Annotated in this window: 105 protein-coding genes and 4 pseudogenes (1 of these 109 running past the window's edge); 66 read left to right on the top strand and 43 right to left on the bottom strand. The window is 65.6% G+C overall.

The genetic code is table 11. The features are described 5' to 3' along the window. Positions 1–637, top strand: the 3' portion of a protein-coding gene (locus ACWDTS_RS13900) for a hypothetical protein (protein WP_450118396.1). 17 nt of this gene lie to the left of the window's left edge; only the last 637 of its 654 coding nucleotides appear in the window; its start codon lies beyond the left edge, outside the window; it ends in the stop codon at positions 635–637. Here ACWDTS_RS13900 and ACWDTS_RS13895 read toward each other — a convergent pair. Further along, complete coding sequence (locus ACWDTS_RS13895; RefSeq protein ID WP_450118395.1) at positions 604–939, bottom strand: hypothetical protein; 336 nt, start codon at positions 937–939, stop codon at positions 604–606. The genes ACWDTS_RS13900 and ACWDTS_RS13895 overlap by 34 nt on opposite strands. 4,684 nt (positions 940–5,623) lie before the next feature. Between ACWDTS_RS13895 and ACWDTS_RS13890 the strand changes: the two genes are divergently transcribed. The 16 genes from ACWDTS_RS13890 to ACWDTS_RS13815 all read left to right on the top strand — a co-directional run bounded on the left by ACWDTS_RS13890 (position 5,624) and on the right by ACWDTS_RS13815 (position 21,271). Then, complete coding sequence (locus ACWDTS_RS13890) at positions 5,624–6,334, top strand: ParA family protein (protein WP_179161879.1); 711 nt, start codon at positions 5,624–5,626, stop codon at positions 6,332–6,334. Next, a complete protein-coding gene (locus ACWDTS_RS13885; RefSeq protein WP_450118394.1) occupies positions 6,334–7,245 on the top strand; it encodes a ParB/RepB/Spo0J family partition protein in 912 nt (303 codons plus the stop codon). The genes ACWDTS_RS13890 and ACWDTS_RS13885 overlap by 1 nt, the downstream gene beginning before the upstream one ends. Positions 7,246–7,302: 57 nt before the next feature. Beyond that, entirely contained in the window at positions 7,303–9,117 is a 1,815-nt protein-coding gene (locus ACWDTS_RS13880; protein ID WP_450118393.1) for a hypothetical protein, read from the top strand. Continuing rightward, the gene (locus ACWDTS_RS13875) at positions 9,118–9,912 is read left to right on the top strand and encodes a hypothetical protein (RefSeq protein ID WP_217580480.1); all 795 of its coding nucleotides are present in this window, start codon (positions 9,118–9,120) and stop codon (positions 9,910–9,912) included. 193 nt (positions 9,913–10,105) lie between these two features. Then, complete coding sequence (locus ACWDTS_RS13870; RefSeq protein WP_450118392.1) at positions 10,106–12,097, top strand: cutinase family protein; 1,992 nt, start codon at positions 10,106–10,108, stop codon at positions 12,095–12,097. 259 nt (positions 12,098–12,356) lie between these two features. After that, entirely contained in the window at positions 12,357–12,662 is a 306-nt protein-coding gene (locus ACWDTS_RS13865; protein WP_231414318.1) for a hypothetical protein, read from the top strand. 346 nt (positions 12,663–13,008) lie between these two features. Continuing rightward, on the top strand, positions 13,009–15,108 hold the full coding sequence (locus ACWDTS_RS13860; RefSeq protein WP_450118391.1) for an ADP-ribosyltransferase: 2,100 nt from the start codon (positions 13,009–13,011) through the stop codon (positions 15,106–15,108). Positions 15,109–15,163: 55 nt separating this feature from the next. After that, entirely contained in the window at positions 15,164–15,352 is a 189-nt protein-coding gene (locus tag ACWDTS_RS13855) for a helix-turn-helix domain-containing protein (RefSeq protein WP_012476975.1), read from the top strand. Then, positions 15,349–16,440: an ADP-ribosylglycohydrolase family protein gene (locus ACWDTS_RS13850; RefSeq protein WP_450118390.1), complete on the top strand. Its 1,092-nt coding sequence runs from the start codon at positions 15,349–15,351 to the stop codon at positions 16,438–16,440. The genes ACWDTS_RS13855 and ACWDTS_RS13850 overlap by 4 nt, the downstream gene beginning before the upstream one ends. Positions 16,441–16,543: 103 nt before the next feature. After that, complete coding sequence (locus ACWDTS_RS13845) at positions 16,544–17,242, top strand: hypothetical protein (protein ID WP_450118389.1); 699 nt, start codon at positions 16,544–16,546, stop codon at positions 17,240–17,242. A gap of 21 nt (positions 17,243–17,263) precedes the next feature. Next, positions 17,264–17,437 carry a hypothetical protein gene (locus ACWDTS_RS13840; RefSeq protein ID WP_450118388.1) on the top strand — a complete coding sequence of 58 codons (174 nt, stop codon included), beginning with the start codon at positions 17,264–17,266 and terminating at the stop codon, positions 17,435–17,437. Between the two features lie 529 nt (positions 17,438–17,966). Next, positions 17,967–18,323, top strand: a complete 357-nt coding sequence (locus tag ACWDTS_RS13835) for a hypothetical protein (RefSeq protein WP_450118387.1) — start codon at positions 17,967–17,969, stop codon at positions 18,321–18,323. Further along, positions 18,320–18,667 carry a hypothetical protein gene (locus ACWDTS_RS13830; RefSeq protein WP_450118386.1) on the top strand — a complete coding sequence of 116 codons (348 nt, stop codon included), beginning with the start codon at positions 18,320–18,322 and terminating at the stop codon, positions 18,665–18,667. Before ACWDTS_RS13835 ends, ACWDTS_RS13830 begins: the two co-directional genes overlap by 4 nt. Positions 18,668–18,949: 282 nt before the next feature. After that, positions 18,950–19,741: a DUF6884 domain-containing protein gene (locus tag ACWDTS_RS13825; RefSeq protein WP_450118385.1), complete on the top strand. Its 792-nt coding sequence runs from the start codon at positions 18,950–18,952 to the stop codon at positions 19,739–19,741. Between the two features lie 473 nt (positions 19,742–20,214). Continuing rightward, the gene (locus ACWDTS_RS13820; RefSeq protein ID WP_450118384.1) at positions 20,215–20,577 is read left to right on the top strand and encodes a hypothetical protein; all 363 of its coding nucleotides are present in this window, start codon (positions 20,215–20,217) and stop codon (positions 20,575–20,577) included. Between the two features lie 238 nt (positions 20,578–20,815). Then, positions 20,816–21,271 (top strand): hypothetical protein, encoded by a 456-nt coding sequence (locus ACWDTS_RS13815; protein ID WP_450118383.1) that lies wholly within the window; start codon positions 20,816–20,818, stop codon positions 21,269–21,271. A 244-nt stretch (positions 21,272–21,515) separates the two neighbouring features. Here ACWDTS_RS13815 and ACWDTS_RS13810 read toward each other — a convergent pair whose 3' ends face one another. Then, positions 21,516–22,799 carry an IS256 family transposase gene (locus ACWDTS_RS13810; RefSeq protein WP_450118382.1) on the bottom strand — a complete coding sequence of 428 codons (1,284 nt, stop codon included), beginning with the start codon at positions 22,797–22,799 and terminating at the stop codon, positions 21,516–21,518. Between the two features lie 88 nt (positions 22,800–22,887). On the opposite strand from ACWDTS_RS13810, the gene ACWDTS_RS13805 reads away from it, so the two are divergent. Continuing rightward, positions 22,888–23,696 (top strand): IS5 family transposase gene (locus ACWDTS_RS13805; protein WP_450118381.1). Its coding sequence is split into 2 segments (ribosomal slippage): positions 22,888–23,235 and positions 23,238–23,696, totalling 807 coding nucleotides; the frame shifts between segments, so codons are not numbered across the junction. A 276-nt stretch (positions 23,697–23,972) separates the two neighbouring features. On the opposite strand, the gene ACWDTS_RS13800 is transcribed toward ACWDTS_RS13805, so the two are convergent. Then, a complete protein-coding gene (locus ACWDTS_RS13800) occupies positions 23,973–25,106 on the bottom strand; it encodes a tyrosine-type recombinase/integrase (RefSeq protein WP_450118380.1) in 1,134 nt (377 codons plus the stop codon). A 38-nt stretch (positions 25,107–25,144) separates the two neighbouring features. On the opposite strand from ACWDTS_RS13800, the pseudogene ACWDTS_RS13795 reads away from it, so the two are divergent. The 8 genes and pseudogenes from ACWDTS_RS13795 to ACWDTS_RS13760 all read left to right on the top strand — a co-directional run. Further along, positions 25,145–25,627, top strand: a pseudogene (locus ACWDTS_RS13795) (tyrosine-type recombinase/integrase); the annotation flags it as partial. 303 nt (positions 25,628–25,930) lie between these two features. Beyond that, on the top strand, positions 25,931–26,908 hold the full coding sequence (locus tag ACWDTS_RS13790) for a DUF7064 domain-containing protein (RefSeq protein WP_450118430.1): 978 nt from the start codon (positions 25,931–25,933) through the stop codon (positions 26,906–26,908). Further along, on the top strand, positions 26,905–28,077 hold the full coding sequence (locus tag ACWDTS_RS13785; RefSeq protein ID WP_450118379.1) for a phosphotransferase family protein: 1,173 nt from the start codon (positions 26,905–26,907) through the stop codon (positions 28,075–28,077). The genes ACWDTS_RS13790 and ACWDTS_RS13785 overlap by 4 nt, the downstream gene beginning before the upstream one ends. A gap of 30 nt (positions 28,078–28,107) precedes the next feature. Beyond that, on the top strand, positions 28,108–28,617 hold the full coding sequence (locus ACWDTS_RS13780; protein ID WP_450118378.1) for a hypothetical protein: 510 nt from the start codon (positions 28,108–28,110) through the stop codon (positions 28,615–28,617). 174 nt (positions 28,618–28,791) lie between these two features. Continuing rightward, positions 28,792–30,212 (top strand): IS3 family transposase gene (locus tag ACWDTS_RS13775; RefSeq protein WP_450118377.1). Its coding sequence is split into 2 segments (ribosomal slippage): positions 28,792–29,155 and positions 29,155–30,212, totalling 1,422 coding nucleotides; the frame shifts between segments, so codons are not numbered across the junction. Between the two features lie 111 nt (positions 30,213–30,323). After that, positions 30,324–31,391, top strand: a complete 1,068-nt coding sequence (locus ACWDTS_RS13770; protein ID WP_450118376.1) for a phosphotransferase — start codon at positions 30,324–30,326, stop codon at positions 31,389–31,391. Positions 31,392–31,779: 388 nt separating this feature from the next. Then, entirely contained in the window at positions 31,780–32,325 is a 546-nt protein-coding gene (locus ACWDTS_RS13765; RefSeq protein WP_450118375.1) for a response regulator transcription factor, read from the top strand. 522 nt (positions 32,326–32,847) lie between these two features. After that, entirely contained in the window at positions 32,848–36,321 is a 3,474-nt protein-coding gene (locus ACWDTS_RS13760; protein WP_377439229.1) for a protein kinase domain-containing protein, read from the top strand. A 35-nt stretch (positions 36,322–36,356) separates the two neighbouring features. On the opposite strand, the gene ACWDTS_RS13755 is transcribed toward ACWDTS_RS13760, so the two are convergent. The 5 genes from ACWDTS_RS13755 to ACWDTS_RS13735 form a co-directional block, all read right to left on the bottom strand. Continuing rightward, entirely contained in the window at positions 36,357–36,608 is a 252-nt protein-coding gene (locus tag ACWDTS_RS13755) for a DUF3263 domain-containing protein (protein ID WP_006934236.1), read from the bottom strand. 75 nt (positions 36,609–36,683) lie between these two features. Further along, positions 36,684–38,129: an aldehyde dehydrogenase gene (locus tag ACWDTS_RS13750; protein ID WP_450118374.1), complete on the bottom strand. Its 1,446-nt coding sequence runs from the start codon at positions 38,127–38,129 to the stop codon at positions 36,684–36,686. A gap of 36 nt (positions 38,130–38,165) precedes the next feature. Next, positions 38,166–39,272, bottom strand: coding sequence for an NAD(P)-dependent alcohol dehydrogenase (locus ACWDTS_RS13745; protein ID WP_450118373.1), 1,107 nt, complete (start codon positions 39,270–39,272; stop codon positions 38,166–38,168). 59 nt (positions 39,273–39,331) lie between these two features. Next, the gene (locus ACWDTS_RS13740) at positions 39,332–40,561 is read right to left on the bottom strand and encodes an NAD(P)/FAD-dependent oxidoreductase (RefSeq protein ID WP_450118372.1); all 1,230 of its coding nucleotides are present in this window, start codon (positions 40,559–40,561) and stop codon (positions 39,332–39,334) included. Positions 40,562–40,565: 4 nt separating this feature from the next. After that, positions 40,566–41,888, bottom strand: a complete 1,323-nt coding sequence (locus tag ACWDTS_RS13735; protein ID WP_450118371.1) for a cytochrome P450 — start codon at positions 41,886–41,888, stop codon at positions 40,566–40,568. Between the two features lie 351 nt (positions 41,889–42,239). On the opposite strand from ACWDTS_RS13735, the gene ACWDTS_RS13730 reads away from it, so the two are divergent. Continuing rightward, positions 42,240–42,560 carry a 2Fe-2S iron-sulfur cluster-binding protein gene (locus ACWDTS_RS13730; RefSeq protein ID WP_450118370.1) on the top strand — a complete coding sequence of 107 codons (321 nt, stop codon included), beginning with the start codon at positions 42,240–42,242 and terminating at the stop codon, positions 42,558–42,560. A gap of 73 nt (positions 42,561–42,633) precedes the next feature. On the opposite strand, the gene ACWDTS_RS13725 is transcribed toward ACWDTS_RS13730, so the two are convergent. Both ACWDTS_RS13725 and ACWDTS_RS13720 read right to left on the bottom strand, forming a co-directional pair. After that, positions 42,634–43,581: a helix-turn-helix transcriptional regulator gene (locus tag ACWDTS_RS13725; protein ID WP_450118369.1), complete on the bottom strand. Its 948-nt coding sequence runs from the start codon at positions 43,579–43,581 to the stop codon at positions 42,634–42,636. A 28-nt stretch (positions 43,582–43,609) separates the two neighbouring features. Beyond that, entirely contained in the window at positions 43,610–44,740 is a 1,131-nt protein-coding gene (locus ACWDTS_RS13720; protein ID WP_450118368.1) for a LuxR C-terminal-related transcriptional regulator, read from the bottom strand. A 245-nt stretch (positions 44,741–44,985) separates the two neighbouring features. Between ACWDTS_RS13720 and ACWDTS_RS13715 the strand changes: the two genes are divergently transcribed. After that, positions 44,986–45,765, top strand: a complete 780-nt coding sequence (locus tag ACWDTS_RS13715) for an enoyl-CoA hydratase/isomerase family protein (protein WP_450118367.1) — start codon at positions 44,986–44,988, stop codon at positions 45,763–45,765. Positions 45,766–46,152: 387 nt separating this feature from the next. Beyond that, complete coding sequence (locus ACWDTS_RS13710; RefSeq protein ID WP_450118366.1) at positions 46,153–47,847, top strand: AMP-binding protein; 1,695 nt, start codon at positions 46,153–46,155, stop codon at positions 47,845–47,847. A 1,040-nt stretch (positions 47,848–48,887) separates the two neighbouring features. On the opposite strand, the gene ACWDTS_RS13705 is transcribed toward ACWDTS_RS13710, so the two are convergent. After that, positions 48,888–49,304 (bottom strand): MaoC family dehydratase, encoded by a 417-nt coding sequence (locus tag ACWDTS_RS13705; protein WP_450118365.1) that lies wholly within the window; start codon positions 49,302–49,304, stop codon positions 48,888–48,890. Next, a complete protein-coding gene (locus ACWDTS_RS13700) occupies positions 49,304–49,753 on the bottom strand; it encodes an FAS1-like dehydratase domain-containing protein (protein WP_450118364.1) in 450 nt (149 codons plus the stop codon). The genes ACWDTS_RS13705 and ACWDTS_RS13700 overlap by 1 nt, the downstream gene beginning before the upstream one ends. Before the next feature lie 65 nt (positions 49,754–49,818). Between ACWDTS_RS13700 and ACWDTS_RS13695 the strand changes: the two genes are divergently transcribed. Then, entirely contained in the window at positions 49,819–50,994 is a 1,176-nt protein-coding gene (locus ACWDTS_RS13695; protein ID WP_450118363.1) for an acyl-CoA dehydrogenase family protein, read from the top strand. Positions 50,995–50,996: 2 nt separating this feature from the next. Continuing rightward, positions 50,997–52,955 (top strand): AMP-binding protein, encoded by a 1,959-nt coding sequence (locus ACWDTS_RS13690; protein WP_450118362.1) that lies wholly within the window; start codon positions 50,997–50,999, stop codon positions 52,953–52,955. A gap of 92 nt (positions 52,956–53,047) precedes the next feature. On the opposite strand, the gene ACWDTS_RS13685 is transcribed toward ACWDTS_RS13690, so the two are convergent. Further along, the gene (locus tag ACWDTS_RS13685; RefSeq protein WP_450118361.1) at positions 53,048–53,827 is read right to left on the bottom strand and encodes a FadR/GntR family transcriptional regulator; all 780 of its coding nucleotides are present in this window, start codon (positions 53,825–53,827) and stop codon (positions 53,048–53,050) included. A gap of 105 nt (positions 53,828–53,932) precedes the next feature. Here ACWDTS_RS13685 and ACWDTS_RS13680 point away from each other — a divergent pair, with 105 nt between their 5' ends. The 15 genes from ACWDTS_RS13680 (at position 53,933) to ACWDTS_RS13610 (ending at position 69,684) form a co-directional block, all read left to right on the top strand. Continuing rightward, positions 53,933–55,009 carry an acyl-CoA dehydrogenase family protein gene (locus ACWDTS_RS13680; RefSeq protein ID WP_450118360.1) on the top strand — a complete coding sequence of 359 codons (1,077 nt, stop codon included), beginning with the start codon at positions 53,933–53,935 and terminating at the stop codon, positions 55,007–55,009. Between the two features lie 72 nt (positions 55,010–55,081). Further along, positions 55,082–56,248: an acyl-CoA dehydrogenase family protein gene (locus ACWDTS_RS13675; protein ID WP_064065735.1), complete on the top strand. Its 1,167-nt coding sequence runs from the start codon at positions 55,082–55,084 to the stop codon at positions 56,246–56,248. Then, positions 56,248–56,997: an SDR family NAD(P)-dependent oxidoreductase gene (locus tag ACWDTS_RS13670; protein WP_006934208.1), complete on the top strand. Its 750-nt coding sequence runs from the start codon at positions 56,248–56,250 to the stop codon at positions 56,995–56,997. Before ACWDTS_RS13675 ends, ACWDTS_RS13670 begins: the two co-directional genes overlap by 1 nt. Beyond that, positions 56,997–58,190: a thiolase family protein gene (locus tag ACWDTS_RS13665; protein ID WP_450118359.1), complete on the top strand. Its 1,194-nt coding sequence runs from the start codon at positions 56,997–56,999 to the stop codon at positions 58,188–58,190. Before ACWDTS_RS13670 ends, ACWDTS_RS13665 begins: the two co-directional genes overlap by 1 nt. Continuing rightward, positions 58,190–59,428, top strand: coding sequence for an acetyl-CoA hydrolase/transferase family protein (locus tag ACWDTS_RS13660; RefSeq protein WP_450118358.1), 1,239 nt, complete (start codon positions 58,190–58,192; stop codon positions 59,426–59,428). Before ACWDTS_RS13665 ends, ACWDTS_RS13660 begins: the two co-directional genes overlap by 1 nt. 30 nt (positions 59,429–59,458) lie before the next feature. Further along, positions 59,459–60,382 (top strand): hydroxymethylglutaryl-CoA lyase, encoded by a 924-nt coding sequence (locus ACWDTS_RS13655; RefSeq protein ID WP_085470559.1) that lies wholly within the window; start codon positions 59,459–59,461, stop codon positions 60,380–60,382. Positions 60,383–60,437: 55 nt separating this feature from the next. Further along, complete coding sequence (locus tag ACWDTS_RS13650; protein WP_085470558.1) at positions 60,438–61,196, top strand: SDR family NAD(P)-dependent oxidoreductase; 759 nt, start codon at positions 60,438–60,440, stop codon at positions 61,194–61,196. A gap of 114 nt (positions 61,197–61,310) precedes the next feature. Then, positions 61,311–62,168: a 1,4-dihydroxy-2-naphthoyl-CoA synthase gene (menB, locus tag ACWDTS_RS13645; RefSeq protein ID WP_450118357.1), complete on the top strand. Its 858-nt coding sequence runs from the start codon at positions 61,311–61,313 to the stop codon at positions 62,166–62,168. A gap of 64 nt (positions 62,169–62,232) precedes the next feature. Beyond that, positions 62,233–63,018, top strand: a complete 786-nt coding sequence (locus ACWDTS_RS13640) for an enoyl-CoA hydratase/isomerase family protein (RefSeq protein ID WP_450118356.1) — start codon at positions 62,233–62,235, stop codon at positions 63,016–63,018. Between the two features lie 5 nt (positions 63,019–63,023). Beyond that, on the top strand, positions 63,024–63,974 hold the full coding sequence (locus ACWDTS_RS13635) for an EamA family transporter (protein ID WP_450118355.1): 951 nt from the start codon (positions 63,024–63,026) through the stop codon (positions 63,972–63,974). An 82-nt stretch (positions 63,975–64,056) separates the two neighbouring features. Then, positions 64,057–65,247: a CaiB/BaiF CoA transferase family protein gene (locus ACWDTS_RS13630; protein WP_450118354.1), complete on the top strand. Its 1,191-nt coding sequence runs from the start codon at positions 64,057–64,059 to the stop codon at positions 65,245–65,247. A 59-nt stretch (positions 65,248–65,306) separates the two neighbouring features. Then, entirely contained in the window at positions 65,307–66,116 is an 810-nt protein-coding gene (locus ACWDTS_RS13625) for an enoyl-CoA hydratase/isomerase family protein (protein ID WP_450118353.1), read from the top strand. Between the two features lie 5 nt (positions 66,117–66,121). After that, on the top strand, positions 66,122–66,973 hold the full coding sequence (locus ACWDTS_RS13620) for an enoyl-CoA hydratase/isomerase family protein (RefSeq protein ID WP_450118352.1): 852 nt from the start codon (positions 66,122–66,124) through the stop codon (positions 66,971–66,973). Positions 66,974–67,049: 76 nt separating this feature from the next. Further along, the gene (locus ACWDTS_RS13615; protein WP_450118351.1) at positions 67,050–68,144 is read left to right on the top strand and encodes a phosphotransferase family protein; all 1,095 of its coding nucleotides are present in this window, start codon (positions 67,050–67,052) and stop codon (positions 68,142–68,144) included. Between the two features lie 10 nt (positions 68,145–68,154). After that, positions 68,155–69,684 (top strand): acyl-CoA synthetase, encoded by a 1,530-nt coding sequence (locus tag ACWDTS_RS13610; RefSeq protein ID WP_450118350.1) that lies wholly within the window; start codon positions 68,155–68,157, stop codon positions 69,682–69,684. 33 nt (positions 69,685–69,717) lie between these two features. Here ACWDTS_RS13610 and ACWDTS_RS13605 read toward each other — a convergent pair whose 3' ends face one another. The 12 genes and pseudogenes from ACWDTS_RS13605 to ACWDTS_RS13550 form a co-directional block, all read right to left on the bottom strand. Further along, the gene (locus ACWDTS_RS13605; protein ID WP_450118429.1) at positions 69,718–69,882 is read right to left on the bottom strand and encodes a PaaX family transcriptional regulator C-terminal domain-containing protein; all 165 of its coding nucleotides are present in this window, start codon (positions 69,880–69,882) and stop codon (positions 69,718–69,720) included. A 633-nt stretch (positions 69,883–70,515) separates the two neighbouring features. Further along, the gene (locus tag ACWDTS_RS13600; RefSeq protein WP_450118349.1) at positions 70,516–71,529 is read right to left on the bottom strand and encodes a hypothetical protein; all 1,014 of its coding nucleotides are present in this window, start codon (positions 71,527–71,529) and stop codon (positions 70,516–70,518) included. Between the two features lie 25 nt (positions 71,530–71,554). Continuing rightward, complete coding sequence (locus ACWDTS_RS13595) at positions 71,555–72,853, bottom strand: MFS transporter (RefSeq protein ID WP_450118428.1); 1,299 nt, start codon at positions 72,851–72,853, stop codon at positions 71,555–71,557. Between the two features lie 254 nt (positions 72,854–73,107). Further along, positions 73,108–73,200: pseudogene (locus tag ACWDTS_RS13590) on the bottom strand (oxidoreductase); the annotation flags it as partial. A gap of 176 nt (positions 73,201–73,376) precedes the next feature. Then, complete coding sequence (locus tag ACWDTS_RS13585; RefSeq protein WP_450118348.1) at positions 73,377–74,357, bottom strand: quinone oxidoreductase family protein; 981 nt, start codon at positions 74,355–74,357, stop codon at positions 73,377–73,379. Positions 74,358–74,492: 135 nt separating this feature from the next. After that, the gene (locus ACWDTS_RS13580) at positions 74,493–74,810 is read right to left on the bottom strand and encodes a WhiB family transcriptional regulator (protein ID WP_450118427.1); all 318 of its coding nucleotides are present in this window, start codon (positions 74,808–74,810) and stop codon (positions 74,493–74,495) included. Between the two features lie 28 nt (positions 74,811–74,838). Next, the gene (locus tag ACWDTS_RS13575; protein WP_450118347.1) at positions 74,839–76,026 is read right to left on the bottom strand and encodes an acetyl-CoA C-acyltransferase; all 1,188 of its coding nucleotides are present in this window, start codon (positions 76,024–76,026) and stop codon (positions 74,839–74,841) included. A 48-nt stretch (positions 76,027–76,074) separates the two neighbouring features. Next, complete coding sequence (locus ACWDTS_RS13570; RefSeq protein ID WP_450118346.1) at positions 76,075–76,887, bottom strand: PaaI family thioesterase; 813 nt, start codon at positions 76,885–76,887, stop codon at positions 76,075–76,077. A 102-nt stretch (positions 76,888–76,989) separates the two neighbouring features. Then, entirely contained in the window at positions 76,990–77,886 is an 897-nt protein-coding gene (locus tag ACWDTS_RS13565) for an SDR family oxidoreductase (RefSeq protein ID WP_450118345.1), read from the bottom strand. Positions 77,887–77,917: 31 nt separating this feature from the next. Further along, positions 77,918–79,054, bottom strand: a complete 1,137-nt coding sequence (locus ACWDTS_RS13560) for an acyl-CoA dehydrogenase family protein (protein WP_450118344.1) — start codon at positions 79,052–79,054, stop codon at positions 77,918–77,920. Positions 79,055–79,163: 109 nt separating this feature from the next. Next, positions 79,164–79,967: an enoyl-CoA hydratase-related protein gene (locus tag ACWDTS_RS13555; protein ID WP_203329956.1), complete on the bottom strand. Its 804-nt coding sequence runs from the start codon at positions 79,965–79,967 to the stop codon at positions 79,164–79,166. A 491-nt stretch (positions 79,968–80,458) separates the two neighbouring features. Beyond that, the gene (locus ACWDTS_RS13550) at positions 80,459–80,992 is read right to left on the bottom strand and encodes a thioesterase family protein (protein ID WP_102799258.1); all 534 of its coding nucleotides are present in this window, start codon (positions 80,990–80,992) and stop codon (positions 80,459–80,461) included. Positions 80,993–81,148: 156 nt separating this feature from the next. Between ACWDTS_RS13550 and ACWDTS_RS13545 the strand changes: the two genes are divergently transcribed. Then, positions 81,149–81,700, top strand: a complete 552-nt coding sequence (locus tag ACWDTS_RS13545; protein WP_138844999.1) for a TetR/AcrR family transcriptional regulator — start codon at positions 81,149–81,151, stop codon at positions 81,698–81,700. Positions 81,701–82,300: 600 nt separating this feature from the next. On the opposite strand, the gene ACWDTS_RS13540 is transcribed toward ACWDTS_RS13545, so the two are convergent. The 4 genes and pseudogenes from ACWDTS_RS13540 to ACWDTS_RS13525 form a co-directional block, all read right to left on the bottom strand. Beyond that, complete coding sequence (locus tag ACWDTS_RS13540) at positions 82,301–83,215, bottom strand: LLM class flavin-dependent oxidoreductase (RefSeq protein WP_248689167.1); 915 nt, start codon at positions 83,213–83,215, stop codon at positions 82,301–82,303. Positions 83,216–83,365: 150 nt separating this feature from the next. Then, a protein-coding gene (locus ACWDTS_RS13535) for an IS3 family transposase (protein ID WP_450118343.1) occupies positions 83,366–84,585 on the bottom strand; the annotation gives its coding sequence in 2 pieces (ribosomal slippage) (positions 83,366–84,330 and positions 84,330–84,585; 1,221 coding nt in all). Between the two features lie 670 nt (positions 84,586–85,255). Next, positions 85,256–85,825, bottom strand: coding sequence for an IS5 family transposase (locus tag ACWDTS_RS13530; RefSeq protein ID WP_072816225.1), 570 nt, complete (start codon positions 85,823–85,825; stop codon positions 85,256–85,258). Between the two features lie 44 nt (positions 85,826–85,869). Further along, positions 85,870–86,064 (bottom strand): annotated as a pseudogene (locus ACWDTS_RS13525) (transposase); the annotation flags it as partial. 392 nt (positions 86,065–86,456) lie between these two features. On the opposite strand from ACWDTS_RS13525, the gene ACWDTS_RS13520 reads away from it, so the two are divergent. From ACWDTS_RS13520 to ACWDTS_RS13510, 3 genes are all read left to right on the top strand, one after another. Continuing rightward, positions 86,457–87,824, top strand: coding sequence for a cytochrome P450 (locus ACWDTS_RS13520; protein ID WP_450118342.1), 1,368 nt, complete (start codon positions 86,457–86,459; stop codon positions 87,822–87,824). A gap of 79 nt (positions 87,825–87,903) precedes the next feature. Further along, positions 87,904–88,902 carry a GAF domain-containing protein gene (locus ACWDTS_RS13515; protein ID WP_450118341.1) on the top strand — a complete coding sequence of 333 codons (999 nt, stop codon included), beginning with the start codon at positions 87,904–87,906 and terminating at the stop codon, positions 88,900–88,902. Between the two features lie 594 nt (positions 88,903–89,496). Further along, positions 89,497–89,652 carry a hypothetical protein gene (locus tag ACWDTS_RS13510; RefSeq protein WP_450118340.1) on the top strand — a complete coding sequence of 52 codons (156 nt, stop codon included), beginning with the start codon at positions 89,497–89,499 and terminating at the stop codon, positions 89,650–89,652. 75 nt (positions 89,653–89,727) lie between these two features. Here the strand turns inward: ACWDTS_RS13510 and ACWDTS_RS13505 are convergent, their stop codons facing one another. From ACWDTS_RS13505 to ACWDTS_RS13485, 5 genes are all read right to left on the bottom strand, one after another. Beyond that, positions 89,728–90,678, bottom strand: a complete 951-nt coding sequence (locus ACWDTS_RS13505; RefSeq protein WP_450118339.1) for a phosphatidylserine/phosphatidylglycerophosphate/cardiolipin synthase family protein — start codon at positions 90,676–90,678, stop codon at positions 89,728–89,730. Between the two features lie 495 nt (positions 90,679–91,173). Then, complete coding sequence (locus ACWDTS_RS13500; protein WP_450118338.1) at positions 91,174–91,770, bottom strand: hypothetical protein; 597 nt, start codon at positions 91,768–91,770, stop codon at positions 91,174–91,176. Between the two features lie 250 nt (positions 91,771–92,020). Further along, positions 92,021–92,161 carry a hypothetical protein gene (locus tag ACWDTS_RS13495; RefSeq protein ID WP_450118337.1) on the bottom strand — a complete coding sequence of 47 codons (141 nt, stop codon included), beginning with the start codon at positions 92,159–92,161 and terminating at the stop codon, positions 92,021–92,023. Then, entirely contained in the window at positions 92,158–92,511 is a 354-nt protein-coding gene (locus ACWDTS_RS13490) for a hypothetical protein (RefSeq protein WP_450118336.1), read from the bottom strand. Before ACWDTS_RS13490 ends, ACWDTS_RS13495 begins: the two co-directional genes overlap by 4 nt. 165 nt (positions 92,512–92,676) lie before the next feature. Next, on the bottom strand, positions 92,677–92,865 hold the full coding sequence (locus ACWDTS_RS13485; protein WP_450118335.1) for a hypothetical protein: 189 nt from the start codon (positions 92,863–92,865) through the stop codon (positions 92,677–92,679). Between the two features lie 158 nt (positions 92,866–93,023). Between ACWDTS_RS13485 and ACWDTS_RS13480 the strand changes: the two genes are divergently transcribed. The 4 genes from ACWDTS_RS13480 to ACWDTS_RS13465 all read left to right on the top strand — a co-directional run bounded on the left by ACWDTS_RS13480 (position 93,024) and on the right by ACWDTS_RS13465 (position 94,225). After that, positions 93,024–93,206: a hypothetical protein gene (locus ACWDTS_RS13480; RefSeq protein WP_450118334.1), complete on the top strand. Its 183-nt coding sequence runs from the start codon at positions 93,024–93,026 to the stop codon at positions 93,204–93,206. A gap of 222 nt (positions 93,207–93,428) precedes the next feature. Beyond that, entirely contained in the window at positions 93,429–93,620 is a 192-nt protein-coding gene (locus tag ACWDTS_RS13475; protein WP_231414302.1) for a hypothetical protein, read from the top strand. A 125-nt stretch (positions 93,621–93,745) separates the two neighbouring features. Further along, on the top strand, positions 93,746–94,018 hold the full coding sequence (locus tag ACWDTS_RS13470; protein WP_450118333.1) for a hypothetical protein: 273 nt from the start codon (positions 93,746–93,748) through the stop codon (positions 94,016–94,018). Positions 94,019–94,021: 3 nt separating this feature from the next. Beyond that, positions 94,022–94,225 (top strand): hypothetical protein, encoded by a 204-nt coding sequence (locus ACWDTS_RS13465; protein WP_247848513.1) that lies wholly within the window; start codon positions 94,022–94,024, stop codon positions 94,223–94,225. A gap of 151 nt (positions 94,226–94,376) precedes the next feature. Here ACWDTS_RS13465 and ACWDTS_RS13460 read toward each other — a convergent pair whose 3' ends face one another. From ACWDTS_RS13460 to ACWDTS_RS13450, 3 genes are all read right to left on the bottom strand, one after another. Beyond that, complete coding sequence (locus tag ACWDTS_RS13460; RefSeq protein ID WP_301850471.1) at positions 94,377–94,640, bottom strand: hypothetical protein; 264 nt, start codon at positions 94,638–94,640, stop codon at positions 94,377–94,379. Between the two features lie 24 nt (positions 94,641–94,664). Then, positions 94,665–94,826, bottom strand: a complete 162-nt coding sequence (locus ACWDTS_RS13455; RefSeq protein ID WP_247848515.1) for a hypothetical protein — start codon at positions 94,824–94,826, stop codon at positions 94,665–94,667. A 191-nt stretch (positions 94,827–95,017) separates the two neighbouring features. Beyond that, positions 95,018–95,671, bottom strand: a complete 654-nt coding sequence (locus tag ACWDTS_RS13450) for a nucleoside/nucleotide kinase family protein (protein WP_247848516.1) — start codon at positions 95,669–95,671, stop codon at positions 95,018–95,020. Between the two features lie 422 nt (positions 95,672–96,093). Between ACWDTS_RS13450 and ACWDTS_RS13445 the strand changes: the two genes are divergently transcribed. Beyond that, positions 96,094–97,068, top strand: coding sequence for a S41 family peptidase (locus ACWDTS_RS13445; RefSeq protein WP_450118332.1), 975 nt, complete (start codon positions 96,094–96,096; stop codon positions 97,066–97,068). Here ACWDTS_RS13445 and ACWDTS_RS13440 read toward each other — a convergent pair. After that, positions 96,999–98,294: a hypothetical protein gene (locus tag ACWDTS_RS13440; RefSeq protein WP_450118331.1), complete on the bottom strand. Its 1,296-nt coding sequence runs from the start codon at positions 98,292–98,294 to the stop codon at positions 96,999–97,001. The genes ACWDTS_RS13445 and ACWDTS_RS13440 overlap by 70 nt on opposite strands. A gap of 346 nt (positions 98,295–98,640) precedes the next feature. Here ACWDTS_RS13440 and ACWDTS_RS13435 point away from each other — a divergent pair, with 346 nt between their 5' ends. The 4 genes from ACWDTS_RS13435 to ACWDTS_RS13420 all read left to right on the top strand — a co-directional run bounded on the left by ACWDTS_RS13435 (position 98,641) and on the right by ACWDTS_RS13420 (position 101,655). Beyond that, entirely contained in the window at positions 98,641–99,033 is a 393-nt protein-coding gene (locus ACWDTS_RS13435; protein WP_060655249.1) for a hypothetical protein, read from the top strand. Then, positions 99,030–99,776, top strand: a complete 747-nt coding sequence (locus ACWDTS_RS13430) for an RES domain-containing protein (protein ID WP_450118330.1) — start codon at positions 99,030–99,032, stop codon at positions 99,774–99,776. Before ACWDTS_RS13435 ends, ACWDTS_RS13430 begins: the two co-directional genes overlap by 4 nt. Positions 99,777–100,044: 268 nt before the next feature. Further along, on the top strand, positions 100,045–100,317 hold the full coding sequence (locus ACWDTS_RS13425) for a hypothetical protein (RefSeq protein WP_450118329.1): 273 nt from the start codon (positions 100,045–100,047) through the stop codon (positions 100,315–100,317). Positions 100,318–100,422: 105 nt separating this feature from the next. Beyond that, on the top strand, positions 100,423–101,655 hold the full coding sequence (locus tag ACWDTS_RS13420; protein WP_450118328.1) for a site-specific DNA-methyltransferase: 1,233 nt from the start codon (positions 100,423–100,425) through the stop codon (positions 101,653–101,655). A 5-nt stretch (positions 101,656–101,660) separates the two neighbouring features. On the opposite strand, the gene ACWDTS_RS13415 is transcribed toward ACWDTS_RS13420, so the two are convergent. After that, a complete protein-coding gene (locus ACWDTS_RS13415) occupies positions 101,661–102,230 on the bottom strand; it encodes an IS5 family transposase (RefSeq protein ID WP_072816225.1) in 570 nt (189 codons plus the stop codon). Between the two features lie 44 nt (positions 102,231–102,274). Further along, positions 102,275–102,469: pseudogene (locus ACWDTS_RS13410) on the bottom strand (transposase); the annotation flags it as partial. Between the two features lie 127 nt (positions 102,470–102,596). Here ACWDTS_RS13410 and ACWDTS_RS13405 point away from each other — a divergent pair. From ACWDTS_RS13405 to ACWDTS_RS13385, 5 genes are all read left to right on the top strand, one after another. Further along, positions 102,597–102,968, top strand: a complete 372-nt coding sequence (locus ACWDTS_RS13405) for a hypothetical protein (RefSeq protein WP_450118327.1) — start codon at positions 102,597–102,599, stop codon at positions 102,966–102,968. Further along, complete coding sequence (locus ACWDTS_RS13400) at positions 102,965–105,511, top strand: DEAD/DEAH box helicase (protein WP_450118326.1); 2,547 nt, start codon at positions 102,965–102,967, stop codon at positions 105,509–105,511. The genes ACWDTS_RS13405 and ACWDTS_RS13400 overlap by 4 nt, the downstream gene beginning before the upstream one ends. Before the next feature lie 504 nt (positions 105,512–106,015). Further along, a complete protein-coding gene (locus tag ACWDTS_RS13395; RefSeq protein ID WP_450118325.1) occupies positions 106,016–106,612 on the top strand; it encodes a hypothetical protein in 597 nt (198 codons plus the stop codon). A 1,185-nt stretch (positions 106,613–107,797) separates the two neighbouring features. Further along, complete coding sequence (locus tag ACWDTS_RS13390) at positions 107,798–108,679, top strand: hypothetical protein (RefSeq protein WP_450118324.1); 882 nt, start codon at positions 107,798–107,800, stop codon at positions 108,677–108,679. A 158-nt stretch (positions 108,680–108,837) separates the two neighbouring features. After that, entirely contained in the window at positions 108,838–109,059 is a 222-nt protein-coding gene (locus tag ACWDTS_RS13385; protein WP_450118323.1) for a hypothetical protein, read from the top strand. A gap of 79 nt (positions 109,060–109,138) precedes the next feature. Here ACWDTS_RS13385 and ACWDTS_RS13380 read toward each other — a convergent pair whose 3' ends face one another. Then, positions 109,139–110,278, bottom strand: a complete 1,140-nt coding sequence (locus tag ACWDTS_RS13380; protein ID WP_450118322.1) for a hypothetical protein — start codon at positions 110,276–110,278, stop codon at positions 109,139–109,141. Positions 110,279–110,368: 90 nt separating this feature from the next. Here ACWDTS_RS13380 and ACWDTS_RS13375 point away from each other — a divergent pair, with 90 nt between their 5' ends. Then, positions 110,369–110,821: a hypothetical protein gene (locus ACWDTS_RS13375; protein ID WP_450118321.1), complete on the top strand. Its 453-nt coding sequence runs from the start codon at positions 110,369–110,371 to the stop codon at positions 110,819–110,821. 204 nt (positions 110,822–111,025) lie between these two features. On the opposite strand, the gene ACWDTS_RS13370 is transcribed toward ACWDTS_RS13375, so the two are convergent. Both ACWDTS_RS13370 and ACWDTS_RS13365 read right to left on the bottom strand, forming a co-directional pair. Beyond that, the gene (locus ACWDTS_RS13370) at positions 111,026–111,679 is read right to left on the bottom strand and encodes a hypothetical protein (RefSeq protein WP_450118320.1); all 654 of its coding nucleotides are present in this window, start codon (positions 111,677–111,679) and stop codon (positions 111,026–111,028) included. 58 nt (positions 111,680–111,737) lie between these two features. Beyond that, positions 111,738–112,625 (bottom strand): 2OG-Fe(II) oxygenase, encoded by an 888-nt coding sequence (locus ACWDTS_RS13365; RefSeq protein ID WP_450118319.1) that lies wholly within the window; start codon positions 112,623–112,625, stop codon positions 111,738–111,740. A gap of 248 nt (positions 112,626–112,873) precedes the next feature. Here ACWDTS_RS13365 and ACWDTS_RS13360 point away from each other — a divergent pair, with 248 nt between their 5' ends. Continuing rightward, positions 112,874–114,607 carry a hypothetical protein gene (locus tag ACWDTS_RS13360; RefSeq protein ID WP_450118318.1) on the top strand — a complete coding sequence of 578 codons (1,734 nt, stop codon included), beginning with the start codon at positions 112,874–112,876 and terminating at the stop codon, positions 114,605–114,607. The last annotated feature ends 736 nt before the right edge of the window (positions 114,608–115,343 follow it).

Below are 115,343 nucleotides of genomic sequence, written 5' to 3'. Positions count from 1 at the left end.
CTCGACCTGCCACTTCGTCTATTCCAAGGAACAGCCGCTGTGCCCGCCCGTCGCCGAGGCACTGCGCAAGATGGCGACGATTGCGCCCACCAAGTCCCTCAGCAACTACTCGACGACCCGGCTCCGCGCGATGCAGCGAGAGCACTGCGGCACCGGTCGCTGCCGCCGGTGTGGCTTCGTCTACACCCCGAGCGTGCGGCTGTGCCCCACCTCGCGCCGTATCGCCCTGGAGCTCGAAACCCGGTTTAAAGCCCCCATCAGTGAGATCAAGGCGGGCAAGGGCCTGTGCTCCGGAAAAGGGACTGCGTGGACTGTCACGGGCAACGAGTCCGCCCCGTGGCGACAGGCCGTCGCCGCGTGTGCACAGTGCCCGTTGCTGGCCCAGTGCGCCACGGAGTTGGAACGCAGGCTCTCCAGCGGTGAGAAGATCAGTGACCAGATTCTGGCCGGCCGACTGTTCTCCACTCAGGGCGCCGAGATCGATATCGAGGGGTTCGACAAGTACGCAGACCGGCGCGGGGTGAAGACCAAGGGCCGGAACAGCCGTGCTCGGCGCCGCGCTGCTGGTTGCACGGCGACTGGTCCGATGCCCGCTGCGAGTGATCAGTTGACGCTCTTCGGGTCGGCTGCCGCATGAAGCCCGGGGCAAACGATCAGGCTGCTGTCGATCGAGACGGCCGTGAATGGACGCTCTTCGCTCTTGATGGCCGGATGAAAGGCCGTCTCGTCCGAGAAGGCGCAGCTGCCATCCTCTGCGACCTCGACGAGCTGGTGGAGATGCACGGACCGTTGGTCCTGTCCCCTCCTCGGCTCACTGTCACCGGCGGGTTCGCTGCGATTGCCGACACTGTCGGCCTCGTGGCGTCCGATCCGGAAACGGCCTCGATCGAACAGATTCGGCAGGTCGCCGTATTCGCTCAGTCGATCCTCCTGCCACAAGGTCGACAGAGCGCATGACCGATTCCTTGCAGATCATCTTCCGGGAAGGCACGCCCGCCCGGGATCCACAGGTTCTGATCATCGCTCCCGTGCTCCGCCCTGGTTCATCCACGCCGCCCCCTGTGCGATTCCAGGACGTCGAGAGCGGTCCGATCGCGTGATTCGACCGTCTCACTGCCAGCCAGTAACTTGCGCCGCCCGTGGCTCCTACGACTACGCGGTGCCCGCCCTCGATGCACACCGCGCCGGATGTCGCTGCAAGATGCCTCACGGCACGCCGGGGACGGTAGACACCGACCTTCACTCCCTCCTCCCCTGATTTCACCGGTCTCCACGAATCGGGGGCGCGAGGACACGATTTGTAATTACGATCCGTCAATGCCTCTGCCCGACTCTCGCACACCAACGACCCGTGAAAATAAAATTCGAGCCGGTGCGCGACATGAGAGGGATCATGTGATGAAATTACTGCCAGGAATATAAACCGACCGGAGGAGATCGAACCGCACCCATCGCACACAACTACATGACGCTTGGACAGCACATGACAAAGCCCCCTTGCGGGGGCTCGTCATTCGGTCGAACTTTGCCGAGATCGACCGGAACTCCGAACACCTAACGACGTTAGTTTTCACCCTCACCGTCAGGTGTCCTTCTGGGGCCGAAGTTGCCGATTCGACTCCATTTTGTGCTTTCACCAGGTATTTCCTTGCCGAGATACCCGATTCCACGAAGGGACTTACCGTGCCTGGTACGTCTCAGGGTAGCCCATGCCCTGAACAGCAAACAACCTTTTCGACGACCTCCGATGAGGAGATTACACGCCCAGAGGACGAATTCGCCGTCTCTCCCGTCGCCAATTTCGGCGATATTCAATATTTCGACGCCGTATCTCGCGCTAAAGCAAATATCGAACGCGTCGAAAAAATGAATGAGGAAAGCGAGCAGCGCGGCCGCACATGGTCGATTCCCGTCTCACCGCAATTGCAGGCCAAAACCCCCATTTGGTCAGGTCGTACACAATGGCAACGCCAAGTCCGCGAGATTCTCAACCGCGAAGAGGGCAGAAACCTCTGCCGGCGCCATCACGCCGATCCCGAACGTGTCTTTGCCGTCGCGGTGAGCATGGCGTCATTCGCGGATCAGCGGACAGGTCGACGCGTCACTGCGTCCCGCGAAGTACTCGCAGAACGCGCAGGGGTGTCCGTCACTGTTTTCAAGCGCGCTCGACGAGTGCTGGTCGAGTTCGGACTGGCCCGCGAGATGGTTCGAGGACGTTTCCTACGTACCCTCGAACAGTGGGCAGCTGAAGCGCATCACGGACGTAAACAGGTCAAGGCAACCAGCGTCTGGGCTCTAGTCTCCCCCAAGGTAGTTGTCCTTCGGAGCACACACGATCGCACGGCCTCGGCCCCGGCTCCCACGCGGTGTCACACCAAGGCGGCCTCAACTTTCGGAGAAGCTCTTCGGCCGCGTCATCCACAGGACGCCAGCCGTGGCCCCCAATCTGTTGCTCTATCTTTTAGTACTTGTACTTCTGTTAAGAAGTACAAGACAACGCGCGCGAGCGCGCGCAGGCTCGATAACTCACACAGAAGACCCAGGGAACCGCGTCCAATCAGCCTCCAGAAGGCCGCTGCGGACTTAATTGTGCATGCTCCATGTTTCGACATCGGAGAACATATTGGAGCTGTCTGCGAGGCTCTCAGAGACCATTACGTCGATCCTGAACGGTGGACTGGCCGCGATATCGCATTTGCGCTTACCGAAGACACCCGCCGACGTGGATGGATTTGGCCTACACGGGACTCGCTGAGGCATCCCGTCCGCTACCTTCGATGGAGACTTGCCGCCATCGACTGGTCACTCCCCTCCCCTACCGAACGCGCCGAGTCTGCGAAACGACGGCGCGACGCCGAACGCCGCGCTGCTGCCTCCGCCCTGGCGGAACGAGCCGAGAAGGCCGCATCGGAAGAGGTTCGAGTTACAGCCATGGCACGGATCCGCGGTCTGCTGCAGGACAAACGTTCCAAGTAGACGATCTGAGACTGCGCGAGCTGGCGACAGTATGAGAACGAACATCGGCAGATACGTCGAGCCGACCGAATGTACGCTTTGGACGTGTGCCGTCTCAGTGGTTGTTCCATGCTTTTGGTTTACCGCGGTAAACCAGCAGAGTTTGCATGTACTGCAGAGCGAGTAGCGCTCGAACCGTAAACCCGCGTCGAAGGCCGGCCTGCGGTTTACCGCGGTGAACCGCCTCTACACCCCCACCTGTTTATCCCACTCGATTCTTTGCGGCCACGCCCGGTGATCCCGGGCACCTTCGCGCCACCACGTTTTTATAGGTCGCAGAGAAGACCGAGAGTGATAGGCGATCCGAGTGAGCGGTTCGGGTAGGCGTAGCACTTAAGGCCGCCCTTTGGTTTACCACGGTAAACACGATCTCTCTGTTCTATAGCAGGGCAATACAGGCTCCCATCAGCGGTTTACCGCGGTAAACTCAGCTCTGAGCGGGCCGTCGCGCATCAGATCGACAAGCTGCGACAATCACACGTTCTTCGCTGCACTCGGTCGGCGGGCTCGGTTTCTCGGATCTTCCCTTGCGGCGCGGTCTCGTACTTGCCGCGGTGAACAAGAGACCGCGCCGGATTGGGGTCCGCTATGCACTACGACCGGTTTACCGCGGTAAACAAAGAAATCTGCGCCGGCTAGGCCTGTGGCGACGGGCGCCCTTCGTTAGCGATAGCTTACCGCGGTAAACCGATGAGCCTCGGAGGTGGTGCTGTCTAGTCGTACTCACTGTGTAGGGCGAATGCGGTGATCGCTCCACCGCATCCTGCATTCGACAAGAAATTGAGAACCTTCCGCTGATCGAACATGCCTTCCGCGAGGAGGCGCCTTTCTTGGCCATCAGCGGACGTCAGTACCTGAGACTCCATTCGGCGGTTTACCGCGGTAAACCGCCGAATGGTTAAGGCTGAGGGTGCATCCACCGAGGCAATGAAGCGGCTGTTAGATAGGCATAGCGCCTATGCGGTTTACCGCGGTAAACCGCGGTCAGTTCTACGCGGTCGGCTACGAGACGTTCTGGGTATGAACAATGAGATTCGTTCTGTCAGGTTACGGACGAAACGAGAGCCAGAAGCGGCGTAGGAAGGGAGTCAGTGAGCATGGTTTACCGCGGTAAACCATGCCAGTGAACACGAGGGGATACCAAGAGGAACGCGCGAAGCAGACCAAGAGAGCATTGGTTCTACTAGCGCTTCCAGATGGAACTCTCCCGCCACAGGTCATGCCGCGACTCGTTCCATCAGATGGTCGAAGGCGAGAGAGTGGTTTACCGCGGTAAACCGGCGTCGATCAACTGTCGCCCTCGATGAACCTCACCGAGCTACATCGGCGGAGGAACAACAAGACGAAGCGAGCAGGGGAGCGCCCACGCATGAGAAGGCGAGGCGCGGTTTACCGCGGTAAACCCGCTCGGCATCCGTCTCGACTGGTTGAACTAGTGCAGACAGATAGCTACCAGTTGACGGAGCGACTTACAAAACCGAGCGATGGCGTACTTACCGCGGTAAAATACGTCTCCCGCAATCCCTACCTAGCGACGGAACCGTGCTGCCTCAGTGATGCGCACCAACTCCCGAGGATGGGATGCCTAGGAGTCCCGAGGGGGGAGAGGGGAACCAGCGCACACGCCGAACACTGCACCCACCGGGTGGAGGCCACGGCCCTACCTCGTTGCAATGATTGCAGAGACCAATCTCCGCGCGTGCGAGGTCAGTCAAACATTAACTCAGTCTTCTCATGTACGACAGCGCGAGACGTGCAGCGTCCGGTCTGGCGCTCAGGAGGGACTAGTGATTGAGAAGCGTGGCACTTCCACGCTGCCTCCGCCGAAGGAGGAGGCGGGTTCTATCGGCCGAATCTGCAGAATTTGCAAAAGTTGACCGCGGTAAACCGCCGATCTAGAACATCACGTGGCGGCGAAGTCGAAGACGAGAGCGACGAATGCCTTCAGTGTGGGGAGGTCCGTAATCACGGTCAACTTCCGTCAGTTTCGTGCAGGGCCTCGATACGCCGCCTCAGAAAGGCATCGAGAACTGTTTGCAAGCAAGGCGGAGGGAGAACCGAAAACCGTCACTGTGACGAAATGTCCGCAGGGCAGAGACACCCTGAAAACTGTGTTACCCGAACCGCGTTCATCTCGCATAGAACCTCTTCATGGCGATGCCGACGACACGCCGAAGCAATCAGAGTTTTTTCGTTCAAGAACCCAGGCGGATTCGGGTTGGGGGAGTGCCCTTGTGTACCCGTCGACCTCGACCCGGCCGCGTTTCCATCCACGCGTCGACAGTCTCAGGGAGCCAACCGAACCGAGGCCCGATCGACGCGTCAGCTTGCGGCAGAACACCTTTCCGTAGATAGCCTTTGGCGGTGTTGTAGGTGATGCCGACACGGTCGGCGACCTCGTGCAAAGTCAGGTAGCGAAGCACATCTGAAATCATACGGCGAAAGCTTGTTCCGTAGACCCGTAAGGGTCTATTGTACGAGTTGCGCGCCTGATCAAACTGCATCGAAACCGTTACAGTGATGCAGGCGCAATCGTCATCTCCGCCAAACGATGGCGACGCGAGTCCGAAGTAGCCCCACCCTGGGGTGAAGCATACGGAGGTAACCTATGGCTGTTCATGTCATGCTCAACCAAAAAGGTGGCGTCGGAAAATCGACGCTCACCATGAACCTCGCCGCTGTCAAAGCGGATGTCCTCACCGCCGGTGACGACGACGATGTTCAGTCCCCGGTCGCCGCGATCTCCGTCGACCCGCAGGGTTCGGCGGTGTGGTGGGCTTCGCGGGTCGAGGAGTTGCCGTTTCTGATTGACCAGGTCCACGACAACCTCGACGTGCTGCGTAATCTCGACAAGCTGCCCGGCATCAAGCATGTCTATGTCGACACCCCGGGCTGGATCGACCTGTCCGGGTCCGATGACGGTACCGATGTGCTCGGCACCGGTAGTTCTGCCGACGCGTTGCGTGCGGTGCTCGAGGTCGCTGATTTGGTCATCGTTCCGATCGAACCCGAACCGCTGTGTTTCGATCCCACCGCGCGCACCATCAAGCAGGTCATCGAACCTCTCGGCAAGAAATTCATTGTCGTGGTGAACAATTGGGATCCCCGCGACGGCAAGGTCGACCTCGAACAGACCCGCGAGTTCGTCCAGGCCAACGGCTGGCCCCTCGCCCGAACAGTGGTGCGGCACTACAAGGTCCACACCCGCGCCGCCGCCGAAGGCCGTGTGGTCACCGAGTACGAAGCCAACCGCGTCTCGTTGCAGGCACGGGAGGATTTCTACAAGCTCAGCCTCGAGCTCGCGGACGGTGGTCGCTGATGCCGCCCAAGGGTGGGCGCGCGGACTTCGCCTCCCTCGTCGGAGCAGTCGGCGACAACTCCCCGGTCGACCGCAAGCGCACCCCCGCACCCACGAAGACGAAGGCGACGATCGAGCCTCTCGAAGGCCAACTGCTCGCCGATGTTCCGGTCGATCAGCTCATCGCCAACCCCCGCAACCCGCGCGACGAACTCGGGGATCTGTCGGATCTGGCCACGATCGCCGACCGGCAGCTGCAACCCGGCACCGTCGTCAGCCGCACAGCCTGGCTGAAACTGTGGCCCGAAGACGAAGACGATCTCGGTGCAGCGCAGTACATCGTCGTCAACGGTAACCGCCGGCTCGCCGCCGCCCAGAAGTACGGCCGCCCTGGCCTCGATGTGGTGCTGCGCGACAGCATCGCCGTCGACAAGGGCGAAATCCTCTGGGCCGCAACGAGTGAGAACATCGACCGCCGCGACTTCGACGTCCTCGAAGAAGCCAAGGCCGTCGAGTTGATGGTCTCCGAGTTCGGGAGCGCAGATGCGGCGGCGAAGAAGCTCGGCCGCTCCAAAGGCTGGGTGTCCCAGCGCCGTGCTCTGCTCAAACTCGCCCCCGAGCTGCAAGCCGCCCTGCGCGCAGGTGATCTCGCTGTGCGCCAGGCCCGCTCGCTGGCCCGAGTTCCGCTCGAGGAGCAAGTCGCGGCATGGGAAGCAGCCCAGAACCCCGATCCGGAACCCGCAAAGGAAGAGACTGCCGAGCCCGAGGCGCCGCAGCCGAAAGAACCTGCGAGCAAGCTCGAGCCGGTGGACAAGGTGGCTCAGGCACTCAAACGACTCGGGGCGGATCCGGATGTGCTGGCCGCGGCGGTGCGGAAGCACTTCACCGACGACGAGCGCCGCAAGCTCATCAATGCACTCGAGCTCCGGTAGCCGCGACTCGGAGACGGGTCCAGTGGAGGATCGCAGAAGGACTGCAGTGGTGAGCCGATGAGCGGAATCGACGATCAGATCGCCCTTTTCGACCTCGACCCCGAACCTGAAAAGCCGCTAAACGGTTCGGCCGCACCCGAAGACACAGCGACCGAGGCACCACCGCCACCAGCAAAGGACGACCTGCAGTCGGCCGATGCAGACACCGCCCCACCCGACCACGTTGACGTTGCCGACATCGACGAGGCGGAGAAGCCGGCGACCGAGGTCCGCCCGTGGGAATCCCTGCCTGTCACCCAGGACGCAGACAGTCACGCGATCATTGTCACCGCCGCAGCGACGTACACCCCCTCCTATGTGCGACTGACCGGTCCGGTCGACTCGATCGAGAAGCTGGACAAGCTGCTGCACTGGGCCGCGCTGACCCCGCACGGACTTACCGCCCAGGTGTGGTTCGTGGGGATCGATTCGTGCGCCCAGCTCGGGTGGACCATCGATCCTGGCAGCGAAGACGATGTTGACGACCTCGAACAGCTCCGTCAACGTGCCGCATCCGAACTCACCGAAGCTATCGCGGCGACACTGCCGCCGCTGATCGCTGCCGGCTGGGAGCTGCGGGGCGAGCCCGGATTCGTCGTGCACCTGATCCGCAAGGTCGGAACCGCTACCCAGATGGTCGACCTGATCCTTGAGCCGTACGTGTGGACGTACTGGAACAAGGACTTCGGCTGGGGCAATCGAGTCGGAGACATGGGCATCCTCGGCAACCCAACCGTGGGCACCTACCTCCCTGATGACGACCTTCCCGCCGCCCGCGAGCTCGGCCGCCGCCTGGCTTGGTCCGTCAAACACCTCGATACCCTGCCCGGGCCCACTCCCGCTCGCACCGGCGCTGCGGTCCTGGACAAGATCCGCCGCGAACGCCTCCGCACAGGCAAGGGCATCGTCGTCACCGCCGGTGGTCCGATCCCGCCGATCGACGGTGCACCGCGTGGGGACTTCGAGCCGGCCGCGGGCTGGTCCCGCATTCCCGACACCGACGATCTCGACGGTGCCACGGCGCTGGTGACCATCGACCAGCGCGCCGCGTACCTGGCCTCCGCCGGCATGCTGTCCTTCGGCTACGGCCGGGTCCGCAACCTCACCGGCGCTGACGCCGCGGCCGCGGCCGCAGCCGACAAGCCCCCCTTCGGGATCTGGCGCGTGACCCTGCCCGCCGCGGGGCAGTACGCGTTGCCGGAGAAGCTGCCGCTGCCCCATCCGGCGATGCTCGTCGACCAGCCGGTGCAGACATGGATCACCACGGTCAGCCTCGACGGGCTGTGCGCACCGATCGCAGACGGAGGGATGGGCCTGGACCTCGACGATCTCGATATCACCGAAGCCTGGGTCTACGAGGAGCAAGGTCGTGCCCTCGACAAGTGGGCCAAGGTGCTGCGCGAGGCCCGCGCGGTGGCCGTCGACACCAATGATGCGGCAATGAAGCGCTTCCTCGGTGCCTGCTACAAGGGCTATGTCGGCCGGATGGTCAACCCGGACATGTGGACCGCCACCCGTATGCAGCACCACCATCAACCGCTGTGGCGGGCGGCGATCATGGCGCACTGCCGCTGGCGTGGCCGCCGCGTCGCGATGCGCATCGCTCGTGAGACCGGACGCTGGCCGATCCGCACCATGACCGACTCCTGGGTCTACCTGGTGGGGGAGGGGCAGGACATCGCCGACGACAGTGACGCCTTGGGCAAGATGACTTTGGAGAAGCATGTAGAGCTGACCGACGAGATGATCCTGTCGTTCGCCGTGGCCGAGACCACCCACGATGTTCGCCTCACGATCGCTGCGGCCTACGGTTCCCAGGACGAGGAGGACTAGATGGCACTGCATCTTCCCAAGCCCCGATCGAAGTCCGTGGTGCAGAAGGCCGTCGGTCTCGACGGCATGAAGGTCAAGGTCGCCGCGGCCGCAGCGGCGGGGGTGGCCAAGGCACAGGAATCCAGTAGTGGACTGGCCGGCCTGACCGCAAAGGTCCCGATCAAACAGATGCGTAGCGAGATCGGCAACGACGGTCTTCGCCAGGCCGCGATCGATGCTGGGGCCAAGCCTCCGTCGGACCGCACTCTGCGCCGGTGGGCGCAGCAGGACCGCATTCCTCACGCGTCGATCGCCGAACTCGCGCAGCGCCGCGCCGCAATCGCGCGGCTCGGCGGGGTCAACGAGGTGGCGAAGAAGATCGGTCGCAGCCCGTCGTCGGTGCGCAAGTACATGTCGGGAAAGACCAACGAGTTGCGCAACGACGCAAAGTCCAAGCTCAAGGCCGCAAAGGCTCAGGTCACCATGCACCAGGCCGGCGTTCTCAAGCCGGATGGAACCCCGAAGATCGCCACCATCCGTGTCACCGGCCGCGTGCATGTTCGCAATGGTGATGAAGCTGGATACGACTTCCGCACCCGCACGCTGGACTTCGGTAACTCCGACGTCCCCTTCAGTGCCGAAGAGTCTCAAGCTCTCGCTGCGGCACTGGCAAACGACGATCAGGCGCGTGTCGTGGCAATCCTCGAACGCCATGCCACCCTTGACTATCCGGAGAACAAGGGTTTCGACGCCTACGGTGATCAGTTCGGTTTCCACTTCGATGCCATCGACAAACTCGACGTCACCTGGCACTGAGACACTGTCACCGAGGGCCGCTTCCGCTATGCGGGGCGGCCCTCGGCGGTTTTGTGCATGTCATTGAGGCTGGATATTTGCGCAGTTCAAGAGGCACGAATGTGGTCCGATGAAGGGTTCACCCCGTTGGGGAAAATCCCGGTTGTGGGTGAATGTATGCAGGCACATTCCCATTCGGCCATCAGAGGTGCCCATGCCTGTCAGACGTTGGAGGTCCCGCCGCACTGTTGCGCTGGTTGCCACTGCGACCGTCGCAAGCGGGGGCGTGCTACTCACTGCGCCCGCGATTGCGCATGCGGCTCCGACCGATTGCGTGTCGACGTTCAACCTCTTCATTCCCGGCACCTGGGAGACCGACGAGAACGCTGACCCCAGTCAGCCGGTGGGTATGCTCAAGCCGGTTGCAGACGCGCTCGAGAACACCCACGGCAGTGCTGTCGAGGTCTACACGTTGCCGTACATGGCCAGAGCCTTCGACAACGGTCATACCTACGCCGACAGCAAGGCCGACGCGGTGTCGAAGGCCAAGCAGGTGCTCGCAGACGTCGCGAAATCGTGTCCCCGAACGAAGTTCACGATGATCGGCTACTCGCAGGGCGCGGACGCTGCCGGCGACATCGCCTCCGACATCGGCAACGGCAGAGGACCCATCGACGCCAGCCGTGTACTCGCAGTCGGTCTGTTGGCAGATCCTGGAGCAGGAACGAAAGGGTCAGCGACTGTAGGCCCGCGCACTTCCGGACAAGGCATCGCTGATCCTCGACCCCAGGGAATGGGGGCCCTGTCCGGCCGCGTCGCTTCGATCTGCGACCCGGGGGATCTGTACTGCTCGATCGAGAAGGGGTCGAGCCCGTTGCTCGGCTCACTGGGGTCGATCCTGAGCAAGAGCTCGAGCGTCGATGATGTCCCCACTGCGGAGCCTGGGGGCAACACGCAGCTCGCCGCGGCTCTGACCTCGGACTTTTCTGATGCGGATCTGCCGGCCCTGGGTACCAAGGTCTCCGCTCTCGGGCAGCAGTTGACGGCACCGACTGTTGATATCGACCAGGTGGCCGATACCGCCCGATCCATCGCGAATACCCTCGCTCCGCTGATCGATCTTCTCAGTTCCGGTGCGGCGAACCCCGCGGCGAACGGTCAGCTCGCCGACGCACCGGTCGGGACTGCCGAGCACAATGCTGGTGAAGTCCTCACCCGCGCGGGGCAATCCGACCTCGAGAGCGCCTTCAGTGCAGCCCTCAAGATCGCCGACACTGCGAGCACCCTGGCCGGGGATGCCTCCGCCGGTCTCCCGTCCTCTGCGCCCGAGATTCAAACGCTTGCCGACAATGCGAACCTGCTGACCGGCCAGGTCGCACCGCTGGTTTCCACCCCTGTGGATGCGCTCAGTTCGGCCACCAGTGTGCTGTCGGTGCTCAAACCGACTGTGGTAGTCAACCAGGTCCTCAACGTCGCTACCGGCGTGACGTCCCTGGACCTGCCCGGCATTCTCGACAACCTGGCCCTGCTGCCGCAGAAGGTCGCTGCGCTCGACGCGCACGGCGCCCACCAGATCGCAGGTGAGCTGAACAACCAGTTCTCGCCGTTGGTGAAGATGGCGGCGGAGGTCGACATGCGGTGGGTCTCGCAAATCCTTGCGGTCATCCCGGACCCATCCGGCGCGACACAGATCGCTGCCCTCGTGTCGTCGATCTTGTCGAACGTCGATGTGATCAGACTGGCCAACATCGTTGGTCAGATTCAGGAAATCGCGTGGGCAGCTCTCGAGAAACTCTTCCCGCCGCCGGGAATCGCGCCTGATCCAATCGGTGCGGGAGCCGCAATGAGCGGCCTGCTGCCGGTGGGGCTGGACCTGGCATCCGTTGCGGTTGACATGCTCTCGGGCAAAGCCACCAAGACCCCGCCGGAGCTGCTGGGCAAGCAGGCGAACGCTGTATCGACGAGTATCACCACTCAGGCCGCGAACCTGGATCTTCCGCAGCTGTCGGACTCTCTGGTCACGCTCTCGCAATCCCAGGGTGCTCAGGATCTCGCCGCGCTGGTCAGTGAAGGGCTCAGTGCTGCGAGTTTCTTCACCTCTGGCGCTCACACCAACTACAACACTCTCGTGGTCGACAACGCCGGGCGAAATGCCATCCAGTGGCTCTCCGACTGGCTCAATCTTCAGATCGGACGTGCCGTATGAGTTCCCGTGCCCACAATCCGTCTGCCCGCTGGACCTGGTGCGCTACCTGCGCTCACCGGGGATATCTCACCCGCGGTGACGCGCGGGCGGTCCGGAGGCGTCACCGGGGGGAGAAGGGTATGGCGGTGTTCGCGTGCCCTCACGTTGATGGTCTCTTCCACGTCGGGCACCGTCCTGATGCGTTGAGCAGCGGGGAGATAGACCGTGACTTGCTGCGTACCCAAGCGGTGCGGGCCGCTGCGGCGGGGCGTGTGACGTTGTGACCAAGGCTGTGGGCGTTGGTGTGCTCGTGGGGTTGAGCGCATTCGCCTTCGCGGGACTCGGCGACATGGTCGGCACCGCCGCTCGTGCGGAAGCAACGCATGCAGCAGCGGTGGGGGCGGGAGCAAATGAGGTCGCGCTGGCCGTCGGCGATCTCATCGCGGGTCTGACTGAGGTCGACGAGCTCCCTCCTGCCGCTAGCCGGCATGCGGACACAAACAAGAGCCCGGTGTGGGTTGTTACCGTTCCGCTCGCGACCGATGGCGCGGACCTCGGCGGCCTTCCCGATAGAGCGGATGATTGATGGGTAGCCGTGCCGATGCAGGGGTTTTCGATCCCGCGAAGACTGCGCGCCGAGTTGTAACAATGCAAATAATTATTGTAATGTTGTGGTCGAGTTGGACCGGTGGATCGGTCGACGTCATGTAAGCGTACGGGGATGAGAGGCCGGCGCGAACGGGAGGAAGGTGAGCGATATGGCCGGCTGCGCACGTGCCGCGGTGAACCTTCGTCTCCTCCCTGGACTTCCGTCCGTCCTCTGTGGCCGAATGCGCATGCAGGCCGGTAGGGGGGACGTGCCGTCTTCCCAGTACGATCCGGCTATGTGCCGCTCTAAATCTCATGGATCAGGCCGTCGATGCCCGGGGTGCGTGAGCTATAAGGCTGCTGCGAAAGCCAACGGAAATCGCCGACTTGCACGCGAGGCGCGTAGGAAGGTCGTCGAGCATCTGAAGGAACAAGGGTTGGTGGAGTCCGCAGCTGCCGTTCTGGCTGCGCCGCCGAGTGTTCTGAAAGAGTTCATGGAAGGGCTCGGAATCGACCCGGAGATCCTGGGCAAGACGCCCATGCCGAGCACGCACGCTAACCCTCCCAGCGCGAAACTGCTGATCGCACAGGCAAAGGCCGAGCGGGACAAGCTCGCGGCGCCGAAGATCACCCCGGCTCAGGCTGCTCTCGACGCAGCCGAAGAGAACGTCGCCGCGGCCGATCACGATGAGAACGAAGCGCGAAAGGCGGTCAACCGCTACCGGTCCCGGCTCCGCAAAGCGAAGAAAGAGCTGGAGGCAGGAACAGGTACCGCCGAAGCTGTCGCCGAGCAGCAGAAACTGCTCGATAAGGCCAAGGACGCATATGTCGATGCTCAACGGCGGCAGGCCGAATCACGCGACGACCTGGCGGCCGCGAAGTTCGGCATGCGGGAGGACATGAGCAGCGACGAAGAGCGCGACGCGTACTACGCAAGCCTCACCGACGACGAGGTCGCCGCGATCACTCGGTCGTACAACCGTAAGTACGCCGCTGAAGCAACGGCCGCCATCGCCGAGGGACCGGTTCTGGCACCTACCGGCGTCGCGCGTGACACCGACATCTACAAGGCCGGCACCATTCCGATGGAAACCGGATCGGGTGTTGAACAGGTCGAAGGCCGCTATCTCGACGGCGGAACCGCTATCGTTCGCCGCGGATACAGCGACTTCGTCGTCCTTCAGCGCAAGGGCGACGCGTATTACCCGGTGGCCACCGCGAACGGAAAACAAGATGCCCTGGCCAAGGCCAATCGCATCCCGATCCTCGTCGACCCCGGCGCGTTGCCCGAGGGCGCAACCGACATGCAGCGGCAGGCACACGCCATTCGCGGTGACGTACTGCTCGACGTCGCGCGCCAGTCGGCCGCCGGCAAAGCGCCCACCACCGAGATCCAGCAGAAGATCATCAACGACGGCTACAGCGGCGCTGTCGAGAAGTTGACCGACTCGGTCGGAGCCGGCCCGGTCCGTGCCGACATCTACGCCGGCGTCAAACGGCACAACAAGCGGCTGCGGGAGCAGGCTGCGATCGCAGCGGGGGAGAAGGCCCGCGCCCAGGCGCTGGCTGCTGGCAAGTCCACGGCGCAGGCCGAGCAGGCATACGTCCGTGCACATCGCCGCGCGCTGGGCACCGAAACTCGTGGTGGCGGCGTGATTCCCCACTTCGACCACAAGATTCCGCCCGAGAGTCTGGGGGAGGAGAAGCACAAGAGCCTGTACCGCAGTGGAATCAGGGCCTTCGGCAAAGAGACCGCCGACGACTACGCGGTGATCCATCAGCGTGCCGGCGATCTGAAGGCGTGGGGGTTCTCGGTCAGCGGCGACAAGGTGAAGACCTCCGACCTGTCCAAACTGACGGCGCACAACGCCACGTTCGTGAACAAGGTGCTCGACAAATCCGAACGCAGCGCGCTGACGACCTACACCGGCGGCAGTTACCACGCGATCAACGCTGCAATCACAGAACGTGATCCGAACCCTTCCGGGTCGACGAAGACTACGGTGGCGGGGATCGAGTCGGCGTTCGACAAGTTCAACGAGCACAACCCGAACATCGAGCCGATGACCGTCATGCGGGGCACACGTGTGCCGAGCGGATGGAAGGGGACAGCCGCCGAGTACATCGACGCCACGTTCACGGTCGGATCGAAGATGCAGATCGGCAAGGTCACCAGTACGACGACCAAACAGGCAACCGCAAAGGGATTCGCCGGACATCCGCCGTACATGATGGTCATCCGTACCCGCTCTGGGCTCCCGGTCAAGTCGATCTCGCTGCACAGCGGCGAAGACGAGGTCATCGTGCCCACGGGCACCGATCTGCGCTGTGTACGCGTCGATCACCACGGTGTCCACGGCATGCCCACGGTGTGGCTCGTAGCTGAGGACCTGGTTGCCGAAGCCGACGGCGGTACGCATCCGCCGCTCAAGGCAGTAGCGTAAAACCATCATTGAACTGGGATGATGGCATGTCCCCCATCCTGAGAGAGAAGGCACCATGAACTCGAAATTGACCGACGAACAGCTCGACGACATCCGTGAATACCTCGCCCAGGGGATGAGCCCGGACGACATCGCAAACTACATCGGCCGTGTCGCCGACCTCGATCTCATTGAGATCGAGTACGTGCGCACCGCGGCCAACGAACTCGAACACGAGAACCAACAACACGGGGAGAAGCCTTGACCGCACCTACTGCCGATCGTCCCGTTCAGCTCGCGCGGTACAGCAACGCACTGACCGGTCTCGCGGCCGGCGACGCCTGGGGTTACCAGGTCGAGTTCTCCTCCTACGCTTCGATGCCGGCCTACCCGGTGCCGGCGCCTGCGGGGGAGTGGATCATCAGCGACGACACCCAGATGACCCTCGCCCTGCACGATGCGCTCACCGAGGTCGCCGACTTCGACGACATCGAGGCGGTCACCGCCGCGATCGTCCGGCACTTCACTCTGTGGAAGCTCGACCCCGACAACAATCGCGCCCCAGGCCGCACCTGCATGGGATCACTGTCGAACTTGAGTGCTGGCGCGCGCTGGTACGACCAGGACGGTGCACATGAATCTGCCGGCTGCGGGGCCGTGATGCGCTTGGTGCCGGCCGCGTTCGCTCCCGAGCCGTACTGGCGGGGACTGACTGCTCTCCAGGCGGTGATCACCCACAAGCACCCTCGCGCGATCGTGCCGGCACTGCTGCTCGCTGACGCGGTCCAGCACGCTCCCGAACGCCGCGGCCGATTCCTCGAGCACGCTCTGACCGAGGCCGAGCGGATCTTCGACGGTGTGAGCGAGTGGTTGACCGATCCCTACCTCGCCGATGTCCTTGCCCCCTACCGAGGGGACGTGTCATCAGTGCTGGTCGAGGGTCTGAACGATGATGTTGTGGACATCCTCGTCGCGGCCGCAGAGACGTTGGACCGCCTCGCGTTGGTGGACACGACCGAGTACGGCGACCCGTGCACGGGCATCGGCGAAGGGTGGGAGTCGGCCAGCGCGATCGCACTGGGACTCCTCGTTGCAGACCTGGCCACGCTGCCGGAAAACCGACAGATCAGCTCCGGGAATAACTGGGGTGGCCCGCAGGCGCTTGCCTGGGCGGCGACCAGCAACGGGGACTCGGACTCGATTGCCTGCATTGCGGGCGCACTTATCGGTGCCGCGCAGACGACGCCGGATTACTGGCGCCTCGCTGGGCTGGCCCCAAGATTCGAGCCGCGCTACGCCGCTGCGATCGAGTCGGCATCCTGCTGCCTTCCCGGGGATTCGGTGGTGCGCTGACCTGAGCGCACCCAGTAGGTGAAATGCGCTGCGTCCTGCCAAGGTGGCATATCCCCTCTTGGGGTTCGAGTGGGCCCGAGGCATCACAGCGAAAGGGAGCGAATTGCAGGTCGAAGCAGTAGCAACGGGCGCGATGATGATCGTCGGCGGAGCGTGCGGGTTCGTCTGGGCGCCCCGCGTCGCTCCTCGATACGGCAGCGCAGCCGTTTTCTACGGGCGAGCCTGGTTGCTGATCCTGGCCGCGTTCGGGGCGCTGCCCGTCGTCTCGATTCTGGGGTTGCCTGCGCGGGTCCAGGACGCAGTCAGTTCGGTCGTGATCAGCATCGGTCTCGCCGCTGGCGTGTGGTTCCTCGTTGAAGGCGTGCGCACTCGTCGTGCGGAGTTCCGGGAGCAGCAACGTCACTGCCGAAACCGAGGCGCAATCCCTCCGCGGTACTTCTGGTCGCCGTGGGCGATCTTCGGGTGGACTGCCGCGCTCGGAGGTCTGGTCGTCGTAGTGGGCGGAATGGCGGTGACGTCGGCAATCGCGGCCATGCTCGGCTTCCAGACGCAGGAAGAAGTCGACAGGGCGTCACAGACGGCCGCGAGCGCCATTACCGCCGGAATCTTCGCTCTCGTGCCGGTAGCTGCGGCATTGGGTCTGCGGCGCTGGTGGCGCCTGCGCGGCGAACCCTCCGAGCTGCTGGTTTCTGTTTCCTCACACACTCAAAAATGGCCCGCTGAACTGCGGTTATGGCACGTCCCCTTTCGCTGTCGACGATCGTCTGATGTCCCCTGGATGAGACTTACCGTCTGCGGTTGAACCGGGCGGCAGGAGAAAACCATGAATCTCTCTCGCGCAGAGTACGGCCGCTGGGTTGTGCAGTCCGGCCGGATCTTGGCCGTGATTCCCTATGCCCATGTCAGTGCGCAATCGGTGATCGAGCAGATGTACTTCGGTCCAGGCGCACGGCGCCGTGCTGAGCGCTGGGTCACTTCGGATTTGGCATCGCGCTGATGGGAAAAGGTGTTTGAACTGCTGTGACGTCACGTCCCGCAGACGTATGGGGTATTAGCTCCCATATGGATATGCCTCAATCTATCGAACATGTGTTCTACGCTAAGGGGCGGAGCTAAGGGGTGATCAGCTGTGGAGTCGAAGGTCGGCACGATCGCGCACCTGCGAAACCGGATTGCCGCGATTCCCGGCCGGCCGAATGACCCACGTCTGCGTCCGCCGTCGACCGCGCGCGGGCCGCACACCGAAACAGCCCGGCCGTCGGCCCTCGGGACGGCAAGGGGGGGTCCTCCCTGTCCCCGAACCGCTCGCGCCCCTGCTTCCGCACGGCGGACTGCTCCGAGGATCAACTGTGCACGTCACCGGCGCGACGGCTCTTCGGCTCGGGCTCCTGGCCTCGGTGACGGGCTCGGGAGGCTGGGCAGGGGTGATCGGAAGCCCCAACCTCGGATTGCTCGCCGGCGTGGAAATGGGAGCGGATCTCGCTCGATGTGCCCTCGTTCCCGATCCTGGTACAGACTCCCTCGCTGTGGCCGCCGTGCTCCTGGACGGACTCGACCTGGTTGTTCTCTCGCTCGGTGGTGCCAGCATCGCTCCGAGTCGTGCACGTGCCATCGCCGCACGCACCCGCAACAACGGCGCGGTACTCGTTGTTGCCGACGGAAGTTGGCCGACTGTGGATCTGAACCTCGACGCTCAGGTGGTCGGCTATCGGGGTCTCGGCGGCGGAGGCGGTGGCCGCATCACAGGGCTGGACCTGACCCTCAAGGCGCGTGCCAGGGGACGGCTGCCGCAACGAGGGAACATCACGCTCACCGGCCACTCTGACGGTCTCAGATGGATTGCGCGACCGGCAGCCCCAGAAATGCTGAAGGTTGCGCAGTGACCGGTCCCGGACTCGACGCCTGGGATGAGCAGTTTCCAGGCATGCCGATCCTGCGGCGGCCACCCGAACCCATCGAGGCGATGGTCGATGTCTCTCGAGCTCTACCTGCCGGCAGAGGATTCACTCGTGTCGATGGCCTGCCACTGCGTGTGAGGGCCGGGGGTATTCGGCTCGAATCGGTAATGCGAGCGACCCTGCACGCCTGGATCAGGGTGTGCGACGGACGCTGGCTTGCCCAGGTGCGCCTTCCGGTGCGCTCCTCCAGCGGCCGCAGTGGCGCCGAGCTGTGGCTGTGGGTGGATTCCGTCTTCGTGTTCCCCGCGGGTGAAGGGGCGCAACTGTAGGCGAGTTGCCCGGAAGGCATCCCATCATCAGGCCGAGGCGCGATCATCGCACCCGCCCGCAACAGCCATGAGCTGCCCAGATGGCATGTCCCTTCGAGGCGGATCTCGGATGATATGGCGACGATTCGTCGAACCATCTGCCCGGCCTTGGTTGATGCCGGATGTCACTTATAAGCTAGCGCAATCAAATCCGAGCTAGACAATGCAAAGAAGTAATGTAATGTTTGGTCTGGTTGGTGAGCGGTCGCCCCAACTCCAACGAGGAAAGCAGCGCACAACGTAATGTCGCCGATCTACACCCCGACTTTCCGCTACGACGACCCGACTCTGGCTCCGCCGGCCCCTGGGCGGGCCCTGATCAAAGACATCGGACTCGTCGAGTCTTTGCCGGGGATCGGTCCGAAGAGCGGCGGCGGATACATCGGAGTCCCGATCTCGATCGGACCCCTGCACACCCGCTTCCTCCGGCCTCCCGACGGCGTCAAAACCACGTTGCCCAACACTGATCTTCGGCCGTGGCGCACCCCGTTCCTCGTCGCAGCCCACTCGCAGAACTGCTTCGACCTGCCCGACCGTCCCGGCTGGAACTGGCTGCGATGGACTGTCGCCGACCATCTGGCACACGATGCTGCCGCCGCCCGCGCGGACGAACCCCTGGTCATCGTGCCTTGCGGAGCAACGAAAGACCCGACCCCCTCCAAGATGCCGGCAGGGCAGCGCTACACGGGCACCTACCACCGACTCGGCCTGCGTGCGGCCGCCGCGCTCGCGGGCCCGAATACCACACGCGTCCTCTCCGCGCGCTTCGGTCTGGTACCGCTGCATCACCTCATCGAGTCGTACAACCTGCGCCTCGGCCAGCCCGGATCGATCACAGCAGAACGACTCCGGGAGCAGGCCGCCGACCAGGGGCTGCTCGACCATCGCAACGTCGTGCTGTTCGGTGGTCGCGACTACACCACGCTCGCACAGCAGGTCTGGCCTCATGCACACACACCGTTGGCAGGCACGAAGGGCATCGGCGAACAGCAGAAGCGACTCGCAGAGATCGCCGCATGCGGCCAGCTGCACTGATCACTACACCGACACACTTGGAGGATCTATGACCGAACTGCTGCCAGAAAGCCACGGAGTGGAATCAACCCAGGGCACTAGAACCGGCGCTCTCGCCTGTGGTGCCTTGCGTGACGTCACCTCCGAAGCCCGTCGCTTCGGGATCTTGCTGCCCACCGCCATCACGATCGCGCCTGGAAGCACACCATCGCGTGGCCGGAAGCCGACGATGCGCTTCGCTGCGAAACAGGCCGCGCCTGGACCGTCCTGGCCCACGCCGCTCGAGCGGTCCTGCGCGCGCAGAGCTTCGGCGCCGCCGGGCTCCAGCTGTTCAACTTCACCCCAGCGCCTGCCCTGGACGGAGAAGACCTGCTCACCCTCGGCATCGAGATCGGCTCCGGCGACACGGAGGAGCCCATCGTGACCATCACCACCGCCGTCGACCGCTGATCTTCCACCCCGGCCTTCCGAGCGATCCCGAGAACGGAGACCCGATGTCCGACCGCACCCCCGATCCGCTGACCAATTACTTCCCGCCCAACTGGGATGACCGTCCCCGAGTGAAGCGGTGGAACGGTCATATTCGTCGCGAGGATTGGCTCCTCCGAGACAAAGAAGACCTCGTCAGCATCATCGAACTGCTCAGCCAGCAGGTCACCAATGCGAATCAGGATGCACTCGACGCGAGCTTTCTCGCCGAATGGCGCATCCATCGCATGCTTACGCAGGCAGGAATAGGTGCGCGAATCTACCTACAGTTGATCCGCGCACGTCACCGTGGACGCAAGACAGCACGAATCGAAGATCTTCTCAGTCTCGGCGCTAACCGGGAATGCCACAAAAGGCATCGTGAATAGGCTAGATGACACGTCCCCTCGATTCGGTTACACCCGGATTCGGCGACGACGAGCGGCAACCCGCGCGCGATTTGTGCCTGCGAACGTGATACGAGTTTGAGGTAGCTTCGATCCTGATCAACATTCCGATCCTTGATCCTGAAGGGGATGCTTAATGCTTGCTGGTTCGTCGGGGACCGCGGTCAGTCATTATTCGGACTGGTCAACCATTAATTGGATAGTCGGATATTCATGGCTCTTGACGGCGGTAGCGGTCGCGGCATTCGCGGTGACGATGTGGCTGGCCGCAGACGACGAGTCGTCCATAGGGATTCGGGTGGGGTCTGTCGCGCTCGGCGCCGCCGCGGGCCTCATTCAGCTCCTCGCGCTGCGGTCCGTCGTCCGCCATATCGAACAGCTCAGATTGGCTGCCGGTCTGGCTCTGCTCGTCATCGTTGCTGTTGCCGGGCTGACCTATCTGGCCGCTCGCGCTCACATGAAAGGCCGGCACCACTACTACACCCCGGCGGTTCCGCTTCGCGCCTGGGTCGTCCCGGCGAGTGCCTCCACAACGCTGGCGATTGTTGTGCTCGTGATCGAATCGATTCGTCGAGTATCTGAGCAACTGTCAATGGGAGCGGGTTCATTAACGCTCGTGACAGTTGCTGCCGTGGTTTGGCTCGTCCTCCATCTGCGCACACCCCAAACACGGTGATATCCCCGGAGTGTTCACCCAGTTGGACGATTCCCAGTACGTGTGGTGCTATATCGACCGCACGTAGCGCCCCCGGCTACGTGAGTAAGTCGCCCCTGTTGTCTGGCCTTGTCGCGGGACAAGGAACGCAATGATTGCTCGATCAAACCGTTTTTGTGGGATCGATAGGACACGCGAGATCAGTTCGGCATATTCGGGGTGCTCGGGGTCCGTCAAGTTAACGGTGTAACTGGTTGAACTGTAGCTACTTTCGTCCAGCGAACAGGCGTCCGTCGAAGGTGATCTCGAAGGCGTTCAGTGCTGCCTTCCAGCGGTTGGACCAGCGTTGGCGGGCGGTGCCTTTGGGATCGAGGCTCATGATGGCCAGGTACACGCATTTCAGGGCCGCGGCCTCGGTCGGGAAATGACCGCGGGCCTTAACGGCCCTGCGGATTCGGGCGTTGACACTCTCGATGGCGTTGGTCGTGTAGATGACCTGTCTGATGGCGTTGTCGAACTGCAGGAACGGCACGAACTCGGCCCAGGTGTTGGTCCAGAGCCGGATGATCGCGGGATAGCGTTTCTCCCATTTGTCGCTGAACTCGGCGAACCGGTCCAGCGCGGCCTGCTCCGACGGCGCGGTGTACACCGGTTTGAGGTCCTTGGCGATCTCGGCCCAGTCCTTGCGGGAGGCGTAGGCGTAGGTATTGCGGAGGAGGTGGACCACGCAGGTTTGCACGATGGTCTGCGGCCACACCTGCCCGATCGAGTCGGGCAGATGCTTCAGACCGTCGCACACGACGATCAGCACATCCTGCACACCACGATTCTTCAGCTCCGACAACACCCGAAGCCAATACTTCGCCCCCTCCCCGTCGCCGTGCTCGCCGGCCCATAATCCGAGGATGTCGCGGGTGCCGTCCACAGTCACCCCCCTCACGACGTAGATCGGCCGGTTGGCCACGTTGCCGTCGCGGATCTTGACGTGGATGCAGTCGATGAACAGCACCGGATACACCGGGTCCAGCGGCCGGTTCTGCCACTCGGCCATGCCGTCCATCACCCGTTCGGTGATCGTCGAGATCGTCTGCTTGGACACCTCGGCGCCGTAGACCTCGGCCAGGTGCGCAGAGATCTCACCGGTGGTCAGTCCCTTGGCCGACAGCGAGATCACCATGTCCTGCACCCCGGTCAGCCGCCGCTGCCGCTTGGCCACGATCTTCGGCTCGAACGAGGACTCCCGGTCCCGGGGTACGTCGCGCTCGACCGGGCCGGCCTCGGTCAGCACGGTCTTGGCGCGTCTGCCGTTGCGGGAGTTGCCGCTGCCCCTGCCGGCCGGGTCATTCTTGCCGTAGCCGAGGTGGTCGTCCATCTCGCCCTCGAGGGCGGACTCCACCACCAGCTTGGTCAACTTCGCCAACAACCCGCCCTCGCCGGTGAGCTGGAGGCCTTCGCCCCGCGCCTGATCCACCAGTTCCTGCAGCCGGGCATCGCTGACACCCACAGGTGCCGAGTTCGATTCGTCCTCACGATCAATCACATCGGTCATGGTGGTGCATCTCCTTTCAGAGTTACACCGTTGTTCTTACAGTCCCGTCTCATGTGGACGAAGCGGGTTGTGGTGCATGATGTGATCCGTGGTCGACGAGCTGTCTCTACGTTTGGTGCCGGATGCGTTGTGGGGGATCGCCGAACCGCTCATTCCACGCTTCGCGTCCCGACCACAGGGCGGTGGCAGTGCACCGATCGACGACCGGGCAGTGTTCACGGCGATTGTGTTCGTGTTGACGAGCGGCTGCGCTTGGCGGCACCTACCACCGTCGTTCGGGGTGACCGTCCCGACCGCCCATCGCCGCTTCACGGCCTGGGTGCGCGCCGGGGTGTTCGAGAACCTGCACCGTGAGGTGCTCGATCGACTCGGAGGCTCAGGCGAGCTGGACTGGTCGGCAGCGATCCTGGATGCGGCGAGCGTCCGGGCAAAAAGGGGGGATCTCTGACCGGTCCCAGCCCGGTCGACCGCGGCAAGAAGGGGTCGAAGATCCACGTCCTGTCCGAAGCCGAGGGAATTCCGCTGGTCGTCGGCGTCTCGGCAGCGAACACCCACGACAGCACCATGCTGCGCCCGATGCACGACGCCATTCCCGCGGTCAAGTCCCGCCGTGGACCGCGACGACGCAAACCGGGTCGCCTACGCGCCGACAAGGGGTACGACTCCGCAGCTCACCGCTGCTGGCTGCGCGAGCGCCGGATCGTGCCGCGGATCGCTCGCCGCGGCATCGACCGCAACGATCGTCTCGGCCGGCACCGATGGAAGATCGAACGCACCCTCGCCTGGCTCACCGGTTACCGAAGGCTCACGATCCGCTACGAACGACATGCCGAACACTTCGCTGGCTTCCTCCAGCTTGCCGCGGCCATCACCTGTTTCAAGAAACTCTCCACATGAGACACGCTCTTACAGTCCCATGGCATACCACGATGCCCGAGTGAACGGTGTTGTGGCACCGCTGGACTCGGCATACCGTTCTGCCCAACAACCGATGCTGGGCCGGCAGCGACAACATCCGCGTCTGCGGATTCCACCCCGCCTCGACCAGGAAGCGAGGATCCAGCATCCCGGCCAGCCGCGCAGCATCCGCCTCCAGCGCTACCCCGGTCAGCACGTGCGTGAACTCCAACGAAGGATCGCCAGTGCCATCCGCGGTGACCAGTTCTGCGGCGGTCACCGGATGACCGCACCGAAGTCGCGGGGGCTGGGCACCGCGTCGACCGCGGCCCGCAGCCGGGAGGAGTCCGGATGCACGTAAACCTGCGAGGAAGCAATAGCGGCGTGCCCCATCAGATCGGCGACGACATTGATGCCCGATCCGGCGTCCACAGCGTTGCTGCCAAACGCATGTCGCAGTTGGTGGGGGCGGACCGGGACGTCGAGTCCGGCCCGACTCGATACCGCGGCCATCAGCTCCCCGATCGCGTCCGGCCGCATCGGCGCCCCGATCCGGCCGCGGAACAGGTTGACGATCACGAAATCACTGTCCGCTGCGCCCGGCACTCTCATGCGCTCGAACTCGTAGGTGTCAAACGCCTGCACGACAAGGAAATCCAGCGGCACGACCCGCTGCCGGCGGGACTTGGCCCACGCCCCGTTCGGGTTGTCCTCCCGACGCACCACGTGCAGATGCGCCCGCACGATCTCGCACCCCAACCGGCGCGAATCCACCAGCAGGTGCACATCGCTGCGGCGCAGCCCGCACACCTCGCCGCGCCGCAACCCGGCCCGTGCCATCAGCAACACGATCAGCCGATCCCGCGCCGAACGGCACGCCCGCAGCAGCGCGACGATCTGCTCATCGCTGGCGCGGTCCACCGTCGTCTCCGGCTCCCTCAACCGATGCCGCGCCCGCATCCGCCACGCCATCCGGCCCTCCTCGCCGCGGGCATCGGCCGGCAGGTCGCGGTCATCGGCGACCTCGTAGAGCATCGACACCAACCCCGCCGGGCCGTTCCCGGTCGCGGCCGCGTGCACCACCATCCCCCGCACCGCGGTCAGCACACCGTTGATCCGCGACGGGCAGCGCACCGCAGCCGCACCCGGGCCCGCCGCCACCACCACTCCCGACCCGGCGGCGTCGGGGCCGCTGGCCAGCGGTCCGGCGTGGGCCAGCCACGTCATGAACAACGCGAACTGCTCAACCCCGGCCTGCCAGGGCCGGCCCGTCCCGGCGCACCAGCGCAGGAACAACGCGATCGCGTGCGCATACGCCTTCGTCGTGGACTCGGCGCCGTCGCGGCCGAACCGTTGGTGCCGCAGAAACCCATCGGCGACACCGACTACCTGCAGGTCCTCATCCAACACCGTCCAATACCGCTGCCCGGACGGCAACCTCACCGGAAATGCTCGCCTGGCCTCTCGCTTTCAGGTCGACAGTCAGAACGACTACCAGCCACGAGCACCACACCCCCGGAGAAACGCCGCACCACCCGCAAGATCACCCAGTACGAGTGACGTCATGCAACAGGTCCGTGACCCCCGGAGAAGGTCTACGACTCGGCGAAGCTCTCGCTCTCAACCGCGACGACCTAGACAAGAAGCGATTACTGCTCATTGTCCGGCACACCAAGCGAGGCGGCCGAAAGGTGCCGCTGCACGAGACGACCCTGCGGGCGCTCCAGCACTACTTCGATGGTGTCGACCGTTGTTTCCCGGAACCCGTGTCGCCGTCGCTGTTCGTTTCGATCCGGGGCACTCGGATGAACAAGGACTCGATACACGCGACGTTTCCCGCACTGATCGACAGGGCCGGGCTGACCGGGCGCGGGCAACGACCCAGGCCCCGGATTCACGACCTCCGTCATATTCTCTCTGCTTTCTTATCGTGTCGCGGTTGGAGGGGCGCTGCGCGCCCGGAGGGGCAGGCGCCCGTCTGCCGCAACGCTGTCCGACAGGGGGCCCAGAGGCCTCCAGGGTCAAGGGTGGCCGGCAGGCCGTCGCGTAGTGATTGCGCAGCAACCCTTGAGGCTGGAGGGTTGTGGTTTGCATCACTTCACTCCATTTACAGAGACGTATCGCACATAGGTGTGATGTGGATCATCCTACGTCTTGACATGCTGGCAGCACGTTCATTCAGAACGCCCCTTACCAGCGCAAATAGGCGCCAGCACGTCATACAAGGAGATGTAGTGATCGCCGCGGAAGACGTTCAATTCCACACCCCCACCGACGTCCAACACGATTGGGCCGAGACCAACTGGTTCTCGGTGTACCATCAGGAACCGAACATTACCGCGTGGGTGTATACCATCGCCCGACCGGGCGTGGGCGCGATGGTGTGCGACATCGAGGCCTTCGACCGGATCGGCGACAGCCCACTCGACGCCCTCTACTACGACTTTCAACAGCATCTGCCGCTTCCCGACAAGTTACAGAGTTACTCGCTGCCCAACGGGCTCTCCCTGGAAACCTCCAACGAGCCTCGCGACTACCACATCCGCTACGTCGGTCACGACGACACCGAATTCGACTGGCACGTACACGGCATCATGGAGCCCTACGACATCCAAGATCCGAGCATGGATCCCCTCGCCACCGGTGACCGGGCCCAGAGCGGTTTCGGAATGGCCTACGCCAACCACTTCGACATGACCGTGCACGTCACCGGCACCACCAAGATCCGCGGGCGGACCTTTCCCGTCGACTGCGTGACGGTAATGGACCACAGCTGGGGGCCACGCAACGAGCAGCTGCTGGGCAGCATGGGATGGCTCAACGCCGCCTTCGGCCAGGACTACTCCATCAACACCATCTGGTCTCGAGATCTGAACAAGAACGGATGGGACGGGTTCACCTTCGCCCACGGGTACGCCCTCATCGACGGGCAAGTCCGCGGACTCAAGTCCGGCCGGCTCCGCGCAACTCGCGGGCGATTCCAGATGCCGGTGAGCTATGAGCTGCAGGTTGTCGATGTCGACGACCGCGAGCATGTGCTGGTCGGCACGCCCGTCGGACAGCATCCGTGGACCCCGTACAGCAACAGCTACGTGCCCCACAGCACCGTTCGCTGGCATGCCGGCGACCGAGTGGGCTTCGGGCTTGCCCAAGAAAATTGCCCGCTCGACCGCATCACGAGCGGCCCGTATGTGCCGAGGAGCGGGTCATGACCGCTGCAGAGAAGGTGGGGGCCAGCGAAATCCGGCGGCAAATCGATCTACTCGAGCCCCGAGTGGCCGAACTGCTCAATGCCAAGATCGCACGGCGTGAACAGGGACCGTACCAACCCCTGACCGCCCTCGACGTGGTCCAACGGGTGACAGCCCTGGTGCAAGCATCGGGGATGACCGAATTCCGTCTGGACGGTGTTCAGCGGATGCCCGGCGGCGCATCGAAGGAGCAGTTCTCCTTCACCATGACGGTGCCGGGTCGTGCACCAGAGAAGTTGGTACTGCGCCTGGATCCACCGGAGAGCATCGTTGAGACCTGCCGATACCGTGAGGACGAGGCATTTCGAGCGCTCGCCGGGCTCGTGCCCACCCCCACCACTCGCTTCCTCGACGGTGATGGAACCTACCTGGGCCAGCCCGGAATCATCACCAGCTTCGTCGACGGCGTGACCAAGCCCCCATCGGATGCAATGGTGGTATCCGGTGTCGGCACGTCCTTCACGCCGCAGTGGCGGGACCGGTTGGTACCTCAGTTCATCGACAATCTCACCAGGATCCACGCAGTCAACTGGCAGGAAGCACAACTGCCCCACTTCCAGGCCCCCACCGGACACCCCGGCGAGGCTGCGCTCTGGCAGATCAACTGGTGGAGCCGGGTCTGGCGGGACGACTGCGTCGATCCATATCCGCTGATCACCCTCGCCGAGCAATGGATGCGGGACCGGTTGCCCGATACCGATGAACTGGTATTGCTGCATGGCGATTTCCGCACCGGGAACTTCATGTTCGACATCGAGTCCGGGCATTTCACCGCCGTACTCGACTGGGAACTCGCGCACATCGGCGACTACCACGAGGACCTCGGTTGGATCGTGCAACGACTCTTTGCAGGCGCGTCGCAGGACGGTGAAGTGCTTGTCTGCAACTTGCTGACCCGGGACGAGCTCATCCGCCGGTACGAAGCGGCGACAGGGCGGCATGTCGATCCGCAGAAATTGACTTTCTACGAGATGCTCGCCGCCTACAAGTGCGCGGTGATGAATCTCGGGACCGGCTGTTCGGCCGCGATCCGCGGGCACAACCACCAAGACGTTCTGCTCTCCTGGATGGCTCCGGTCGCGCATACGTTCCTCGGCGAAATCGCCCGCATCCTCGAACAGGAGGGCTGATCCATGACAACCCCAAGTATGGGAATCCGATTGGCCACCCTCGTCCGCGCGCTGGAGCACGTGATCATCCCAGCGCTCCCCGCCGAGGAGGTGCTCGCACGTGAGCAGGCCGCACTCGCCATCGTCCACCTCACTACGATGGCGGAGCAGTACCCGTACATGGCCGAATACGAGTTGGGCTGCCTTGCCGACATGTCGGCACTGGCCAACGGGCTGCTAGCGGCGACCGAGGGTGGGCCCGCAACCTCTGTCGCAGCAAGGGCGCTTCGCCAGATCCTCCAGGACGAGGTCGATACGACGACATCCCCATCGGCCGCACACGAGAGGCGCAATGCAATTGCCAGCGGCATCGACTCGCTGCTGCGGGCCAGCGCCGAGGACGGCGATTCCAGCTCCCGGACCGTGCAGCACCGATTGATCGTGGCCCACGGCAGCCGGCAAGCGACTCGAGACAGGGCCTGGTTCCGCGGTCATGGCACCGATCCGGACGCCGACACATTGCCAACCATTCCGGAATTGATCTCCAGCGCCACACACTGATCTGGCATCGGCGCTGCCGCACCAGGGGGGCGGGCGATCAGCCGTCCGCCCGCCCCCTGCGTGTCAGGCTGAGTTGAGGCCAGCGGTTCACAGCAACTCCGCCTGCAGGGCGAGATACGGATCAACCCAACGATGACGATGCCCACCCCTACGGCGGTCGAGGACAATGACCGCATGGCCTCCACTCACCCCCGAGCCGACGGACCCCGCCGACGCGTGTTCAGCCCCGCCGACAAGCTCGCCCACCTGGTCGCGTACGAGCAGGCCTGCGCGACGAATGAAGGCGGCGCGTACCTACGCCGTGAAGGCCTCTACTCGTCGCTGATCAGCGAGTGGCGCAAACAACGTGACGCCGGTGTGCTCGACGGCAAACAACCCGGCACAAAAATCGGCAAACTCACCGCCGAGCAGGCCGAGATCGCCCGCCTCAAGCAAGAGCTCGCCCGCGCGAACAAGAGACTGACCACCACCGAGGCCGCCCTGGACATCATGGGAAAAGCTCACGCTCTCTTGGAATCTCTCTCCGAGAGAGCGGATGTCGACGGCAAGCCGAACAAGCGCTGACCGCCGTGTGGTGCGACTTGACCGCGGCCGGGGTGTCGACGAGAACCACGAGTGCGTTGACCGGTGTGGTGCGTTCGACCGCAGTCCGGCGGCGCACCGCAGCGACCGCACCGACACCGCCGGTGGTGTCGGCGCCGCCGACCCCGCCGGCGAACAAGCTCACCGCCCTCGAACGCCGTCGCATCCTCGAGGTGCTCAACAGCGATCGGTTTGTCGATCGGGCACCGCTCGAGATCTATGCGCAACTGCTCGACGAGGGTATCTACCTGTGTTCGGTGTCCACGATGTATCGCGTGCTGCGTGAGAACGCGCAGGTCAGCGAGCGTCGCCGACTTGCGCGGCATCCGGCGAGGACCTGCCCGGAGCTGGTCGCCACCGCGCCGCGGCAGGTGTACTCGTGGGACATCACCAAACTCGCCGGGCCGGAGAAGGGCCGCTACTTCGATGCGTACGTGATGATCGACATCTACTCGCGGTACATCGTCGGAGTCCATGTTCACGCGCACGAATCGGGTCTGCTGGCGCGGGAGTTGATGGAGCAGATCTTCGACGTACACGGCATTCCGCAGGTCGTGCACGCCGACCGTGGCACGTCGATGACCAGCAAGTCCGTCGCCACGTTGCTGGCTGATCTCGAGGTCACCCGTTCGCATTCGCGGCCGCGGGTGTCGAACGACAATCCGTACTCCGAATCGGTGTTCAAGACCCTCAAGTACGGGCCCGGGTTTCCTGAACGTTTCGGATCCCTCAGTCAGGCAAGGGGGTTCATGATCGAGTTCACCGAATGGTACAACCACGAACATCGCCACACCGGAATCGGGTTGCACACACCCGCCGATGTCCACTTCGGTCTGGCCGCCGGCAAGGCGGCCGAACGCCGAGAGGTACTCGATACTGCTCGTGCCCGGCATCCGCATCGCTTCGGCACCACGGCAGCGCCGAAGATCCTCGACCTGCCCGACACCGTCTACATCAACCGGCCAGGCGATGATCCCGAGGCCACCGTGGAGGACGCCACGATAGCCGCCTGACACCCACTGGACTCAAACCCCTTGACACATTCCGGCCCCCCGGAAGACTCGCCGTTCGCGCTTCCAGCACACTTCCAGAACTGAGGAACTCTTGTGACACCCTTCGCACCAGTGGTCTCCGTCGATGCCATCAGCCCCGAGTGGCTCACCCATATGCTGTCGGCCGCCGGCGCACTGCAATGCGGTCGAGTCGTCGCCGTCGACCGCCAGCCCTGCGGGACTGGCCAGTTGGCCGACAGCTACCGCTTCACACTCACCTACGACCCCGTCGCCTCCGGACCCGCAACGGTGGTAGGAAAATTCGCATCCGCCGATGCCACCAGCCGTGAATACGGCCGACAATCAGGGTTCTACCGAAGCGAAATCCGGTTCTACGAGGAACTCGCACCCGACTTGCCGATCGCCCGCCCCCACCCCTTCCACGCCGCCCTCGCCGACAACGAAACCGACTTCGTCCTCATGATGGAGGATCTAGCCCCAGCTCGCACCGTGGATCAACTGGTCGGATGCACCGCCGACGAGGCTAGTCTCGTTCTGGAACAGGCCGCGAGGCTGCACGCCGCGTCCTGGAAGAATCCCGGCCTAACCGGTAAACCCTGGCTTCAGGCAACCGTCGATCAATTCGTCAAAGCGACAGACGGGTTTCCCTCTATCGTCTCAGCCTTCCCTGAGGAAGTCGGCGACCTGGCATCGGAGGCTGATCTGCAAGAGGCCGCCAAGCTCAACGACCACATCGCGACATGGAAATCGGTCTTCTCCGAACCGCGCTGTCTCTGGCACAACGACTTCCGCGCCGACAACATGCTCTTTGCCGTCAATGACGACAGGCACCCGGTCACCGTCCTGGACTGGCAGGGCGTCGGCATTGGCTGCGGCACCATCGATATTGCGTACTTCCTCGGGGGCAGTCTCACGACCGACGAGCGCCGCATCCACGAGCATGATCTCGTTCGCCACTACCACGAAAACCTCGTCGCGCTCGGAGTCACCGACTACACCCTCGAGCAATGCTGGGATGACTACCGGGTACTGGCCATTCACGGTCTCCAAGTCGGGGTTTACGGCGCGGGCGCAGTTAAACGCACACCCCGAGGTGACGAGATGTGGCGCACGTGGATCAGACGTCACGCAACTCAAACACGAGATCTCGACAGCTTCACGGCCCTCGCCAGACGCTGACTCACGCCGCAAGCCTTCTTGGGCTGGAGCTTCCACCTGCAGGCGACCACGGTTCACCGTCATCGCCCTCCAGGGTCAAGGGCGGCCGTAGGCCGTCGCGTAGTGATTGCGCAGCAACCCTTGAGGCTTGGGGGCGGCCCCGCATCCTGCGCAGCGCCCGTCCAATCGCGACACGAACCCCACCGCACACGGCGTGTGCGGAGAGAAGGCACTCCTTCGCGGTTCGCAAACTGGTCGACTGGCACCAACAGCACGCCGACGTCGATGCCCGAATACCACTGCTGTCGGCTGTTCTCGGAGCCGGACGCTGGGCCACCGGCTCATCGAAAGCGAGATCGTGCGGCGCCGTTCGCCGGTGCTGGTTCCCCGGGCGCAGGCAGACGACCGCGTGGACCCGGGCTTCAAGCAGGTCACGAGCACTTCCTCCTACGTCGCCGCTCCCATCATGGTCGGCTCCGGAGTGTTCGGCTTCGTCCACGCCGACAGCCCGAGCGACGGCCGGGAGGTCGGCGAGTTCGATCGGACGCTTGTCCGCACGTTCTCGGAATGTCTCGGCTATGCCCTGGAACGTCTCTACTATCAGGAACGCCTCCGGACGATCCGGCAGCAGGTCACCGCCGTCATGGATGCCTCGCCGGACATGCTGGACGAAATGATCGCTTCCAACGAAGAGTCGGCGAACGATTCGGTCGTTGCGCTTCCGGGATATCGCCACCCGATGCAGTCCGGCCACCCTGTGGGGAATGTGGACCTGCTGACCCGGCGGGAGCTCGAGGTCCTTGCGCACATGGCCGAGGGTGACTCGAATGCCCGCATCGCGAACCGGCTGTTCATCTCGGAGGCCACAGTCAAGGCCCACGTGAGGCACATTCTGCGCAAACTCGGTGCCGCCAACCGAGCCGAAGCGGTCTCCCGCTATCTTCGGGCGGGGTAACTCCTTCCGGCATCGAGGAATCCGACGCGAGTGCCAGGGCGGGGATGCCGCGCGGTCCCGGCTCCCGCTCCAGGAACAAGGGATTACCGATTTCGGTCTTCCGCTGCTCGGGGCCCTCGGTGACCGGACTCGTGCCGGGCGGCATGTATTCACCGATGGTTCTGCGGCACAACGAAATCGAGGTGCCCGTGCTGGAATCCGACAACCGCGCGATCGCCGCGCTCAGCGTCACAGGTCCCGTCAACCGATTCCGGCCCGAACTCCACCCCGCCTCGGTCCGGGCGGCAGTAGCCGGTGTGGCTGTTACCCTCGCGCGCCGGACGCACATGCTGGAAACACGTGAAATGTGGCGCCGTGAGTGCGGGACCGGCCTGCTCCGAAGCCCGCACTCATGGCGGTCTCGACTCCCGCCTGAGTCTGTGCCGGTAAGGCTAGAATGAGGAACCAAACCCAGGTAGAGCCATGTGCAACCATGATCCGACCGGAGACAGTCAGTGGCGTAACAGTCGGTGAGGACCAACCGTGTCGGACGAAGCCGTCGAGCATCCCTCGAACCAGTTCGAGAGAGAGATAGCCAACGAGCTGGCTGCTGTCGGTTTCGACGAGCCTCGGGTGCTGGGCCGGGGCGGTTTCGGCATCATCTACCGTTGCCGTCAACCCGTCCTGGACCGGGTAGTGGCGATCAAGGTCTTGAGCTCGAACCCCGATGAGGCCGATCGCATTCGCTTCCTGCGTGAGCAGCAGGCGATGGGCCGGCTGTCGGGGCATCCGAACATCGTGCACGTGCTCGAGGCCGGCGTCACTCATACCGGACGTCCCTACATCGTGATGCCGTTCCACCGCCGCGACTCGCTCGACGCGTGGATCACCCGGCGCGGGGCGCGCACGGTTCCCGAGGTGCTCGACATCGGGATCAAGATGGCCGGAGCTTTGGAGACGGCGCATCGGGCCGGGGTGCTGCACCGGGACATCAAACCGGCGAACATCTTGCTCTCCGAGTACGGCGAACCGCAACTCGCCGATTTCGGGATCGCCCGACTGGCGGACCGGCAGGACACCACCCGAGGCTTGGTGGTGGGTTCCCCCGCCTACACCGCGCCGGAGGTGTTGCACGGACGCTCACCCTCGGTCGCCTCGGACGTCTACGGACTCGGCGCCACCTTGTTCACCGCGCTGGCCGGCCGCCCCGCCTTCGCTCGGCGCCGCGGGGAGGAACTGGTGGAGCAGCTGTTGCGGATCAGCACCGAACCGATCCCCGATCTGCGCGCACACGAGGTCCCGGAGGGCGTCCGGGTGGTGATCGAGCAGGCGATGGCCCGCGACCCCGCCGACCGCTTCGGCACGGCGGCGGCGCTGGGGGAGGCGCTGCGCCGGGCCGGGACGGATCTGGGATACCACGTTGCCGACCTGCCGCTGCCGCTGGCGGGGGACGAGGAGAGCCCACCACAGCGGGAAAACCGTGACCCTGCGGGGACCGCGGCGTACCTGCGCCTCGAGCCGTCGGCCGGGGCGTCCGGGCCCGTCCCTCCGCCCGCCGTGACCACCAAGTACCGCCCCCCGGTCACGGCTCACGCGATGGTGCCGCGCACCCGGCTGCTCGGCAGGCTCGGGACCGCGACCCGACCCCGGTTGATCTTGATTCATGGTCCGGCCGGATACGGAAAGACCACCCTGGCCACCCAGTACGTGCAGATGCTCGAGCGCACCGGCGGCACGACCGCCTGGCTGACCATCGACGAGGACGACAACACCCCGGCGTGGTTTCTCGCGCATCTCGTCGATGCGATCACGGTGACCCTGCCCGGGTTGGGCACCGAGTTGACCCGGGCGCTGGAAGGACACGGGGGCGGCGCCGAGCGGTTCGTGCTGACCACCCTGATCAACCGGACGCATGCGGGTGGGCAGCACATCGCGGTGGTCCTCGACGACTGGCACCGGGTGACCAACCCGGCCAGCCGGTCCATCGCCCGGTTCCTGCTCGAACAGGGCTGCCACCACCTGCAGCTGGTCGTCACCAGCAGGACCCGGCAGGGTCTGCCGTTGAGCGGCCTGCGCGTGCGCAACGAACTGATCGAAATCGACTCGGCCGCATTACGCTTCGACCTCGACGAGTCCCGGGAACTGCTCACCGGCGCCACGGATGTGCAGCTCGACGAGGAGGAGGTCGTCGATCTGGAGGAATCGACCGACGGGTGGGTGGCGGCGCTGCAATTGGCCTCCCTGGCCCTGCGCGAACACCACGATCCGCGCACGGCGATCCGTCATCTGTCCGGCCGGCACCGGGCTCTCGGCGAGTACCTCGCCGAGAACGTCCTCGATACCCTGGAGCCGGATCTGCTCGACTTCCTGCTCGCCACGTCGATCACCGAGCGCACGTGCGCTGCTCTCGCCACCGCCCTGACCGGCCGTGGGCATACCCAGGCGGTGCTCGAAGACATCGAGGCGCGGAACCTGTTCCTCACGCGTCTCGACGAGGAGGGACAGTGGTTCCGCTACCACCACCTGTTCGCCGAGTTCCTGCGCCGCCGGCTCGAGCGTGACGATCCGGAACGCCTGATCGAGTTGCATCACACCGCCGCCGAGTGGTTTCTCGAACAGCACCTACTCAGCCCGGCTGTGGATCACTTCCTCGTCGCCGGCAGCGACGACGACGCGATCGATGCCGTCGAACACGAGGCGATACCACTGCTCGAGCACTCACAGATGAGCACCCTGCTCGGCCTGGCCGCGAAGCTCCCCGGCACGTCCAGCGCGCGCCGGCTGCGCCTACAGACCGCGCTGGCCTGGGCGCATGCCATCCTGCATCATCGCGTTGCCGCCGCCGAGGCGCTCGGCAACATCGCGGCAGCTCTGCCGTCGGCAACCGCAGACGAAGCTGACATCCGAGCCGAAGCAGCGCTCATCCGGGCCACGGTCAACGCCTTCGACGACCGGCTCGACGGGATGGATGCGGCGGTCGAGGCCTGCACCGCCCGTGCCGACCGGCTCCGCCCCTGGGTCCTGTGCGGCACCGCTGACGTCGCGTCGTTTCGATCGATCCATCGGTTCGACTTTGCCGAGGCCCGGCGCTGGCAGCAATGGGTACGTCCATACCATCGGCGATCTTCCGGGCCCTTCAGCGTCATCTACGGGTACTGCCTCGACGGGCTGGCCGCACGAGAACAACTCGATCTCGGCGATGCCGAGGCCAGTTTCCGTCATGCCATGCAGCTGGCAACCGAGCGGGGAGTGGAACTGTCCTACGGCTCCCGGCTCACCGGGGCCCTGCTCGGAGACCTGCTGTACGAGCAGGGGAACCTTGCCGAGGCCGAGCGATTCCTCGACCAGAGCCACAGTCTCGGGGCCGAAGGCGGAACGGTCGATTTCATGCTGTCCACCTACGTCGTCGGTGCGCGCCTGAAGCACCGGCTCGGCCGGTACGACGCTGCTGCCGAGCGATTGAACGAAGGCGAACAGCTGGCACGTACATTGCAACTTCCGCGCCTGTCGGCGCACCTCGTGAACGAGCGCATTCGCCTGGGAATCGGATCCGGGCATTTCAGCCCGGACAGCTTTCCTCGGCAGCTCCCGCAAGAACCGCTGGACGGTATCAGTCGGGTTACCACCGAGATCACAGAGGAATCGGTCATCCGGCTCCTTGTTGCCGGCTCGGCCAGCGCCCGGACGCAGGCCTGTGACAGAGCTCGAGTGCTTGCAGAGTCGATCGACGCCACCTGGCGGCCGAGAGCATCCCTCTATGCGCGCGTGTTGCTGACCGAGTGCCTAGCCACTGCCGGGTCGGACCGTGAGGCGGAGCGCGTGGTTCTTCCGGTGCTCGAGCAATGCGCCGGGGTCAGTATCGTCCAGCCCTTACTGGATGCGGGGTCCGCTGTAAGCGTCCTTCTGCACCGCATCGCGCAGGAGCGCAGCGCCCACGGTCTCAGTCCCGCAACGGCTCTCTACCTGGACCGATTGCTGGAGAGCCCGAACCCGTCCACGACTCCGGACGATGCGTGAACCCGGGAACGCGGCATCTGCCACGACCGCGTATTTCACCGTCCTCGGTTGGGCGACGTCGACTTCTGCTGGACGACCGTGGGATAGCCGAGTTTGCGTGTGCAAAGGCTCTTCAGACGGCGCCGCGTCCCGGCGTCGATCTTCGGTTGCGCGTCGAGGAGACACCGCAATCGGTGGTAGAAGTCGGTGGGGACGAGTCCGAACTCGGGAAGGATGTGCTCGTCGCCGCCGTCGTAGGGTGCCCACTGCACCGCGAAGTCGAGCAGCGCGACTTCATCTTTCGTCATTGTGTCTCCTTTCCTGGCACCTACCGCCGCGGGCGCGGCTGCATGCTTGTGCATGCGGCCGCGCCCACGCCGGGGTCATCGCACGTCGAGGTAGATGCTCTTGAGTTGTTGGTAGCTTGCCAGTCCTTCGGGTCCGAGTTCCCGTCCGAGTCCGCTGTTCTTGATGCCGCCGAAGGGGGCGGTCGGATCGTTGGCGTAGCCGTTGATACCGACCGTGCCGCTGGCGATGTTGCGGGCGAAGCGTGCACCGCGTTCGGGGTCTGCGGTCCAGACCGAACCCCCGAGGCCGTAGTCCGAGTGGTTGGCGATGGCCACGGCCTCGGCCTCGTCGGTGTAGGGGATGACCGACAGCACCGGGCCGAAGATCTCCTCCTGCGCGATGGTGTGCCCGGTCTGGACGTCGGCGAAGATGGTGGGCTCGACGAACCAGCCGTGATCTGTCCCGGCGGGACGCTTGCCGCCGGTGGTGATTCGCCCGCCGTCCGACTTGCCCTTCTCGATGTAGCCCTCGACGCGGTCGCGTTGACGGGCCGAGACCAGCGGTCCCATCTGGGTGGTGTCGGAGAGCGGGTCTCCGACCGATAGGCCCTTGGCGAGATCGGTTATGGTGTCGACGATCTCGTCGTAGCGGGAGCGCGGCGCCAGGACGCGGGTGCCGAGCCAGCAGATCTGCCCGTTGTTGAGCAGTGTCGCCGCATAGAAGGATTCGACGTTCGCGGCGAGGTCGGCGTCGTCGAGGACCACGGCGGCGGACTTGCCGCCGAGCTCGAGGGTGACCGGGCGCAGCAGCTCACCGCATGTCCGGCCGATGGCCCGGCCGGCTGCGGTGGAGCCGGTGAACGAGACCTTGTCGATGCCCGGGTGCGCCACCAGGTAGGCGCCGAGTTCGCGGCCGCCCGGGACGATGTTGAGTACACCTGCGGGCAGGCCCGCCGCGATCGCCGCTTCGGCCATCAGGAAGGCGTCGAGCACGGTCTCCGGAGACGGCTTGAGGACCACGGTGCAGCCGGCGGCGAGCGCCGGAGCGAGCTTGAGGAACGTGATGGCCTGGGGGACGTTCCACGGCACGATCGCGCCCACCACGCCGATGGGGGAGCGAGTGACGAGGGTCGATCCGCCGAGCATGCCGGGACGAATCTCGTCCTCCTGTTTCGCCGCCATCTCGGAGTAGTAGCGGAGCAGGATAGGCGGGAAGCCGCCCTCGAACTGCCGGGCCAGGCTGATGGGCATGCCGTTCTGGCTGCTCACCCGGGTCGCAGTGTCCTCGGCGCGGGATTCGAGTTCGTCGGCGAAGCGGCCCAGCACCTCGGCGCGCCGGGCGGCGCTCCACGACGCCCAGCCGTCCGGGCCGGTGAACGCCGCGCGGGCGGCCTCGACCGCATCGTCGATGTCGGACTCGGTGCCGTCCGGCACCGAGCCGATCCGCTGTTCGGTGCTCGGCGAGATGACCGAGATCGTCGCATCGCCGGACGGCCGTACCCATCCGCCGCGGATGTAGAGATCGGTGTAGTCGATCGTCATCGGGGTGTCCTTCTCGAAAGTGTGTCGGTGGGGTGGTCAGTCCTGCACGAGCACGGGCTTGAGCACCTCGCCCCGGTGCTGGGCCTCGATCGCGTCGTTGATCTTCGCGAAGGGGAAGGTGGTGACGAGCTTGTCGAGCGGGAACCTGCCCGCCTTGTAGAGCTCGACCAGTTCGGGGATGAACTCGTCGGGGACACTGTCGCCCTCGATGATCCCCGTGATCGTGAGTCCCATGGCGAGGGAGTTGATGATGTTCAGCGGCACGGAGGCCGCCGGGTCGGCGGGCACGCCGATGAGGCCGATCTTGCCGTGGAAGGTCATGGCTCCGACGAGCGACTCGATCACGGCCGGGACGCCGGAGGTGTCGATCGCGTAGTCGACACCGGCCGGGACGATGGCCCGGACCCGCTCGGCGAGGGGGCCGGCAGCCGGATCGACGACGTGGGTGGCGCCCAGTTCGAGGGCGAGTTCACGCCGGGACCGATGGGGTTCGACGGCAATGATGGTGGTGCAGCCCTGCACGACGGCACCCATGACGGCGGCCAGGCCGACGGAGCCGGCGCCGGCGACCAGTAGCGCCGAGCCGGGTCGGCAGTCGAGGGAGCGCATCACGGCGCCCGCCCCGGTCTGGATGCCGCAGCCGAGGGGGGCGAGGAGTTCGGCCGGGACGTCGTCGGGAACCTTCACGACGTTGCGTTCGAAGGCGAGGCTGTAAGTGGCGAAGGAGGACTGTCCGAAGAACAGGCCGGTGAGGCGCTCACCGTCGGGGGTGGACAGCGGGCCGGTGCCGTCGTCGCGCACCCCGTCGTAGGCGAGGTGCATGAACTGGTGGCAGTAGGAGGGTGCCCCCGTGCTGCACGACGGGCAGGTTCCACAGCTGTTGAAGGTGATGCCCACGCGGTCGCCGGGTGCGACCTTGGTGACGCCGGAGCCGACTTCCCTTACGATGCCGCATCCTTCGTGGCCGAGGACGGCGGGCAGCCCGGTCGGGAGGGCGCCGTCGCGTGCAGCGAGGTCGGTGTGGCAGATGCCGACGGCCTCGATCTCGACGAGGACCTCACCGGCTCTCGGTCCCTCGATGGTGATCGGCTCGAGGGTGAATTCGGCGTGCGGCTCTCTCGCGACTGCTGCGAGTGCTTCCATCGTCACATACTCCATGTCTTGAGGGCCGGCCCGGCAGGGCCGGCGGAAATCGAAATGCTCTACAGCACGGCGTCCCGCAACGAGGTCGCGGGATCGGCGAGTGCGGCAGGGTCGAGCTTGGTGCGGTTACCGATGAAGCGTTTGCCGGCCATGAATTCGGCAGCGGCGTTGACGGTCTCGACGGCGACGGGAACGCCGTCGCTGTCGAGGTGGAACAGGGCGAAGGAAGACTCGGACGGATCTCCGCGCAGGACTGCCCGGGTGCCAAAATCAACCATTCCGGCCATCTTTATCTTCAGGTCGAACTGATCGGACCAGAACCACGGCACCTCGTGGGGCGGCAGTGGTGCGCCGGTGATGACGGCTGCTGCTTGTTTCGCTTGCTCTACCGCGCTGGGGATACTTTCCAATCGCACCATCTTGCCCAGGGTGTCGTGCTGACGGTAGGTCACGTCCCCGATCGCGAGAACATGTGGGTCGCTCGTGCGGGTCGAACCGTCCACCACGATCCCGGTGAGGCAGTCGATGCCCGCGTCCCGAGCCAGTGTGTCGTTGGGGATCGCTCCGACGCCCACCAGCACCAGGTCGCAGGCGATGTGGGTGCCGTCGGCGAGGGTGACTCCACCGACGCGGCCGGCTGTCCCGGTGATCTCCCGGACCTCGGCTCCTGTGACGATGCGCGTGCCGCGGTCGCGGTGGAACCGGGTGAGGGCGGACGAAAGCTCGGGACTGGCGACCCGGGCCAGTACCCGATCCTCACGCTCGACGACCGTGACGTCGCACCCGCGGGCGCGGGCCGACGCTGCGACCTCGAGACCGACGTACCCACCGCCGACGATGGCCAGGGAGGACCCGGTGTGGACCGCCTCGCGCAGGTGTGTGGCGTCGGCGAGGGTGCGCAGGCTCAGGACACCGGCGAGGTCGCTGCCGGGAAGCGTCAGGGTCCGCGGGGCGGCGCCGGTCGCGAGGACGAGCGTCGTGTACTCGAGGGTCGCACCGGATGCCGTCGTTGCGGTTCGCGCGTGCCGGTCGATGTGTACGACCGGATCGTCCAGCCGAGTCTCGATGGCGTTGTCGGCGTAGAAGGATTCCGGCTTGAGCCACTGCACGAACTCGTCGTCGGCGTACTTCTTCGACAACGGCGGGCGGTGATACGGCGGATACGCTTCCTCCCCGCACAGGACGATGCGGCCGTCGAACTTCTGCTGCCGCAGCATGCCGGCGAGTGTGCCGCCGGCATGCCCGGCACCGACGATCACCACGGTGGGCGACGGGTGTGGCGTGAGCATCGTGTTATCCGGTGAACTCGATTTTGACGGGCATGTTCTTGAGTCCACCGACGAAGTTGGTCTGGATCATCTTGGTGTCGTCCACCAGCTCGAGGGACTCGATGTGGGGGAGCAGTTCCTCGAACATGATGCGCAGTTCCAGCTTGGCCAGGTGCTGGCCGATGCACATGTGCGGGCCGTAGCCGAAGGCGATGTGCTTGTTGGGTCGGCGGGTGATGTCGAAGCGGTCGGGCTCGGGGATGACCTCGGCGTCGCGGTTGCCCGACTGGTACAGCAGCATGAAGCGGTCGCCCTTCTTGATGTCGCGGCCGCGCAGCGTGTAGTCCTGCGTCGCCTGACGCATGAAGTGCTTGACCGGCGAGGCCCAGCGCAGCGACTCGTTCACGAGGTGCGGCGCGAGCGCCAGGTCGGCCTTCACCTTCGCGAGCTGGTCCGGGTTGCGGCCGAGTTCGAGCATGCCGCCTGCGAGGGTGCTCGAGGTGGTGTCGTGGCCCGCGGTCGCGATGGCGATGAAGTACCCGTAGGCAATCTCGTTCGGGTAGTACTCACCATCCTTGTCGCGGGCCAGGGAGATGATCGTGGCGAGATCGTCTCGGGGATTGGCGCGGCGATCCTGGAGGAGCCGTTCGAAGTAGGCGTAGAAGTCCTGGATCGTGGCTACCCACTGCTTGGCGGCGGCATCCGGGGTGAGCGGTTCGACATCGTCACGGGCGGCGTCGGGGTCGGCTGTCCCGAAGAACTCCTGGGTCAGGGCCATCATCCGGGGTTCGTCCTCTTCGGGTACCCCGAACAGACTCATGATGACGTGCAGCGGGTAGTGCAGAGCGAAGTCCTTGACGAAGTCGATCCGGCCGTTCGTCTCGAGCAGCCGGGCAACGGACGCCTTGGCGAGTTCGCGAATGATGGTTTCCCACTTCGCGAGGTTGGTCGGCCGGAACCAGTCGAGGGCGATGTCCTTGACCTCGGTGTGCTCCGGCGGATCGAGGTAGGTGAGAGTTTCCAGGATGCGGAGGCTGCCGTTGTTGATGCTCTTGGTGAATTCGTCGCCGGCCTGGTTCGCCAGGATCGGGTTGACAGACCCCTTGTTTTCGCCGCCCGCACTCGTGAAGATGTCGGGCTGCCGCTCGATCTCCATGATGTCGGCATGCTTGCTCACCAGCCACAGGGGGTCGTATCCCTCGACCACGGCGCGGCCGAGCGGGTTGTTCTCGCGCAGCCAGCGGTAGGCCTCGAACAACGCGTCGTTGTCCCGGTGCCCTTCGGGAAGGACGATCTGACGGGCGACGGAATCCGGAATCAGTTCCGTGACCTGCTCTGTAGTGCTCATCGATTCCCCTTCGTGGTGCGGTGAGATGTCGCGGCGTACGTTGTGGCGCGCACGCCGACTGGAGTGATCTCAGCCTGTCAGCCATGAGAGTGAGGGGCATCACACCAGAGAACGAAAGTTGTCCACCCAACGGGGGATGTGTGCTCGGTCACCCTGCTGTCGCGTGCGGGCCCCCGCCGCAACTTTCACCCTCTGGGAGGGGGGTAATCGGTCGATGTGGTGATGCGTGCGTCGAGTGACCGGCGACACAATCTTGGGTATGGAGAACGCGGCCGCGCCTTCCGGGTACGGCATTTCACCCCGCGAGGCGGCCGCGCAGATGTTCACCGGTCGAATCTGAAGGAGATCGCCATGCCCACTGTCGTGTATCAGCTTCCGGACGGCTCGACGTCGTCCGTCGAGGTCCCGGCCGGTCAGAGCGTGATGGACGGATCGGTACGCAACAACCTTCCCGGCATCGTCGCCGAGTGTGGTGGCAGCTGTTCGTGCGCCACCTGCCACGTGTACGTGGACGAGGACTCCGCCGCGGTGTTCGGCGAGCCCACGGCGGAGGAGCAAGATCTTCTCGAGTTTCTCGACGGCGTCCAGCCGTGCTCTCGACTCGCCTGCCAGCTCGTGCTGACCCCCGACGTGGACACCATCACGGTGACCGTGCCGTCTTCCGACGCCTGACGACGTCGTCTGGTGAGCCTGCATTTGCCAGGCTCACCAGGTTGGGGCGAGCCTCTGTTCCGGCGCCACCGCGTCACCGGGGGGTGGAGCGGTACTTCGCGATCAGTTCGGCGCGGTTGGTAGCGCCCAGTTTTCGGAGAATGCGTTTCACATGCGACTTGACGGTGTCGATGGTGATGACCAGCTCGGCGGCGATCGCGGCGTTCGATGCACCGGTGAGAATCAAGCGAACGACATCCGTTTCGCGCTCGGTGAGCGGCTCGAGCAGTCGGTGGTCCACGTCGTTGTAGTCCGTGGAGAACGGTGCGCTGTCGGCCGCGCCGTGTGGAGGCAGTGCGTCGAAGTCGGTGTCGCTACTCCACCGCCGGGCGCTCTGGCGGAGGAGAAGGTCCTGGCGTTCACGACGCGATTCGAGACCGACCCGCTCGAAGCAGCCGCCGAGCATTTCCGCGAACACGATCAGGGCGTGGCGCCGTGGACCGTCCAGCACTGTGTCGACGTGCACGAGCGCGGTTGCGATCCCGTCGACAACGACCGGAACGGTAGCGAAACCTTTGTTTCCCAGAACTTCTCGTATCGAATCGGGAACCGCTTCGCTCATGGCGACCGTGTTCGTCGCGAGCGCCCGTGCTTCGGGAGAGCCCGGCACGAGGTCGAATCCGAGGGGCAGCGACGGTGTCGTGTCCGGGTCGGTGCCGAAGGAGATCGCAGGAATGATCCGATCCCCCTCGAGCCGAGACAAAAGCACCCTTTGCGCAGCGCAGAGGTCGGCGACACGCTCGCATGCGCGTCGCATGAGTTCTGCACTCGAGGCGGCGTCGTCCAAGTCGTGGACGGCACGATCGATGCCTGACGCAAGTGCACCGATCTCGGCGGTCCGTTGCTCGGCGACGGCTTTCCTGCGATCGAGGAGATCGACGAGGCGCCGGCCGAGTTCGGTGGCGCGCTCGGGGGTGGCGGTGCGCATGTCGGTGAGAATGTCCGAGATGGCGCGATCGAAATCGGCGTCCCCGGTCGTCATCTCTGGTTGCGCATGCGCGTCGGGGACGTTACGCGCCACCGGTCACCGTCTTGGCGTTGGCGTACAGCGCTGCCACTTCGGCGCGCGTCGATACCCCGAGCTTCTTGAAGATCCGTTGGACATGGCTCTTGACAGTGCCGTCGGAAATGCAGAGCTGCCTGGAGATTGCCGCATTGGTCGCCCCGGTCGCCATGAGTGTGAGCACTTCGCGCTCGCGGGCGGTCAGCGATTGCGTGTACGGAATGGCTGGGTCCTGCGACCCACCGTCCAGGGTCGCATCGTCGGGAGGAGGCAGTTCACTTGTACCGAGTTCGGGCATTGTTATCGGCGCGTGTTCGAGGTGCCGCAGGGCGCGGGTGAGGCGTTGGATCTCGGCGTCGACGTGCTCGTTACGCGCATAGATCTGTCGCCGCAGGTCGGCGCGTTCCTTCGACGAGGCGCAGGCCGCGGCGAGCGTACCGACGATGTGGACATCGGTGTCGGACAGCCCGTCGCTCTGCCGGTCGACGTGGATCATCGCCACTGCCCGGGATCCGATGACGACAGGAACGGCGATGTATCCCGCCGGGCGCGACAGGTCGATCAAGGGGCGGTACGTGTGCCGGTAGGTGTCGGAGGCGTCCACTGCGTACGGTCGGCGGCGTCGGACCAGTTCGGCTTCACGCGGGGCTTCCCGCAGGGGGATTTCCCGACCGTCGATGGCCCGGATGAGCTCGCGAAAGTCCCCGGTCAAGTCCGGGTTGACGGCAAGCGCGACGGGTGACCAGATGGAACCGCGGACCACCGAGAACATGGCCTTGCCGTACCCGAGGTTCGTGCACAGTTCCTGTGTCACGGTCCGTGCGATCTGGTCGGCTCCGGCGTCGATGGCACGCACGACGTGTTGGAGCGTCTCGAACTGCTCGGTGTGCATGCCCAGTCGCCGGGAAATGTCGTCGCGCTGGGCGGCATCGAGGCGCATCACGAGTTCGGCGAGCCGGACCGTCTGCTCAGGGGAGGTGGTGCCCTCCCGGAGTTTGCGGGCTGCAAAGGCGCGGATCACCGTCGGGTCGGGTTCGCCGGCCGCCAGGCGAACCAGGTTCGGTTCGCTTCCGAGAAGTTCCTGCAACTCTGCAATTGCCTGCTCGGCCAGCTCGAACGAACTCGTCGGAATGACCACTCACTACTCCTCGCGCCACGGCCGCCACAGGGATCGCGACGATACCCTTGCGTCTCCCTGTGACCTGACCCACAGTATAGAGGGCATCACCTGGGCGTTCGGCCGCCGCCCTCGTTCGACCCCAATGTATATGGTCAGTCCAATTTCGTCACCCCTTTGGTGGAAATCGCTCCGATCCGCTCTTGTCTCCGTCCCCTTGCGGCACTAGGGTCGAATGGTAAGACCAAAATGGAAGGATTGGCTGTATGGTTCCCTCGGTGCGCTACGACGTCGACGAGCACGTTGCCGTCCTCACTCTCGACCGCCCCGAAACGCGCAACGCCCTGTCCGACGACCTCTTGGACGAGCTTCTGGCCGCGCTCGAACGGGCGCGGGACGACGGCGACGTGCGGGTAGTCGTACTGGCGTCTTCGCACGAGAAGATCTTCTCGGCGGGCGGGGACCTGAAGGCGTTCGCGAGCGACACCCCGACGATCGTCAAGTATGCGGGTCTGGACCGCTTTCCGCGGCTGTACCGACTCATCGGCGGGCTCGGGAAGCCGGTGATCTGTGCGGCCGGTGGCGACGTGCTCGCGGGGGCATTCGGTCTCGCGCTCGCCTGCGACTTCGTACTGGCCAAGGAGTCGGCTCACTTCGGATGTCCGGAGATCAACGTCGGTGTCTTCCCGTTCATGATCTCCGCGCTCATCTACCGGAATGTCGGCCGGCTCAAGGCCAATGAGCTGATGATGTATGGAGAGAAGCTCACCGCTGCCGAAGCTCGGGAACTGGGGCTGGTGAATCGCGTGTTTCCGGACGGCGACTTCGATGCGGAAGTGCGTGCGTGGGCGTGCCGACTGGCGAGAAAGTCACCGCTGCTGATGCGCCTGGGCAAGGATGCCATCGACAACACTCGTGACATGTCGCTCCCGGATGCGCTTGCGACGCTGCAGTCGCAACTGGCCCTTGCATTCACCACGGAGGATCTTGTCGAAGGTGTCACGGCTTTCCGTGAGAAACGTTCGCCCGTGTGGAAAATGCGATGAAGCTTCCAAGGCCGGCTCCTGAGATCCCGTCGTCGACAGGAACCGGGCTGCCTGTCGGCCCGGCGACGGGATCGAGGGGTAGGTCCGGGGAGGACCGGAGGGGGATGGGCTCGCTGGCGGTGGCAGGACCGGGGTTGGCGAGTTGTAGCGGCATCGCAACGACTCGGTCGGCGCCAGGTTCGCGCAAAATCTGCTGATGTGGGCGGCATGTGACATCGGTCGAACAGGGCACCGTCGACGGTGAACGGCTCTGGGCCCCTTTGCTTGCCGATTGGCGGTGGGTGCAAGGAGCGCTGGGGAATGTCGTCGAAAGTGGTTGCCACTTCGGTCTAACCATTCTAATCTTTACGTAACCGTGTGGCAGAGCAAGAAGGACGGAATCCTCCCATGACGCGCGAACGAAACCTCGGCCGATACACCCCCCAGCAAGTAGAGGAGTTCTATGCCAGTGGCCAATGGGCCGACGAGAACTTCACTGAGCTTCTCCGGGCACGCGCCGAGAGGACTCCCGACAAGATCTTCGTCACCGACGGCGCGCAGGAGCTGACCTTCTCGCAGCTCTACGACAAATCGCAGCGGCTGGCGCTCGGCCTCCACCGAACAGGGCTTCGGGCCGGCGACCGTGTCGCCGTTCAACTGCCCAACTGGGGGGAGTTCGTCGTCGTCGCGGCGGCGCTCGCTCGGCTCGGGGTGGTGACGGTGCCGATCATGCCGATCTACCGGACCGATGAGGTGTCACACGTTGTCGCCGACGCCTCGATCCGGACGGCGATCGCACCGGCACAGTTCAAGGGCTTCGACTATGTGTCGATGTTCGACGGTATCCGGCGGTCGTCGCAGACGCTGGAGACGATCGTTGCGGTGCGCGCCTCGGACGAGAGCCGTCGGACACTTGCCGAGCGAGGCATCGAGGTTCTCGAGAACCTGGTCGTGGACGCGGAGCCCGACGTCGTCGACACGGAACTCGACTTCCGTGCCCACCCCGACGATCCGTTCGTCATCGTGTACACCTCCGGTACCACGTCGCGTCCCAAGGGCTGCCTGCACACCTTCAACACCTACGCTTCGGGCGCACGTGCACTGAAGACGGCGTTCGGGCACACCGAGGCAGATGTCCAGTTCGGGCCGTCCCCGATCACGCACACCACAGGACTCGTCACCAGTGTGCTCATCCCTCTGCTCAGCGGCGCGGCGACCCACATCATGGCGGAGTGGGACCCTGAGCGCGGGTTGGCCGAGATCAAGAAGTTCGGATGCACGGCCGCGGTCACGGCGACCACGTTCCTGCAGACGTTGTTGGCTGCGGCCGAAGAGGATCCGGACGCCGACCTCTCCTCCCTCCGGGTCTGGGTATGCGCCGGCTCCCCGATCCCAGCGGCCGTGGTGGAGAAGGCAAAGTCCGACCTTCCGACCACCGCCATCCTGTCGCTGTACGGGAGAAGTGAGAATCTCACCACGACGACCTGCACCGTCGAGGACGATCCGAGTCGGGCGGTCACGTCCGACGGCGCCGCGCTGCCGGGTGCAGAGGTCAAGGTTGTGGGCGAGGACGGCCTCGAGGTGACCCGGGGGAGTGAGGGTGACATCGCCTATCGGGGGCCCTCGCACATGATCGAGTACCTGAACCGGCCCGAGGACACCGCGGAGCTCTTCACTCCCGAGGGATTCTCGAGGTCCGGAGATCTCGGAGTCATGGATCCCGACGGCTTCGTCCGGGTCACCGGCAGAACCAAAGACATCGTGATCCGCGGTGGTATGAACATCAGTGTGCGTGAGGTCGAGGACAAGCTGGCCGATCACCCCGATATTCTCGCTCTCGCCGTGGTGGGAATGCCCGACGAGCGGCTCGGGGAGAAGGTGTGCTGCTACGTGGTGCCCAAGGAGGAGCAGAATGCTCCCACCCTGGACCATCTCCGCAACTATCTGCTCGAGCGGGGAGTTGCGATTCAGAAGACACCGGAACGCGTCGAGGTGGTCGCCGAGTTGCCCATGACCGCCACCGGGAAGATTCAGAAACACCTCCTCCGCCAGCGCATCGCGGCAGAGTTGGCTGCCGGCACCCAGGGACGGGCCCCGCGCTGACCTCGATCCGGTCCGCGTCGAGGACCGAGGTGCCGCTCGGGTGAGCCGATGCGGAGATATCGTCGGAATCTGCAATCGGTGGCGAGAGTGCATCTGAAAACCTCGGCAGCCGGGGCCCGGCGCGCGTGCAGTATGAGAAGCAGGTCGACTCCTGGTAGGTCAGGGAGTGTGACGTCGCGACCCGACCGGGAGTTCACCTGCGCTCATCGCGCCGGGCCCGTCCTGCCCGGCCCCGACACGGCGCCCGGCACCGAGGGTTCGGTGTACCCGTTGTCACCGACCGACACCCGGTGGAGTGGCGCGAGCCGCCCATGCCGCCCGTCGGGTAACACAAGGGGGGCATGGGTGAACGGCCCGAAAAGAACTGTCGCCGTGCTGTGCTCGATACGATCCTCCACGATTGTGCGGGCGGAATCGCGGGGCGGCAACTGCCGATGGGAGTGCCCGCCGGCGACGACGGTGTACGCGATTTTCGCCCGCTGTGGGGTGCGGCTGCGCAGCCGCGACGTCGTGCACGAGGCGGATCCGGGTCACCGACCGTGCGCTGCAGCTGACGGCGACGCTCCTCGACTCTCGGTCGCCGCCGGGCGCGGACACCGTGCCCGGTGACAGCCGCGGCTACGACACCGGGACGAGACCGAAAGCCGCACACGACACCTGACCCCGGCGCGAACAGGCTGTGCTGGCGGTGACGGGCACTCCTGCCCGTATTCGGGACCGGCACGGCGCGCACCGAGTGTGGTCACGCTGCGGGACCGGTGCTCCGGCGATCGAGCCTCAGGTGCGCCGACTACGCGGCGCGGCGCGTGCGATGGGTGACGAGCGTGCACACACCGCCGCTGCGCGCCCGACCACGAGACACCCGCCCGGCCGTCACGACGCGAGGAGCGCCTCGCCTCAATCATCGCGCTCGGACGTCGGCTCGTCCGTACGGCCCGCCTCCTCCGCGGGTGGTCGGCATCCCGAGAGGACAGGTGACTGATTCGAGCTCTCCGGGCGAGCGTCGAATACGGCGCCTTGGAACCCGATCAATGGGCTTGTCAGATCTCGGCGACGACAACCGTCGCCGAACCGGTGACGACCGGCCCCTTGGCTCCGGAGACGACGAGATCGAGCTCGGCCTGCGCCTCCCCGTCGGTCTCGGTGATCGCCGTGATCGTCCCGCTCACGGTCAGGGTGTCGCCCAGGAAGACTGGGGCGACGAAGCGCACTGCGAACGAGCGCACATGCTCGACACCGAAGGTGTCGGAGAGCCAGCCGGCCAGGATCCCGGCCTGCATCTGACCCATCGCGATGACGCCCGGGAACCCGGACGTCGCAACGAACTCGGGATCGTGATGCAGAGGATTGAAGTCGCCACCGGCACCGGCGAATCGCACGATGTCCGTCTGGGTGATCGGGCCGACCACGCGTACGTCGGTGACTGCACCGATGGGGGCCTTCGTGGGTGCTCTCATCATTGTTCTCCTCGCTCGATCAGCACTTCCTCCAGTCGCACCACCGGATCACCGTCGGAGTCGACGTACTCGGTCTCCAGCGTCAGTACGCGCATCGATCCGCCGCGCTTGCCCTCGCGTCGCGCGTCGTCGACGATGCGCCGGGTGCCGACGACGTGGTCGCCTGCACTCAGTGGTCGGAGATATGTCCACCTCACGGAGCCGACAACCACCCGCTCGAGTGCCAGGCCGAGCGTCTCGACAAACTCGCGCTGGTCGCGCTGATGCCCGGCGACGACCGTGTGGGTGAGGGTCGCGGGCACATCGGCGAACCCGGCTGCCTGGGCGACTTCCCGGTCCGTGTGGACGGGATCGGTGGTGAACGTCGCGCGGGCGAACTCACGGATCTTGCCGCGTTCGATGTCGTACTCGACTCGGTCCACCTCCCCGGAGTGGAGCGGTTCTGTCATCACGGTCCTCCTTTTTTGGACTGACCTATAGTATCATTTGGCCTAAATACGTGAGGAGGGGTTCCATGGAGCTCGCTGATTCCCCGGACGAAGCCCGGTTCCGCGCAGAAGTCCGAACATGGGCCGAGAAGACAGTTGCAACCCTGCCTTGGCCGGAACCGGTGGATCTGGTCGACAAGGTCCCGTTCTGGCGACAATGGCAGCGGTTGCTCTTCGACGCCGGCTACGGAGGAATGGCGTGGCCGAAGGAGTACGGCGGGCAGGCCGCCGACCCCATCCGCAAAGCCATCTTCACCGAGGAGATGGATCGCGTGGGCGCGCCGGAGCGACTCAACACGATCGGCGAGGACTTCGCCGGTCCCACCATCATCGACTTCGGCACACCAGCACAGAAGGAACGGTTCCTCCGCCCGATCCTCACCGGAGAAGAAATCTGGTGCCAGTTGTTCTCCGAACCGGAGGCCGGGTCCGACCTCGCGTCCCTGCGCACCAAGGCCACGAAGGTCGACGGCGGATGGAAGATCAACGGGCAGAAGATCTGGACCAGCCGAGCGCACATCGCGGCTCATGCCATCCTGCTCGCGCGCACGGGCGGGGGACCACGCCACAAGGGCATCACCTTTTTCCTGGTTCCCATGGACAGCGAGGGAATCACGGTTCGCCCGCTTGCCCATATGCTCGGTGAGGCCGAATTCAACGAGGTCTTCCTCGACGACGTGTTCATCCCCGACGATCTCGTCGTCGGCGACGTCGACGGCGGGTGGAAGGTGGCCATGGGCACGCTCGCGTACGAGCGGGTGGCGATCGCCACCGGCCGGGTCAACACCAAACGGGCCGTCGACGACATCGTCGACGACATCGCGGAGATGACCGACGAGTCGGGCCGCCCGCTCGGTGCGGATCCGCTGATCCGGCAGAAGGTCGCAGACCTCTACGGCCGCGCGCTCGTGCACTATCTCATCGGCCAGCGCGTGATCACCCTGGCGGCGAACGACGGCCCACCCGGTCCGGTGACATCGATCGGCAAGCTGTTCTTCTGCCCGCTCGTCGAAGAACTGGCGGATTTCCGGCTGTCCCTCGAGCCCGCCGGCGGCCAGTTCGCACTCGACGACGAGCAGCAGCGAACGTCACGCTGGCTCCGGCTCGCGTACCAGGCGCGCGGCACCGCCATCGCCGGTGGTTCCACCTTCATCCAGCGCAACATCGTCGCCGAGCGCATGCTCGAGATGCCGAGGAGCTGACAATGTCCGACTACACCTGGATCCCCACCACCGACTACGTCGATAACGCCAACGTCACCCGGCTCGCCCGCGCGCACGGCCTCGGCGGCCTGGACGAGTTGCGTGCCCGCTCCGTCGCCGACGTGCGGTGGTACTGGGATGCGGTGGTCCGTGATCTCGAGCTGCCGTTCCAGGTGCCGTATCGCGAAGTTCTCGACACCTCGCGCGGCATCGAGCATCCCGACTGGTTCGTCGGCGGTAGGACGAACATCGTCGACGCCTGCCTGCGGCGCTGGGTCGCCGATCCGGTGGCCGCCGAGCGGCTCGCCGTCGTGCACGAGGCGGAGGACGGAACTGTCCGCACGCTGACGTATCGCGAGCTGGGGGCGGAGGTCGAGCGTGCCGCCGCCGGACTGCGGGAGCTGGGAGTGGGCCGGGGCGACGCGGTCGCCCTGTTCCTGCCGATGATTCCCGAGGCCGTCGTCTCGGTGTACGCCGTCGCCCGGCTCGGTGCGGTTCTCGTGCCGCTCTTCTCGGGGTTTGCTCCCAGCGCGATCGCGTCCCGCATTCAGGATGCGGACGCGAAAGTGGTGGTCGTCGCGGACGGCACCATCCGCCGGGGCAAGTCGGTCGCGATGAAGCCGGCCCTCGACGAGGCCCTGAAGACCTGCCCCACCGTGGAGTCGGTGGTCGTGGTCGACAACGTCGGCGCCGGAACAGGGTCGGGTGAGCGCGAGATGTCCTGGACCGGACTGCTCGCGAGTCGTGATGCGGGTCCGATCGAAGCGATGGACGCCTCCGAGCCGTTCGCGCTGGCCTACACGTCCGGCACGACCGGCAAGCCGAAGGGCGCCGTACACACCCACGCCGGGTTCCTGGTGAAGACGGCGAGCGAAGTGGCGTACTCGTTCGATCTGAAACCGGGCGGGGTGTTCTGTTGGATCACCGACATGGGCTGGATCATGGGTCCGTTGTCGATCGTCGGCACGCATGCCAATGGTGGGACGCTGTTGCTGTACGAGGGTTCACCGGACGTACCGGACCGGGACCGGCTGTGGCAGCTGACCGAACGGCATCGGGTGACGATGCTCGGAGTTTCTCCGACGCTCATCCGGACGTTGCGCGGGCAGGGAAGCGAGGTCGCCGCCCGGTATGACCTGTCCTCGGTGCACACGATCGGCTCGACCGGGGAGCCGTGGGACCCGGACTCGTACGAGTGGCTCGCACGCGAGGTGTTCGGTGGCCGCGTCCCGATCATCAACTTCTCCGGCGGTACCGAGGTCGGCGGGTCGTTCCTCGCGCCGTATCCGGTGCAGCCGATCCGCAGCTGTTCGCTGGGCGGTCCGTCGCTGGGCATGGATGTGGACGTCGTCGACGATGCTGGCCGTCCGCTGCGCGGTGAACAGGGCGAGCTGGTGTGCCGGCAGCCGTGGCCGTCGATGACCCGCGGGGTGTGGAAGGACGAGGAGCGGTACCTCGAGGCGTATTGGTCGACGTTCCCCGGTATGTGGCGGCACGGAGACTATGCGCTTGTCGACAGCGACGGGCAGTGGTACATCCGGGGCCGGTCCGACGACGTCATGAACGTGGCCGGCAAACGCTTGGCCCCAGCGGAGGTCGAGGCGATCCTGACCGCGCACCCGGCAGTGTCGGAGGCCGCGGCGGTCGGTGTCCCGGACCCGAAGAAGGGGGAAACGGTGTGGGCGTTCTGGGTGCCCCGCGCGGATGCGGACGGGACGGACATCTCGGGGGAGCTGGCCGCCAGTGTGGCCGCAGAACTGGGCAAGCCGTTCGCGCCCAGCGTGGTTCACCGGGTGTCACGTCTGCCGAAGACACGGTCGGCGAAAATCCTGCGCCGCGCGGTGCGGGCGGCGGCGCTGGGCACCGATCCGGGAGACCTGTCCGGTGCCGAGAACCCGGAGGCGGTGGAGGAGATACGCGCCGTGGTGACCGGTGCCGAGCTGGGCGCCGTAGGGACGTAGGCGACGCGATGGCCCCCATACCGAAGTGGTATGGGGGCCATCGTGTCCCTCGGGGTGAGGGGGACTCCTGCGAGCCTGGACGGGGACGTCGCTCAGGACTCCTGGTCCAGTGGAATGTCGGTGCGCTCTTCGAACTCCCGGATCGACTCGGCGTACGAGTGAACGTGGCGGCTCATGCGACGGACCGCAGCATCGGGGTCGCGGTCTCGGATCGCTCTGGTGACCGAACGATGCGCCTTCACGGTGATCTCGCGGACCTTCTCGTCGATGAAGCCCTCGTTCTCGGTGGCAGCGTAGATGGCACGGGACAGCGAGATCATCAGACCTGACAGCAGTTCGTTGTGGCTCGCGCTGGCGACGGCGATGTGCCAGTCGACGTTGGCCTGGAGGAACGTGTCGAGCTTGTCTCCGGCGGCTGCGATGTCCTCGTTCGCGGCGTCGAGCCGCGCGAGATCCTCGTCGGTCCGATGGCGGGCGGCCAGTTGCGCGCAGAACGGTTCGATCGCCTCGCGCGTTTCGAGCAGCGCGCCCAGGCGGATCTGGCGTCCTCGGATGAGCAGCGCCACGGTGTCGGCCATCGACTGCTCGCCGGGTCGCTGGACGAAGGCACCCCCGGCGCGTCCCGCCTTGATTCGTACCAGGCCCTGTACCTCGAGGATGCGCAGAGCCTCGCGCACCGTGGTCCGGCTCATCTTCGTCTGGACGACGAGTTCGCGTTCCGGGGGAAGCGGGGTCCCTTCGGTGTATTCGCCGCTGAGGATGCGTTCGCGCAGCTCGTTGGCAAGAACGTCCGACGCCTTGGGAACCTCCATCGGAGTCAGCTGGATGGAGGAACGTCCGGTCCGGGTCGTGCTCGGTGCGGCTGGTGACATGACTCCCCGCCCTCTCTGGTCTAACGGTCAGACCTAATATACCATCGAATCGTCGCTGCATTCATCTTGCAGGGTATTCCCCGACTCATCGAGAGGACCAGTTCCATGCGTTGGGAGCTGTCAGAAGAGCAGGAAATGTTCACCGAAGCCCTCGGCGGCTGGCTCGAGCGGTTCGCGGCACCCGCGAACGTCCGGAAGTGGGGCGAATCGGGTGAACCTGCAGAGTTCGAGCGCAGATTCGTGGAGGAGGGGTGGTTCTCGGCCGGCCTGCCGGAGGATGTGGGCGGACAGGGGGGCGGTCTGCTCGAACTCGCGCTGACCGCCGAGGCACTGGGCCGGTGTGCCGCCCCGGCGAGCGCGTGGACCGCGTCGGTGCTCGCGGCCCCTCTGTTGCCGCCTGACGTCGCCGACGCGGTGCTCACCGGTGGCGAATTCGCTGCCCTGGCACTCGATTCCAGTCTCCCCCTCGGGCTCCGCGACGCCGTGCGCGTCGACGAACGAGGGGCGCTGACCGGTCGCGTGTCCGCGGTGCTCGGCGCCGAACGGGCCGCCCGGCTCGTCGTCCCCGCCGAGGGGAGCGAGGGAGCGGCCCTCTATCTCGTTCGGGTCGCAGACCCGGGCGTCACGGTCACGCCGCGGCGTTTCCTCGATCCGTCCCGGGGCGCGGCGGACGTACGGTTCGAGAACGTCGTCGCGCAGCGCCTCGACGTCGACGCGCCGGCCGCGCTGGCCGACGCGGGGTTGCGCGCCGCCGTGCTCGTCTCCGCGGACGCGCTCGGGGCGATGGAGCGGATGCTGCGGTTGGCGGTGGACTACAGCAGAACACGCCACCAGTTCGGTGTGCCGATCGGTTCCTTCCAGGCGATGAAGCACGCTGCCGCAACGATTCTCGTGTCCGTGGAGGCGGCTCGGTCCATCGCCTACTATGCCGCGGCCTCGGTGGATCTCGGCCTCGAGGAGCGCGCGATGCATGCGGCGATCGCGAAGGCGCAGGTGACCCGGAGTGCGGTCCAGGCCGCCGACAGTGCGCTCGTGATGCACGGCGCCATCGGCTACACGTGGGAGCACGACCTGCAGCTGTTCTACAAGCGCACCAAGCTCGACGAGAAGCTGTTCGGAAGCCCGGAGGTGTGGAACGAGCGTCTCGCTCGGGATCTGCCTCTTCTGCCGGCGGCCGGCTGACCACCGTTGACTAAATGGTCTGTCCTTTAGTAACTTAATGCCAAACGGTAGCGACGACGACGGGACTGTGTTGTGGACTTCGATCTGACCGAGGATCAGGCAACGATCCGAGATGCGGTACGAGAACTCGCCGGCAAGTTCGACGAGCAGTACTGGGTGGAGAAGGACGCCGCCCACGAATTCCCCACGGAGTTCTACGACGCGTTCGCCAAGGGCGGCTGGCTGGGCATCACCACCCCCGAGGAGTACGGAGGACACGGCCTGGGCATCACCGAGGCCTCGATCCTGCTGCAGGAGGTCGCCGCGTCCGGCGCCGGCATGAACGGCGCCAGCTCGATGCACCTGTCGATCTTCGGCATGCACCCGGTGATCGTGCACGGCTCCGAGGAACTCAAGCAGCGCACCCTGCCCCGCATCGTCAACGGAGACCTGCACGTGTGCTTCGGGGTCACCGAACCCGGCGCGGGCCTGGACACCACCAAGATCACCACCTTCGCGCGGCGCGACGGCGACAAGTACATCGTCAACGGACGCAAGGTGTGGATCTCGAAGGCGATGGAGTCGGAGAAGATTCTCCTGCTCACCCGCACCACCAAATTCGAGGACGTGACGAAAAAGACCGACGGTCTCACGCTCTTCCTCACCGACCTGGACCGCTCGAAGGTCGAGATCCGCCCCATCAAGAAGATGGGCCGCAACGCCGTCACCTCCAACGAGTTGTTCATCGACGGACTCGAGATCCCCGTCGAGGATCGGGTCGGCGAGGAGGGCAAGGGCTTCAAGTACATCCTCGACGGGCTCAACCCGGAACGGATGCTCGTCGCCTCCGAGGCCCTCGGCATCGGCCGCGCCGCCCTGCACCGCGCCACCCAGTACGCCACCGACCGTGAGGTGTTCGGCCGTCCTATCGGCATGAACCAGGGCATCCAGTTCCCCCTCGCGGACTCCCTCGCCCACCTCGACGCCGCCGAGCTCGTCCTGCGCAAGGCGACCTGGCTCTACGACAACGGCCGCCCCTGCGCCCGCGAGGCCAACATGGCCAAGTACCTGTGCGCCGACGCCGGCTTCCAGGCCGCCGACCGCGCCCTGCAGACCCACGGCGGCATGGGCTACTCGGAGGAATACCACGTCGCGCGCTACTTCCGTGAGGCGCGCCTGACGCGCATCGCACCACTGAGCCAGGAAATGGTTCTCAACTACCTCGGCGAGCACGTGCTCGGCCTCCCCAGGAGCTACTGATGTTCGAACTCACCGGAAGATCCGCCCTCGTGACCGGCGCGGGCAGCGGCATCGGCGCCTCCGTCGCGCACGCGTACGCCGCCGCCGGCGCTGCCGTCCTCGTCACCGATGTCGACGAGGACGCGGCCGCCGCCGTCGCCGCGGAGATCACCGCCACTGGCGGTACCGCCAAGTCCGCCGTGCTCGACGTCCGCAACGCCGCCCAGGCCGCGGCCGCGGCGGAGCAGGCCGCCGCCCTCGGGGGCGGCGTCGTCAACATCCTGGTCAACAACGCCGGGGCCATCGCACCCGCGATGTTCCCGAATCTCGAGGAGGACGACTTCCGCCGCATCGTCGACATCCACCTCGTCGGCAGCTACGTGTGCAGCAAAGCCGTGCTGCCCTATCTGCCGGAGGACGGCACCGGGCGCGTCATCAACGTCACCTCCGCCGCCGGCCTGCAAGGTACCATCGGCCAGGCCAATTACGGGGCGGCCAAGGCGGGCATCATCGGCCTGACCAAGTCGCTGGCCCGCGAGCTCGCCCGCAAACAGATCACCGTCAATGCCATTGCGCCCCTTGCAGCCACGCCGATGACCGAGAACATCCGCAGCAACGACAAGCTCGCGGCCAAGACCCTCGAGCGTGTCGCGCTGAGGCGCTGGGCCGAGCCGAACGAGATCTCGGCCAGCTTCGTGTTCTTCGCCTCCGACGGCGCCTCGTACATCACGGGCCAGGTGCTGCCCGTCGACGGTGGAACGGTGATCTGATGACCAACGCAACCAACCCGTTCCAGCGCTCCGCGCGCGAGGTGATCATCGCCGAAGCGGCTCGCACCCCCATGGGCCGATCCCACGCCGAACGCGGATGGTTCCGTGATACGCATCCGAACGAGATGCTCGGCACGGTCTACACGGATCTGATCCGCCGCAGCGGTCTGGCCCCGGCGGCAGTGGAGGACCTCATCGTCGGTTGCACCGCGCCCTTCGGTGAGCAGTCCCGCAACATCGGCCGCAACGCATGGCTGCAGGCCGGATACCCGCCCGAGGTGCCGGCCGTCGTCCTCGACCGCCGTTGCGGCTCCGCGCAGACCGCGGTCGAGATGGGTGCCGCCCTCGTCGGGTCCGGCACGCACGACCTCGTCATCGCCGGCGGTGTCGAGCACATGGGCCACGTGCCGATCAACTCCCCGGCCAAGATCTCCGAGTTCTACGGCGATCCGTGGCCGGCCGAGTTGCGGGAGAAGTACGACTTCGTGCACCAGGGCGAGAGCGCCGAGCTCATCGCCGACCGGTGGGGCATCGCCCGGCAGGAGATGGACGAATTCGCCGTGCGATCCCATCGTCTGGCGACCGAGGCCATCGAGGCCGGGCGGTTCGACGAAGAGATGATCCCCCTCGAGCTCGACGGCGAGTTCCGCAGGACCGACCAGACCGTCCGGCCCGGCACGAGCCTGGATACCCTGGCCGGCCTGAGGACCGCGTTCCGGGAGAACGGCCGGATCACCGCCGGCAGTTCGTCGCCGATCTCGGACGGCGCGGCCGGTGTCCTGCTCGCCTCGCGGGACGCGGTCGAGACCCACGGTCTGCGCGCCCGCGCCCGCATCCTCGACCAGACCACGGTCGGAGTCGACCCGATCATCATGCTCACCGGTCCGATTCCGGCAACACAGAAGCTGCTCGACCGCAACGGGATGACGATCGACGACATCGACCTCTTCGAGATCAACGAGGCGTTCAGTTCCGTGGTCCTGGCCTGGGAACGCGAACTCAAGCCCGACATGGACCGGGTCAACGTCAACGGCGGCGCGATCGCGCTCGGGCACCCGGTCGGCGCCACCGGCGCCCGTCTCATCGCGACGATCGTCGCCGAACTCGAACGTCGCGACGCCGAAATCGGACTGGTCACCATGTGCTGCGGTGGCGGACTCGGAACCGCCACCCTGATCCAACGGATCAACTGATGATCGACCTCACGCCCCACGTCCGGGCCGGCGACGGAATCTGGTGGAGCCAGACGAGCGCGGAACCCACCCCGCTCGTCCACGCCCTGCTCGACCAGCTCCCGTCGATCGGCCCGGTCCGGGTGTTCGTGGGACTGACCTGGGACCGCCGACTCACCGAGCAGACCCCGGACGAGTTGTCCGTCGTCTCCTACGGCGGGCTCGGTGAACTGCGCCGGCTCAGCCAACGGGACCGGCTCGAGGTCGTGCCCTGCCACTACGGGGCATTGCCCCGGCTGTTCGCCGAGCACCGCCTGCCGTGCGACGTCGGGTTCGTGCAGGTCGCTCCTCCCGACGCCGACGGCAACTGCTCGCTCGGCGTCGGCGTCGACTACGTCGCCGACGCACTCGAGCACACCCCCGTCCTGATCGCCGAGATCAATCAGCGCATGCCGAGCACCCACGGTGCACCCGCGATCCCGCTGTCGCGGTTCGCGGCGGTCGTCGAGACCGACCGGCCGCTGCTCGAAGCGCCCGACCGTGAGCCCGCCGCCGTCGAGACGGCGATCGCCCGGCACGTCGCCGGCCTCGTCGAGGACGGTGACACCATCCAGGTCGGTGTGGGCACGCTGCCCTCGGCGGTGCTGGCGGCTCTGGAAGGACATCGGGACCTCGGCCTGCACTCCGGCATGATCTCCGATGCGGTGCTGCGGCTGATCGACAAGGGCGTGCTGACCGGTGCGCGCAAACAGATCGACATCGGACGCCACGTCACCGGGGCGGCGCTGGGCACGGCCACGCTGTACGAGCGCCTGCCGCACCTGCCGGTGGAATTCCGTCCCGCCAGCTATACCCATGCGCCGCAAGTGCTCTCGCAGCTGACCGCGCTCGTGTCGATCAACTCCGCCATCGAGGTCGACCTCACCGGGCAGGTGGGGGCGGAACAGGCCGGAGCCACCTACGTCGGCGCGGTCGGCGGACAGGTGGACTTCTCCCGGGCCGCGGCCCTGACCGGGGGCCGCTCGGTCATCGCGTTGCGGTCCACCGCGCGGGGCCGCTCGTCGATCAAGCCGGCCCTCCAGTTCGGATCCGTCACCACGGCCCGCGCCGACGTGGACTACGTCGTCACCGAGCACGGCGTCGCCGAACTGCGGGGCTGTTCGCTCGCGGAACGGGCCCGACGAATGATCGCGGTCGCAGCCCCGGAGCATCGCGAGCAGCTGGACATCGCACTGACCGAGCACGACCTTGCTTCGTAGCGGAGCGAGCGGAAACGAGGAGTGAACGCCATGACGCGTCCCCAACGGGTACAGATCCGAGAAGTCGGTCCGCGCGACGGCTTCCAGAACGAGCCGGAGACCATCCCGACCGACGACAAGGTGCGGCTGATCAACGCCCTCGGGCGCGCCGGCCTGAAGCGGATCGAGGTCGCCAGTTTCGTGCGGCCCGACGTCATCCCGCAGCTGTCGGACGGGGTGGAGGTGCTCAGCCGCATCGACGTGCCCGACGACGTGAGGCTGATGGTCCTCGTGCCGAACAGCAAGGGACTGGACAACGCGCTGAAGGTGCGCGACACCTTCCACGAGATCGCGATCTTCGTCAGCGCGTCCGAAACCCACAACAAGAAGAACGTCAACCGCACCGTCGACGAAACCATGGCGGACAACGACAGCATGGCTCGCCGGATCGTCGCCGAGGGCCTGCACTGCGCCGCGGTCATCGCGACGTCGTTCGGATGCCCCTTCGAGGGCAAGGTGGAGCTGAAGCGGGTGTTGGACCTGGCGGAGAGATTCGCCGAATCCGGAGCCACGGAGATCGGCTTCGGTGACACCACCGGCATGTGCAATCCGGCCTACGCCTCGGAGTTCTTCGCCGCGGCCATCGAACGCCTGCCCGGCGTCGAGGTCACCGCGCACTTCCACAACACCCGCGGCCAGGGCCTCGCGAACGCCTTCGCCGCGCTCGAGGCGGGATGCGCGAGCTTCGAGTCGAGCTTCGGTGAACTGGGCGGCTGCCCCGTCCCGGTCGGTTCGACCGGCAACATCGCCACCGAGGACCTGGTGAGCATGTTCCACGAAATGGGCGTGGAGACCGGCCTCGACCTCGACCTGGTCATCGACGCCGCTCGCGAAGCTCAGCAGGTCCTGGGCCGCAAGCTCACCAGCCACTCGATCGTGGCCGGCCCGATCCAGTGGGCCGCGGGCGTGCGCTGACGCCCTCGTCCCCGGTACGACTTCGATATCAGAACCGACAACACGGAGTGAAATCATGAGCAATCGAGTCGCATTCGTCACCGGCGGCGCGCAGGGCATCGGCAAGGGAATCTCCGATGCGCTGGGTGCCGCGGGCTTCCGCGTCGCGGTCGCCGACCTCAACCTCGAGGCCGCGGAGGAGACCGCGGCCGCCATCCGCGAGGCCGGAGGCCAGGCAATGGCCGTTCCGGTCGACGTGACGGACACCGAGTCCGTGCAGGCGGCGGTCAAGCAGGTCGCCGAGCAGTTCGGTCCCGTCGAGATCGTCGTCAACAATGCCGGGTGGGACGACTTCATGCCGTTCCTGAAGACCGACGAGGCGTTCTGGGACCGGATTCTCGAGATCAACTTCAAGGGTCAGCTGCGGGTCGTCCAGGCGACCCTCCCGGGCATGGTCGAGCGGGGCTGGGGGCGCGTCATCAACATCGGTTCGGACGCCGGACGCGTCGGCTCGTCGCTCGAAGCGGTGTACTCGGGTGCCAAGGGCGGCATCATCGCGTTCACCAAGACCCTCGCTCGTGAGGTCGCCACGAAGGGCGTCACCGCCAACACGGTGTGCCCCGGCCCGACGGACACCCCGGCCCTGCGCAAGTTCGCCGACAACTCCGGTCAGGAAGCCGACAAGGTGATCGCCGGCATGACCCGCGCGGTGCCGATGAAGCGGCTCGGCAAGGCCACCGACATCGGCGCCGCCGTGGCGTTCTTCGCCTCCGACGACGCGGAGTTCGTCACCGGCCAGACCTTGTCCGTCAGTGGTGGTCTCACGATGGCCTGACGGTCATTGGTCGGTTCTCACCCCGACAGCGCGGTCCGGAACCTATCCGGCCCGCGCTGTCGTGCGTTTGCGGATCTGTTAACGATCGTTTGCAGGAAAGCCTATGATCGGGATATGGCGAACAATTGCACTACAACGAATTTCGTGGAATGGACTCCGCTCGGGGAGTACGAGGACATCCGGTACGAGCACAGCGGCGACGGGATCGCAAAGATCACGATCTGCCGCCCGGAGGTGCGTAACGCGTTCCGGCCGCAGACGTTGATGGAGATCTCCGACGCGTTGGTCGATGCCCGGGAGGACTCCTCAATCGGCGTCATCGTGCTGACCGGGGAAGGACCCGATGCGTTCTGCTCGGGAGGTGACCAGCGGGTGCGCGGAGACACCGGCTACCTCACCGAGCCAGGTAAGGCCGGCGGTGTGGGACGCTTCCATGTCACCGACCTGCAGATCCAGATCCGCCGACTGCCGAAGCCGGTGGTGGCCATGGTCGCCGGGTATGCGATCGGTGGCGGGCACATCCTGCATCTGGTGTGCGATCTGACGATCGCGGCGGACAACGCCCGCTTCGGCCAGGTCGGTCCCAAGGTTGGTTCCTTCGACGGCGGGTACGGCGCGGGTCTGCTCGCGGAGTTGGTCGGGGTGAAGAAGGCGAAGGAGATCTGGTTCCTGTGCCGTCAGTACGATGCGCAGCAGGCTCTGGGGATGGGGCTGGTCAACACCGTAGTCCCGTTGGCCGACCTCGAGCGCGAAACCGTCCAATGGTGCCGCGAGATGCTCGAGCTCTCCCCCTTCGCGCTGCGCCTGATGAAGGCCAGTTTCAATGCGGCGGAGGACGGGATGGCCGGCATCCAGCAGCTCGCCCACGATGCGAATCTGCTCTTCTACTCGACGGACGAGGCGAAGGAAGGGCGGGAGGCGTACAAGGCGAAGCGCCGTCCGGAGTTCGAAAAGTTCCCGCGTCGGCCGTGACCTTCCTTTTCGGTCCAACAATTAGTATGGTTGGGTCATTGTTGGACCGGACAGGATGGTGTGCATGTCGGAAACCGCTACGCCCGCAGTCGCATGGAGTGACGTCGCCGCCGGCGTCATGACGATCACGCTCCAGCGCAGGCCTGCGAACGCCCTGGGCCTGCCGATCATCGACGGCCTGAACGCGGCGCTGGACGCCGCCGATGCCGACGGTTCGGTGAAGGTGATTGTCGTCCGATCGGACATTCCCGGCTTCTTCGCTGCAGGGGCGGACATCAAGCACATGTCGTCGGTGGACGCGGAGTCGTTCACCGCCTACGGCGATCGGCTGCGCGGGGCACTCGACCGGCTCGCGTCCGCCGACCGGATCACGATCGCCGCGGTGGACGGCCTCGCCCTCGGAGGCGGCCTCGAACTCGCGATGGCCTGCACCCTGCGGGTCGGCGGTGCGGACGCGAAGTTCGGGCTGCCCGAGGTCAAGCTCGGCCTCATCCCCGGGGCCGGCGGTACCCAACGTCTCCCGCGTCTCGTGGGCCGGGGCCGTGCGCTCGACATCATGTTGACCGCCCGGCAGGTCCCCGCCGACGAGGCCCACGCGATCGGACTGATCGACCGGCTCGTCGACGCCGGCGGCGCGACGGATGCGGCGCTCGCTCTCGCGGCCGAGCTGTGCACGATGTCGCTGCCCGCGCAGCGCGCCGTCATCCGGACGGTCGACGCCGCGTTCGACACTCCACTCGACGAGGGTTTCCGCTTCGAGGTCGCCCAGGAGCAGGACCTGTTCGAGAGCGGGGAGGCGAAGGAAGGCATCACCGCGTTCCTCGAGAAGCGCATCCCGCGCTTCGCCTGAGCGCCGTGCCGTCCGGATCCGCCGGGCGCGGAGTGATCGCACTCGCGCTGTCCCTGGTCTACCTGATCTGGGGATCGATCTACCTCGCGATCCGCCTGGTCATCGAGGAGGTGCCGCCCCTCGGATCGATGGGTGCGCGATTCCTTCTCGCCGCCCTGCTGATGGCCGTGTTCCTCGCCGTGCGTGGCGGCTGGAGGCGGCTGCTCGTCACCCGGCGTGAAGCCGGCGGTGCCGCGTTTCTCGGGGTCCTGCTGCTCGCGTGTGGAAACGGCTTGACGTCGGTCGGCCAGTTGCACGGCGTGCCCTCCGGAGTGACGGCGCTTCTCGTCGCGATGGTGCCTGTGTGGATCTGCCTCTACCGTGCCGTGTCCGGCGACCGCCCGCGAGCTCTCGAACTGGCCGGTGTCGGGGTGGGCCTCGTCGGCCTGGCCGTGCTGGTGCTGCCGACCGGCAGCGAGCGTTCGAGCCTTCCGTTGGTCGGTGTGGCGGTCATCGTGCTGTCGAGCCTGTCGTGGTCGTTCGGATCCTGGATCAAGCCGAGGCTCTGGTTGCCGCAGGACGTGTACGTGGGCGCGACGTATCAACTCCTGGCGGCCGGTGCGGCGATGATGCTGGCGTCGGTGGTAACTCGCGAGCGCTTCGGGGGTGAGATCGGACTGCGGGCCTGGGGCGCGTTCGGCTACCTCGTGGTCCTCGGTTCGGTCGTCGGATTCACCGCGTACGCGTGGCTGCTGCATCATGCACCGCTTCCGCTGGTGGCGACCCACACGTACGTGAACCCCGTGGTGGCCGTCGCCCTCGGATCCGTCGTCCTGTCCGAGCCGGTCACTCCTGCGCTGCTCGTCGGTGGCGTCGTGGTCCTGGTGTCCGTCGTATTGGTGGTGAGTGCGCAGGCTCGGTCCCGGCGTGGGCGCGCTGCCGACCGCTCGGGGGAGACGAGCCTGGTCCGCGGCTGACCGGAGCATTCCTGTGTTCTGGGAGCCTTCCCTGAACCACAGCAAGGTATTATTATCAGACCAAATTTGGGGAGGTGCAGCAATGACGCAGAACGGCACGAAACGCTCGTTCACAGGTCCGCTGTCGGGTCTGAAAGTGGTCGAAATCGGTTCGATCGGCCCGGGGCCGTTCTGCGCCATGCTGCTGGCCGATCTCGGTGCTGATGTAGTGCGGGTCGACCGTGCCACCGGCGCGGGGTTGGTCGGGCCGAACGCGGATTTCCGCACCGAACTGCTGCACCGGGGACGCCGGTCTCTTGCCGTCGATCTCAAACATCCGGAGGGGGCGGAGGTGGTGCTGTCGCTCGTGACGGACGCCGACGTGCTGATCGAAGGCTTCCGCCCCGGCGTCACCGAGCGCCTCGGGATCGGACCGGACGACTGTGCCCAGCGCAATCCGCGGCTGATCTACGGACGCATGACGGGCTTCGGACAGGACGGCCCGCTCGCGCAGCACGTCGGTCACGACATCAACTACGTGGCACTCAGTGGAGCCCTGTCGCTGATCGGACGCCACGGTCACCCGCCCACTCCGCCGCTCAGCCTGATCGGCGACTTCGGCGGGGGCGGAATGCTTCTCGCCCTGGGAATATTGTCTGCGCTCTTCGAGAGACAACGCTCGGGCACCGGGCAGGTGATCGACGCCTCGATGGTGGAGGGCGCCGCCCTCCTTGCGACGCCGTTCTTCGGCTTCACACAGAGCGGATCCTGGAACCGTGAACGCGGCACAAACCTTGTCGACAGCGGCGCACCCTTCTACGACGCCTACGAGACCGCCGACGGCAAATGGCTCTCGGTCGGCGCGCTCGAACCGCACTTCTACGCCGACCTCGTAGCCCTGCTGGGCCTGCCCGACGATCTGCCGGATCAGAACGACCGCGCGCAATGGCCGCAGATGAAAAAGCTGTTCGCCGACGCCGTGCGGGGTCGCACCCTCGCGGAGTGGCTCGACGCGGCCGAAGGACACACACCGTGCGTCGCGCCCGTCCTCGACGTCGACGAGGCGCCGACGCATCCCCACCATGTCGCCCGCGGGACCTTCGTCGAGGTCGACGGACTCGTCCAACCGGCCCCCGCGCCCCGGTTCAGCCGCTCGGCGGCGGCGGTGGACCGCCGTCCGCCGGGTCCGGGGGAGCACACCACCGAGATCCTGACCGACTGGGGAATCGACCCCGACCGCACCGACCAATGGCTGCGTTCCGGCGCGGTACGACAAACCCCCGCCGAAGCCTGACCGATCACACGAACTCACCGCGCCCACCCGGAACCGCCGGACCGAAAAGGAGTAAACCCGTGACCGAACCCACGACATGGGACACGTTCACGCTCGAGCGACCCGAACCCGGGATCGCCGTCGTGACGTTGAACCGTCCCGAACGAATGAACTCGATGACGAACACGATGTTCGTCGAACTCGAGAAGGTGGCCTTGCGCCTCGATCGCGAGGACGACCTGCGGGTGGTGATCCTCACCGGGGCCGGCAAGGCGTTCTGCGGCGGGTTCGATCTCGACGACGCCGAAGGCCTGGCGTCGTTGACGCCGATGGGGATGCTCGATCAGCAGGAACTGGCGGCGCGGGCGCTCTCGGCGATCCGCAGCATCCGCGTTCCGGTGATCGCGGCGGTCAACGGCGCGGCGGCCGGTGGAGGACTGTCCCTGTCCCTGGCTGCCGACATCCGGATCGGCTCGCCGGCCGCGCGGTTCAACGCGGCGTTCGTGCGAATCGGCCTCTCGGCCGGGGACCTGGGCGCCTCCTGGCACCTGACCCGGTTGATCGGCCCGGCGCGGGCCGCGGAGTTCGCGTACACGGGCCGATTCATCGAGGCCGTCGAGGCGGAGTCGCTCGGGCTGCTGAACGCGGTGGTACCCGCCGAGTCGCTGCTCGACGAGGCGCTCGCGATGGCGCGTCTCATCTGCGCGAACTCGCCTGCCGGCGTGCAGCTGTCGAAACGCGCACTGCACGCGAACATGGAGGTGTCGTCCTACGCCGCGGCGCTCGAACTGGAGAACCGTGGCCAGGCGCTGCTCACCCGGGGTGAGGACATGCCCGAAGCGCTGGCCGCGTTCAAGGACAAGCGCAGCCCGAAGTTCACGGGCCGGTGATCGACATGACCCAGATGGACACGCGGGAAAATACGTCCGTGCTGAGCAACTACGAGCCACCCCGGCTCGACACCCTCACCCTCGAGGTGCTCGAGGGCAAGATCGCCGTTCTCACGATCAACCGGCCCGACCGGATGAACTCGATGGTCGTGAAGATGTTCGAAGAGTTCAACACCGCCGCCTACGCATTACGCGACACCGACGCGCGGGCGCTGATCATCCGCGGTGCGGGCGAGCGGGCGTTCTGCGCCGGGTTCGACCTGGACGAGATCAGTGTGATCACCGAAATGGGCGTGCGCGAGTTCCTGAAATTCCAGGAGACCGCGACCGGAGGCCTTGCTGCGCTGCGGCATCTGCCGTTCCCGGTCATCGCGGCGATCCACGGCGCTGCCTCCGGCGGCGGTATGTCGCTGGCCCTCGCCGCCGACATCCGGCTGGTCGCCCCGACCGCGAAATTCAACGCGGCCTTCGTCAAGGTGGGGTTGTCCGTCGGGGAACTGGGCACCTCCTGGCAACTGACCCGCCTCGTCGGACCGGGCCGGGCGGCGGAGATCGCGTACACGGCACGCTTCGTCGGCGCCGAGGAGGCGGTCCGGATCGGGCTGGCCAACCGGGTGGTGCCGAGCGAGAACCTTTTCGACGAGGCCGTCGCGCTGGCCGAGACGATCGCGACGAATTCCCCCGGCGGGATCCGGATGTCGAAGCGCGCGCTGCAGCGGAACCAGGAAGTGACCTCCTACGCGGCGGCGCTGGAGTTGGAGAACCGGGGACAGGCGCTACTGACTCGAGGCGCCGACATGCCGGAAGCGCTGGCCGCATTCAAGGAGAAGCGCGCTCCGCGCTTCACCGGGGCGTAGACGTCGAACAACCGACTGCTGCAGCGCTCGGGCCCGGCGGCACGCGCCGGTGGCACTATCTGATGGAGGCGAGCATATGACCTGGGAATGGACTCCCGACACCCTCGGCGCGCTGGAGCGATTCCTACGTGAGCGAGGTATCACCGACGGACCGCTGACAGCGTCACGCATCGGTGACGGGCATTCGAATCTGACGTACCTGGTATCCGACGGGGTGCGCCAGGTGATTGTTCGTCGGCCGCCGCCGCCACCGGTCCCGCCGGGTGCCCACGACATGCTGCGGGAGGCTCGGCTCGTCGGTGCACTGGCCGGCAGCGGCGTACCGGTGGCGGCCGTGCTCGCCGTCGGTCAGACCGGCGAGGTGCTCGACGTCCCGTTCTACGTGATGGATTACGTGGCCGGTCCGGTGGTCACCACCGAGACCCCGGCGGCCCTGAGCGCGCCGGCCGACCGGCGCCGGATCGGTGAGGCGCTGATCGACACCCTCGCTGCTCTGCACGCGGTCGACTGGCGGGCCGCCGGCCTCGGGGACCTCGGCCGACCGGAGGGCTTCAACGAGCGTCACCTGCGCCGCATGGGCCGGCTGGTGGCGGCCGAGGACGGGACGCCGCCGCCGGAATTCGCGGAGATCGATGCGTGGCTCGCTGCCCACGTTCCGACCGAGTCCGGTGCGGCGATCATCCACAACGACTACCGCATCGGCAACGTCATTCTTGCGCCCGACGCGCCGGGGCGCATTGCGGCAGTGCTGGACTGGGAACTCGCGACGATCGGCGACCCACTGTTCGATCTGGGGTATTTCCTTGCGTCGTATCCGGTCGAGGGACAGGACCGCACACCCACCGAAGATCTCGGTGTCGCCGTCCTCGAGGACGGTTACCCGACCCGCGACGAACTCGCCCGACGGTATGCGGCCGCCACCGGCGCGGACCTGTCGAACCTCGATTGGTATACCGCACTGGCGCTGTGGAAGCTGGCGGTGCTGTACGAGTACGGGCGGCGGCGGGCCGTGGCCGGCGTGGGGGATCAGTACTACCGTGACGGCGCCCTGGTGCGGGCCTTTCTCGCCGCCGCTCACCGGGCGGCGGGCCTGAAGGAATCGGGTGCCCGAGCCGGCATCGATACCGGAAACATCGGTGCGGAGACGACATTCCAGAGGTCTTCCCTGTAAGGAGTAGTGTATGAACCCGATCGGGCTGGCCACTTGGCTGCGTCGTCGCGCCGAGCGTGACGGAGGCCGGCCGGCAGTGACGTTCGCCGGTGAGACGCTGTCGTTCGCTGCGCTGCAACGAGGCGTCGAGGAACTGGCAGATGTGTTGTCTGCATGCGGGGTCCACCCCGGTGACCGCGTCGCCTACGTCGGCTTCAACCACAGCCGCTTCCTGACGGCGCTGTTCGCGACCGCCCGGCTCGGCGCGATCTTCGTGCCGTTGAACTTCCGCTTCCCGGGAAGCGAACTCGCACACAACATCGAGGACAGCGGGGCCCGGCTGATCATGGCGGACGACGCGCACACAGCTCCTGTGGACGAGGTGCGCGAGGGTCTCGACAGCCGGTGCTTCCTCCGGCTCGGTGCGGGCACCGACGGCTGGGACGGGGTAGACGACCTGCTCGCCGGTAACCAGCCGCATGTCGAGGAGGCCGTCGTCGACGCGGATTCCCCGGCGATGATCCTGTACACGTCGGGAACCACGGGACGGCCCAAGGGTGCCATCCTCACGCACCGGAACGTGTGGACGAGCAATGTGAACTGGATGCTGGCGGTGAACTACAACGCCGACCACGTCGCGCTCACTTCCGCGCCGCTGTTCCATTCCGGCGGGATGTGTGTCATGACGCTGCCTGTACTCATGGCGGGAGGCCACGTCGTCGTTCACGCGCACTTCGATGCGGGGGCATTGCTCGACGACATCGAGCGGTACCGGGTGACCTCGCTGTTCATGGTGCCCGCGATGATGCTGAGCACGAGCACGCACGAGCGATTCGTAACGGCCGATCTGTCCAGCGTCCGCATCATCGTCGCGGGAGCTGCCCCGGTCCCGGAGCCGATGCTGCGGTTGTACGGGGAACGGGGCATTCCCGTCAGCCAGTGCTGGGGGCTGACCGAAGCCACCACCGGTGCGACCTTCCTGGGGACGGACCAGGCTCTGGACAAGCTCGGGTCGTGCGGCACGGCCGGCCTGCTCAACGAGGTGCGGTTGATCGACTTCGACGGCAATGTTCTCACCACGCCGTGGGTGCACGGCGAACTGTGCGTACGCGGCGACACGGTGACTCCGGGGTATTGGAATCTGCCGGAGGCGACCATGGCGGCGCTGACACCGGACGGCTGGCTGCGCACCGGCGATGTTGCCTACCAAGACGAGGACGGCTACTACTACATCGCCGACCGGCTCAAGGACATGGTCATCAGCGGGGGCGAGAACGTCTACCCTGCGGAGGTCGAGAGCGTGCTCTACGGCCACCCGTCCGTCGCGGAGGTCGCGGTGATCGGTGCCCCCGATGAGCGCTGGGGCGAACGGGTCGTGGCGGTGGTGGTGCTCGTGCAGGGCGCGCAGCTCGAACTCGAAGAACTCCGGGAGTTCGCCGGCGCCCGACTGGCCCGGTACAAGCTGCCGCTCGAATTGCGCATCGTCGACGTGCTCCCGCGCAACACGACTGGGAAGGTGCTCAAACACGAGTTGCGTGCGATGACCGGTACCGGCGTGTGACCTCGGATCGGCTGGACGCGGGCCCGAGGGCTCTCAGTCGATACCCGCGATGTCACGCCAGCGGGCATGTGCTGCCGTCGTCCACTCGGTACGCAGGTCGTGTAGCTGCTTCGCTGCCCGCAATCCCGCCCAGCGCGGCACCAGGACCTCGGGCAGTCGGGGATCCAGGTACGGCATGCGGCGCAGGGAGTCGGCCAGCTGCAGTTAGGCGATGAGCAATTCGTGTTCCGAGGAGAATTCGCGCATGTCGAAGCGGGCGAGCAGCTGTCGTAGATCATCGCGGCCTCGTCGAGATCCCAGGACCGCCGCACGAGTTCGGTCTCGGTGATGCCCGGCTGGCCGATCGGGCCGATGAAGGTAACCATGTTGTCGGTCAACCCCAGCGACTCGATCGCTCGGGCGGCCTCCGCGGCGCGATCGAGGTGGGGAGTCACCCAGGCGCCGGGGTGGGGCTTCCGAAGCTGGCCTACCGCAATGCTGCGTACAGTTTCTTCCGGCTCGAGCGGTGTGTGACTCGGGAACCGGGACGTTGATCACCAGCCGGCGGCCGTCCCACCGGCTGACGTCGACGTCGGGGGGTATGGGACCGCCTTCGTTCCCTACGAGAGGCGCGGCACCGGCGCAGCTTCGTCGTGGCAGACGGGGCCGTCCCGCCCCGCGCCCTGGACCGTGAATTCGCCAAGTTACGCTCACTTCCCGGCAGGGGAAGTGGCGAGCGGCCGAGCCTGCCGATCCCAGGGTGCCAATGTGAGCTCGAGGCTGAACGTGTTCGGGCCCTGAACTATCTCTGCACCGTCCGATAGGTGCAGAGGTAGCTCAGGGCCCGGCGTGTTATGCCAGTGTGGGGCGGTAGGCGTAGGACGACGACCGCGACAGGGCGAATTCGAAGATGCCGTATCCGGTCTGCCCGTTCCATCCGAAGGCGCAGCACCGGTCGGTCAGGGCGGAGTCGAGTGTTTTCGGGCCCACTGTCCCGTCGAGGGGATAGGTGTCGAATTCTTCGAAGTCACGACCGCGAACCTTTCCGTGGTGGCCCCCGTAGCCGCCACCGGCCATGTATCCACCGCCGGCCGAGGCGTCGGCGTCGACGCGGTAGGTTGCACCGGCGGCGGTCGTAATCTCCACTGTGCCGCTGAGCAGGTCGTTGCCTGCCGTGAATGCCAGGTTGTGCCGGACATCGGTGATGTCGTCGAGGCGGCCGTCGTCGTGCATTACGGCCCCTTCCAGCAGGATCCGTCCGCCGTGTCGGTCCTCGACGAGGAGGAACCCGAATGTGCGGTCCGGGAACTGGGCCTGGTACCAGATGTGCAAGCCCTGACCCCCGGACATGGTGCGTACCCCGCGGGAGCGGTCCCGTAGTCCGTACCAGCCGGTGACATCCGTGGTGGTTCCGTCCAGCGTGAGCGTGCCTTCATAGCGGCCAGGTTGGAAGAGATGGTCGAACGAGGTGACGTTTCCGTCGGTGTTCGCCACATCCACCGATCCGAGCCAGTAGGGGGCCCGGGAGTGCCAGAGGAGGTCTAGTTCGAGTCCTGTTTTGTTCTCGTCGAGATGAATTCGCCAGGCGGTGTTGTCCTCAACCGTCTCCCATCGCAGGGGTCCGACGGAAGCGGCGTCGGTAGCGTCGTGTTCGGTGGAGACGCGGAGGTTGCGTTGTTCGGACGCCGTGGTCACTACCACGAATCCGTCCACGACGTTCCGCGGCGGATAAACCCCCGCGCCGAGGATCACCGACGGTGTGGTCCCGTCTTCTGGATGGAGGTTGAACATGAACCGGTCGAAGAACTTCTCCGGCATATCCGCAGTGGCTCGAGTGGTCAGGGCGTCGTGGAATCTGTCCGTCATTCGTCTTCCTTCTCGTCGGTCGGCGTCAGTTGCCCACCGGTGACGTCTTCTCGCGGGGCTGTTCGACGGCATCGACCTCTTGGTGGTCGAGGGTAAAGCGGTAGGAGCCCATCATGAGCAGGCAGGCGATGCCGATGCCGACCAGCACGATGATCGGTACGGCACCGGCGCGGTACGACCCGGTTGCACCGTAGATCTGTCCGAGCAGGAAGATGCCGAAGGCCGCGCCCTGAGCATAGAGGAAGTAGATGAAACCCAGCACGCGGCCGTAGGAGTGCTTGGGGAAGTACCTACTCACCATGTAGGCGGCGAGATCGCCCTCGGACCCCAGACCGAGACCGATCAACGCGGAACCGAGGAACAGCAGACCGACCTCCGACGAGGTGATCATGAAGAAGACGCCGACGGCGCACAACGCGAAGATGACCGCCCCGATCGCGGGAGCGTAGAACCGGTCGAGCAGATAGCCGACGAGTAGACGCGCAAAGATCGACGCCAAGCTGAGAACGGACAGGACTGATACTGCGGTGCCCTGGCTGATGCCCTTGTCGGTGGTCATCGGCACGACTTGGGACATCAAGCCGAAGGTGGCCGAGGACACCAAGAAGATGGCCACGGAGAGCAGCCAGAACTGCCGATATTTCCGCGCCACGGTGAGGAGCGACTCCCCGGCTACCCGACCTTGCAGACGCGCGGCCTGGCGCTCGGCGTCGTGTTCGGCCGGCATTCGCGTGACGAAGGCGTAGACCGAAGCCGGGATGATCGTGCACACGGCGCCGATGACGAGGAAGGCCAGCCGCCAGCCGCCCATGCTCAGTACCCAGTTCGCGAGATACGGCATCAGAACTCCGCAGGCGCCGAGTCCGGCCATGAGGATGCCCAGGGCCATGCCGCGTCGGTCTTGGAACCATGCACTGACCACGGCGGAATGCGCCACCGGGTTCACCGCGCCCGCACCCGCGCCGATCACGATGCACAGCGCGAAGAAGAGTATTTCGTTGTTCGGAAGTGCAGCCATCAGCATGAGGCCGATTCCGAAGGCCAGTGCCATCGGGACCGAGGGCACCTTCGGGCCGTATCGGTCGATGAGGATGCCCAGGATGACGATGCTTATTCCGACCATCACCGTCTCGATCGACAAACCGTTGGCGATGATGCTGCGGTCCCAGCCGAACTCCTCGGTCATGGGCTTGCCGAGGATGTTGAACAGGACATTGACCGTGCTGGTGCCGAACAACAACGTCAGAAAGCCGGTGGCGACGTACCACCAGCGGTTCAGATGCTGCGTGGGCGCCTGCAGCCCAGTGGTTCCGACTGCGCTCATGGAAGCTCCTGTCGATGGAAATAGGTAGGCGAGGGCGGCGATGCCGCAGGGAGCCACGGTGAGTGGTGTCCGTCACATATGACACCATATGGACTGTCCGATGTAAAGGACAGTCCAAACATCCCGATGGTGCCGTGGCTTGAACGGAAGCTCGAAAAGGTCGGGTCCACGAGGGGCGCTGCTCCGTAAGACGCGGCGACCGGCACCCCCGCGTACGGTCTCGGGTCCGAGGGTGCGAACAGGCCCTCGGTTCGGACTACCGCCTTGGCTGCTCCGATGACCGCTTCGCCGGGCGTGGCGGTCTTCGCGGCTTCCGAGGCGACGTTGATGATCACCCCGGCGTTCCTGCCGTCATGTGCGGAACGATTTACGCGCCAGGTACAGGCACGGCAGTGCGAGTTGGCCATTCACTCCTCATTACGCGTCCTCTCGTCATTGCCGAACCGTGTCTCGCACCGACAGGCGGGTGGTATCGGATTCGATGACAGGGGGTACGGGTGTGGTCGGCCGGTGCACGAATGGCTCAACTGTGCGAGAGCACGATCTTCCCGAATCCGCTTCCTTGTTCGAGGTGTTTGTGTGCGGCGGCCGCTTCGGCGAGGGGGAACACTGCGCTGATGGGCAGTGGGGGGACGGTTTCGGCGTCCAGCAGCCGTAGAAGTCCGGTGAAGTCGTGCGGGCTGCCCATCGTGGTCCCGATCAGTTCGTATTGCCCAAAGTAGAACGGGCGGACGTCGAGGGTGGCGCGTTCGCTGCGGGAGGCCCCCAACACGACCAGTCGACCACCCGGCCGCAACGCTGCGATGGACTGTTCCCACGTCCCGACGGAATCCAGGACGAGATCGAAGCCCTGGCCGTGGGGGGAGAGCAGGCGAGCGGCGTCCGGCCAGGCGGGGTCGGTGTACAACACGCCGTCCGTCGCGCCGAGCTCTCGAGCCTGCGCGATCTTGGACGTCGAGGAGGAGGTGACGGTGACGCGCGCACCCACGGCGGCCGCGAGCATCACGGCCATGGTGGCGACGCCGCCGCCGGCGCCGAGGACCAGAAGGTTTTCGCCGGCGCGGAGGCGGCCGCGGGTGAACAGGGCGCGGTAGGTGGTGAGTCCGACGAGGGGCAGTGCCGCGGCCTGTTCCCAGGTGAGGTTGCGGGGCTTGGGCGCGACGCAGTCCTTCGGGACTCGGACGAACTCGGCGTAGGTGCCGCGCTGGTGATCGCCGAGGATCTCCCACTGTGCGCCCGGGGCGGCTTCGCGATCGCCCCACCACAGTGAGGGGAGAACGAGGACTTCCTCGCCGGTGTCCGTGCGGATACCCGCGCCGTCCGCGCCGAGAATGTGCGGCAGTGGTGAGGAGTACTTGCCCTGTCGCACCAAGACGTCGTGCCAGTTGAGCGCGGCCGCCTTCAGTTGGACGGTGACCCATCCTGGGCCGGTGGTCGGATCGGAGACCGATTGCCACTGCAGGACATCAGGTCCTCCGAATTCCTGCATCACGATGGCGTCCACAATGATCCTTTCGGTCGTACCTGGTGCGCGATACTGCATACCCCGCGGTGTGGGGAAGGTTGGGCACGTAACTGTCACCGGTGCCGATCCGAGGGCCGAACCGGTGAATTCCGTCGGGCGGGGTTCGTGCCGGCGCTACATCCGAGGGCTACGGGATCTCCACAGCGGTCGCCGGTGTCGTTTGCGCTCGCTTTCGGTCAGGCCGCCCCAGATGCCGTACTGCTCCGAGTGGGTCAGTGCGTGCTTGCGGCATCGAAGTAGCAAGGGGCAATGCTGACACACGCTTTTCGCCTCGGTTTCGCGCAGCGCTCGTTCGTGCCCGGCTTCGTGCTCGGGTCCGAAGAACAGCGAGGGGTCCGCATCGCGGCACCGGCCGTGTCTTTGCCAGTCGGTGTCGGCGGTCGAGAAGGGGGTGGTGTGATGTTTCGTCGAAAGGCGCGCCGTGAGCTCCACCTGGATGGGGGGATGTACCGATTGTCGATCAGTCATGCGCGACTCGCAGGATCAGTGCATCGCCCTGGCCGCCGCCTCCGCAGAGGGCGGCGGCACCCGTGCCGCCGCCTCGGCGTCGCAGTTCCAGCGCCAGCGACAGCGCAATCCGCGCGCCGCTCATGCCCACCGGGTGGCCGAGTGCGATCGCGCCGCCGTTGGGATTGAGCCGCTCGTGGGCAATGCCGAGTTCGCGGCGTGATGCCAGGGCGACACCGGCGAAGGCCTCGTTGATCTCCACGACGTCCAGATCATGGACGGAGATTCGGCCCTCGCGGTGCATCGCGTCCCGTATTGCGTGGGCGGGTTGCAGCAGCAGGGACGGATCGGGCCCGGCAACCGTTCCGTACGAGACGATTTCGGCAAGCCAGTCGATGCCACGTCGTTGGGCCTCGGACTTGTCCATCACGACCAAGGCACACGCGCCGTCGGACAGTTGCGAGGAGGAACCTGCGGTGATGAGCCCGTCCTCGGCGAATGCCGATCGGAGCCGACCCAACTGCTCGACGGTGGTCTCTGGGCGCACACCTTCGTCGTACTCGACGACTCGCTCACCGGTGCGTGTGCGGACAGTGACAGGGACGATCTCTTCTGTCAGGTTTCCGTTCTTGGCAGCGGCGGCTGCCTTCTCGTGGGAGCCGGCCGAGAACTCGTCCAGATCGGTCCGTGAAAAGCCGAACTGTCGTTGGTAGCGCTCGGTGGCGGCGCCCATGAGCTCTCCGTCGATTGCGCAGTGCAGGGCGTCCTGGTCCAATGCGTCGACCAGTCGGCCGGGGCCGTACTTGTACCCCGTTCGGGCGCCCAGCGCGAGATGGGGCGCCCGGGACATGGATTCCATGCCGCCGGCCAGCACGATCTTGTGCTGACCGGCGCGGATCGCTTGATCTGCCTGGGCCAGTGCAGCTATCCCGGATAGACAGAGCTTGTTGACGGTGGTGGCCGGAACCGACAGGGGAACGCCACCGGCGAGGGCTGCCTGCCGGGCGGGGTTCGGCCCCACCCCGGCCTGCACGACGTTACCCATGAACACCGCCTCGACGTCGGTCGACGGTATGTGAGCGCGGTCCAGAGCTTCGTGCACGACGGTACCGCCGAGCTGCGGGGCGGTCAGGTCGGACAGTGTGCCGAGCAGTTTCCCGATCGGTGTCCGTGCGCCGGCGACGATGACCGAGGTTGTCATGAGCACTCCTGGTGGCTGTTGCGTGTGAGAAAAGTTGTCCTCTACTGGTCAGTGGACGGCGCTGCAGGTGATGGTGGCGGTGGTGCACGTCTTTCCGGCTGTGTTGCGACTGGAGACCTCGACGATTCCGAGGCTGCGACCGCGGTGCACAATCTTCGGTGCGAAGGTGACGGGTGCGTCCGATGGGCACGGCCGCAGATACGAGATGTGGATCGAGGTGGTGCGGAAGCCTGCGTCGATGGGTAACGCGGCCGAGCCGGTGATCTCGGAGGCGCACAGGAGCACACCGCCGTGGATGTTGCCCATCGGATTCGCGAGCATCGGAGACGGGCCGAACTCGATCCCACTGGCCCCCCACGCGTGCTCGGCCCCCAGCAGGTCGATGATCGAACCTGCGCCGAGTCGAGAGTCCAGGTCGTCGAGGGAGATCGCCGGCGCGCCCGGCGGGTCGGCGAGCGGCACCGTCTGAAGGCGGGTGGACCCGCACGCAATCAGACGGCCCTGTTCGTCGACGACCCGACCACCGGCCAGTCCCGTCTGCGCCCCTCGACCGAGGACCCAGCTCTCGGCGCGGAGAACCGATCCGTCGGTCGGTGGATCCGCTACGAAGTCGAGGTGGATTTCGGTGCTCACGGCCCAGAATCCCTCGGGGGTCATTCCACTGACGAGATGTCCCATCACGTCGTCCATTACGACGCCGAGAGTTCCTCGGCACGGTCGTCCGAGTTCGTCGCCGAGCCATGGTCCCGTGACCATTTCGGTGTACCCGTGGGTATCGTCGCCGGTTACGTCGGCGACTCGAAACAGCCGTTCGGCGCCGGTGGAAAAGAATCGGAGCGCGGTGGGGTTGTCGGTGGTCATGGCTCTCCTGACGGACGTGCGGTGTAGCCGAGTGCGGAACGCGCCCGAGGCCCGGCCGCCGGAGAGTGGTCTCCGGCGGTCAGGCCCGTCGGGGTGAGGAGCTCAGACGCCGCGTTGGGCCTTGGCGGCCTCGCTTGCGGCCTTGCTGCGTTCGCGGGCGGTGGCCCAGTCCGCGTCGGTCATGGAGGTCAGACCGGCGAAAGTTCCGGGTCCGGCGAGCATCTGGCCGCCGTCCATGGCGATGGTCTGCCCGGTGAGGTAGTCGCAGGCGTCGGACAGCAGGAAGATCGTCAGGTTGGCGAGTTCCTCGATGGTGCCCATCCGCCCCATGGGGACTTGGTCGGCCTGGGTGGCGCCGACGGAGCTCTTGTCGGTGGGGTTGAGCATCTCCCAGGCGTAGTCGGTGGGGATCGGGCCGGGGGCCAGAGCGTTGAGGCGGATTCCGTAGCGGGCCCATTCGACCGCGAGGGACATCGTCATCGAATGTACGGCGGCCTTGGCCATCGCGGAGGGGACGACGAACGCCGAGCCGCTCCAGATCCAGGTGGTCAGCGTGGACAGCACCACGCCCTTGGTGCCGCCTTCGATCCAGCGGCGGCCGGCGGCGTGGGTGGTGTTGAACGACCCGTTCATCACGGTGGAGGTGACCGCTTCGAAGGCCCGCGGGCTGAGCGATTCGGTGGGGGCGATGAAGTTGGCGGCGGCGTTGTTGATCACTCCGGTCAGCGGGCCGTGCAGGGTCCAGATCTCGTCCATCGCGGCGGACACCTGCTCTGCATTGCGGACGTCGACGGTCTGCCAGTGGACCGCGCCGGGCCGCGAGGCGGACGCCTCGGTGGCGGCTTCTTCGAGGACGGCGGGTCGGCGACCCCAGAGGTGGACGTCGGCGCCGTGGTCGACCAGATGGCGGGCGACGCCGCGACCGAGGCCGGTTCCGCCGCCGGTGATGAGGATTCGCTTGCCGGCGAGGGCCTGAGACGTGAACGGGGAGGTGGTCATGCCAGGGGTCCTATCGGTCGGGGAACGGGAGTCACAGTCCCAGGCTCTTGCTGATGATTTCGCGTTGGATCTCGTTGGTGCCGCCGTAGATTGTCGGTGCCAGGGCGCGCCGCACCTGTTCTTCCATGCCGTATTCGCGGGTGTAGCCGTAGCCGCCCATCATCTGCATGGCTTCGAGGGTGGTCTTCTTGGCGAGCTCGGTGCACTTGAGTTTGGCCATCGAGCCTTCGCGGTTGAGATTGTCCTCTTCCCCGGCGTCGATGCGTTCGGCGACCTCGTAGACGAAGGATTTGGCGAAGGCGATCTCGGTGGCGAGGTCGGCGAGGCGGTGGCGGATGGCCTGGAAGCTGCCGATCTTGCGCCCGAACTGCTCGCGTTCGGTGACGAACGCGATGACGTCGTCGAGTGCGCGTTCGGCCGCGCCGAGCGACATGGTGGCGATGATGAGCCGCTCGACGCTCAGGCCGCGCATGAGGTGGCGCCATGCCTGGTTCGGGGTGCCGACCACTGCGGTGACTGGGACGGCCACGTCGGTGAAGTAGAGGTCGTTGCAGGTGCGGGCCTCCATGGTGGCGATGCCGTGGATCTCGAGGCCGGGGGTGTCGGTGGGCACCATGAACAGGGTCAGACCCGCGTGCTTGGAGCCGGAGGAGTCGGTGCGGGCGAGCAGCAGGATGTGCTCGGCGACGTGGGCCGCGGAGATCCACGTCTTCTGGCCGTTGATCACGTAGTGGTCGTCGACGAGTTCGGCCTTGATGCGGACGCCGCCGAGGTCGGATCCTGCGCCGGGCTCGCTCAGGGCGATTGCCTCGAGCTTACCTGCGGCCATGTTCGACACGATCGTGCGCTTTTGTTCCTCGGTCCCGTAGCGCAGGTACGTCTGGGCGGCGGTCAGGCCGGTCGAGTAACCGGTGATGGGGGCGAGGCCGCGAGAGGTCTCCTCGAGGAAGATGCACTCCTCGACCATCCCGGCGCCGCCACCGCCGTATTCCTCGGGCAGCGACACCGCGAGCCAGCCGAGCGCTGCGAACTTGTCGAGGATGACCTGGCTGTTGGCCACGGTGCCGTCGGCGGTGAGCGCATCGCGTTGTTGAAGGGTCTTGCACTCGGCGTCGCAGAACTCGCGGACGGCGAGTGCGAACTCCTGTTGTTCTCGGCTGAAGCGCATGTCGACAACTGCTCTCTGTAAATGAAGGACCGGCGAGGGCGTCGTGATGTGGGAGGTGGGTCACCGGGCGGCGGGACGGTGGTGTCCCGCCGCCCGGGAGCTGGGGCGGTCAGGCGCCGCGGAACTTGGAGAAGTCGGGCTTGCGCTTCTCGTTGAACGCGCTGATGCCCTCGAGTGCCTCGGCGGACTCACCGAACAGCTTGAGCGTGGAGTAGGCCATGTTGCCCTGGGCGATGAAGTGCTCGGTGTCGGCGTTGAGCGACTGCTTGAGCACCTTGAGCGAGGTGGGGGAGAGCTGCAGGATTTCGTCGGCCCACGCCCGGACCTCGGCGCGAAGCTGATCGCCGGGCACGACCTTGTTCACCAGCCCCCACTCGAGGGCCTGCTGCGCGCTGTAGCGGCGGCACATGAACCAGATTTCCCGCGCCCGCTTCTCGCCGATGGCGCGGGCGAGGTAGCCGGTGCCGAGGCCGGCGTCGAAGGATCCGACCCGCGGGCCGTTCTGTCCGAAGATGGCGTGCTCGGCGGCAATGGACATGTCGCACAGCAGGTGTAGCACGTGTCCGCCGCCCACTGCGACACCGTTGACGGCGGCGATGACGGGCTTCGGGGTGTCCCGGATGACGCGGTGCAGGGCCTCGACCTCGAACAGGCCGCTGTCGGACGGGCCGTAGTCACCGGTCTCCATGCGCTGCTTCTGGTCGCCGCCCGAGCAGAAGGCCTTCTCGCCCGCGCCGGTGAGGGCGACGGCGCCGACCTCGGCGCTGCCCCAGGCTGCCTTGAAGGCCTTGACGAGCTCGTCGACTGTGCGGGCGCGGAAGGCGTTGTATCGATCCGGTCGGTTGATCGTGATCCAGGCGAGCCCGTTGTCGACCTCGTACGTCACGTCCGTGAATGCGGTGAAATCAGTCATCGACCTGCTGGTCCCTTCCTGCTCGGGTGGCTTCGCCGTCGCCGCGAGAACAGGTCGCGGGGACGGGGTCGTCGGGTTTGGTCCGACCGTATGACAAATGTATCCGCGTTAACGATCGTTTTCAAGGGCGAGTTGCTTGCCGCGTCCTGAGCCCGGGTGGGAACCGCGCAATCTGCCCACAGCGAGGCGGGGGGGAGGGACGATTCCGGTCGAACTCTCGCACGGGATTTCCGGAGAAGTCGGCATCCGCGACCGGCGCGAGATGCGAATGGTCGTGGGCGACATGCTCGAGCGGCTCGTCCGGCGCAGCCCGGGCAAAGATGCACTGGTCGGCTGGGCCGGGGCGTACGCCACCGATGACTTCCGGCGCCTCGCCTCGGGCCGGGGACCGTGCGTGGACGCTGCTCGATCAGGAGTGGCCGCCGGGCGGCGACGAGGTCACGGCCACGATGAAGCTGCGCCGGCGCGTGATCGCGACAAGTATGCGTCGATCATCGGCCGGCTCTGTTGCGCTGTGACCTGATCCCCATCACGCCGCACACCGGCGCCGGCCAGTCGACCCGCTCGGTGATCGCGAGTTCCCGATCGACCGCCTCCGCGACGTCCGGGGCGAACGGAACGACGCGACGGGTGGTGAGGTCGACATGGGGTGCGACGACCTCGAGCGTGTTCGCCAGTGCCTCGGTCGTGTCGTCGACGAGCAGGGCCATGCCGTGGATGATCTTGTCGGAGCGCTCGACGATCCGGAAGTAGGCCGAGACTCTATGGCCGACGTGCACTTCCGCGTAGTACTTCAGGTGATGCTCCGCGGTGAAGAAGCCCTGCTTGCGAGTCGCCCGGTAATCGTCGGTGAGGCCGATCCGGCGAAACGCGATGTCGATCGCTTCGGCACCCAGGTCCAGGTAGTGCCGGATATTCATGTGGCCGTTCGCGTCCTCGAACTCCGGCGGGACGACCAGTGGGCCGTACTCGCGGGGAAGACGAACGACCTGGTCGTAGGTGGGCAGGGTGACGGTGTCGGTCACGGGATCTCCTGACGGTTGCGGTCGGTTACCGGCGCATCGAGATCTGCTCGGCGCGACTGTCGGCCGGCGCCGTTCCTGCCGCCCGGGTCGGCGCCGCATGGCGGGGAGCGTTCCCGGAGTATAACGATCGTTCACGCATCGTGCTACACTCGCCGAGTGGACAGGAGCCGGAAGATTCTCGATATCGCCGCGGAACTGTTCTACGAGAAGGGATTCCATGGTACGAGCGTCGACGAGCTGGGCGCTCGCGCGGGGCTCACCGGGCCGGCGATCTACCGCCACTTCTCCGGCAAGGACGAGATCCTGGCCACCCTGTTCGACGAGGCGATGGACGAGCTGATCCGCGCCGCGGAACCTGTGGACGAGGACGCCGACTCCGACTTCGAGCGTCTGGTCCGCCATCATGTCGAGTTCGCGATCCGGCACCGGCACCTGGTCAATGTGACCCAGCGTGAAGACCGGTCACTGGTGGACCCGTGGCGTCGCAAGGTCAACCGCCGGCGCAAGCTCTACGTCGGCTGTTGGGAAGCCGCGGTGGCCCGGTGCCTCCCTCGGGCGACGCCGGCGGAGGTCGCCGTCGCGACCCAGACCTGCCTGGGCACGATCTTCTCGATCGCCTACTGGCCGACCAAGGTCAGCCGCACCCCCGGACTGGCCGATCTCATCGTCCGTCTCACCAACGAGGGGCTCGACGCCTTCCGCGGCTGACCGCCACCGCCGTCCGCGCCCTGTGGCCGATGCGCTTCGGTGCCGCGGCGCTCGGGAGCGGCGCGGCACCGAAGTCGAACATCCTGGCGGCGTACGGCGCAACTCCAGATCGTCCAAAGCTCCGGTACCGCGTACGAGTTGACCCAGGTTCCCTCGGCGGCGAGTTTTCGGCTCTGCTCGAGGTCTCGCCACCGCCGCTTGTATTCCTCCGCGTCGAGGACGGTGGTGGCGGTGTCGTCGAGCAGCGTGCGGACCGTGGTGAGGGCAGTTCTCTGCCGGACAGTGAACTCGGCTGTGGGATCGGCATCGGTAAGGACGAGAAGGAGAGCGGTGCTTCACCGTCGTCCGGCAGTCACAGTAAGCCGCCCGGGCGACGCCGGGGCCGTCGACGTCGGTTCCGGACAGCGATCGGCCCGATGCGTGGACGGCGTCGGAGGAGTTCAGTGCGCGGCGCACGAGAGGGCAGCCCGAGCGAACGCCGCGCGGTGTCGACACGGATCTGGTGCCGGGTAGGAGCACCCCGCGGGAGCCGTCTGCGACAAGCACGCCGACGGACGCGAAGCCGGCATGTGCGGAATCGGAGCCCGAGGTACGGCGCGATCAGCTCTCGACGAGCAGCTTCCTTACGGCGGCGGCGTGTTCGACGGACGCCTCCATCGAGGTGGCGGCCGGGATGAGCGTGATGCTGTCCGCTCCTGCGTCGACGAACGCGCGCAGCCACTCGGCCACCTGTTCGGGCGTGCCGGCCGGTGCGAGGTGCCGGAACTTGTCCCGCGGCAGGCGGTAGAGCGCCTGCATCTGCTCGCCCACCAGGCGGTCGGCCGTGGCAGCGTCGTCGTCGAGACCGCACCAGACGTTGACACCGAAGGTGCTCAGGGTGCGGTGCTCCCGGGCGGCGGCCTCGAGAATCGCGGTGCGCGTTTCGCCGAATCGGCGGGGCGTCGAAAAGATGGCGAGCCATCCGTCGCCGTACTTCGCGGTTCGACGGATCGCGGCGTCGCCTCGGCCGCCGATGAGGATCGGCACGGCCGGTTGGGGTGAGGGCAGGATCCGGGCGCGTTCGAGGGTGAAGAACTCTCCGGTGTGGGTGACCTCTTCGCCGGAGAGCAATGCTCGGAGAACCTGGAGCGTTTCGTCCAAGCGGCGCCCCCGGGTGCGGGGGTCCACCCCGGAGTTGGAAATCTCGGAGCGGTCCTCGCCGCCGACTCCTGCGCCGAGGACCAGCCGCCCTGGGGCGAGCTGCGCGATGGTCGAGATCTGGCGCGCTGCGAGCATCGGATGCCGCAGCCCCAGCAGATAGACCCCGATGACGACGGAGAGCGTGTCGTGGGCCGCGAGCACCGAGGTGGCGGAGACCATTCCGTCGAAGCCGGTACCGCCGTGAAAACTGATGTGGTCACCCACGGTGATGTGGTCCAACCCGGCATCGGCGGCGGATGCGAGCAGTCGCCGCCGCGCGAGCGGGTCCGGGACCAGCAGAGAATCTGTGACCGACAAACCGACGCGGACCACCATATCGACCCTTTCCGTAGCAATGGACTGACCATAAGTCCAAAGGTGGGTTCTGGCAAGTGCCCCCGAGACAGGCCGAAATGACAACCACGTCGCCGTCGCGGACCTCTACCGGCGACACTGAGGTTGCCCCTTGAGAGTGGACACCAGATTTCATGCCGCGAGTGTGAGCGTAGCCGATGCGGTCATTCGTCGTTCGAACTCGATCGGTGTCAGATAGCCCAGCGCGGAATGACGCCGCCGTCGGTTGTAGTACGACAACCACTCGAACAACTCCAGACGCGTTCGAGCTTTCGATGTCGGTCCTCGGCCATGTAGCCATTCACGTTTCAGGCTCTGGAAGAACGACTCCGCCAGGGCGTTGTCGTAACTCGACCCCACACGACCCCGACTCCGTCGAATGCCTTGTGCAGCACAGAAGTCCGCAAACGCGGTCGAGGTGTACTGCGCTCCGTGATCGCTGTGAAAAATCACTCCGTCCACGATGCCACCACGGGAGTCGACCGCCATCTGCAGTGCATCGGTGACCAGCTCGGTACGCATATGCTCGGCGATGGACCAGCCCACCACCCGACGAGAACAGATATCGATCACCGTCGCCAGATACAACCACGACGACCCCACCGGAATGTAGGTAATATCGCCACACCAACGGGTATCGAGCGCCTCGGCAGTGAAATCCCGACCGACCAGATCCGGCACCGTCGCCGCCTGCTGATCGGGGATCGTGGTGCGCCGGCCACGGCGCAGATGCCGACCGACGATGTGGTGCTCACGCATCAACCGCGTCACTCGTTTGCGGTGGATGCACACCCCCAGCTCGCGCAGTTCGGCGTGGATGCGGGGAGCACCGTACCCGCCGCGATGTTCGCTATGGATCCGGCGGATCCGTGCGACGGTGGCAGCTTCCTCGGCGGCACGCTCAGTGCGCACATCGGCGGTGGCCAGATGCCGGTAGTAGCCGGACCGGGAGGCGCCGAGGACCCGGCACAGCCGCTGCACACCGAACTCGCTGCGGTGGGTGGAGATGAAGTCCCAGCGGCAGGTCTTCACTTCATCTCCTGCGCGAAATAGGCCGCTGCCCGGCGCAGGATCTCCCGTTCGAGCTGCCATTCCTTCTCCGCACTGCGCAGTCGGGCGTTCTCCGCTCGCAGGCGCGCCAACTCCTCGGCTGGGGGTTCGCCGCCGCCGGCTCCACGGTCCGCCGCACCTCGACCAACGGCGTTGTCCTTGCGGACCCAGGTCCGCAGCGTCTCGCCGCTGATACCCAAGTCCTCAGCCACCGCCGCGTAGGTGCGAGAACCACCGGCCGCGCGATACAACGCGACCGCGTCCCGGCGGAACTCCTCCGGGTAGTGAGACTGGCGTCCCATGTGAGCATCCCTCCTGGTTCTTGTAACGAACCATTGTCAGGGTGTCCACTCCCAGGGGGCATCCTCAGTCGAGATCCAGGCCAGCACCGGATACGAGTTCAAGAGCCAGACCTTCACCATCGTTGTCGACGCCCCCAAGGGCTACGACCAGGCCGAGCGTCGTGGAATCCGCCGTGCGATCGAACGCGCGGCAGAGTGGAACGCCGAGCACCCGGAGGCGATCACTCCGCGCTTGACCGACACGAGCGCCTATCGCGTCGTCTCCATCCGCACTCACGTCGACGACGTTGCAGTCGCTCCCGCGACTCCTGCCGTAGCAGGACAGCACGGGGCAACCCTCGTTGTGGCAGTGGACCTGAACGCACTCCTGGATGCCCTCGGCCAGCAGACGAAACGCTGACTGTTAGCTCGGGCCACCTGCCGCCTCACAGGTGCGCCCATCGCGACCAGCGCATCCGCTGATTTTCATGTCTTACCAGGTCAGCGCCCGGTCCGGTGTCTGCGTGGACCCCGCGCAGCAAACACTGCGACGGTGCTGATCACCTCGACCTCCGCATTCTCGAACGCGGCCTCAAGCGCAGCCTGAGAGGTATCCGTGGACCGCTCGCCTGTCCGAGCTGGTGCCCGCAGATGAATAGCGTTTCAACACGATCGGCTCTTACTGACGGTTTCAGAATGATCTCCGCAGTCGCCTCAAACAGATGATGCTGCACGCGAGTTCGAGCAGCCCCTGATGCAAGTCCGCTCGTACCTCGGAACGTGTTCGCAGACGCTTGAACTGGTGCAACCAAGCGAAGGTCCGCTCGACGACCCAGCGGACCTTGCCGAGCCCGGAGCCATGCGCGGCGCCTCGGCGGGCAATCATCGGGGTGATCCCCTTTTCGCGAAGCAGGTTTCGGTACTTGTCGTAGTCGTAGCCTCGGTCGGCGAACAACCGGCGGGGCCGATTCCGCGGCCGGCCCCGCCGGCCTCGAATACGGGGGATCGCCTCGACGAGCGGCATCAGTTGAGTGACGTCGTGGCGGTTTCCGCCGGTCAGCGACACCGCAAGAGGGGTTCCGTGCCGGTCGACGATCACATGGTGCTTGCTGCCGGTGCGGCCGCGATCGACCGGTGAGGGTCCCGTGTGATCCCCCCTTTGAGGGCCCGCACGTGCGAGCCGTCGACGGCGACGTCGTCCATCTCGAGCAACCCGGCGGCTCGCAGCTCCGCGAGCAGCATCTCGTGCAGCCGCGGCCACACCCCGGCCTCGGTCCACTCCCGCAACCTGCGCCAGCAGGTCACTCCGCTGCACCCGATCGTCTCTGCCGGCACATCACGCCAGGCCACGTTGGTGCGCAGAACGAACATGATGCCGGCCAGGGCGACCCGGTCGTCGACCGGCTTGCGCCCCGGAAACCGGAACCGGCGGGCAGATCTGGGCGGAAGCAGCGGAGCTACACGCTCCCACAGATCGTCAGGAACAAGATCAACAGACACTCTCGACACGGTGCCCGAAACCGTCCCGGAACGCCATCTACCACGCCGAACTCATTCTGAAACGGTCAGTTATAGGTCGAGAGTGCCAGGGCGATCCCGCATCCCAGTTCGTTCCGTGAAGAACCAGGAGCGTGTCCCGCCGGTCCGAGGGTTCGGCTGAGTGCTCTCGGGTGTCCACAGAACGCCTCGTTGAACTGGGATGATGACACGTCCCCTCGGCCTATGTGAGCCGATTCGACGTGCCGCGACCCTGAGTCCCACGTTCGGTGAGGGATTCTGCGGATCGGGAGGGGGTACGGCACACTCTGGCCATGACTTCAGTGGGGAGTGCCCGGTCCGGTGAGTCCGCACCGAGCGGCGGAGCAGAGGGAAGCGCCGGCGTAGAACCTCGGATGCCTCGACCGTCACGGCGGCTGCCGCTGCTCGGCGACGTGCTGCGTCTCGACCCGAAGCGACCGGTACAGCGCGAAATGCGGTTCGTGGAAGAACTGGGTGACGTCTTCGAGATCAGCATCATCGGCCGCAGGGTGGTCGTGGTCGGCGGCGGCGACGCCGCGGCGGAGGTCTTCGACGAAACCCGCTTCGCCAAGGCCGTGGTGCCCCCGGTGAGCACTCTGCGGGAGCTGGCCGGCGATGGGCTGTTCACCGCGTTCAACAGTGAGCCGGCCTGGGCCCAGGCCCACAACGTGCTGATGCCGGCGTTCAGCCAGGCATCGATGCGCAGCTACCACGACGCGATGGTCGACTGCGTCGACCAGCTGTGCACCTACTGGACAGAATCGGCTGCCCGCGGACCGGTCGACGTCTCCTCCGACATGAACCGGCTCACCTTGGAGGTCATCGGCCGCACAGGCTTCGGGTACAGCTTCGACTCGTTCGCTCCCGGTCGTCATCCGTTCGTCGAGGCGATGAGCCGGGCCATGTCGTACGTCTCGCAGACCGCGAACGATGTTCCTGTCCTCCGGGAGATCCTGGGGTGGAAGGCCATGCGCCAGAACCCGAAGGACATCGCGTTGATGAAAGCCACCGTCGACGAAGTGATCGCCGCGCGGCGCAGCGGCGCGACCCCGCGACAAGACGACCTGTTACAGCGCATGCTCGACAACCCGGACCCCGAAACCGGGGAGATGATGTCGGACCAGAGCATCCGCAACCAGGTGCTGACCTTCCTGATCGCCGGTCACGAGACCACAGCAGGACTGCTGTCGTTCGCCCTGCACTACTTGTCCCTCAATCCCGAGATCGTCGAACGGGCCCGGGAAGAGATCGAACAGGTGCTCGGCACCGATGGTGCACCGGTGCGATTCGAGCAGGTCGCCAAGCTCCGGTACGTCCGACGCATCATCGACGAGACCCTGCGCCTGTGGCCGTCCGGCCCGGCCTTCTTCCGCAAGGCACGGCAGGCAACCACTCTGGACGGATATCCGATCCGCAAGGGCGAAACGATCCTGGTGGTGCTGCTCGCGCTGCACCGCGACCCCGCATTGTGGGGTGAGGACCCGGAGCGGTTCGATCCGGATCGGTTCCTTCCCGCAGCTGTGCGAGCACGGCCTGCACACGCGTACAAGCCGTTCGGCGTCGGTGCACGCGCATGTATCGGTCGCCAGTTCGCCCTCCACGAGGCAGTGCTTGCCTTGGCGCAGATCCTCACGCGCTTCGACATCGTGCCCACCGCGGACTATGAGCTGACGGTCGAAGAGCTGCTGACGATCCGGCCCGAGAACCTGAAATTGGCCATGCGACCCCGCGGGACGGGATAAGTCAGTACAAATCGTAGAAACGCAGCCCCCGCTACACTTCTCCGTTGATCGAGATCAAATTGCAACAGGCGGGGGTCTGATGGGTACGTGGCATGTGATCGAGACGCTGACCGAAGGCGTAGCGACACTGGTGGCATCGGGGAACGAAGCGAAGGGGATGATCTCTACCAGGCGAAGCATCTCCCCGACGGCGGACATCCTTGTCGAACCGATCATCGAGCATGTACGCCGGACCCGTGAACCGTTCGACCGCGTCCTGCATTCCAAGCGCGCGAACCGCGCGTGGCGGTTCTACGCTTGGCCGATCATCGGGCCCTTCGGGGACGTGCACGGCATCCAGATGTGGGTCGGCGACCCGAAAGAGCCGATCGCAGAACGGCGGCTCACCTCGGGAACGGTCTGGTCGACCACCGAGTGGCTGATCTATCAGACCTGGGAGTCCGGCGCGATGTCCGGCACCCGTCTCGACGACTGGGTGCCCACTGCGCTGTCCTCGGACTACATCAACCGCGCGATCCACATGGAAAAGGAACAGGACTTCTTGGAGGTCGTCCTGACTCCGAAGCCGGATATGGCGCTGAGCACGTGGTTCTCGGTTAGGCACGATGACGGCCACGCGATGCAATGGCAGGTCGTATTGCGGCCCACCGCGGACGGGACCGCGGTAAGGGTGCTCTACCACGATTTCTCCGATGCCTATCCGCCGTCGACACCGACGCTCGCGGAGCTGGGGCTGACGGAAGGGCTCGACGGTTCCAGGGTGCACGTGGCGTTGTTCGAGGCCCGCCGTGGCGCGATCGCGCTGTGGATCGGCCGCGCCCCGAAATGGGTCGAATGGCAGTACGCGCACCTGACAGGCCCGGTGGTGCACCCGGACGACCTGCCCGCCTTGCAGGACAGTGCGAAGCGAATCAACGCCGGGGAGGTTCCGAGCACCGTGGATCTGGTCCAGTTGCACCGCGGTAACACCGAATGGGTGAAGTGCTCGGTGACGATGCGTCCGTTCCAACTCGAGGACCGCCCTGCGCACGCGGAGCTGACGCTCATCCAGGTTGCCCCCGCGGACGATCAATACTGAGCTCCCATCGGGAGTCACGGAGCTGCGCAGCAGTAGAGGATAGAAGCGGGCTCGCGTTGTTCATGCACCAGCGAAGTTTGGCTGTACGGCCGGAACGCCGCGGCCACGAATCGCGCACATTCGGTGCAGGGGACGTGTCGTCGCTCCAGTTCAAGCGGTAATTCTGCACTGCTCCGGTGCGGCAGGGTGCTCGATGAAGGGGAGCTGTCCGTCCGGTACGTGCGCGCGCGGACGCCGCGCGCTCGGCCGGTTTGGCGGCAACCCACTGAATACTTGACAAATCAACTTTGCAAGGTAGGGATATGGAAACAGACCGAAGTCCGCTCAATTCCCCGCACGTGCAAGGCAATGCAGCGGAATCGCAGAACTCATACCCGACCGCATGGTCAGGACGGGGTGACGCCACGGAGGGTGGCTTCGATCCGGCTTCGCCGGACATCCGAGTCATCCTGGAACAGCTCAACAACGGTCCTACCGACGGTGGCTATAGGGCCGGTATCTGCTTCGAGCTGAGCGCACACAGGTCGGTCGGCGGCGGCGTCACGATCGACCCCGCGACCGGCTCCTTGCCCGGACATCGGGGACGATGGAATCTTGCGTGTCTACCAGCACGAACGTGGCCCGGTGCTCCCGACCGTCGAGCGGTACTTCGTCGTCGCCCCGGCCCTGGCGTTACCGAAAGAGCACGCCAACGTCGACCAGTGGTGGACACAAGCCTTCGCCGCCGAGGCGATGCAGCCGGCAGTGTAAGGCGCAGGGGACGTGCCATTTACGCATGTCAGTGGGGTGTACCGGGTAGGCCGCCGGTCAACGGTCCAAAGATGGTCACATCTTCCACAGAGCCAGCACCGCGGCGCGCAGGCTCGCAGAGATGATGCGGTGGTCGCGGTGCAGGCGCGGGTTCGAGTGACCGCGGTCGGTGAGGATGCGCGTGGCGTCGGATATGGCGATGGGGTCGAGGTCGACGCGGGCGCGTAACCGGTAGGCCAGGGCGTGGCGGGTGTGGGGGATGCGGTGTGGGCCGGTGTCGACGACGGCCGGCGGGTCCAGCCGCGTGTCGTCTGCGCTGATCCGGATCACGACGTCGCCGGGCTCGAGGCGGGTGCGACGGTCGGGACCGGGGCTGTCCTCGCGGACCCATTCGGTGCGGTAGCGCGGGTCCGGCCCACCCCTGCCGGGCACAGGGGATGTCGAGCTGGTCTTGTTGTCGGCGGTCGGTGTGTAGTCGTCCAGGTGTCGCAGGAACATCCGGCGTACGGGGGTGGGCAGGAAGTCGTGCTCGAGACGCGCGCGGCTGCCGATCCCGGCCAGGGGGACGACGCGGCCGATCTGCCAGATGGCGGTGGCGCTGTCGAGAAACACCCCGTCGACGACGACGGTGTCCTCGAGCCGGTCGAGGAAGGCATGTGCTGCGGCGAGGGCGCCTGGATCGTCGGTGATCAGCGCGGTTTCGTCGGCGACGGTGGAGGCGTGTGAAGCGCTGGCCGGGCCGACGATCACCTTCTCTGCGGTGACGATCAGACCGGTGTGCAGGTTCGCAGTCGACAGCACCTGCACCCCGGCCTCGAGGAAGTGGGCGAGGGCGGTGGGGGAGGTGGCATGTGCGCGCACGGCGGCGCGGGCGCCGTTGACGATCAGCTGGTCCCCGCTGCGCAGCGGCAGCAGGTCGGGCGCAGTGTGGTCGAGGTAGGCAATGGCGACGCGGCGGGGCCCGCGGCCACGTAGGGCCGCTGTGATGGCCGGCCAGGGGTGCGGTGCGTGCAGGACGGTGTCCACAACCGGTCACCCTATCCGGCAGCACGCTCCGGATGGCCGGATGACAGCCGCGCCGAGGATGTGCATTTTCCGGCGTCGGCGGCGAGTGCACCCAGGGCGGGGGACAGGCCATCTGCCCTGTTTAGGACCGGTGTTCGGCCGTTCCGTCCGCGGTTCGGTGAGTCCGGATGGGCGCGGTCATCGGTCCGCTCTTCGGCGCTGTTGCCGATTCCTGCGGCCCGCTGTGTCCTGGGGGTGGGTGCGCGAGGCCGGGATTCGTGGAGGGGCGGTTTTCTCAGCGCGGCGTCGGGTCCGGCACGCACCGCGCGCACAGCTCGAGCGCACCGGCCGCGGTAGCCGACCGCACCATAAGGCCCGGGTGCTCGGTGACGATGTCGTCGTCGACCTATGTCATCGGCCCCATCGCAGGGGGATGTGTCATCGGCGCAGTGCGGGGACATGCCGTCTGGCCAGGTCAACGCGTATTAATTAGGCAGGTCCGGACCGGAACCCGGTTCAGGCGTCGGGGTGATCGTCGTGTGTGACGCGCTCGGTGGCGCCGGCACCTGCTGTGACCGCTGAGACGGCCGCAGGCTCGAAGGACAAGATCGCCAGACCCGAAATCTTGAGTCGTGGACGGACCTCGTGGTGGCGGGGCTCGGCATCGGGGTGGGCCAGATCGCCCACCCGCACGTCGAGGAAGCGGGCCAGCGCGACGGTCTGCTCCCAACTCGGATATTCGACGCCCACTTCCCAGCGATCGACCGCCGGCTCTTCGGCCAGACATGCGGTATCGACCTCGGGACCGAAGTGTCCTCCCGCATTGAGTAGTTCGGTGAGATAAAACGGGACGAGCTTGCCGGCCCTCCACAGTTCGTACTCGTCATCGCCGGGCTCGACGAACGGTGCGGTGACATGAGCGTCGGTCAGCAGCCGTTGCGCATGCTTGAGTTCGGCCGGCGTCGCGGTGCCGACGCATCGCCCCATCCACGACTCGGTCGACGGTGTTGCACGGCGGCGCTTTCGGCGGAAGAACTCGAGCACGGTTTCTCCTTCGGTGCTGCTAGAGGCAGGTCTGGTTCGGGGATGCGGACCCAGCGTCGTCGGCTGCATCCGCGCCCTGTGGGAAGGGCGGCTCACGCCCGGTGCGCGGGGGCGTGGGTGTGGTGCGGCCGTGTGGATCACGCGTTCACGGTAGCCGGGGTGTTCTCCAGCGGTGTCGGCGTTCTGTCCGCACAGGTACCGGTGTCGGTAGCCGGCGGGGTCGGTTGTGCGTCCGAGGGTGTCTCGGGCCCGGGTATCAGGGTGGATCGCGCATCGTTTCGCTCACCCGCTGAGCTCCACCTCGGTAGGGACGTGCCGTTTATGCAGGTAGAGCGGTCGATATGCAGTCACGGGTCGGCACCGGTCGTGCACACCGGCGCACCAGCGCGGCCAGGTCGGCGAGCAGGATCGGGGTGACGATCCAGGCGAGGCCACACAACGCCGGGACTTCGACGGTCATCCGGCAGTGTCAGCCGGGGTGCCCATCAGCGCGGAGGTCAGCCGAATGGACAGCAGCCGTGCTTCCTCGGTCAGATAGACCGTGAACGGGGAGAGCCGGCGCATTTCCTCGCCGCGTTCGTCGTCGGCCAGGACGATGCGTGTGATCTCGTCAAGGTCGCCGGCCTCGATGAGCTGTTCCCACAGATCGATGTACCGGCCGTACATCGGATGTGCCCATTGCTCGCGGGTGGTGGCCAGCCGCGCCCGGCTGGCGGGGCTGTCGATCGGCAGGTTCTGTGCCTTGATCTTCAGCAGCAGCCCGGTGTGCACGAGCTTGCGCCGGACCATCGTCCTGGTCACCACGGCCACCTCCACGCTCCTTCCACTCTCGCTCCGAGGCTATGTGGTCGACCCCTCGGGCCGGATAGATCCGCCCGGTGTGGGCGTCGGCGGCGGTGTACGTCTACCTCGTGCGGGACGGTCCGGCCGGCGCCGGGGCCGGGGCATGGCGGGTGGGTCCTGTTCTTCCGAAGGTCAGCGGCGGCGGTTGTCCAGTGCCGAGAGCAGGACGAACTTGGTGCCCATCAGATCGAACGCCGCGGCGCTGTCCCCGGCGATGAGGACTTCGCGTTCGCGGGCGTGCAACGCCGCGATGGCCTGTTCGAGTTCGTCGTCGGTCATCGCATCGGCTGCGTCCCCGAGGGCCTGCTTCGCTGCGTCCACGCGGCCACGCTAGCCGGTGCCGAACGATCCGCCAGTGCCGGGAACTGTGCTGCTGCTCGGCGCCTCTCACGCCGTAGCGCCGGTGCGGCAAGGACACCGGGTCCACCACGGCCGGACGATCCGGCCGGGTGCGTGTCGACAACAGGAGCAAACCAACAATGCGACGTTCGATCATCGCGCGGGCTCTGGTCACGGCGGCCACGGTGGGCACCGTCGGCCTGACCGGTGCCGGATTGGCCCAGGCTGCCACCGGAGGCGGCTGCTTCGACAGCGGCTGGACCGAGTTGACCATCGATCTCGGCGTCGAGGGCCAGGTTCTGATGCTCAAGACCGGCAAGTAGGCCGGCTCTTTCCTGCGGCGAAGTGTCGTGCCCGAGGGGTGCGCACGTACCTCCCGTCCGCGTGCTCGGCGATCGGGAACGTCGAAGGATGGGCGGGCACGTGCCACAGCACTTCGCACGTGCGCCTCCCGCCGGCGTCTCGCCGCATCCGGCGGGTATGACCACGGCCGCGTGTCGTGCGGTCGTGGTGGGTGGTCGGTGGGATGTGCTGTGCTGGTGGCCATGACAGCACCCCGCAAGACCGAGGCCGCCGCCCGCGCGGCTGTCGCGCAGATGGAACCGATCATGGCTATCGAAGGCCGGCAGATGAGCGATCGGGACAAGGACCTGCTCGTCGATCTGATCCGCGGGGTAATCACCTTCGATGAGGTCGCGGTCATCATCGCCCGTGAGGCGGGCTACGAGCTCGACTGAGCCATTGTCGCTGCTTTCACACCCGCCTGTGTCGGTGCTGGTGTCTACGGTCGCCGGGCGCGCACAGCTCGCGCGTGCGGCCCCAGACGAAACGGCCGCACCACGACAGGGGAGGGGAGTGGTTGATGCTCGACGACGAGGACCGCGGCTATCGGGACGGCCGACGCGCGGGGGCGCGGTTCGCGCGCAACCCGACACGCGAGCCGAAAGATCCGGCGATCCCGCGGTGGGTGAGCGATCCGCATGTCTACCTGCGCTTCTGGCAGGAAGGCTGGGTGCAGGGCATGTCCGATCCGGACGGCACCCGGCTGCGGCATCCCCCGCAGCCGATCCGAATCCACACCACCGCACCGACACCGTCCGCGACCGAGCAACCCCGCCCCATGAAGGAGAACTGAACCGTGCCGCGAAGTGTCATCGAAGACCGGCTGCGCACCGAGGTACTGAAGGCGATGCCGCTGCCGGACCTCGCCCTCGACGCCGTGGTGGCCGGCATTCCGCTGCTGACCGGTCAGAACACGACGCGGGGCGGCGGGTCCATCGACCTCGCCTGGGGACCGGAGAGCCCGAACCCGTGGGATGAGCACGGCCCCGGCTGGCTGTAGCCCCGTATGCGCCCATCACGGAGGCACCGGTCGCGGCCGGTCCCCGCAGGACCGACCCGCCGGTACCCAGCCGGGATGTCCCCGTACCCACGGCGCGCGGGGACGTGTCATCTGCGCAGTTCACGGCAGGTGTTCGGGGTCGCGCAGTGGGTCAGTCGGTGTTCTGGCTGTGCTGGCGGGCACGCCGGTAGGCGTAGGTGCAGGCAGTCAGCAGGATCGTCGAGCTGAGCAGGATCGGTAGTTTCGCGGTCCAGGACGAGGCGGAGGCGAGCGCGGCCGCGCCGAGCATTAATGCGCCGCAGGCTTGGACGGCGAGCGCGGCGATCTTCGGTGCGGGTTCGGTGGCGGTGCGGGTCCACACGAATCCGGCCAGCAGCACCAGCGCTCCGAGCATCAGCACGACGGTCACGATCACAGGGGCCTCCTGGCAGATAGGGGATCAGCGGCGGGTGTACCGGCGCTGCTGGTGCTCGGCGAGGACGAGCGTCACGACGTCGTCGCCACTGTTCTCGCCGCGCAGCCGACGGCGCGCGACGGCGCTGCCGAGTGCGTGTCGGTGCGATCCCTCGCTGGTTTCCGCTTCGGCTGCTTCCCCGCGCATCGGTTCTCGATCTTGCCGGCTGGCTATGACAACGAGATCCCGCCTCGACCGACGCCGGATCGTTCCGCCGCGTACTGCGTCTGCCCGTGCAAACACGCTGACAGGAGCCTGCGCGCCATATCTCGGGTGCAGTCGGTGTGGCCGGTTCGCCGCCCGGGGTATCGGCAGGTGATGCGCGACCGCCGGATTGCCTATGCAGCAGCGCTCACTTGGTCCGCGCCGATGATCCTTGGGTCGTCGAAATTCGTGTTGTCGACGATGATCGTGGCCTGTTCCCACGGGCGTGCCTGCTCGAAGTAGATGCGTTGGCCCCCGATATAGCGGCGCATGGAGTCGTGTCGAGGGTCCGGGTGGGTTCCGTCCCGTGCCGCCATCCGACGCGCCGTCTCCTCGAACGGCACGTCGAGAAAGATCGACAGGTCCCACAGGTCCACCAGTTCCTCACGGTGAAGAAACAATCCCTCGACCAGTACCAACGCGTCGTCAGGGGCGCGGAGGAGTGGCGGGCAGATGACGGTATCGGTTTCCGAGTCGTACGAGGCCGGGCGGTACCGGCCGTCACCACCAGGTCGCAACGGGTCGAGGGCGTACGACATCATCGCGGGATAGTTGTACAGGTTCGTCCAGAAGCCTTGTGGAGAGTGTTTGCCTTTGGCGTGCCGGACAGGGGCCGGATTGAGGAAATCATCGGCGTGCAACACGACAACGAGCCGTGGATGTAACTGCTGCACGAGTTTCGCCGAAAAGGTGCTCTTACCGCTTCCGTCGACGCCATCGACAGCGATGAACGCTCGACCGGGCGGACAGATCCGATGCACCTCTTCTGCGATGAGCTCGACGACCATACTCACAACTACCTACCTAGTGCGTGTCGATGGGATGGTTTGAACACTATCGCTGTGTCTGCCGGCGCAGACACCGACAGGGTCGTGCGCGATACATCTCGGGTGCGGCCGGTGCGCCGCGCGGCCGAGTCCGGGCGTCGACACCGCCACCGCAGTCGTATTCGTTCCCTTTCCGCCGGCGCGCTCACCATCCAGCATGGGGACATGTCATCTGTGCAGTTCACCTCGATACGTCCGGGCCTTCGAGTGCACCGCCTGCGCGAAGACGGTGACCGTCCCAATCGCATGGATGTCAGGGGGTGTGAAGTCGCTGTACGTCGGTCTTCGTAGTGTGGGCGTCTATGACGGCTTCTGCTCCTTCGGATTCTCCTTCCACCGGCACAGACTCGTCTGCACGCAGGCCGCGGCGTCGGTAGCCGGTAGTGCTGTCGGTGCTCAGCGCCGTGGTGGGGCTGGTCGGGGTCTCGGGTGCGTGGGCGGTGCATGAGTTCGGTCCGCGTGTCGGTGTGTATCTGGGGGCGCCGTCGCCGCAGCGCTACGCCGAGATCGCTCTGGATCTGATGGAGAACGGGTACTACGCAAGCGGTCCGGAGTGGGAAGCGCAGCGCGCTCGTGTGCAGGCTGCCGCCGACGGCGCTGCGAGCATCCAGGAGTTGCATGGCCCGCTGGCGGCGGCGGTGAAAGTAGCCGGTGGCAAGCACTCGTTCTTCCTCGATCCGGCGAAAGCGGCCCGGTCGTCCTCGACTGCCACCGCCGAGTTTTCCGAACCGACGGTCACCACGGTGGACAGCATCACCACCGTGACGATTCCTGCCTTGGGCGCGGTGTCGGACGAGTTGCAGCAGCGCTACGCCGACGCCGCAGCTGTCGGCATTCTCGGCGCGGCGGATCGGACCTGCGGGTGGATCGTCGATCTGCGCGGCAACACCGGCGGCACGATGTACCCGATGTTGTCCGGCCGGACCCCGCTGCTCCCGAACGGGACCGCGATGACGTTTCGCACCCGTAGGGGCGAGGACATGCCCGTGACCATCTTCGACGACGGTGCCGGGATGGGCGGTACCACAATCTCGGTCGGCAACGTCCCCAAAATCACGGGCCAGCCGGTGGCGGTGCTACAGGACGGTGACACGGTCTCGAGTGATGAGGCGGTGCTCACGGCATTCCGCGGCCTCGACAACGTCCGCTCGTTCGGGGCAGAGAGCGCGGGATACACGTCAGCGAATTCGGTGCGCCCGCTCTACGACGGAGCACGCTTGGTTCTCACCGAGAGTACGTATGTCGACCGCGACGGCGTGAATCTCGCTGAGGAACCCATTGCTGCCGATCACCGCACCTCCGGGGACGGCGCTGAGGTGGCCGCGCGGGAATGGCTGCGCGCTCGCGGATGCAACTGAGCAACGACACCGCTTCGACCGCTTCGGATGGGTCTATGCCGTCGGGGCAGTTCAGTGCGTATTCGACCGATCACGAGTGTCACGCCCACATCTATCGAGGCACGGCGTGGAATCCGTAGGCGCTGATCGCGATGGCACTTTTCATGTTCAGAGTCGTTGCCCGCGCCGCACTCGGCGAAGCTCGCACGGACCGACACTCGAATATTCAACCCGCTACCGTCCCCACCACCGCCAGCGTCGTCGGCGTTCAGTCCGTCGGCGGGCGTGGGGTGAGGCCCCCGGGCACCGCGCGGTTGAGCCATTTTCGCGGCGCGTCGATTTCCTCGAAGTGCTCGCGCCCCCCAGACGGGTCTATCGGAGACGGATTGCAGCCTGAGTGTGGCATCGCCGGCCGCGGTGGTCAGCACGGTCACGCACATACCGCCCGTGGTGGTCAGCACGGTCACGCACATACCGTCCGTGGCGCAGGCGCAGTCATCGGATTCGACCCGCATAGCCAGGCCCCAGGTCGGGTCGGTCAGCGCCGATACGAGTTCATCGTGCCGTTTCGGTACCGCGGGATCGTATTCGAGCCACATCTTGGTGGTGTCCGGGCCGCCGGCATACGCATAAGTGCGGTGGGCGGAGCCGAACGAGGTGAAGATCGCGATCCGCCGCAGGAGCATCGACTCCATCCGCACGCGGGGTTCCGGTGACACCGATGAGGGATGGTCCCTGAGTGCGAGCTCTGCGGGGGTCCACCGCTTTTCGTGCCACAGCGGTGTGCCGTTGCCCTGCACCTGGCGAGAATGTGCGCTCCGCAGCGCATTCCAGTCGGTGTCGGCGGAACCTCGAATGATCACGCGAGCATCCGTTTCGACGAGTCCCAGCACAAGGTCACGACCGTGGATGTGCAGAATGCGCACTCCGAATCCGGCCGCCGGACTCCCGCCGTCTGCGCCCGGGAGACAGACCTCGAGGAATGTGGCGCTGACGTCGACCTTTCCGGTCGCCCCGTCCAGGAACACGATCGGCACGTGGGCCTTGCTCAACCGGATGCGTTTGACGTGGAAAGGATGTGCGGACGGGCTTCGGATCTCTCCCAAGGCGCGGAACACGGTGGCTTCGAGTTCCTGCTGGGCGGGATCGGTCGAGTGGAGAAGCGCCGGGCAGGGGCGATGTTGCATGCGAAAGGCGATGTAGGAGCGCGATTCTCCGGTGCACGTCTGAAAATTGACGGTGGGCATGTGTCAGACCAGTCTCTGCGTTGCTCACCTCAACGCGTTTCTGTAGACGTGGGCACCAGCCGAACACTCGGGAACATCACTTGTCTCTGTCCCAGCGTCACGGTGAGTGTCGCCACTGGGAAACGGTTCACAAGCAACCGCCGCACAGCGTAGCGGCACCGGTGAGGCCGGGCAATGCGGAGGGGAAGGATCGCCGGCTGCCTCCAGTCGGACTGTGCCCCGGAGCCCGAACGCCGGACCTGTTCGGAGTCGTCCACCCCGACGCCGTCCCCGCGCAGTCGCTCAAGGTGGGAACCTCGACGGCATCAAGACTGTGATTTACCATGTGATCAGGAGGTGGATTGCTATGACGACCGCACACCCACGCCCCGACCTCGCCGCCTACAACGACGCCGCCCGCATGACCCAATCACAGCTGGTCACCGCACTGCGCGACCTACTCGGCGCCAAACTCGTCGCCTACCTGGGCAAGGTCAAGGAAACCCGCGCGGTGCGCCAGTGGGCCGAGGGCACCCGCACCATCAACAACGACACCGACGTCGAACGCCTGCGCATCGCCTACCGCGCCGCCCGGCTGATCGCCGAACGCGACACCCCCGCGGTGGCGCAGACCTGGTTCCAGGGCTTGAACCCGATCCTCGACGACCGCCCGCCGGCGCTGCTGCTGCGCGAAGGCGAGCTGTCCGATGTCGGCCCGAAGGTCCTCGCCGCGGCCCGGCAGTTCGCGGCGGTCGGATGAGCGCACCGGACCGCACGCTGATCTCCACTCCGCGCGGTGATGTCCGCTGCGTCCACGTCGCCGGCGCGGCCGCCTACCGGGTGGGCTACCCGCCGACCTCGTGGGAGCGGACACCGTGGGAGTTCGCCACCGACGGGCGCTTCACCGGCCGCTGGGACGATCCGGCGGGGGTGTGGCGAACCCTGTACGTCGGGGCGACCCGCCTGTCCTGCTATCTCGAGGTCCTCGCCTACGCCCGTAAGAGCGACGAGCTCAGCGCTGCGCTCGATGAGATCGTCGACGACGACGGTGGTGAGTTCCCCACCATCGCGCCGGGTCGTGTCCCGCGGTCGTGGATGTCGTCCCGGGTGACCGGCAGCGGCACGATCACCGGACGGTTCGTCGTGCCCGGCGACCCCGAGTCGGTGGCCACCTTGCGAACCCTGTTCCGGCCGCATGCGATCCGGCTCGGTCTGCTCGATCTCGACACCGCGGCGATCCGCGACGGCCGCCCGCGTGCCCTGACCCAGGCGATCTCGCAGTGGGTCAACACTCTTTCCGATCCCGGCGGTGAGCCGGTGGCCGGCATCGCGTTCGAGTCCCGGCACGGTGACGGGCTGGTGCTCTGGGCGCTGTACGAGCGTCCCGGTGACGGACCGGTCAGCAAGAACGTCACGGTGCTGGATTACGGCCCGGTCGAGGAGCACGATCCCGATCTGATCGAAGCGATGCGTCTGCACCACTTGGTCTGGGAGGACGACTGAATCATCGGCTCGCCCAGTGGCTGCCGCGGTGTTCCTCGGGAGGGGCCGATCCGATCCACGCCACCCCTATGGGCTATCAGTGGCTATAGCGAGGGGCCATACCGCCCCTCGCCATCCCGGGACGGGCTTACCCAGCCGTCAACCGCAGCAGCGCCGCCCCTCATACACCGAGCGCCGGGGTTTGTCGCTGAGTAACGAAATTCCTAGAAGATCGAAACTCTCCACGAGACTGTTACTCTCTCTACCAGAGTAGTCAATCTAACTGAAAGTGGTGGTTGTGTTGGGAACAGCGCCTCGTCGTCTGAAGTTGACCTTCGAGTTTTGCGTGGCCGAGGGAATCAGCAAGAACATCCAGGACCGGCACCTGGAGCGAGCCGTTGACAAGATCGAGACGTCTGTTCGAACGATGGCGGCGGAGGCATTCCCTTGGGCTGACCGCCTTGAGGTAACACGCGAGTGGAATTACGCATGGTGGTCGGACACTGACTACGCGAGCGAGACCTACGGCCTGCCGAAGAACGACTTCAACTCCCCGAAGTAGCCATCGGGACCGTCACACCGTGTAGCGGACTGGGGTGCGCGCGCCTCACACGCACTCCAGTGTGAGCCGTTGCCTACTCACGAACGAAACAGAAGGGCCGCCGTCGTGTCCAGAGCACGTCTCGAACTCGTATGGCCGGGCAAGGATCAGTTCCTGCTCATTCCGAAGGATGACAACGGAAAACCTGTCTGGGTGGATCGGGATCACCCGGCAGCATCGGAAGTCCGCGTTGCAGATTTCGTCGGCACGGTGGGAGAGACCGACGACGAGCATCCGCACGCCGACAACCTGTTGTTCATAGGAGACAGCCTCGACGTGCTCCGCATCTTGTGCGAGGTCCCTGAGTTCCGCCAGCAGTACCGTGGCAAGATCAAACTGATTTACATTGATCCTCCGTTCAACACAGGTCAAACGTTTGATGACTACGACGACTGGATGGAGCACTCCACCTGGCTGTCCTTCATGCGCGAGCGACTACTTCTTCTCCGCGATCTCCTCGCGCCGAACGGTGTGATGTGGCTGCACCTGGACAACTTCGAGTCTCACCGTATGCGGTGCCTCCTAGATGAGATATTCGGCGCAGGACAGCATCTCGCAAGCGTTGTCTGGCAACGTACGTCGGCCAAGAGTCTCGCCCGGAAGACTCTCGGAACCATGCACGAGACCATCCATGTCTACGGAGCGTCAGAGCAGGCTTCTCTCAAGTCTGTGTACTTGCCTCTCGCTGACGAGTATGTGGCAAAACGCTTCACCAACAGTGACTCGCGTGGTGTTTACGACGCCGGTGACCTCACGGCCTCAAGTTTCCGTCCCCACCTCGACTCCGGGAAGCCGTGGCGTGGCCACGACCCGAGCGAGCGACGTCGATGTTGGGCTGTCCCTCGGTCTCCACTCGAAGAAATCGGGCTGACCGAGGTCGAGATCGAAACTCTGACCATGCGGGAGAAATTGGATGTACTCGATAAGCATGGATACATCCACTGGCCCGACGCCGGCGGATTTCCTCGGTTCAAGAAGTACCTGCACAAGGCGAAGGGAAGAGCAGTCGGCGACCTGTGGACGGACATCACGGTCATCAACAGTCAGGCCGCCGAGCGAACCGGGTTCTCCACGCAGAAGCCAGAGGCACTGATCGAAAGAATTCTCCTCATGTCCACGGAACCAGGAGATTTGGTTCTCGACTGCTTCGCCGGATCAGGAACCACAGCCGCCGCTGCACACAAGTTGAATCGCCGGTGGATTACAAGCGAAATTCTTCCTGCAACGGCGGATTCGTTCATCCTGCCCCGTCTCAAAGCGGTCGTATCCGGTGAGGACACCGGTGGGATCTCTAACTGACGGTTTCAGAATGATCTCCGCAGTCGCCTCAAACAGATGATGCTGCACGCGAGTTCGAGCAGCCCCTGATGCAAGTCCGCTCGTACCTCGGAACGTGTTCGCAGACGCTTGAACTGGTGCAACCAAGCGAAGGTCCGCTCGACGACCCAGCGGACCTTGCCGAGCCCGGAGCCATGCGCGGCGCCTCGGCGGGCAATCATCGGGGTGATCCCCTTTTCGCGAAGCAGGTTTCGGTACTTGTCGTAGTCGTAGCCTCGGTCGGCGAACAACCGGCGGGGCCGATTCCGCGGCCGGCCCCGCCGGCCTCGAATACGGGGGATCGCCTCGACGAGCGGCATCAGTTGAGTGACGTCGTGGCGGTTTCCGCCGGTCAGCGACACCGCAAGAGGGGTTCCGTGCCGGTCGACGATCACATGGTGCTTGCTGCCGGTGCGGCCGCGATCGACCGGTGAGGGTCCCGTGTGATCCCCCCTTTGAGGGCCCGCACGTGCGAGCCGTCGACGGCGACGTCGTCCATCTCGAGCAACCCGGCGGCTCGCAGCTCCGCGAGCAGCATCTCGTGCAGCCGCGGCCACACCCCGGCCTCGGTCCACTCCCGCAACCTGCGCCAGCAGGTCACTCCGCTGCACCCGATCGTCTCTGCCGGCACATCACGCCAGGCCACGTTGGTGCGCAGAACGAACATGATGCCGGCCAGGGCGACCCGGTCGTCGACCGGCTTGCGCCCCGGAAACCGGAACCGGCGGGCAGATCTGGGCGGAAGCAGCGGAGCTACACGCTCCCACAGATCGTCAGGAACAAGATCAACAGACACTCTCGACACGGTGCCCGAAACCGTCCCGGAACGCCATCTACCACGCCGAACTCATTCTGAAACGGTCAGTAAGTCTGCGGAATGGAGCGGTGGAGGCGGGTTCCGAACGGTGAAGGTGGGGCCTTCGATGTATGAGGACACGCCTTTCGGAGTCGTCCTGTCGGAGTGGGCCACGAACGGCAGGTTTGCCCGCGCGGTGGCTGGCCAATTGGGCTTCGAGTGGCAGGCAGATGATGCACCATTTTGCGGGGTGCGCGGCCGGATGCGGCTCGCGGTTCTCGACGGTGCTGTCGGTGAAGAGGAAGTCCGTCAGATCGTCGGCGCCCTCGACGACAAGCAGCGTGTCACGATCGTGGCGAAGTCCATCCTTCCCGGTGCCGAGACCGCGCTCGCCGAAGTCTCGAAAGGCTCCCGGATACGCAAGGCTCCCCGAGACCTCCTGACCTCAGGTGCCCGCCGAATGCGCCGACGCACCGGCGCGGAAGGATCACCATTGTGAGCATCCCTTACGATCCCGGACTCGTCGAGCAGGTCGCCTACAACCTCGATCTACGTGAGCCGAACCAAGCCGCCCTCGATGCTCTTGCACGCGCACTGGACACGGCCGATCCGGGCACGGAGATGATCGCGGATCTCGCCACCGGCGTCGGCAAGACGTACATCGCCGGCGGACTGCTCGACTACCTTTACGAGTCGGGAATTAGAAATGTCGTGATCGTCACACCGGGTTCGACGATTCAACGCAAGACCATTGACAACCTCACCCCGGGCCATCCGAAATACCTTCGTGGTCTGCAATGCCGACCGATGATCATCACTCTCGACACTGTCGAACGGGGGGAAGTCGGCGCGGCACTTGAGGACCCGGACATCTTCAAGGTGTTCGTGTTCACCGTGCAGTCGCTGCTACGCCCGAACAAAGAAGATCGCCGACGTGCCGACAAGCCCCACGAAACACTCGGCACCGCGGTCCGGTCGTATCTCGAGAACGCCGACGACCTGGTCGTCATTGCTGACGAGCACCACGTGTACTACTCAGGCTCGGCGAAGAAGTTCGAGGCCGCCATCACCGGCCTGAGACCACTCGCCACCGTCGGCCTGACCGCCACGCCACACGAGAAGTCCCTTCCCCTGCGCGTCTACCGGTACCCGCTGTCCGAAGCGATCGCGGACGGATATCTCAAGATCCCCGTACTGGTGTCCCGCCAGGACGGAATCCACGACATCCGCACCCAGCTTGCAGACGGGCTCACGCTGCTCGACGCGAAGCGCGACGCGATGCGTGCGTACTGTCGGCAAGTCCGTGGACGCAAATACGTCGAGCCGGTGATGTTCCTCGTCGCAACCACCATCCAGGAAGCCACCGAGTACCGGGACCTGTTGATCGGCTCCGACATGCTTGGCGATCCGGACCAGGTCCTGCTGGTCACCTCAGATCAGCCTGATGCCACCCTCGACCAGCTCGACCGCCTGGAGGACCCGGAGTCCAAGATCCGCGCAGTCGTGTCGGTATCGATGCTAAAAGAGGGATGGGACGTGAAAAACATCTACGTCATCGCCTCCGTGCGGTCGATGGAATCGAATCTGCTCACCGAGCAGATCCTCGGCCGCGGCCTTCGGCTGCCCTTCGGACAGCGCACCGGCAACCCGATGCTCGATACGGTGGAAGTACTCTCCCACAGGTCTTTCGCCACTCTGCTCAAGCAAGCGAAGGCACTCATCGAAGAAACCCTGGGTGATCGGACCGGCGACGCCACCGTCGTAGCGAACCCGTCACCGGGGCAGCACGATCCAGGTGTCCCCCTCGGCGAGCAAGGCTCGTTGCCGTCGGACTTCACACCGCCCGAGTCCGGGGCCGTCGACATTCTGTTGCCCGGCTCGGCGGCATCCGACCCGGATCAAATCGGGCTGTTCGACGAGGACGAACTCGAGGTCGATGCAACCGAGCAGAGCCACCTGGGGCTGTCCGTGTCGACGATCGATGCGCGGGTAGCCACCGGCCAAGCGTCGAGTTCGGTGCTGACCCGGAAGCTCGAGCCGCGTTCTCCAGGCGGGGTGAAGATCCCACTTTTCCTGCCGTCGGTCGTAACCCGGTGGGAGCGTGACCCGTTCTCTCTGAGCCAGATCAACCTGGCCAGTGTCGAGGCGCTGGGACGAACATTCGCCGAGGACAACGCTCCTACCCTGACCCGCAAGGCCATCGACGCCGAACGGGGAGCCGACGGCACAGCGCACGTGGTCATTCGTGACGAGGTCGAGCAGATCGTCGCGACGCAGACCACCTTGCCCTTCGACACGATCGAGAGTGACCTGGTCGCACGGCTGATCCGCACCAACGCAGTGGAAGCCACGACGACAGAGATCAACGCCGCAGTCAAGATCGCGCAGGTCTTCCTGAAGGGCGCGGAGGTGGACGAGAAAACTCCGTGGCGTCCCGAGCACGGGCGGCTCGCCACGGCCCGCCTGACCGAGTGGATCGCGGCGAAGCAGACTTCGTCGCCGGCCCGTGAGGTGCGGGAGGTGAAGCCGGTCAAGTGGCCCGAGCCGTCCGGCCGGTACGAGACACGGCCACCGGCGGATCGGCAGGTGGTCACCGGGTCCAAGGACTTCGAGAAGGGTTACCCGTACTCGGGCTGGACGAAGTCGGTGTACGAGATCAACAGCTTCGACGCGTATTCGACCGAGTTCACGCTGGCATCGCTGTTCGAGCAACCCGGGAGCGTTCGCGCGTGGGTACGGATCGACGAGACAGTCCCCCTGCGCATCACCTACCTTGCCGGCGCGGTCCAGCGCCAGTACGAACCAGACTTCATCGTCATCGACGACGAAGGCGTGCATTGGATCGTGGAAGGCAAACGAGACAGTGAGATGACTTCGCCCACGGTGATCGCGAAAAGGGATGCCGCCGCGGCCTGGGTCAAGACGGTCAATGCCAGCGACGACGTTCCGGAACAGTGGGCCTACGTGCTGGCGTCGGAATCGGTCTGCGCCGCCGCGAACTCGTGGCAGGCAGTGAAGGCCGGCGGGCAGGTTTTCAGGTGATCGTGCCGGGTTCCGAACTGTGCCACAGAGAAGCGAAAAAACGCACCGATCATTGACCCCAGACCCGACCGGATCGCCCCGCGGGTGGGTACGGCACGCGCAGGTGTCGGTGCGCTCTGGGATGATCGGGGACCATGACCGGACATCTCAGAAGGGACCGATGAGCAGGGCGACCAGGTGAAGGTCAGCCCGGTGGCGCCTGTCTTCGCCACGCCGGTATCGAGTCGAGGGCGAACAGCCAATGGTCATCGACCGCCAGCCCCTCCCAGACCAAGCTCGCACACCTCATCCCTGCTCCGCGATGTCATCGTCTGCGCGACGCAGCTACTGATACAACACCGACCAGACAGGAGTGAACAGGCGTTGAGCTGGGAACTTCCAGAACCTGCACCTTGGATCGCGGACTTGCCCCGCGATCGGCGTGGATTTCCTGCTCCGGCGGAGGCTGGATGGCAGGACGGGGAACCGATTCTGAGCAAGGTTGCGACCGATCGCAAGGTCGCATTGGGGGTGCACCGTGCGTGCGCGGTCTGCGGCTACGAGTTGCCCACGGGAAACACGGTGTACCGGGCCTTCGCCCAGTCCGACGCCGCCCACATGCGCATGTACGAGCGCGAGCGGTCACATGACCTGGCAGGCCCACTGCATCTCTCGTGCGTCCTGTATTCGGCGATGGCGTGCCCGTACCTGCGCGAGAAGAAGTCCCGACTCGGGGGCCGGAACGAGATCAATCCGGGGGGCCGACGAGGCACGAGGGCGGCGATCATGGGTTTCGCTGACTTCGGTCTGATGGTGTATGCGGGGCCCCACCAATTCCTCGACCCGAATGCCCCGATCCCGATGTTCGCCTACCTCGGCCTGGTCGAGGACATCGGCTACCGGGACGGTCGAGAGCTCCAAGAACGCTACGAGCAGGCCGTCATCGCCGACACCACGGTCATCGACACCTCGAAGCCCCGGTTGTACTGGACGGATGCAGAGGCGGACCGCAGGCAGCTCGTACAGGCGCTCAGGAGTTCGTTCCAGACGCTGCAACGGTCCGAACCGGCATTCCACCAGACGGTGATGGGTCAGGGGCGATATGTGGCGCACGTGATGTAGACCGGGTGTCGGCGGCTGCGGGCGCGGCGCGCCGGAAACCGGGGACACGTCATCTGACGAGGTGAACACCGCGATGAGACTGCGGCATCGGCTCGACGGCGAATCGGTTGCCGGAAGAACTGTTAGGCCGTGAAACGTTTGTGTCGTGACCGGCGATGGTGCAGTGGAGTCGGCTTCATGCTGACACACCGAACATACGTTTCCGGATCACTCCCCCCGAGATCCGGGAGCGGCTGGGCCATCTATTCCCCCTGTTGGTGGCCCGAACTGCCGGAAGGCTCGACCAGAACCCTCCGCCGGTCGAGCCTTCCAGCGAAGGCGCGGTGTAGAGGCGAGCGTGCGCGGCGCGGGCCGAGCCGGGTCCCAAGGAACCACCACCCGGAGACGGGTGGCGAGCGGCGTGAGGGACGTGTCACCGACACGGGTGCACGCGCTGCGGGGGGGGCTGATGAGCGGTATCGACTTCGGCGGTGAGCTGCCCGCGGCGATCGTGCGGTGGCTTGCGGCTCGGGGGTGGTGCACGCCCCGGGTGTGCGGCCACCACATCTGATCGATCGCATGTCGGTGAGTCCGCCGGTCGAGCCGGGTCGGACACGGCGGTCTGGTCTATCGTCAGTCGGCCGCGGAGGCCGACTTCCGCTGGGGGTCGGGATCGCCTCCGCTACTGCTGTTCATCGGGGAGGGCCCATGATGGGGTGCGCCGTGCAGTTCGCGATGCTCGCCCTCAGCGGAGGTGCCGGCTCCAGAAGTCGTTGTCCGCCTAGTCTTCCGGAATACTCATCCCAGCCAGGTTCATTCGTGGACAAGTGTGGAGCCGATCGGTGCGGAGCGGTGGCCTACCGGTAGGGGTGCTCGATCTCGCTCGGACACTCAGTTGGGTCCGGTAGCGGCCATGTCGTCGGTTCCGTCGCAACGCCCCGATGTCCAAGCTCTCAGCTCCGGCTGGCAGGGCGGTCGAGGAAATTCGAAAAGTCGTCAGAAGTGGCCGCATGCCCGCGTTCTGTAGGAGAAGTTGCCGCATTGCGATTTCGAATTCTGCGCGCACCGACCGCTTCAGGGGTCTCTTCACTGTGTTGCAACGTGTCGGAAAAGTGTCTCAGCGTCTCGTAATAACAGGTCTCAAATGCGAAGTGACCCCTGGACTGGGTGTGTGCGGAGATGCATTCTCGGTGCCAAGGTGTGGTCATGTCCATGAACATCCAGGCGCCTGTGCCTCCGCAAGTGACCGGCCCGACCCCACCTCCGAAGTCGACTCCGGCGTCGTTGCTCCAGCAGATGATCAGGCTCGAGGCGCGCCGCTACACGCCTATCCGGCATTGCTTCGTCCAGCAGCACTCCACCGTGTCCGCTCTGGACCGTAAGGGCGTGCTTGCGGACCTCGTCACTGCTCGACGGGGCAGGGAGTTGAACGCGTACCTGGCACTGCTGATGAACCACAGCCAGATCGTGAAGCAAGCGGATCAGCCGTGGCCGGCGGCTGTGTGGGCGCGGGCCTTGTCTTCGAGTGAGACCGAGCTGCTGCCGAATTCGGCGATCAGCCGGATCTGGAAGAACCTGGAGGAGCACAAGCTGATCGAGCGGTCCCGGGTGTGGAAGAGAACGCTCGTGCTGCCGCGCGACGAATCGACGAAGAAGAAGTACGCCCGACCGCGTCCGGATCTGGTCTCGGAGGATCAGCGGCCACACGAGAACTACTTCATCCTGCCCTCGGCCTACTGGACCGATCGCTGGCACACGGAGCTTGACTTGCCCGCTCGCGCGGTCTTGTTGATCATGCTGCACGGGACCAGCTCGAAGGACGATACCTACCTGCCGTACGAGAAGGCCGAGAGCTGGTACGGGATCTCCGCGAAGACAGCGCAACGGGGAGTCGACGAACTGCGGGCGAAGGATCTGCTCGAGGTGACGCGAAGGGAACGTGTGGTCGCGGACTTCTCGGCCACCGGGTACGCGATCCACACCTACTACGCGTTGACCGGCCCCTTCAGCCGCGCAGCCCGCGAGAAGTTGCAGGCGACTACAGCGTCCGAATCGGAGGCGCGAGCAAGTATGCGGACCGACGAGTAGAGCCATGCCTTCGCGCAGACGATCGGTGTCGCCGGGGACATGTCATTTATGCAGGTCAAGAGATCAGTGGCAGGGAGGTTTCAGAACCATCCTGTGAATCAGCCGCCCAGGACGCCGTAAGTGGTGACCGATAAGGAACTAGCCGAAAGGCACCCAGCATGAACATCAGTGACGTCCTCGTCCCCATCACCGAGGCTCAGCCTGGCGCGGCCCTCGCATTGCTCGTGTTCTTGACCGCGGGGGTCCTCGGGTTGGTCGGCTTGGTGGTCTGGACCGTGGTCGGGGCGGTCAGGGAGAAGAACGACTCGACCACCTACGACCGCATCGTCGGTCTGATCAGGGTCAGCCGGCGCACCGACGATGAGGATCCCCGGAGCTGACGGCGCCGCCAGCGAGGCGGCTCCCACCTCCGCGCTTGACGACGGTCCCTGCACCCGGTTGGGTGCGGGGACCGCGTCGTCATTCTGCCGGCGTGTGGTTCATCCAGTCGTTGATGATCTGCTGGAGCACGGCGGGCCGCTTCTTTCGTACCGGTTCGATCGCCTCGACGTGGGCCTTGACCTTCTCGGTCCACTCGAGGTTGAACTGGTAGGGCAGTCGGTCGGTGGTGCGGGTGGCTCTGGTTGGTGTGCGCCGCAGCTCGTCGTAGGGAAACAGGTCGAGCATTTCGAGCATCTGCTGCGGGGTCGGTGCGATTGGGTCGCCGGGCTTACCCCAGCCGATCAGTGTGTTGCCAGCGCTCTCGACGCACACGCCTCGTTTGTGTGAGATGTCGTGGCGGATCTGGCGGATCTCGTTGAAGAATTCGGACCCGATGTCGTTCTTCGTCCACGGCTCGCCGGCCTCGTCGGAACCGTGCGCGGCGGCGAGGCGGGGCCGGTAGGTGTCTTCCCAGGCTGTGTAGATGTTGGTGACCCACTGCTGGTAGGACATCCGGAAGATCGGGGGAGGTGTTCCTCCGGTCATCAGGGCCTGCATGGACGCAGCGAGGTTCATGGGGGTCATGACGACCGGGTCGGCGGTGCTCGCAGCGGTCAGTGTGGACATGGGGATGGTGCGGTTGCTGGCCTCGTCGACGAACGTCATGGTCGTCAGGTCCAGGTGGTCGCCAGTGGCTCGATCGGACGTCTTCGCTTCGAGCCAGCGGTTCACGTTCTGGGAGAGACCGTAGTTGGCGGTGAGGGCGAGGATTAGTGAGGTCCGGTACTCCTCGGCGAAGTCTGCGATGACGTCGTCGATGGTCTGGACGGTCAGCCGGTCGTCGGTGACGAGCGTGAGGTGCGCGGTCTGGGCAGCATCGCGGACGACGGACAGGAGCGCCCGCAGCTCAGCGTTTGTTCCGGGCGCGGTTGTGATGGCCTGGAACTCGCGGAGCGCGGTGACGAGTGGGGTGATCACTGTGGCCAGGGCACTGGCTTCGGGGGGCATGTCCGCCTCGCCGGTATGTAGGTAGTCCCCGAGCATCACTTGGAACCCGTCGAGCGCGGTGCGCCCGACCCTTTGGCTGTCATCAGGCCAGGCGTCCAGGATCGGGTTGAGGCTGCCGCGGACGTGGGCGGCGCGTTGGGTCCATCGGCCGAGCTGGTCATCGAGAGGCATCCGATGAGGCTACGAGGCGGAGGGCAGACCGTCCGCGGGGTATCCAAGGATCCTCGTCGTGATCGCGTCTTCCGTGCGAGCCTGACCCGTATGACCAACGAGACGACCGTGGATTGGGCCGAGCGGGATCAGGCGGCCCGGAATGCACTCGGTGTCATCTGCGACGATCCTGGCGAAGTCAAGCAGGGATGGCTGGAGGTCAGGCTCAGAGGCGAGCTTGTCGGAAGGGTCTCCTTCTTTCCAGAGAATGACTGGTTGGTCGAGACAATCGAGATCGAGGTGTTCGAGGCGTACCGATTTCGGAAGGACATCTACGCCAAGGGCGAGTACCAGCCGAGGTACAGCATGTTCCTCATGCAGGCGCTGTTCGATCAGCTCGCCGGCTACGAAATCCGCGAGAGCCCTGGGACGAACAGTGACGCGGGTGATCGTCTGCTCCAGCGAGTGCGGGAAGACTACGGTCTGCCGTACCACCGGCCACGGTGCTTCAGACCAGAGGGATGCATCTGCGGTCTCGGCCTCACGCGGGCACAGGTCGGATAGAGGAGACGGCCGGTTGCCCAGCACTCAGAAGGGAGCGGGGTATGCCCACGTGCGTTCGACAGCCGCAGTCCCGCCAGCCCCTCGACGGGACTGGCGGGACTGGCGGGACTCAACGGTTTGCCAGCGGCCGTATTCGCGACATGACAGAGCCGTTGCTGAACTCGAAACCGGAGGCGCGGACTGTCGGTACGTCACCTCGGAGGGCTAGGTGCAGGTGATTCGTGCGTGGGCGGCTCCCTTTCTCTTGACGAGGAGGGCGAAGTCCCCGACCTGGCCGGTGTGCGTGAGGTGGGTGCCGCCGCACGGGATGGCGTCGAACCCGTCGATCTTCCACCACCACCTGTCGGGGTCCGAAGGGTCCTGGTACCGGTGGATAGGGAGGTCTCGGCGGACGAGACCTTCGAGTACGTCGACGATCTCGGACTCGACTATCGGGCCGTCGGTGGGGAAGCGTTCCACGTCGACCCGTGCGCGCTGGTCGGTGATGTCGCCGCCGGTACTACGGCGAGGCCCGAATGACTCGACGGCGGCGATGTATGCAAGGTGCTGAAGCGTGTGGAGTCGCATGGTCCGCCGCCGGCGATCCGCCGATACGTGTGCTTCGACAAGCTCGCCGGACCTGATTGTCTTGGCCTGGTCGGGGTCGCAGTGATGCAGCACGCGGGTCATGTGGGAGTCGTAGACGGTGTCGAGAACGGGAACATCGCCGATGAGACCGGTGTCGCCGTGCTGTCCGCCGGACCGTGCGTAGAACGCGGTGGCCTCGAGTTCGATGATGCCGCTGGAATGGACTTCGGCGACTCGGGTGGTGAAGTCCATCAGTTCGGGGTTGTGCCGGTGCAGTTCGATGTTGGTCATGGTGGCTCCTTGGTGGGGCCGCCTCCGACGGAGACGGCCCCACCGGGGTTGATGTCGGTCAGCTCCAGAGCAGCAGGTTCCCCTCGGGAGCGAGTCCGAGGAAGACCGACCACGTCACCCGCCGACCTTGTCCGCCGATCGGGTCGACCGAGTGGATCCTGGTGGTCGGGAAGAGGACCAGGCTGCCCGTGCTCGGGGTGACACCGGTGAAGGACACTCCGGCGATCGCCTCCGGGGAGTATCCGTACCCGAGCGTGTGCTGCGTGTCGTCCTCGTGTGACGGCTCCTTGTCGTAGACGCGCAAGGCGCCTCCGGCCGAGGGTGCCTCCAGGTAGTACAGGAGACTCGCTTGGGCGACGACTCGACCGATCGAGAGGTCGGGTGTCTCCTTCCGCGCGTGGTCAATGTGCGGAAGGGCACCCCCGTCGATGTTTCGCAGGACGCCAGCGAAGTACGGGCGGCCAGCTTCGTCGGCCACCGCCACGTCGCCGTTCCACAACGGTCGCAGGAACTTGAGTGTCACATCGAGCGGATGCGGAACGTTCACATGCGAGAACACTTCGCGCATTCTCTGGGAGGACACCTCGGTCTCGTCCAGGTACGGCGAGAACTCCTTCCCGATCCAGTCGAAGACTGTCGGGCCGAACTTCGCGATCGGGCTGATCTCCGCAGAGTTCGTGGTCTTCTCGTACGGCGCGTAGGACAGCGACCGGGTCGTGGTGACCACGTCCCGGCAGTAGTCCTCGTTCAGGCCGCCTCGGAAGTGCAGGAGCGGCGCATCGGGTTCGAACGCGCTGCGCAACTGTTCGCCCGACAGCGGTGCCTGCATCGGTGATTGCGGGAGGGCGACTTCGCACGCCGTGCCGCGGAGACGTGTGCGACTGCGGGCGGCGTGCGACGGCAGGCGTGTCGCCACCGGCTTGTCGCGGGAGATAGGTGCGAACATGGCCTGGCCTTTCGGTGGAGGTCGAGGCCGCCGGGTTCAGCGGTTACAGAGACTTCTAGCGGACATGAATGGGAGGGGACTAGAGCTCCTCGTGGCCGCCGGAACGCTCGAAGGCTGGCTAAGTGAAACGTTCACCCTCGTCGTTTCGAACGTTCGTAGTGAACCGGAAGCTCGGTGCAGGCTCTGTCCCTAGGATTCGAGCAGCAGGTGGAGAAACCACTGGCTCCGAAGCGTACGGAGGACGACTGATGCCCAGTGATGAGGTAAAACCGCAGGTCGAGGCGTTGGCATTCATGGTTGTGCAGCGCAACGTGGACCTCGGGGGCAGACCCAGCCTGCGCTCCCTGTCCGATCTCATCGGAAAGTACAACAAGGTGAGGGGACTGGAGGGATCGAATCGTGTCGCTTCCAGCCCGGCTAGGCTGTCGACATTGTTTTCCTCCGCTGAGGACACTCGACGTGAGGACACGGTCCTGAGGATGCTTTGCGAAACACGAGATTTCCTGGCAGCCGATGAACGTTCACCTTCAGTACCTTCGAAGCTCACGGAGTGCATCGCCAGGATGAGTCCCGCGGGGAAGGCGGGCGATGAGTACGCCGGGTTTTGGAATGACGACACACCGGTCGACCACATCATGCGGATCGCCGACGATGTGGAAGAGAACGGTGACAGCGAGACCGCGGCGGCGGCGCATAGCGAAATCGCGCTCCGAATGTCGCGGCCGAATGCGCCAGGTGGCCGCTCCGAAGCGATCGATTTGGCCCTGGAGCACGCGAAGCGTGGCCACGCGCTCGCGATGGACATCCCAGAGAAGGTCCGGACTACCGGGGTCAAGCGATCGGCGGCAAGCTGCGCGCGCACGGCAGCGTGGTCGCTGGTCCAGCTCTACCGGTCGGACGTGAAGACGCGCGTCAACCGCGCCGAGCTGAATGAACGACTCAAGGACCTGATCCACTGGAAGAACAACGAGTTCTTGGCCGAGAATCTCAACGGTCGACCGGTGGCAGCCGCTCTGGCCAAGTTTCACCAAACCCGTGCTCAGGCGCTGGCAGAGCACGACGCTCAAGGCGAGATTATGGCGTTCGCCGAAGTCGTTGCCGTGATCATCGGTAGGAGAAGCGACGATGGCTCATGGCCCCCCGACGTGTACTCGCAAATGTGGTACCACGACATGACGGCGATCATCACCCGCCTGTGTGCGCTGGACTGGGCATGGGCCGATGACCCTGAACGATCGCCGGGATATCGGCGTGGCTTCCCCGAGGGGACCGACAAGATCGTGTCGGAACTGTTGGACTACTACGCCGCAGACGATGAGGACGCACGGCGCGCGAAGAAGAAGGCTGAGGCGATTTTCCGCCTCAAGAAGCACACCGGGGAACTGGACAAGTTGTACGCCTCCGATCCAGTTGACCTGGACGGAATCAAAAGCCTGATTTCCGCAGTTGAGATCGATGAGTTTCTGTACGCCAGCGAAGCGGCAGGGCTGACCGCGATAGGACTGTCGAGGTACGCGATTGCGGTCGCCGATCTGATCAAGGCCAAGAGAATATCGCTCCCCTGGCTGGAGCCGCACTCGCTACTACCGACGGCGAAGGAAATCTGCCTGAGAGCCCGGAACGGCACCCATGACCGGACCTTCGGCAAGTTCATTCAGGGGCGCGTCGACTACTACCTCCACGAGATTGAGCAACGACAATCCGTGGCCAACGACTCGGCCGAGTCCGAAGACGAGAAACGGGACGAGGAGGAACCCTTGCCGGAGAATGGCGGAGACTGCGGCCCTGAGCAGTACTCCGCCGCGGTCAAGGATCTGATGGACACGCTGGTTGTTAAGACGCTGATCGAGGCGGGCGCAGAGGAGGACTGGATGCAACTGAAGGAAGCTCAGGTGTCGATCATGAATACCGCTGAGGCAGTCAGCCGATACATCGGTGACCTGGTGGCCGAGCGGTTGGACGATCAGGAGCGGGGCGCGTGAATCTTCGTGCTTGACCATCCGTTGCCCTACGCGTGCCGCACCAGTTAGCTTCTGTGCGGGCGAAGATGTCCGGGGGCTCCCTCGCTCCGGTCCTTGTCGCCTCACCGGCGCAGACCGCTGGACTCAACTCAGCCTGACATGCAGGGGATCGCACGCATCGTCGCCGCCTCGATCGGCTACGTGATCATGTTCCCTGCTCGAGGCCGGCGCCGGTGGTGTGTGGGGCCGGCGCCGGGTGGTGGGGGTGTTGGGTGGGGTCGCCGCGCGATCGATTCGGTTTTTGAATTGTGTTGTGCTGCAACGTATGTGGTGAAAGTGGTTGTTGTGTAGTGGAACCGACGTACTTTGCGCAGGCATCATGTATCGATTCGATGTTTTCTGTTGTGGAAGTGCGTATTTCGGTTCCGATTGGTTCGTGTCGTGTTCGGGATATCCAGGGGCGTCCCGGGGTGGTGGGGTATGATGGAGGCATGACATCGGGACGGGTTGAGAGCGACGGGGCAGGTCGGACTGCGGCGCGCGCAGCGCGTCCCCGTCTCTCGTTCGGGTGTGGGGGAGTCGAGGGGGTGACAATGAAATATGTTGGTGAAACTGTGATTTCGATTTCTAGCGGAGCGCAGCGACGCGTTCGACGGCAGCCTGAGGTGACGCCCCGCGAGCCGCGGAGCGGCTCCCTGGAGGGGAGCGCAGCGACCCTCCCCGTTCCCCGGCGCGGAGCGCCGGGGAGAGCGCCGCG

Source organism: Rhodococcus sp. NPDC003383, from assembly GCF_053589115.1.
The sequence above is the reverse complement of the archived record's forward strand: the minus strand, read 5'-3'. Positions and strand labels throughout refer to the sequence as shown.

Excerpts from the sequence above, each read along its gene's own strand:
- ACWDTS_RS13630 (WP_450118354.1), top strand. The coding sequence starts at position 64,057 with ATGACGCAGAACGGCACGAAACGCTCGTTCACAGGTCCGCTGTCGGGT.
- ACWDTS_RS13820 (WP_450118384.1), top strand. The coding sequence starts at position 20,215 with ATGTCCGACCGCACCCCCGATCCGCTGACCAATTACTTCCCGCCCAAC.
- ACWDTS_RS13700 (WP_450118364.1), bottom strand. The coding sequence starts at position 49,753 with ATGACAGAACCGCTCCACTCCGGGGAGGTGGACCGAGTCGAGTACGAC.
- ACWDTS_RS13570 (WP_450118346.1), bottom strand. The coding sequence starts at position 76,887 with ATGACCACCGACAACCCCACCGCGCTCCGATTCTTTTCCACCGGCGCC.
- ACWDTS_RS13880 (WP_450118393.1), top strand. The coding sequence starts at position 7,303 with ATGAGCGGAATCGACGATCAGATCGCCCTTTTCGACCTCGACCCCGAA.
- ACWDTS_RS13690 (WP_450118362.1), top strand. The coding sequence starts at position 50,997 with ATGTCCGACTACACCTGGATCCCCACCACCGACTACGTCGATAACGCC.
- ACWDTS_RS13565 (WP_450118345.1), bottom strand. The coding sequence starts at position 77,886 with ATGACCACCTCCCCGTTCACGTCTCAGGCCCTCGCCGGCAAGCGAATC.
- ACWDTS_RS13540 (WP_248689167.1), bottom strand. The coding sequence starts at position 83,215 with ATGGTGGTCCGCGTCGGTTTGTCGGTCACAGATTCTCTGCTGGTCCCG.
- ACWDTS_RS13360 (WP_450118318.1), top strand. The coding sequence starts at position 112,874 with ATGCCCAGTGATGAGGTAAAACCGCAGGTCGAGGCGTTGGCATTCATG.
- ACWDTS_RS13455 (WP_247848515.1), bottom strand. The coding sequence starts at position 94,826 with ATGCGCGGGGAAGCAGCCGAAGCGGAAACCAGCGAGGGATCGCACCGA.
- ACWDTS_RS13370 (WP_450118320.1), bottom strand. The coding sequence starts at position 111,679 with ATGACCAACATCGAACTGCACCGGCACAACCCCGAACTGATGGACTTC.
- ACWDTS_RS13755 (WP_006934236.1), bottom strand. The coding sequence starts at position 36,608 with ATGACGAAAGATGAAGTCGCGCTGCTCGACTTCGCGGTGCAGTGGGCA.
- ACWDTS_RS13825 (WP_450118385.1), top strand. The coding sequence starts at position 18,950 with ATGTCGCCGATCTACACCCCGACTTTCCGCTACGACGACCCGACTCTG.
- ACWDTS_RS13405 (WP_450118327.1), top strand. The coding sequence starts at position 102,597 with ATGTATGAGGACACGCCTTTCGGAGTCGTCCTGTCGGAGTGGGCCACG.
- ACWDTS_RS13440 (WP_450118331.1), bottom strand. The coding sequence starts at position 98,294 with ATGCCCACCGTCAATTTTCAGACGTGCACCGGAGAATCGCGCTCCTAC.
- ACWDTS_RS13390 (WP_450118324.1), top strand. The coding sequence starts at position 107,798 with ATGTCCATGAACATCCAGGCGCCTGTGCCTCCGCAAGTGACCGGCCCG.
- ACWDTS_RS13650 (WP_085470558.1), top strand. The coding sequence starts at position 60,438 with ATGAGCAATCGAGTCGCATTCGTCACCGGCGGCGCGCAGGGCATCGGC.
- ACWDTS_RS13840 (WP_450118388.1), top strand. The coding sequence starts at position 17,264 with ATGAATCTCTCTCGCGCAGAGTACGGCCGCTGGGTTGTGCAGTCCGGC.
- ACWDTS_RS13670 (WP_006934208.1), top strand. The coding sequence starts at position 56,248 with ATGTTCGAACTCACCGGAAGATCCGCCCTCGTGACCGGCGCGGGCAGC.
- ACWDTS_RS13710 (WP_450118366.1), top strand. The coding sequence starts at position 46,153 with ATGACGCGCGAACGAAACCTCGGCCGATACACCCCCCAGCAAGTAGAG.
- ACWDTS_RS13665 (WP_450118359.1), top strand. The coding sequence starts at position 56,997 with ATGACCAACGCAACCAACCCGTTCCAGCGCTCCGCGCGCGAGGTGATC.
- ACWDTS_RS13875 (WP_217580480.1), top strand. The coding sequence starts at position 9,118 with ATGGCACTGCATCTTCCCAAGCCCCGATCGAAGTCCGTGGTGCAGAAG.
- ACWDTS_RS13620 (WP_450118352.1), top strand. The coding sequence starts at position 66,122 with ATGACCCAGATGGACACGCGGGAAAATACGTCCGTGCTGAGCAACTAC.
- ACWDTS_RS13380 (WP_450118322.1), bottom strand. The coding sequence starts at position 110,278 with ATGCCTCTCGATGACCAGCTCGGCCGATGGACCCAACGCGCCGCCCAC.
- ACWDTS_RS13750 (WP_450118374.1), bottom strand. The coding sequence starts at position 38,129 with ATGACGATCGACTACACCGATCTCTACATCCGCGGCGGATGGGTACGG.
- ACWDTS_RS13435 (WP_060655249.1), top strand. The coding sequence starts at position 98,641 with ATGACGACCGCACACCCACGCCCCGACCTCGCCGCCTACAACGACGCC.
- ACWDTS_RS13660 (WP_450118358.1), top strand. The coding sequence starts at position 58,190 with ATGATCGACCTCACGCCCCACGTCCGGGCCGGCGACGGAATCTGGTGG.
- ACWDTS_RS13515 (WP_450118341.1), top strand. The coding sequence starts at position 87,904 with ATGGGTACGTGGCATGTGATCGAGACGCTGACCGAAGGCGTAGCGACA.
- ACWDTS_RS13655 (WP_085470559.1), top strand. The coding sequence starts at position 59,459 with ATGACGCGTCCCCAACGGGTACAGATCCGAGAAGTCGGTCCGCGCGAC.
- ACWDTS_RS13725 (WP_450118369.1), bottom strand. The coding sequence starts at position 43,581 with ATGACGACCGGGGACGCCGATTTCGATCGCGCCATCTCGGACATTCTC.
- ACWDTS_RS13885 (WP_450118394.1), top strand. The coding sequence starts at position 6,334 with ATGCCGCCCAAGGGTGGGCGCGCGGACTTCGCCTCCCTCGTCGGAGCA.
- ACWDTS_RS13695 (WP_450118363.1), top strand. The coding sequence starts at position 49,819 with ATGGAGCTCGCTGATTCCCCGGACGAAGCCCGGTTCCGCGCAGAAGTC.
- ACWDTS_RS13890 (WP_179161879.1), top strand. The coding sequence starts at position 5,624 with ATGGCTGTTCATGTCATGCTCAACCAAAAAGGTGGCGTCGGAAAATCG.
- ACWDTS_RS13555 (WP_203329956.1), bottom strand. The coding sequence starts at position 79,967 with ATGACTGATTTCACCGCATTCACGGACGTGACGTACGAGGTCGACAAC.
- ACWDTS_RS13735 (WP_450118371.1), bottom strand. The coding sequence starts at position 41,888 with ATGAGCACTACAGAGCAGGTCACGGAACTGATTCCGGATTCCGTCGCC.
- ACWDTS_RS13595 (WP_450118428.1), bottom strand. The coding sequence starts at position 72,853 with ATGAGCGCAGTCGGAACCACTGGGCTGCAGGCGCCCACGCAGCATCTG.
- ACWDTS_RS13705 (WP_450118365.1), bottom strand. The coding sequence starts at position 49,304 with ATGAGAGCACCCACGAAGGCCCCCATCGGTGCAGTCACCGACGTACGC.
- ACWDTS_RS13855 (WP_012476975.1), top strand. The coding sequence starts at position 15,164 with ATGAACTCGAAATTGACCGACGAACAGCTCGACGACATCCGTGAATAC.
- ACWDTS_RS13685 (WP_450118361.1), bottom strand. The coding sequence starts at position 53,827 with ATGTCACCAGCCGCACCGAGCACGACCCGGACCGGACGTTCCTCCATC.
- ACWDTS_RS13640 (WP_450118356.1), top strand. The coding sequence starts at position 62,233 with ATGTCGGAAACCGCTACGCCCGCAGTCGCATGGAGTGACGTCGCCGCC.
- ACWDTS_RS13385 (WP_450118323.1), top strand. The coding sequence starts at position 108,838 with ATGAACATCAGTGACGTCCTCGTCCCCATCACCGAGGCTCAGCCTGGC.
- ACWDTS_RS13680 (WP_450118360.1), top strand. The coding sequence starts at position 53,933 with ATGCGTTGGGAGCTGTCAGAAGAGCAGGAAATGTTCACCGAAGCCCTC.
- ACWDTS_RS13610 (WP_450118350.1), top strand. The coding sequence starts at position 68,155 with ATGAACCCGATCGGGCTGGCCACTTGGCTGCGTCGTCGCGCCGAGCGT.
- ACWDTS_RS13500 (WP_450118338.1), bottom strand. The coding sequence starts at position 91,770 with ATGCAGCCGACGACGCTGGGTCCGCATCCCCGAACCAGACCTGCCTCT.
- ACWDTS_RS13730 (WP_450118370.1), top strand. The coding sequence starts at position 42,240 with ATGCCCACTGTCGTGTATCAGCTTCCGGACGGCTCGACGTCGTCCGTC.
- ACWDTS_RS13470 (WP_450118333.1), top strand. The coding sequence starts at position 93,746 with ATGCTCGACGACGAGGACCGCGGCTATCGGGACGGCCGACGCGCGGGG.
- ACWDTS_RS13495 (WP_450118337.1), bottom strand. The coding sequence starts at position 92,161 with ATGACCGTCGAAGTCCCGGCGTTGTGTGGCCTCGCCTGGATCGTCACC.
- ACWDTS_RS13740 (WP_450118372.1), bottom strand. The coding sequence starts at position 40,561 with ATGCTCACGCCACACCCGTCGCCCACCGTGGTGATCGTCGGTGCCGGG.
- ACWDTS_RS13870 (WP_450118392.1), top strand. The coding sequence starts at position 10,106 with ATGCCTGTCAGACGTTGGAGGTCCCGCCGCACTGTTGCGCTGGTTGCC.
- ACWDTS_RS13365 (WP_450118319.1), bottom strand. The coding sequence starts at position 112,625 with ATGTTCGCACCTATCTCCCGCGACAAGCCGGTGGCGACACGCCTGCCG.
- ACWDTS_RS13430 (WP_450118330.1), top strand. The coding sequence starts at position 99,030 with ATGAGCGCACCGGACCGCACGCTGATCTCCACTCCGCGCGGTGATGTC.
- ACWDTS_RS13600 (WP_450118349.1), bottom strand. The coding sequence starts at position 71,529 with ATGACGGACAGATTCCACGACGCCCTGACCACTCGAGCCACTGCGGAT.
- ACWDTS_RS13810 (WP_450118382.1), bottom strand. The coding sequence starts at position 22,799 with ATGACCGATGTGATTGATCGTGAGGACGAATCGAACTCGGCACCTGTG.
- ACWDTS_RS13450 (WP_247848516.1), bottom strand. The coding sequence starts at position 95,671 with ATGGTCGTCGAGCTCATCGCAGAAGAGGTGCATCGGATCTGTCCGCCC.
- ACWDTS_RS13615 (WP_450118351.1), top strand. The coding sequence starts at position 67,050 with ATGACCTGGGAATGGACTCCCGACACCCTCGGCGCGCTGGAGCGATTC.
- ACWDTS_RS13745 (WP_450118373.1), bottom strand. The coding sequence starts at position 39,272 with ATGGAAGCACTCGCAGCAGTCGCGAGAGAGCCGCACGCCGAATTCACC.
- ACWDTS_RS13375 (WP_450118321.1), top strand. The coding sequence starts at position 110,369 with ATGACCAACGAGACGACCGTGGATTGGGCCGAGCGGGATCAGGCGGCC.
- ACWDTS_RS13715 (WP_450118367.1), top strand. The coding sequence starts at position 44,986 with ATGGTTCCCTCGGTGCGCTACGACGTCGACGAGCACGTTGCCGTCCTC.
- menB (WP_450118357.1), top strand. The coding sequence starts at position 61,311 with ATGGCGAACAATTGCACTACAACGAATTTCGTGGAATGGACTCCGCTC.
- ACWDTS_RS13480 (WP_450118334.1), top strand. The coding sequence starts at position 93,024 with ATGCGACGTTCGATCATCGCGCGGGCTCTGGTCACGGCGGCCACGGTG.
- ACWDTS_RS13575 (WP_450118347.1), bottom strand. The coding sequence starts at position 76,026 with ATGACAACCTCGGTCATCGTCGCCGGCGCACGGACACCGATCGGGAAA.
- ACWDTS_RS13520 (WP_450118342.1), top strand. The coding sequence starts at position 86,457 with ATGCCTCGACCGTCACGGCGGCTGCCGCTGCTCGGCGACGTGCTGCGT.
- ACWDTS_RS13560 (WP_450118344.1), bottom strand. The coding sequence starts at position 79,054 with ATGCGCTTCAGCCGAGAACAACAGGAGTTCGCACTCGCCGTCCGCGAG.
- ACWDTS_RS13475 (WP_231414302.1), top strand. The coding sequence starts at position 93,429 with ATGACAGCACCCCGCAAGACCGAGGCCGCCGCCCGCGCGGCTGTCGCG.
- ACWDTS_RS13785 (WP_450118379.1), top strand. The coding sequence starts at position 26,905 with ATGACCGCTGCAGAGAAGGTGGGGGCCAGCGAAATCCGGCGGCAAATC.